71 protein-coding genes, 1 tRNA gene and 5 pseudogenes (2 of these 77 cut by a window edge) are annotated in these 115,343 nt (G+C 72.3%); 44 read left to right on the top strand and 33 right to left on the bottom strand.

Going from position 1 to position 115,343, the window contains the following annotated elements:
- From rpsN to ACZ619_RS10180, 3 genes are all read left to right on the top strand, one after another.
- Positions 1-279 carry the 3' portion of a 30S ribosomal protein S14 gene (gene rpsN, locus ACZ619_RS10190; protein WP_469596554.1) on the top strand. It extends 27 nt beyond the left edge of the window, so 279 of the gene's 306 nt are visible here — the last part of the coding sequence; the start codon falls outside the window, past its left edge; its stop codon occupies positions 277-279.
- Positions 280-432: 153 nt separating this feature from the next.
- A complete protein-coding gene (locus ACZ619_RS10185) occupies positions 433-906 on the top strand; it encodes a hypothetical protein (protein ID WP_469596551.1) in 474 nt (157 codons plus the stop codon).
- A gap of 133 nt (positions 907-1,039) precedes the next feature.
- The gene (locus ACZ619_RS10180; protein ID WP_469596548.1) at positions 1,040-1,555 is read left to right on the top strand and encodes a DUF4232 domain-containing protein; all 516 of its coding nucleotides are present in this window, start codon (positions 1,040-1,042) and stop codon (positions 1,553-1,555) included.
- A 29-nt stretch (positions 1,556-1,584) separates the two neighbouring features.
- Here the strand turns inward: ACZ619_RS10180 and ACZ619_RS10175 are convergent, their stop codons facing one another.
- Positions 1,585-2,715, bottom strand: coding sequence for a DUF2786 domain-containing protein (locus ACZ619_RS10175; RefSeq protein WP_469596546.1), 1,131 nt, complete (start codon positions 2,713-2,715; stop codon positions 1,585-1,587).
- A gap of 219 nt (positions 2,716-2,934) precedes the next feature.
- Here ACZ619_RS10175 and ACZ619_RS10170 point away from each other — a divergent pair, with 219 nt between their 5' ends.
- Entirely contained in the window at positions 2,935-3,744 is an 810-nt protein-coding gene (locus tag ACZ619_RS10170) for a Clp protease N-terminal domain-containing protein (RefSeq protein WP_469596544.1), read from the top strand.
- 71 nt (positions 3,745-3,815) lie between these two features.
- Entirely contained in the window at positions 3,816-5,504 is a 1,689-nt protein-coding gene (locus ACZ619_RS10165; protein WP_469596541.1) for a bifunctional 3'-5' exonuclease/DNA polymerase, read from the top strand.
- Here the strand turns inward: ACZ619_RS10165 and ACZ619_RS10160 are convergent, their stop codons facing one another.
- Entirely contained in the window at positions 5,505-8,762 is a 3,258-nt protein-coding gene (locus ACZ619_RS10160) for an AfsR/SARP family transcriptional regulator (RefSeq protein ID WP_469596538.1), read from the bottom strand.
- A 430-nt stretch (positions 8,763-9,192) separates the two neighbouring features.
- A complete protein-coding gene (locus ACZ619_RS10155) occupies positions 9,193-10,086 on the bottom strand; it encodes a glycosyltransferase family 2 protein (RefSeq protein ID WP_469596535.1) in 894 nt (297 codons plus the stop codon).
- A 375-nt stretch (positions 10,087-10,461) separates the two neighbouring features.
- Between ACZ619_RS10155 and ACZ619_RS10150 the strand changes: the two genes are divergently transcribed.
- The 4 genes from ACZ619_RS10150 (at position 10,462) to ACZ619_RS10135 (ending at position 19,418) form a co-directional block, all read left to right on the top strand.
- Positions 10,462-13,935 carry an AfsR/SARP family transcriptional regulator gene (locus ACZ619_RS10150; protein ID WP_469596533.1) on the top strand — a complete coding sequence of 1,158 codons (3,474 nt, stop codon included), beginning with the start codon at positions 10,462-10,464 and terminating at the stop codon, positions 13,933-13,935.
- Between the two features lie 356 nt (positions 13,936-14,291).
- On the top strand, positions 14,292-14,873 hold the full coding sequence (locus ACZ619_RS10145; protein ID WP_469596530.1) for a sigma-70 family RNA polymerase sigma factor: 582 nt from the start codon (positions 14,292-14,294) through the stop codon (positions 14,871-14,873).
- A gap of 40 nt (positions 14,874-14,913) precedes the next feature.
- Positions 14,914-18,246, top strand: a complete 3,333-nt coding sequence (locus ACZ619_RS10140; protein WP_469596527.1) for a right-handed parallel beta-helix repeat-containing protein — start codon at positions 14,914-14,916, stop codon at positions 18,244-18,246.
- On the top strand, positions 18,243-19,418 hold the full coding sequence (locus tag ACZ619_RS10135) for a S8 family serine peptidase (RefSeq protein WP_469596525.1): 1,176 nt from the start codon (positions 18,243-18,245) through the stop codon (positions 19,416-19,418). The genes ACZ619_RS10140 and ACZ619_RS10135 overlap by 4 nt, the downstream gene beginning before the upstream one ends.
- 230 nt (positions 19,419-19,648) lie before the next feature.
- Here ACZ619_RS10135 and eccCa read toward each other — a convergent pair whose 3' ends face one another.
- Entirely contained in the window at positions 19,649-23,572 is a 3,924-nt protein-coding gene (gene eccCa / locus ACZ619_RS10130; protein WP_469596768.1) for a type VII secretion protein EccCa, read from the bottom strand.
- Positions 23,573-23,742: 170 nt separating this feature from the next.
- Between eccCa and eccD the strand changes: the two genes are divergently transcribed.
- From eccD to ACZ619_RS10070, 12 genes are all read left to right on the top strand, one after another.
- The gene (gene eccD / locus ACZ619_RS10125; protein WP_469596523.1) at positions 23,743-25,161 is read left to right on the top strand and encodes a type VII secretion integral membrane protein EccD; all 1,419 of its coding nucleotides are present in this window, start codon (positions 23,743-23,745) and stop codon (positions 25,159-25,161) included.
- A 13-nt stretch (positions 25,162-25,174) separates the two neighbouring features.
- Positions 25,175-26,650 (top strand): type VII secretion protein EccB, encoded by a 1,476-nt coding sequence (eccB, locus tag ACZ619_RS10120; RefSeq protein ID WP_469596520.1) that lies wholly within the window; start codon positions 25,175-25,177, stop codon positions 26,648-26,650.
- A gap of 154 nt (positions 26,651-26,804) precedes the next feature.
- Positions 26,805-27,143: a hypothetical protein gene (locus tag ACZ619_RS10115; protein WP_469596517.1), complete on the top strand. Its 339-nt coding sequence runs from the start codon at positions 26,805-26,807 to the stop codon at positions 27,141-27,143.
- A gap of 40 nt (positions 27,144-27,183) precedes the next feature.
- Positions 27,184-27,504 (top strand): WXG100 family type VII secretion target, encoded by a 321-nt coding sequence (locus tag ACZ619_RS10110; RefSeq protein WP_469596514.1) that lies wholly within the window; start codon positions 27,184-27,186, stop codon positions 27,502-27,504.
- An 8-nt stretch (positions 27,505-27,512) separates the two neighbouring features.
- Entirely contained in the window at positions 27,513-27,992 is a 480-nt protein-coding gene (locus tag ACZ619_RS10105) for a type VII secretion system-associated protein (protein ID WP_469596512.1), read from the top strand.
- Between the two features lie 17 nt (positions 27,993-28,009).
- Positions 28,010-30,613, top strand: coding sequence for an AAWKG family protein (locus tag ACZ619_RS10100; RefSeq protein ID WP_469596510.1), 2,604 nt, complete (start codon positions 28,010-28,012; stop codon positions 30,611-30,613).
- Positions 30,610-31,098, top strand: coding sequence for a YbaB/EbfC family nucleoid-associated protein (locus tag ACZ619_RS10095; RefSeq protein WP_469596507.1), 489 nt, complete (start codon positions 30,610-30,612; stop codon positions 31,096-31,098). Before ACZ619_RS10100 ends, ACZ619_RS10095 begins: the two co-directional genes overlap by 4 nt.
- Positions 31,091-31,432 (top strand): hypothetical protein, encoded by a 342-nt coding sequence (locus ACZ619_RS10090; protein WP_469596505.1) that lies wholly within the window; start codon positions 31,091-31,093, stop codon positions 31,430-31,432. The genes ACZ619_RS10095 and ACZ619_RS10090 overlap by 8 nt, the downstream gene beginning before the upstream one ends.
- Before the next feature lie 7 nt (positions 31,433-31,439).
- Entirely contained in the window at positions 31,440-47,459 is a 16,020-nt protein-coding gene (locus ACZ619_RS10085; protein WP_469596502.1) for a hypothetical protein, read from the top strand.
- Positions 47,460-47,509: 50 nt separating this feature from the next.
- The gene (locus ACZ619_RS10080) at positions 47,510-48,349 is read left to right on the top strand and encodes a type VII secretion system-associated protein (protein ID WP_469596499.1); all 840 of its coding nucleotides are present in this window, start codon (positions 47,510-47,512) and stop codon (positions 48,347-48,349) included.
- The gene (locus ACZ619_RS10075; RefSeq protein WP_469596498.1) at positions 48,346-49,524 is read left to right on the top strand and encodes an RICIN domain-containing protein; all 1,179 of its coding nucleotides are present in this window, start codon (positions 48,346-48,348) and stop codon (positions 49,522-49,524) included. Before ACZ619_RS10080 ends, ACZ619_RS10075 begins: the two co-directional genes overlap by 4 nt.
- A gap of 41 nt (positions 49,525-49,565) precedes the next feature.
- Entirely contained in the window at positions 49,566-50,795 is a 1,230-nt protein-coding gene (locus ACZ619_RS10070) for a ricin-type beta-trefoil lectin domain protein (RefSeq protein WP_469596495.1), read from the top strand.
- Here the strand turns inward: ACZ619_RS10070 and ACZ619_RS10065 are convergent, their stop codons facing one another.
- The 12 genes from ACZ619_RS10065 to bldG all read right to left on the bottom strand — a co-directional run bounded on the left by ACZ619_RS10065 (position 50,796) and on the right by bldG (position 71,423).
- On the bottom strand, positions 50,796-54,518 hold the full coding sequence (locus ACZ619_RS10065; RefSeq protein ID WP_469596492.1) for a BTAD domain-containing putative transcriptional regulator: 3,723 nt from the start codon (positions 54,516-54,518) through the stop codon (positions 50,796-50,798).
- A 107-nt stretch (positions 54,519-54,625) separates the two neighbouring features.
- Positions 54,626-54,702, bottom strand: a tRNA-Thr gene (locus ACZ619_RS10060).
- A gap of 107 nt (positions 54,703-54,809) precedes the next feature.
- Positions 54,810-56,450 carry an alpha/beta hydrolase gene (locus ACZ619_RS10055; protein ID WP_469596490.1) on the bottom strand — a complete coding sequence of 547 codons (1,641 nt, stop codon included), beginning with the start codon at positions 56,448-56,450 and terminating at the stop codon, positions 54,810-54,812.
- Between the two features lie 198 nt (positions 56,451-56,648).
- The gene (locus tag ACZ619_RS10050) at positions 56,649-57,854 is read right to left on the bottom strand and encodes a DNA polymerase III subunit delta' (protein WP_469596488.1); all 1,206 of its coding nucleotides are present in this window, start codon (positions 57,852-57,854) and stop codon (positions 56,649-56,651) included.
- A 342-nt stretch (positions 57,855-58,196) separates the two neighbouring features.
- On the bottom strand, positions 58,197-61,442 hold the full coding sequence (tmk, locus tag ACZ619_RS10045) for a dTMP kinase (RefSeq protein ID WP_469596485.1): 3,246 nt from the start codon (positions 61,440-61,442) through the stop codon (positions 58,197-58,199).
- 151 nt (positions 61,443-61,593) lie between these two features.
- Entirely contained in the window at positions 61,594-64,428 is a 2,835-nt protein-coding gene (topA, locus tag ACZ619_RS10040; protein ID WP_469596482.1) for a type I DNA topoisomerase, read from the bottom strand.
- Positions 64,429-64,695: 267 nt separating this feature from the next.
- Positions 64,696-64,893, bottom strand: coding sequence for a hypothetical protein (locus ACZ619_RS10035; protein ID WP_469596480.1), 198 nt, complete (start codon positions 64,891-64,893; stop codon positions 64,696-64,698).
- A 242-nt stretch (positions 64,894-65,135) separates the two neighbouring features.
- A complete protein-coding gene (locus ACZ619_RS10030) occupies positions 65,136-66,665 on the bottom strand; it encodes a DUF7059 domain-containing protein (RefSeq protein WP_469596478.1) in 1,530 nt (509 codons plus the stop codon).
- 78 nt (positions 66,666-66,743) lie between these two features.
- Entirely contained in the window at positions 66,744-67,361 is a 618-nt protein-coding gene (locus ACZ619_RS10025) for a small secreted protein (protein ID WP_469596476.1), read from the bottom strand.
- A gap of 272 nt (positions 67,362-67,633) precedes the next feature.
- A complete protein-coding gene (locus ACZ619_RS10020) occupies positions 67,634-70,042 on the bottom strand; it encodes a sodium-translocating pyrophosphatase (protein WP_469596474.1) in 2,409 nt (802 codons plus the stop codon).
- A gap of 363 nt (positions 70,043-70,405) precedes the next feature.
- Positions 70,406-70,840, bottom strand: coding sequence for an ATP-binding protein (locus tag ACZ619_RS10015; RefSeq protein WP_469596473.1), 435 nt, complete (start codon positions 70,838-70,840; stop codon positions 70,406-70,408).
- Between the two features lie 241 nt (positions 70,841-71,081).
- The gene (gene bldG, locus ACZ619_RS10010) at positions 71,082-71,423 is read right to left on the bottom strand and encodes an anti-sigma factor antagonist BldG (RefSeq protein WP_010986038.1); all 342 of its coding nucleotides are present in this window, start codon (positions 71,421-71,423) and stop codon (positions 71,082-71,084) included.
- 81 nt (positions 71,424-71,504) lie between these two features.
- Here bldG and ACZ619_RS10005 point away from each other — a divergent pair, with 81 nt between their 5' ends.
- Positions 71,505-73,955, top strand: coding sequence for a DEAD/DEAH box helicase (locus ACZ619_RS10005; RefSeq protein WP_469596471.1), 2,451 nt, complete (start codon positions 71,505-71,507; stop codon positions 73,953-73,955).
- 109 nt (positions 73,956-74,064) lie between these two features.
- Here the strand turns inward: ACZ619_RS10005 and ACZ619_RS10000 are convergent, their stop codons facing one another.
- From ACZ619_RS10000 to ACZ619_RS09975, 6 genes and pseudogenes are all read right to left on the bottom strand, one after another.
- Positions 74,065-74,403: an Rv3654c family TadE-like protein gene (locus ACZ619_RS10000; RefSeq protein ID WP_469596765.1), complete on the bottom strand. Its 339-nt coding sequence runs from the start codon at positions 74,401-74,403 to the stop codon at positions 74,065-74,067.
- Between the two features lie 134 nt (positions 74,404-74,537).
- A complete protein-coding gene (locus ACZ619_RS09995; RefSeq protein ID WP_469596468.1) occupies positions 74,538-74,858 on the bottom strand; it encodes a TadE family type IV pilus minor pilin in 321 nt (106 codons plus the stop codon).
- 28 nt (positions 74,859-74,886) lie between these two features.
- Positions 74,887-75,066, bottom strand: a complete 180-nt coding sequence (locus ACZ619_RS09990; RefSeq protein ID WP_469596465.1) for a DUF4244 domain-containing protein — start codon at positions 75,064-75,066, stop codon at positions 74,887-74,889.
- A 187-nt stretch (positions 75,067-75,253) separates the two neighbouring features.
- Positions 75,254-76,033 (bottom strand): type II secretion system F family protein, encoded by a 780-nt coding sequence (locus tag ACZ619_RS09985; RefSeq protein ID WP_469596463.1) that lies wholly within the window; start codon positions 76,031-76,033, stop codon positions 75,254-75,256.
- Entirely contained in the window at positions 76,030-76,896 is an 867-nt protein-coding gene (locus ACZ619_RS09980) for a type II secretion system F family protein (protein ID WP_469596460.1), read from the bottom strand. The genes ACZ619_RS09985 and ACZ619_RS09980 overlap by 4 nt, the downstream gene beginning before the upstream one ends.
- A gap of 102 nt (positions 76,897-76,998) precedes the next feature.
- Positions 76,999-77,328, bottom strand: a pseudogene (locus ACZ619_RS09975) (ATPase, T2SS/T4P/T4SS family); the annotation flags it as partial.
- Between the two features lie 607 nt (positions 77,329-77,935).
- Here ACZ619_RS09975 and ACZ619_RS09970 point away from each other — a divergent pair.
- Positions 77,936-78,235, top strand: a complete 300-nt coding sequence (locus ACZ619_RS09970) for a hypothetical protein (protein WP_469596458.1) — start codon at positions 77,936-77,938, stop codon at positions 78,233-78,235.
- A gap of 36 nt (positions 78,236-78,271) precedes the next feature.
- Here ACZ619_RS09970 and ACZ619_RS09965 read toward each other — a convergent pair whose 3' ends face one another.
- Positions 78,272-78,700 (bottom strand): TniQ family protein, encoded by a 429-nt coding sequence (locus ACZ619_RS09965; protein WP_469596455.1) that lies wholly within the window; start codon positions 78,698-78,700, stop codon positions 78,272-78,274.
- A 129-nt stretch (positions 78,701-78,829) separates the two neighbouring features.
- On the opposite strand from ACZ619_RS09965, the gene ACZ619_RS09960 reads away from it, so the two are divergent.
- Positions 78,830-79,696, top strand: a complete 867-nt coding sequence (locus tag ACZ619_RS09960) for a TIGR02391 family protein (protein WP_469596453.1) — start codon at positions 78,830-78,832, stop codon at positions 79,694-79,696.
- Between the two features lie 123 nt (positions 79,697-79,819).
- Here ACZ619_RS09960 and ACZ619_RS09955 read toward each other — a convergent pair whose 3' ends face one another.
- The 4 genes from ACZ619_RS09955 to ACZ619_RS09940 are packed head-to-tail and all read right to left on the bottom strand — an operon-like array spanning position 79,820 to position 85,705.
- On the bottom strand, positions 79,820-81,007 hold the full coding sequence (locus ACZ619_RS09955) for a TniB family NTP-binding protein (protein WP_469596450.1): 1,188 nt from the start codon (positions 81,005-81,007) through the stop codon (positions 79,820-79,822).
- A 5-nt stretch (positions 81,008-81,012) separates the two neighbouring features.
- The gene (locus ACZ619_RS09950; RefSeq protein WP_469596449.1) at positions 81,013-83,151 is read right to left on the bottom strand and encodes a Mu transposase C-terminal domain-containing protein; all 2,139 of its coding nucleotides are present in this window, start codon (positions 83,149-83,151) and stop codon (positions 81,013-81,015) included.
- Positions 83,151-83,918, bottom strand: coding sequence for a TnsA-like heteromeric transposase endonuclease subunit (locus tag ACZ619_RS09945; RefSeq protein ID WP_469596447.1), 768 nt, complete (start codon positions 83,916-83,918; stop codon positions 83,151-83,153). The genes ACZ619_RS09950 and ACZ619_RS09945 overlap by 1 nt, the downstream gene beginning before the upstream one ends.
- On the bottom strand, positions 83,915-85,705 hold the full coding sequence (locus ACZ619_RS09940; RefSeq protein ID WP_469596444.1) for a TniQ family protein: 1,791 nt from the start codon (positions 85,703-85,705) through the stop codon (positions 83,915-83,917). Before ACZ619_RS09940 ends, ACZ619_RS09945 begins: the two co-directional genes overlap by 4 nt.
- A 70-nt stretch (positions 85,706-85,775) precedes the next feature.
- On the opposite strand from ACZ619_RS09940, the gene ACZ619_RS09935 reads away from it, so the two are divergent.
- The 7 genes from ACZ619_RS09935 (at position 85,776) to ACZ619_RS09905 (ending at position 92,281) form a co-directional block, all read left to right on the top strand.
- Positions 85,776-86,021 carry a helix-turn-helix domain-containing protein gene (locus ACZ619_RS09935; RefSeq protein ID WP_468082586.1) on the top strand — a complete coding sequence of 82 codons (246 nt, stop codon included), beginning with the start codon at positions 85,776-85,778 and terminating at the stop codon, positions 86,019-86,021.
- 7 nt (positions 86,022-86,028) lie between these two features.
- Positions 86,029-87,300 (top strand): TniQ family protein, encoded by a 1,272-nt coding sequence (locus tag ACZ619_RS09930; protein WP_469596441.1) that lies wholly within the window; start codon positions 86,029-86,031, stop codon positions 87,298-87,300.
- Positions 87,275-88,465: a TniQ family protein gene (locus ACZ619_RS09925; protein ID WP_469596439.1), complete on the top strand. Its 1,191-nt coding sequence runs from the start codon at positions 87,275-87,277 to the stop codon at positions 88,463-88,465. The genes ACZ619_RS09930 and ACZ619_RS09925 overlap by 26 nt, the downstream gene beginning before the upstream one ends.
- Positions 88,466-88,850: 385 nt before the next feature.
- Complete coding sequence (locus ACZ619_RS09920) at positions 88,851-89,486, top strand: hypothetical protein (RefSeq protein WP_103508594.1); 636 nt, start codon at positions 88,851-88,853, stop codon at positions 89,484-89,486.
- Positions 89,410-90,615, top strand: a complete 1,206-nt coding sequence (locus tag ACZ619_RS09915; protein WP_469596437.1) for a helix-turn-helix domain-containing protein — start codon at positions 89,410-89,412, stop codon at positions 90,613-90,615. The genes ACZ619_RS09920 and ACZ619_RS09915 overlap by 77 nt, the downstream gene beginning before the upstream one ends.
- 98 nt (positions 90,616-90,713) lie before the next feature.
- On the top strand, positions 90,714-91,214 hold the full coding sequence (locus tag ACZ619_RS09910; protein WP_467487895.1) for a hypothetical protein: 501 nt from the start codon (positions 90,714-90,716) through the stop codon (positions 91,212-91,214).
- Positions 91,215-91,219: 5 nt separating this feature from the next.
- Positions 91,220-92,281 (top strand): serine/threonine-protein kinase, encoded by a 1,062-nt coding sequence (locus ACZ619_RS09905; RefSeq protein WP_469596435.1) that lies wholly within the window; start codon positions 91,220-91,222, stop codon positions 92,279-92,281.
- Here ACZ619_RS09905 and ACZ619_RS09900 read toward each other — a convergent pair.
- On the bottom strand, positions 92,227-92,634 hold the full coding sequence (locus ACZ619_RS09900) for a hypothetical protein (RefSeq protein ID WP_469596433.1): 408 nt from the start codon (positions 92,632-92,634) through the stop codon (positions 92,227-92,229). The genes ACZ619_RS09905 and ACZ619_RS09900 overlap by 55 nt on opposite strands.
- A 457-nt stretch (positions 92,635-93,091) precedes the next feature.
- On the opposite strand from ACZ619_RS09900, the gene ACZ619_RS09895 reads away from it, so the two are divergent.
- Entirely contained in the window at positions 93,092-93,838 is a 747-nt protein-coding gene (locus ACZ619_RS09895; RefSeq protein ID WP_469596430.1) for a FadR/GntR family transcriptional regulator, read from the top strand.
- Positions 93,839-94,031: 193 nt separating this feature from the next.
- On the opposite strand, the gene ACZ619_RS09890 is transcribed toward ACZ619_RS09895, so the two are convergent.
- Positions 94,032-95,276: an MFS transporter gene (locus ACZ619_RS09890; protein ID WP_469596427.1), complete on the bottom strand. Its 1,245-nt coding sequence runs from the start codon at positions 95,274-95,276 to the stop codon at positions 94,032-94,034.
- Positions 95,277-95,737: 461 nt separating this feature from the next.
- Here ACZ619_RS09890 and ACZ619_RS09885 point away from each other — a divergent pair, with 461 nt between their 5' ends.
- The 5 genes and pseudogenes from ACZ619_RS09885 to ACZ619_RS09865 form a co-directional block, all read left to right on the top strand.
- On the top strand, positions 95,738-96,763 hold the full coding sequence (locus ACZ619_RS09885) for a zinc-dependent alcohol dehydrogenase (RefSeq protein WP_469596425.1): 1,026 nt from the start codon (positions 95,738-95,740) through the stop codon (positions 96,761-96,763).
- 121 nt (positions 96,764-96,884) lie between these two features.
- Positions 96,885-98,429, top strand: coding sequence for a UxaA family hydrolase (locus ACZ619_RS09880; protein ID WP_469596423.1), 1,545 nt, complete (start codon positions 96,885-96,887; stop codon positions 98,427-98,429).
- Positions 98,430-98,478: 49 nt separating this feature from the next.
- Positions 98,479-98,973 carry a 2,4'-dihydroxyacetophenone dioxygenase family protein gene (locus tag ACZ619_RS09875; RefSeq protein ID WP_469596421.1) on the top strand — a complete coding sequence of 165 codons (495 nt, stop codon included), beginning with the start codon at positions 98,479-98,481 and terminating at the stop codon, positions 98,971-98,973.
- 286 nt (positions 98,974-99,259) lie between these two features.
- A pseudogene (locus tag ACZ619_RS09870) lies at positions 99,260-99,403 on the top strand (IS701 family transposase); the annotation flags it as partial.
- Positions 99,404-99,473: 70 nt separating this feature from the next.
- Positions 99,474-100,290, top strand: a pseudogene (locus ACZ619_RS09865) (IS630 family transposase); the annotation flags it as partial.
- Between the two features lie 468 nt (positions 100,291-100,758).
- Here the strand turns inward: ACZ619_RS09865 and ACZ619_RS09860 are convergent.
- Positions 100,759-101,637: pseudogene (locus ACZ619_RS09860) on the bottom strand (TadA family conjugal transfer-associated ATPase); the annotation flags it as partial.
- Complete coding sequence (ssd, locus tag ACZ619_RS09855) at positions 101,634-102,731, bottom strand: septum site-determining protein Ssd (protein WP_469596418.1); 1,098 nt, start codon at positions 102,729-102,731, stop codon at positions 101,634-101,636. The pseudogene ACZ619_RS09860 and the gene ssd, both read right to left, overlap by 4 nt.
- Before the next feature lie 582 nt (positions 102,732-103,313).
- Between ssd and ACZ619_RS09850 the strand changes: the two genes are divergently transcribed.
- Complete coding sequence (locus ACZ619_RS09850; protein WP_469596415.1) at positions 103,314-104,138, top strand: HAD family hydrolase; 825 nt, start codon at positions 103,314-103,316, stop codon at positions 104,136-104,138.
- A 342-nt stretch (positions 104,139-104,480) separates the two neighbouring features.
- On the opposite strand, the gene ACZ619_RS09845 is transcribed toward ACZ619_RS09850, so the two are convergent.
- Positions 104,481-105,305 carry a Fic family protein gene (locus ACZ619_RS09845; protein ID WP_469596414.1) on the bottom strand — a complete coding sequence of 275 codons (825 nt, stop codon included), beginning with the start codon at positions 105,303-105,305 and terminating at the stop codon, positions 104,481-104,483.
- Positions 105,306-105,405: 100 nt separating this feature from the next.
- Here ACZ619_RS09845 and ACZ619_RS09840 point away from each other — a divergent pair, with 100 nt between their 5' ends.
- Complete coding sequence (locus ACZ619_RS09840; protein ID WP_469596412.1) at positions 105,406-106,386, top strand: ATP-binding protein; 981 nt, start codon at positions 105,406-105,408, stop codon at positions 106,384-106,386.
- Between the two features lie 45 nt (positions 106,387-106,431).
- On the opposite strand, the gene ACZ619_RS09835 is transcribed toward ACZ619_RS09840, so the two are convergent.
- The gene (locus ACZ619_RS09835; RefSeq protein WP_469596409.1) at positions 106,432-107,694 is read right to left on the bottom strand and encodes a polysaccharide deacetylase family protein; all 1,263 of its coding nucleotides are present in this window, start codon (positions 107,692-107,694) and stop codon (positions 106,432-106,434) included.
- Positions 107,695-108,032: 338 nt separating this feature from the next.
- On the opposite strand from ACZ619_RS09835, the gene ACZ619_RS09830 reads away from it, so the two are divergent.
- The 5 genes and pseudogenes from ACZ619_RS09830 to ACZ619_RS09810 all read left to right on the top strand — a co-directional run.
- Positions 108,033-110,447, top strand: a complete 2,415-nt coding sequence (locus tag ACZ619_RS09830; RefSeq protein ID WP_469596407.1) for a SulP family inorganic anion transporter — start codon at positions 108,033-108,035, stop codon at positions 110,445-110,447.
- Positions 110,448-110,679: 232 nt separating this feature from the next.
- Positions 110,680-112,638 carry an acetate--CoA ligase gene (gene acs, locus ACZ619_RS09825; protein WP_469596404.1) on the top strand — a complete coding sequence of 653 codons (1,959 nt, stop codon included), beginning with the start codon at positions 110,680-110,682 and terminating at the stop codon, positions 112,636-112,638.
- Positions 112,639-112,845: 207 nt separating this feature from the next.
- Positions 112,846-114,298: pseudogene (nhaA, locus tag ACZ619_RS09820) on the top strand (Na+/H+ antiporter NhaA).
- 51 nt (positions 114,299-114,349) lie between these two features.
- The gene (locus ACZ619_RS09815; protein WP_469596402.1) at positions 114,350-114,835 is read left to right on the top strand and encodes a phage holin family protein; all 486 of its coding nucleotides are present in this window, start codon (positions 114,350-114,352) and stop codon (positions 114,833-114,835) included.
- Positions 114,832-115,343, top strand: the 5' portion of a protein-coding gene (locus ACZ619_RS09810) for an alpha/beta fold hydrolase (RefSeq protein ID WP_469596399.1). It continues 409 nt past the right edge of the window; 512 of the gene's 921 nt are visible here — the first part of the coding sequence; it begins with the start codon at positions 114,832-114,834; its stop codon lies off the right edge, out of view. Before ACZ619_RS09815 ends, ACZ619_RS09810 begins: the two co-directional genes overlap by 4 nt.

The raw sequence follows: 115,343 nt of genomic DNA, 5'->3' as shown, positions 1-115,343 counted from the left end.
AACGAGCGGCGGCGGCGCACCGTCGCCCGCCACGCCGCCCGCCGGGCCGAGCTGAAGGAGATCCTCCGGCGGCCGTCCGCCACCGAGGCCGAACGGCTCGCCGCCCGGCGTGAGCTGGACCGGCAGCCGCGCGACGCGAGCGCCACCCGGGTGCGCAACCGCGACCAGGTGGACGGCCGGCCGCGGGGTTACTTCCGCGCCTTCGGCCTGTCCCGGCTGAATCTGCGGGACCAGGCCCACAGCGGATACCTACCCGGCGTACGCAAGTCCTCCTGGTGAGTCCTGGTAGCTTGCCGCTGTCGTCCGGGCGGCCGGACGGCCCACCGGCTACACCTTGGGAGCGTTGCGGTGACTACGGCTTCGGCATCGGCTTCAGCGTCGGCTTCGGCTTCGGCTTCGGCTTCGGCGGCCACGGGTGCGGCGCGTACGGCGGTGCGGACCGCCGGCGCGGCCGTGGGGCTGGTGGGCGTGCTCGCGCTGAGCGCGTGCGGCGGCGGCGGTGACTCCGGCGGCTCCTCGGCCACCGCGTCGGCCACGTCGTCCGCGGCCGCGAGCGCCGGGGGCGGCTCGGAGAGCGGCACGGCCTCCTCCGACGCGCTCCAGGGCAGCTGGATCACCACGAGCGGCGGCAAGATCGTCGCGCTGGTGGTCACCGGCAAGGAGGCCGGGCTCTTCGAGACCGGCGGGTCCGTGTGCAGCGGGACCGCCGGTGAGGAGGCCGGGATGCGGATGATCCACCTCAGCTGCACCGACGGCGCCAAGGACCGGGTCACCGGAATGGTCGACACGGTCAGCAGGAGCAGCATCGAGGTCACCTGGTCCGGGAAGACCGGCACGGAGACCTACACCAAGGCCGAGGGCGGGAAGCTGCCCTCCGGGCTGGCCACGGCCGGCACCGGGCAGTAGCACCGGCCCGACCGGGTCCGCGGACCGGTACGGGTCCACTCGAAAGCGGCCGGTGGCGGGGGTGCGCGAGCGGGACCCGGGCCGGGGCGTGATGATGCTGGGACACCGCCACGACCTCGATGGGGATCTGCACATGCGCGCCATTCCGCTCACCGTCACCGCTCTCGCCGCCGCTCTCGCCCTGACCGCCTGCGGCAACGACGGCGACGGTTCCAGCAGCAAGAACAGCTCGGCCTGCGAGATCGGCAAGGTCTCCGTCCAGGTCGGCTCCGCGAGCGTGGCGCCGGCCGCGGGGGACACCGGCGAGGTGCCGGTGAGCATCACCAACCAGAGCGCGCCGTGCACGCTGGACGGCTTCCCGGGCCTCACCCTGAAGGCGGACGGCACGTCCGCCGCGGTCTCCGCGCAGTCGGGCGCCAAGACCGAGAAGATCAAGCTGGCCAAGGGGGACTCGGCGGCCTTCTCGATCAGCTACGTACGGGGCGAGGACGGCGCCGCGACGAGCCTGGCGGCGACCTCGATGACGGTGTCGCTGCCGGGGAGCGACGCGACGCAGAGCTTCCCGTGGAAGTACGGGGCCGTGGCGGGCAAGGGGTCGGCGCAGAAGCCGGACGCGACGGTGGGCGCGTTCCAGGTGGCCGGGGACTGACGGCGCCGGGAGGGCCGCGGCGGGGCGCCCTAGGGGAGCCGGGAACGGGAGCGGACCTGGGCGCGGTCCGCCGCCTTCCGGCCCTCCGTCCAGCCCGCCTCGTCGGTCACACCGCGCAGGCGGGTCGTGGTGGTCTCCGGGAACATCCGCGCCGTGCGTTCGGTGACGGCCGTCTCGCGGGTGGCCAGGACCGGGAGCAGGTCCCGGGCCGCCTCGGACTCGGCCACCGCGGCCTGCGCGGCGGCCGCCAGCCGGTCGCCGACGCGGTGGGCGTAGGCCGCGAGGAAGGACTGGCGGAAGGTCTTGGTGCGTCTGCGGCCGCCCGCCCGCTGCGCGGCCTCCGCCTTCGCCATCGCGTGCGTGGCCTGCACCAGCAGCGAGGTGTGCAGGAGTTCGACCGCCTCCAGGTCCGCCTCGAAGCCGACGACCGTGGAGAAGGCCAGCGGTTCGTTCCACACCGCGCGGCAGTGGTTGGCCGTGGCGACCGCGTCCAGCAGCACCGCCTTGGCCTGCTCGTACGGCGGCTCGACCCCGATGCGCCAGGCTCCGGGCGTGTCCGGCGCGGGCGCCCCGGCGGCGAGCAGCGCCTCGTCGACGCTGTGCCGGGCCATCAGCTCCTGCGCCTTGGCGCTGAGCGCCTCGGCCTCCTCGGGGTAGCCGGTCGCCTCGGCCTTGGCGAGCAGCGCGCGGATCCGGGTGAGCATGCGGGACTCGGGCCGGTGCGCGTCCGCGCGCGGTCCGGGCTCGTCCAGGGGTTCCAGCGAGGGCAGCCGCAGCAGCAGCCGGTACAGCTCCAGGACCGCGGTGGCGTGCGAGAAGCGGTCGCCCACGCGTGCGTGGCCGTCCGGCAGGGCGTCCAGCTGGGCCTGCCAGCGCGGGCCCCGGGCCCGGTCGTCCGGCAGCTGCGCGCGGATCAGCCCGGCGGCGAGGCGGACGTGCGGGTCGTCCAGCTCGCGGCGCACCAGCCGTACGACGTCGGCGGGCTGCCAGCCGCGCCGCCAGGCCGCCGCGACGAACTCCCGGCCCCGGCGATCGAGTTCGCCGTCCGCGCCGGTGTCGGCCGCGAGGAGGGACGCGCCCGTGTCGAGGCCGGAGTCGGTGTCGTCGTACAGGGCGGCCTGGAAGGCTCGGTCGACGGTGCTGGGCTCGCTGCTGGTCACACGTCGATCGTGCCATGCGGCACGGACGGCGGGCGGCGGCCGTCCACACCCTGTGGACAACTGTCTGGGCGGCACGGGCGGGCGGTCGGGCGGGCGGATGGTCGGCCGGTCGGATGGTCGGGCGGTCGGGCGGCGGGCGGCGGGCGGCGGGCGGCGGGCGGCGGGAGCGAGTGTCAACTTCGGGTTGACAGTGATGGGGTGTCAACTTACGGTTGACGCATGGCGACCCATTCGACCACCACGGCATCCGTACGCCTCGACGACCTCATCGAGGCGATCAAGAAGGTTCACCCCGAACCCCTCGACCAGCTCCAGGACGCGGTGATCGCCGCCGACCACCTGGACGACGTGGCCGACCACCTGATCGGTCACTTCGTCGACCAGGCCCGGCGCTCCGGCGCGTCCTGGACCGAGATCGGCAAGAGCATGGGCGTGACCAGGCAGGCGGCGCAGAAGCGCTTCGTACCGAAGGAGTCCGCCGACCTCGACCCGAGCCAGGGCTTCGACCGCTACACCCCGCGCGCGCGGCACGTGGTCATGGCGGCCCACGACGAGGCGCTCGCGGCCCGCAACCCGGAGGGCCGCCCCGAGCACCTCGTCCTCGGCCTGCTGTCCGAACCGGACGGCATCGCGGCGAAGGCGATCCTCGCGCAGGGCGTCCTGCTCGACACCGTGCGCCAGGCCGCGGCCGCCGCGCTCCCGCCGGCCGCGGAGGACGTCCCCGAGCTCGTCCCCTACGGCCCCGAGGCGAAGAAGGCCCTCGAACTCACCTTCCGCGAGGCTCTGCGCCTCGGCCACAACTACGTCGGCACCGAGCACCTGCTGCTGGCCCTCCTCGAACACGAGAACGGCGAGGGCGTCCTCAACGGCCTCGGCGTCACCAAGCCGGCGACCGAGGCGTACGTCGCCAAGGTCCTGGCGCCGCTCGCGGAGCAGAAGAACGCGGCGGCCGAGGCGGCGGGCGCGGCGGAGGGCACCGGCGGCGCGGGACAGGGCACCGGCGGCGCGGAGCAGGGTCCGGCGGACTGAGAACGGGTCCGCCCAGGACACGAAACCCGCAGGCCGAAGCCATTGTCAGTGGCGCCTGCCACACTCACCGCATGACCGACCGGTGGGCTCTCGCCCCGGCCGAGGACGGTGGCGTCGACGTCGCCCCCCTCGGCCGGGACGGGCTGCCCGCGGGGCCGGTGCGGCGGGAGCCCGATCTCGCCGGGGCGGTCCGGAGCCGCCCGGAGGTCACCCGCTGGGTGTGGCGGTCGACCGCCGACGTCTACCCGCGTCTGCTCGCCACGGGGGTGCGAGTGGAGCGGTGCTACGACATCGAGGACGCCGAGACACTTCTGCTGGGCCACGAGGGGCGGTCGGGCGAGCCGCGTTCGGCCGCCGCCGCCCTGGCCCGCCTCCGCGGCGGCCCGGTACCGCCCGACCCACCGCAGCGCGCCGCCGAACCGGGCGCGCAGTCACCGCTGTTCGAGCCGCAGGGCACCGCCCGCCTGACGCTCGACGAACTCCTCGCGGTCTACGCCGAGCAGCAGCTCCGGCACGACCGGGCCGAACACCCGGACCGGATGCGGCTGCTGACCGCGGCCGAGTCGGCGGGCATGCTGACCGCCGCCGAGATGAACCGCGCGGGCCTGCCCTGGAGCGCCGAGGTCCACCGCGAGGTGCTGCGCGAACTGCTCGGCGAGCGGTACGCGGGCGGGGGCGAGCCGCGCCGGCTGGCCGAGCTGGCGGACGAGGTGTCGGCCGCGTTCGGCAGGCGGGTCCGGCCCGATCTGCCGGCCGATGTGCTCAAGGCCTTCGCGCAGGCCGGGATCAAGGTGAGGTCCACCCGCCGCTGGGAGCTCTCCGGCCTCGACCACCCCGCCGTGGAGCCGCTCCTCGCCTACAAGAAGCTGTACCGGATCTGGGTGGCGCACGGCTGGACCTGGCTCCAGGACTGGGTGCGCGACGGCCGTTTCCGGCCCGAGTTCCACGCGGGCGGGACGGTCACCGGGCGCTGGGTGACCAACGGCGGGGGCGCGTTGCAGATCCCCAAGGTGATCCGGCGGGCCGCGGTCGCCGACCCCGGCTGGCGGCTGGTCGTCGCGGACGCGGACCAGATGGAGCCGAGGGTGCTCGCGGCCATCTCCCGGGACCCCGCGCTGATGGAGGTCGCCGGGCGCGAGAGCGACCTCTACCAGTCGGTCTCCGACCGCGCCTTCTCCGGCGACCGCGCACAGGCCAAGCTCGCCGTGCTCGGCGCGGTCTACGGCCAGACCTCCGGCGACGGCCTGAAGCACCTCGCCGCGCTCAGGCGCCGTTTCCCCCGCGCGGTCGCGTACGTCGACGACGCGGCACGGGCCGGCGAGGATGGCCGGCTGGTGCGGACCTGGCTGGGCCGGACCTGCCCGCCCGCGGCCGGGGCCGGCGACGGCACGGAGGAGGCGGGCATGCCCCAGGAAGGGCCGGAGGAGCACGCGCCCGACGGGTGGGTGCCGGGCTACGCGTCCACCGATTCCCGGGCCCGGGGCCGCTTCGCGCGCAACTTCGTCGTCCAGGGCAGCGCCGCCGACTGGGCCCTGCTGATGCTCGCGGCACTGCGCCGCACCTGCGCGGACATGGCGGCCGAACTGGTCTTCTTCCAGCACGACGAGGTGATCGTGCACTGTCCCGAGGAGGAGACCGGGGCGGTGGTGGCGGCGATCAGGGACGCGGCGGACCTGGCGGGGCGGCTGACGTTCGGCCGGACACCGGTCAGGTTCCCGTTCACGACGGCGGTGGTGGAGTGCTATGCCGACGCCAAGTGATCAGCCGCCCGGGGCCAGCAGTGCGCGCAGTTCCGCGAGAAGCGCCGGCTCGTCCGTGCCGCCCAGGGCGGCCAGGGCCGCGTGCCAGGCGTCGTACGCCTCGCCGGGCCGCCCCTGTTCGCGCAGGAGCAGACCGAGCTGGTGGCGGGCGAGACCACCGGCGTAGCGGTCGGCGCGGGTGTCGGCGCGGCGCAGGAGTTCGGCGCACTCCCGGTGGGCGCGGGCGGTGTCGCCGAGGCCGCGCAGGGCCCGGACCAGGCCGAGCCGGGACTGTGACTCGCCGTGCCAGTCGCCGTGCCGGCCGAGGATGCGCAGGCTCTCCTCGAAGTGTCCGGCGGCGGCCGCCGGTTCACCGAGGGTGAGACGGGCGTAGCCGATGTCGCGGTGTGCCGAGTGCTGGAGGATGACGGCGCCGATCGCGTCCCCGATCGCCAGGGCGCGCCGGTGCTGCTCGATGGCGGCGCGGGGGTCGGTGTGCTCGTGCAGGTTGCCGAGGTGGCTGTGGGTGACGGCCTCGCCGTAGGGGTCGTCCAGCTGCCGGGAGAGCTCCAGGCTCCGCCGCAGCGCCGCACCGGACTCCGCGTACCGCCCGAGGCACTCCAGCAGCATGCCCCGGTTGTTCAGGCAGCGCCGGATCCCGGACACCCGGTCCAGCCGCCGCCAGACGGCGAGCGCCCGGTCGGTCAGCGCGAGGGCGTCGTTGTGGCGGCCGGCCAGGAAGTGCAGCCCGGCGAGGTCGCCCAGGGCGCAGGCCTCGGCGGGCTCGTCACCGAGGCTGCGGGCGGCGGCCAGGGCGGCCGTGCCGAGCACCTCCGTCTCGGCGACGCGCCCACCGCGCAGGACATAGGGGAACAGGAGCCGGACGAGCACGGAGACATGGGCGCTGATCCGCGGGTCGGCCGGATCGGCGTACCGCTCCACCAGGGCGACGATGTTCTCCAGCTCCAGATCGCCCCAGGCGAAGGCGTCCTCGGCGCGCGCGAACGGCGCCGCCTCGGCGACGTACGAGGCGTGTTCGGGGGGCTGGGCGGCGGTCGGCCGACGCCGGTCGTCCCGGTCCGGCCCCGGCTCGACGATGGCCACGAGCGCCCGCTCGGCGGCAGCGGCGAACCAGCGCAGGGCGACGAGCGCGGCCTCGGTCCGGGCCCTGTCGCCGCCAGGTCCCACGGTCAGGTCGCGGGCGAAGTCCCGGACCAGGTCGTGGGGGGTGTAGCGGCCGTATGCGGGCTCCTCCAGGAGGGCGACGTCGACCAGGCGGTCCAGGGCCGCCTCGGCGCGTCGCTCGTCGGTGCCGGCGAGCCGGGCGATCAGCGGGGCGCCGTAGCCGGACAGGTCGAGGGTGCCGATGTGGCGCAGGGCGAGGGCCGCGTCGCGGTCCTGGACGCGGCCGGAGGCGGCGAGCGCGTCGTGGGCGACGGCCAGGGAGCGGCCCACGCTCAGGTCGTCGTACTCGAGATGGTGCAGTCTGCTGGCCGCGGCGGCGAGTTGGCCGGCCAGCGCCTCGGGGGTGAGCGCCCTGCGCGCGGCCAGCCGGGCGGCGACCACGCGCAGGGCGAGCGGGAGCCGGCCGGTGAGCGCGACGAGCGGGTGCCCGGCGTCCAGCCCCTCGCGCCCGCTGACCGACCGCAGCAGCGCCGCGCTGTCCTCGTCGGACAGGGGGCCGAGCCGGATGCGGTGGGCGCCGTCGAGCGCGGTGAGCGGCGACCGGCTGGTGACGATCACCGCGCAACCGGGGCCGCCCGGCAGCAGCGGCCGTACCTGGGCGGCGCTCGCCGCGTCGTCGAGCAGCAGCAGGGTGCGGGTCGGGGCGAGCAGGGAGCGCAGCAACGCGGCGCCCGCGTCCGGGTGTTCGGGGATCTGCCGGGAGTCGGCGCCGAGGTCCCGCAGCAGCGCGGTGAGCGCCTGGGCCGGGGCGAGCGGGGGGACGCCGGGGGTGGCGCCGTGCAGGCTGAGGTGGAGCTGCCCGTCAGGGAAACGCTCCCGCAGCCGATGCGCAACGTACAGCGCAAGCGCACTCTTCCCGACCCCGGCCATCCCACTGACCACGGCGACGACCGGGACGGTCGGGATGGCCAGGGTGGTTGGGGTGGCCGGGGTGGTCGGGGTGGTCGGGACGGTCGGGATGGCCGGGGTGGTTGGGATGGCCGGGATGGCCGGGATGGCCGGGATGGCCGGGGTGGTTGGGATGGCCGGGGTGGCCGGGGTGGTTGGGGTGGTTGGGGTGGTTGGGGTGAGTGCGTGGGTCAGCTGTTCTCGGGCTGTGGCGCGGCCGATGAAGTGGGCGGGGGGTGGCGGAAGCTGGGCGGGGCGCGGGAGGCAGGAGTCGTCGCGCGTAGAACCAGGACCGACGGGCGCGTCCCCCACCGAACCCTCGCCGCTCCGCCGACGCTCCCCCGACGCGCCCCAAAGGGGCGCGGGGAACTGCGCGCCCAGCCCCGACGCACCCGTACCCGCACTCGCACTCGCACTCGCACCCGCACTCGGCCCCGCCCCACTCCCCCGCAACACCTCCGCATGCGCCTGGCGCACCAAAGGCCCCGGCTCCACGCCGAGTTCCTCGGCCAGGCGGTTGCGCAGGTCACGGTGGACGGCGAGAGCCTCCGCCCGCCGACCCGTCCGGTGCAGCGCAAGCATCAACTGGCCGTGATAGGCCTCCCGGAGCGGGTACTCGACGACGAGTGCGGCCAACTCCGGTACCAGTGCGCCCAGTCGCACCCCGCCCACGGCGATCTCCGCGTCGTGGCGCCATTCCAGCAGGAGCAGCCGCGCCTCCTCCAGCCGCTGCACGAACGCGTAGCCGCCGAAGTCGGCGGGGAGGCCGCCGAGCGGCGTGCCCCGCCAGAGCGCGAGCCCGTCGGCGCAGGCGCGCGGCACCGCCGCCCACTCCCCCCGCTCGTGCGCCGCGCGCGCCTCGGCCACCCGGGCGTCGAACACGTCGGTGTCCAGCTCCCCTTCGCCGACGCGCAGCAGGTATCCGGGCGGTACGGCCCGCAGCCGCCCGGGGTCGTCGAGGAGCCGGCGCAGCCGGGTGACGTGGTTGTGCAGCGAGGCCCGCGCGGAGGCCGGGGGCGCGGCACCCCACAACGCGTCCCGCAGCGACTCGGCCGAGACGACCCGTCCGGGCTCCAGGAGCAGCGCGGCGAGCAGGGCGCGCACCTTGGGGCTGCCGACGGGACGGACCTCGCCGTCCGGGAGGTACAGCACCAAAGGTCCCAGCAGTCCGAACCGCGGCTCGTACCGCCGCATCGCTCCGCCCATCGCCTTCCCGCCCCGCCCCCGCCCCACGCCGCCGGTCCATGGCTCCTGGCGGAATCCCGATCTGTGGGGGACGGATTCCCGCCAACTTCTCCGTGCCGGCCGGGACCCGAATCCGCTGGGTTTCCGGCCTGTTCCGGAGTCCGAACGGCGGCTTCCCGCCAACCGGTTGGCGACCTCGGGGAGAACCACTGGCCACATGTTAGCGATCCGTTGGCGCGGCTTGATGTGATCTTCGCATCGGACCGGCCCGACGGCGCGCGCGTGTCGCGTAACTCGGGGGAGTGTCGCCGCAGGCCTGGATCCGGGGACGCGAGAGGGTTCCGGTCGGCGGAGGTGAACGACCGGGACCCTCGTCCCGTTCCCCCGGCCCGACCGCCGGACGGCCTGCGCACCGACGCCGAACGGCCACCGAACGAGCGCCGCCCGCAGGTCAGATGACCGGGGGCCGCCCGAGCCGGGTGAGCCGCCAGACCGTCCGCCAGCGCATGGGCCGGCGCTCACCGGCCGGTTCCCGCAGCCCCTCCAGGAAGCCCGCGCACCAGGCCCGCAGTCCCCCGGTCGACCGGGTGCGCAGCAGGGTGATCAGCGTCCACACGCCCAGATGGACCGGGATCAGCGGCAGGGGCAGCCGACGGCGGGTGAGCCAGACCCGGTTGCGGGCGGTCACCCGGTGGTAGACGGCGTGCCGGGCGGGCGAGGTCCGGGGGTGCTGGAGGAGCAGCTCGGGCGCGTAGAGGATGTGCCAGCCCGCGTCGGCGGCCCGCCAGGCGAGGTCGGTCTCCTCGTGGGCGAAGAAGAAGTCGGCGGGCCAGTCGCCGGTCTCGTCCAGCATGGCCATGCTCAGGGCGTGGCCGCCGCCGAGGAACCCGGTGACGTAACCCCGGCGCATCGGGTCGGTGTTGCCGACCCGCGGCACGTGCCGCCGCTGCGTCTCGCCGTGCTCGTCGGCGATGCGGAAGGCGACGACACCGAGGCGGGGGTCGGCCGCGTACAGGTCCCTGACCTGCCGGAGCACCTCGACGTCGACGAGCAGCCCGTCGTCGTCCAGGTCGACGACGACGTCCACGTCGCCGTACTCGCGCAGCCGGGCGAGGGCGAGGTTGCGGCCGCCGGGACAGCCGAGGTTCTCCTCGACCTCGACGGTGGTGACCTCGCCGGGCAGGTCGAGGCGGCGGGCGAACTCGGGCAGTCGGCAGCCGTTGCCGACGATCACGATGCGGGTGGGGGCGAGGTCCTGCTTGGCGACGGACCTGAGCAGGGCGTCGACCTCGTCGGGCCGGTTCCCCATGGTCACCACGGCGACGGCCACTCTCGGCTGGGCCATGCCCCTCACCCCATCCACCCGGCGGCGGCACCCGCGCCCGGACCGCGAGACACTCGCCGTTCACCACGATGTTGCCTCAGGTGCGGCCGTAGTCCTGACTTCGATTTAGTTTGCGGCCCTTTTACGGTGATTTTCCTCGGGGAGGACGAACTCCCGACCCTCCCGGGCGTTGCGGCCGCCCGTCGGCCGGGGCGTCGCATCCCGGCCGTTTCCCGTTCGTCTCCCGGGTACGCCCCCGTTCAGCCGGGCGGCTGCCGATACTGGAGTGGCGTGACGAGCTTCTCCGCTCGCGCCAAGAAAGCTCCAAGTCCTTTCCAAGAAGGGCGTGCAGAGTCCGTCCCCGGGGGGCGGGTTCCATCGGGGAGAGATCTAGAGGTGCTGGAGCAGATACGGTTCGCCGTGCTGGGACCGGTCAGCGCGTGGCGCGGCACGGCCGAGGTGGACCTCGGTCCGCCGCAACAGCGGTCCGTACTCGGTGCGTTGCTGCTCGCGGAAGGCGCCCAGGTACGGGTGGGCGAGGTGGTCGACGCGCTGTGGGGCACGGCACCGCCCGCGTCGGCGGTGGCGTCGGTCCGGACGTATGTGCACCGGCTGCGGCGGGCTCTCGGCGACCCGCCGCTGATCCGGTCCGTGGGGGACGCCTATGTCGTCCGCGCGCTCCCGCAGGACCTCGACCTCGTCGCGTTCCGTGAACTCGTCGCCCGTTCCGAACGCGCGCGGCAGGCGGGCAACGCCCGGGAGGCCGCCGTGCACCTGCGGGCCGGGCTCGCGCTGTGGCGTGGTCCGGCGCTGTCCGGGATCCGGGGCGAGTGGGCGCGGGCCCAGCGGGAACGGCTGGAGGTGCTCAGGCTGTCCGCCCTGGAGAGCCGGCTCGCCCTCGAACTCGACCTCGGCGGACACGCGCAGGCCGCTCCCGAGCTGGCCGCGCTGGTCGCCGCGCACCCGCTCGACGAGCGGTTCCGCGAGATGCTGATGCTGGCGCTGTACCGGTCCGGACGGCAGTCCACCGCGCTGGAGACGTACACCGAGGCACGGGCGCTGCTCGCGGAGGAGCTGGGGGTGGATCCGGGGCCGGGGCTGCGGCGGCTGTACGAGCGCATCCTGCGAGCGGACCCCGAACTGCTCCCGCGCGCGGACGAGCGAACCGGTACCGGGGAGAGCCGAGCCGCCGGCTCCGCTGTCCCGGGAGCCGACCGCTTCGACGCGAGCGGGGAGGCCCCCGGCGCGACCGGAGGGGTCACCGCCGCGGAAGGCACGGCCGGCGGGACGACCACGGGGACCGGATTCACGACCACGGGGACCACGGCCACAGGTTTCACGACCACCGGAACCACAGCCACAGGTCCCACATCCACCGAAACCGCGTCCACCGGATTCACGACCACCGGAACCACGGCCACAGGTTTCACGACCACCGAGACCACGGCCGCAGGTCCGGCGTCCACCGAGACTGCGTCCACCGGATTCACGACCACCGAGACCACGGCCACAGGTCCGGCGTCCGCCGAAGCCTGGTCGACCGGTCCTGCGGCCACCGGTCCCGCGTCGGCCGGATTCACGGCCACAGGTTTCACGACCACCGAGACCACAGCCACGGGTTTCGTCACCGCCGAGGCCACGACCAGCGGATTCCCGGTCACCGGTCCCGCGGCCGCCGAAGCCGCACCGCCCGCGCCCGCCGCATCCGCCGCGCCCGCGGTGCCCCCCGGGACACCCGGTGCTCCCGCAACGCCCACAACTCCCACAACTCCCGCTGCTCCCACGCCCCTCGTGGCCCCCGCGTCCCCCGCGCCCCCCGTCCCCGCTCAACTCCCCTCCGCGTTGGCCGGTTTCGTGGGGCGGGAGGCTCAGCTGGACGAAGCCGACGGGCTGCTCCCGGAGGACGGGGCCGCTCCTTCCGTCACCGTGCTGGTCGGCGGCATGGCGGGCGTGGGCAAGACGGCCTTCGCCGTGCACTGGGCCCGCCGGATCGCCCCTCGTTTCCCCGACGGCCAGCTCTACGTCAACCTCCGGGGCTTCGACCCGGTGTCCGACCCGGTCACCCCGACCCAGGCGCTGCGCACCCTGCTGGAGGCACTCGGCGCGGCTCCCCGCGAACTCCCCGAGGACGAGGACGCGTTGGCGGCCCGTCTGCGTACCGTGCTGACCGGCAGACGGGTCCTGATCCTCCTGGACAACGCGCGCGACGCCGCACAGGTACGGCCCCTGCTGCCCGGCGCCCCCGGCTGTCTGACCATCGTGACCAGCCGCAACCGGCTCGGCGGTCTGGTCGCCGTGGACGGCGCGCTGCCGCTGCACCTGGACGTCCTCACCGCACGGGAGGGCCACGACCTGCTGGTCCGGCGGCTGGGCGCGGCCCGGGTCGCCGCGGAACCGAGGGCGGTTCGGCAGATCGTCGAGCTGTGCGCGCGGCTGCCGTTGGCGCTCGCGGTCGCGGCGGCCCGCGCGGCCGGGCGCGGCTCCTTCCCGCTCGCCGCGCTGACCGCCGAGCTCCAGGACGGGCACGGCAGCCTGGACGCGTTCACGGACGCCGACCAGGCCGCCGACGTACGGGCCGTGCTGTCGTGGTCGTACCACGCGCTGTCGCCCGCCGCCGCCCGGCTGTTCCGGCTGCTCGGCCTGCACCCGGGGCCGGACGTGTCGCTCGCGGCCGCCGCCAGTCTCAGCGGGCTCGGCCTGTCCGCGGCCCGGAGCCTGCTGACCGAACTGGTGCACACCCGGCTGGTGGACGAGCCCGAGCCGGGCCGCTACGCCTCGCACGACCTGCTGCGCGCGTACGCCACCGAACTCGCCGCCGAGACGGACGCGCCGGACGACCTCGCGGCGGCCCGGCTGCGCATGCTGGACCACTACCTGCACAGCGCCCACGCCGCCGCCGAGCTGATCGACCTGACCCGGGACCGGATCGTCATGACGGCGCCGTCCGAGGGGGTGCGGGCCGAGTCGTTCACGGCGTCGCGGCAGGCCACGACCTGGTTCGAGACCGAACGGGCGGTGCTGGTGGCGGTGTTGCGGCAGGCCTCGGCGCACCGCCTCGACGCGCACGCCTGGCGGCTCGCCTGGTGCGTCGAGCACTACTTCGGCCGGCAGGGCCTGTGGCACGAGCTGGGCGTCACCCTGCGCACCGCCCTGGAGTCGGCCGACCGGCTCGGCGACCCCAGCGCCCTCGGGCACATCCACCGGGGGCTCGCCCAGGCCGAGTCGTACGCCAAGCACATCAACGACGCCCGCTCGCACATCGAGCGGGCCATCGAGCTCTTCGGCGACGTCGGCGACCTCACCGCCGTCGCCGAGTGCCACCGCCAGCTCAGCGCGGTCCTGGAGGTGCAGGGCGACCTCGAAGGCGCCCTCGAACACCACCGGCGGGCCCTGGAGCTGCTCGGCCCGGACGGCGACCGCAGGCTGCGGTCGTGGGTCCTCAACGGGCTCGGCTGGTACCACACCCTGCTCGGACGGCACCGCGAGGCGCTGGAGTTCTGTGCCGCCGCCCTGCGGCTGGCGCGCGCCGACCAGGACGACTACACCCTGGGCCACGTCCTCAACAGCGCCGGCACCGCCCACCACCACCTCGGCGCGTACGACGAGGCCGTGGCCGCCTTCGAGGAGGCCCTGCTGCACTTCCGCCGGGTCGGCGGCGTCCCCTGGGCGGAGGCCCACACCATCGCCTCGCTCGCCGACACCTGGCTGGCCCGCGGCCGTCCGGAACGGGCGCACGCCCTGCTGCTGGAGGCGATCCGCATCCTGGACGGGATCGGGCATCCGGACGCCGGGCCGCTGCGCGTGAAGCTGGCCGCGCTGCCGGCGGAGGCGGACCGGTCCGCGCGGGGGGACAGGGCGCGGACCGGGTGATCCGGAGGGCTGCCGCATCGGGGCACCTCCTCGGGTCCGGGGCGCGGGCACGCTCACCCGCACCACGGGGCCGTGCGCCGGAGGGTTCTCCCTCCACCACGGCCGTTACCGGAACGTTATCGGAGGGCGTGCCGGGCGAGAACCCCGCACGCCTCCCCGCCGTAGTGAGAAGTGGGAGAAGTGGTCTCGTGGACGCACGGCTCCGGGCGGCCGGCCCCGGACGGTCGACTCCGGGCGGTCGGCTCCGGGTGGCGGACGACTATCGAACGCCTATCGCACGGCAATCGGTGGTCGATCACCCACTGTGACGATCGGGGGGTCCCTTGCCCTCGATCCGAAACGGGCCGGTCTCCGCCATGCGTCCCACGTCGTCCACCCAGCACGAGCCCGAGGAGCACACGGAATCGCCATACCCGGACGGAGGTCAGGCCTTCGCGCGCGTGATCTACCAGACCCATGGAACCGCCCTGCTCCAGTTCGCCCAGGGGCTGACGCTCGGCGATGTGCACGGCGCCGAGGACATCGTCCAGGAGGCGGTCCTGCGGGCGTGGCGCCATGCCGACCGGCTCAGTTCGACCCCGGGGCTGACCCGGCCGTGGCTGTTCACCGTGGTGCGGCGGCTGGCGATCGACGCGCACCGCACCCGGCGGGCCCGCCCGGTGGACCTCATACCGTCCGCGCTGGAGCACGAGGTCGTCTCCGACAGCAGCGAACGCACGCTCACCGCGCATGTGCTGATCCGGGCCATGGCCGAACTGGACCGCCCGCACCGGGAGGTGCTCGTGCACCGCTACTGCCTGGACCGCAGCATCGAGGACACGGCCGCCGAGCTGAACCTCCCGGCGGGCACGGTCAAGTCCCGCAGCAGCCATGCCCTTCGGGCCCTGCGCAACGCCCTGACCTCGCACGGCGCCGCCTCACCCGCGGGCCTGCGCTGAGCCCCACCCGCACCCACCCCACTTCTCTGGAGGATCCGGCGTGTCACGCCAGCTACTGACGGTCTGCCAGGACCCCGCCCCGGACTCGCCCGCGGACTCCTTCCGGACCATCGGCGAGGCACTGGAGCGGGCCCGCGGCGGTGCCGTGATCAGCGTCCGGCCGGGCCGCTACCAGGAGGGCCTGGTCATCGGCACCCGGGTGACGATCGTCGCCGAACAGGCCCGGGGCAGCGTCGAGATCGCGCCGCGGCGCGGCAGCGCGGTCGTCCTGAAGGCGGACGCGGTCATGCTGACCGACCTCGTACTAACCGGCCGGGACCCGGAGTTGCCGGTCGTCGACGTGGCGCGCGGCCAACTCGCCCTGGAGGGCTGCGACGTGACCGGCGGAGGCTGGACCGCGCTGCTCGCCCGGGGCACCGGCTCGCTGGCCATGCGGGACTGCCGGATCACCAATCCGCAGGGCGCGGGCCTGGTCGTCACCTCCCCGGTGGACAGCTCGGTCGAGTCCTGCACGGTGGAACACCTCGGCACCTCCGGCGCGGTGATCGGCGAGCGCGGCCGGGTCACCCTGCGCGGCTGCACGGTCCGGGACGCGCGCGGCAACGGCGTACTGGCCAACGGCGAGGCGCGCGGCTCGGTCGAGGACTGCGACATCTCCTCCACCGACAAGCCCGCCATCGCCCTGGAGGAGCACTGCACCACCCGGGTGGTGCGCACCGCCGTGCACGACACCAGCACCGGCGTCCAGCTGAGCAGCGCCGCCCGCACCACCCTGGAGGACGTGACGGTGAGCGGCACCACCGGTCCCGGGATCGTGCTGTCCGGCGGCACCGACCCCTGGCTGCGGCGGTGCCGCACCACCCGGACCGAGGGCCACGGGATGGTCGTCGTGGAGCGGTCGCGGGGCACGATCGAGGACTGCCGGCTGGAGTCGGCGCAGGCGCCGGCGCTCCGGGTGGCCGGTTCGTCCTCGCCGGTGCTGATCGGTCTGTCGGTGCGCGGCAGCGCGGCGGCCGGACTGCTCCTGGAGGAGGAGTCGGTGGCCGAGCTGGACCGCCTGGAGGTGCAGGACGCGGGCGGGGCCGGCGTCTCGGTGCGCACCGGCGCCAACCCGCTGCTGCGCCGGGCCAGGATCTCGGGCGTCGGGGGCCACGGCGTGGAGGTCTCGGCGGACGGGCGCGGGCGGCTGGAGGACTGCGCGGTCGAGCGGCCCGGCGGCGCGGGCGTCCGGGTCGAGGACGACGGCAACCTGTACCTCGGCGGCGGCACCGTCGACGCGGCGGGCGGACCGGGCCTGTCGGTCGGCGCGGACGGCAGCGTCACCGTGCGGGACTGCGAGATCCGCGGCGAGCGGGGCAGCGCGCAGCCCGGGGTACTGGTGGAGAAGGGCGGCGAACTGACCGCCAGCAGGCTGCGGGTGACCGGCGCCGGCGGCCACGGCGTGGTCGTCGAGGACGGCGGGCGCGGGGCCTTCAACAACTGCGAGGCGACGGGCAGCGAGGGCGACGGCTTCCGCGTCGACACCGACGCGCCCGTGTCGCTGGTCGGCTGCACCGCCCGGGAGAACACGGGCGGCGGCCTGGTCCAGGTCCGCCCCGGCGACCGGCTCGCGGTGGAGGGACTGACCAGCGCGGACAACGGCAGACGGGACGCCTGGGGTCTCGGCGACGCGGAGGGCACCGACCCGGCCGGGGCGCCGGCCGCCCCCGACGCGGCGCAGGACGGCGGCCCGCTCGCCGAACTCGACGCGCTCATCGGCCTAAACGACGTCAAGCACCAGGTCCGCACCCTGGTGAACCTCACCAAGCTCGCCCAGCGCCGCGCGGCCATGGGCATGCCCGTCCCGCCGATGAGCCGCCACCTGGTCTTCGCGGGCCCGCCCGGCACCGGCAAGACGACGGTGGCCCGCCTCTACGGCACGGTCCTCGCCGAGCTGGGCGTGCTGCGCTCCGGCCACCTGGTGGAGGTCTCGCGCGCCGATCTCGTGGCGCAGATCGTCGGCGGTACGGCCATCAAGACGACGGAGACCTTCAACCGGGCCCTGGGCGGCGTCCTGTTCATCGACGAGGCGTACACGCTGGTCTCCGACAGCCGGGGCAGCGGCGCCGACTTCGGCCGGGAGGCCGTCGACACCCTCCTCAAGCTGATGGAGGACCACCGCGAGGACATGGTGGTGGTCGTGGCGGGCTACACCGACGAGATGACGGGCTTCCTGGCCTCCAACCCCGGCCTGGCGTCCCGTTTCTCGCGCACGGTCGAGTTCTCGAACTACTCGGTGCCGGAACTCGTCGCCATCATGGAGTCGATGTGCGTCCGCCACCAGTACGAGCTGGAGGACGCCACCCGCAAGGCGCTCACCCTCCGCTTCGAACGCATGCCCCGTGACGCCACGTTCGGCAACGGCCGGGCCGCCCGGCAGCTGTTCGAGGAGATGGTGGACCGGCAGGCGACCCGGCTCGCCGCCCTCACCGAGATCGGCCAGCGCGACCTGGCCCTGCTGCTCCCGCAGGACGTGGGCGACGACATCGCGGCGGCCGTCGGCGAGGACGGCGCCACCACCGGCGACCCGCTCGCCCGCCTCGGCGAGATGGTCGGCCTGGCCGGCGTCAAACGGGACGTCACCGACCTGGTCAACCTGCTGGCCACGGCCCGCCGCCGGGAGGCCGCCGGGCTCCCGGCCCCCCGCATCAGCCACCACCTGGTCTTCACCGGCCCGCCCGGCACCGGCAAGACGACGGTGGCCCGCCTCTACGGCGAACTCCTCGTCTCGCTCGGCGTGCTGCCCCGCGGCCAGCTGGTCGAGGTGGCCCGGGCCGACCTGGTCGGCCGCTACGTCGGCCACACCGCCCAGCTCACCCGCGAGGTCTTCGAACGGGCCCTGGGCGGCGTGCTGTTCATCGACGAGGCCTACACCCTCACCCCGGCCGGCTCCGGGGGCTCCTCGGACTTCGGCCGGGAGGCGGTGGACACCCTGCTGAAGCTGATGGAGGACCACCGGGACGAGGTCGTCGTCATCGTCGCGGGCTACACCGAGGAGATGACCGGCTTCCTGGCCTCCAACCCCGGCCTCACCTCCCGCTTCTCGCGCCGGGTGGAGTTCACCGACTACTCCGGGGACGAGCTGGTCACCATCGTCCGCCGGCACGCCGAGACGAACGGCTACGAGTGCGGCCCGGGCACGGGCGCGGTCCTGCGCGAGTACTTCGACTCCCGGCCCCGGGACCGTTCCTTCGGCAACGCCCGCCTCGCCCGCCAGGTGCTGGAGACGATGATGACCCGCCAGGCGGGCCGGATCAGCGCGATGGCCGCGCCGGGCTTCGACGATCTGCGGCTGCTGGTGCCCGGGGACGTCCCGGGGGTGGAGGGCCGGTGATACGGGCACTCGTGGTGTCGGCGGTGGTGTCGGTGACGCCGCTGGCCGAGGGACAGGTGAGTCTGCCCGTCGTGCCGTCGGCGCTGGCCGCCGGTGCGGCCTGTACGACGGCTTCGGCGTCGGTGGCGCACGCGGTGCCGTGGGAGCAGCGGGCCCTGGGGCTCACCCGCACCTGGCGGACGGCGGGCGGGAGTTCGGGCGGGGCCGGGGTGACGGTCGCCGTGGTGGACACCGGGGTGTCGGCGGCGGCGCCGGCGCTGACGGGCCGGGTCACGGCGCTGGGCGAGGCGGGCGAGGACTGCGTCGGGCACGGCACCTTCGTGGCCGGACTGGTCGCGGCCGCGCAGGTCGGGGGCGTGCGGTTCGCCGGGGTGGCGGGCGCGGCCCGGATCCTGGCCGTGCGGGGCACGGACGCGCGGGGCGCGGCCACGGCCGGATCGGTGGCCGCCGGTATCCGGGCCGCCGCGCAGGCGAAGGCGTCGGTCGTCCTGGTCTCCCCCGCGCTGGCCAAGGGCTCCGGTGAGCTGACGGCGGCGGTGGCGTACGCGGCGGACCGGGACGCCCTGGTGATCGCGGCGGCGGCGCCGGACCCGGCCGGTTCCGCGACCGCCTCCCCGCCGCCGGCCCGCGACTACTGGCCGGCCGCCGAGCCCGGGGTGCTGTCCGTGCTGGACGTCGACGCGCAGGGGGCCCGGCCCAGCGGCGCCCCCGCCCCGCTCCGGGCCGACCTGAAGGCGCCGGGCGACGGTGTGGTCGGCATCGGCCCCTCCGGAAAGGGGCACTACATCGGCTCCGGGGCGTCCCTCGCGGCGGCGTACGTGGCCGGTACGGCGGCGCTGGTGCGGGCCGCGCATCCCGAGCTGGACGCGCGGCGGACGGCCGAGTGGCTCACGGCGACGGCGTATCCGGCGGACGTCCCCCGGCTCGACCCCTACGCGGCCGTCACCTCGGTCCGGAGCGGCACGGCGTCGGACGACGCCACCGCCGACGCCCCCACCGACGCCACCGCCGACGGCCCCGTCCACCTCGCCACCGACTCCGGCACTGCCGTCGCCAACCGCCGTGCCCTGGCGGTGGCCGCGGCCGGCACGGCGGTGGGCCTCGGGGCCGCCTGGTCCGCCGCGCTCCTGCGCCTGCGCCGCCGCCGCACGACAACACCACCGCCGGCCTAGCCCCCGAACGGAACCGCCGTCGCCCGGCCGCGGCCCCGCCGCGGCCGGCCGCGCAGTTCCCCGCGCCCCTTCGGGCGCGCTGCCGGGCCGTGGCGGATGTCGCCGGGCTCGGCTGGACCCGACGAACGGAAGCGCCGCGGTCCGCCGCCAGCCGACCGCGGCACCGCCGTGGCTCACCGCGCAGTTCCCCGCACCCCTTCGGGCGCGCTGCCGGGGCGCGGGGAGTGGGGTCAGTTTGTGGTGTTGGGGGTCAGGGCTGTCTGGATCAGGGTTGCCTTGCGGCGGACGATTCTCAGGGCTCGGCCCGCGGGGAGGTTGCGGGGCTTGATGTTGCCGAAGACGTAGCCCTCGGAGGGCGGGCAGGACAGCAGCAGACCCGGGGTGTTGACCTCGTCCAGACGCCGCAGCAGCTGGTCGTTCAGGCCGCGGCCCGCGCCCGTCGCCGAGCGCACCGCCACCACGTGCACACCGACCTCGTGGCCCAGGGCCAGGTGGTCGAAGAGCGGGGCGAAGGGGTGGTCGAAGGCGTTGCCGCCGCCGATCATGTCGTAGTCGTCGATCAGGACGAACAGCCGCGGGCCCTTCCACCAGTCGGCCAGGCGCATCCGGGCCGGGGTGATGTCCGGTCCGGGCACCCGGGTCTTCAGGGCCCGTGCCGACCCCGCCACCAGTTCCTTCAGCGAGTCCACCGACACCGCGTGCCCCAGCTGGTACTCCGGCGGCACCGCGTCCACCAGTTCCCGCCGGTAGTCCACGACCAGCACCCGCGCCTCGGCCGGCGTGTACCGCTCGGTCACCGACCGGGCGACCAGCCGCAGCAGGTTGGTCTTGCCGCTCTCCGTGTCGCCGACGGCGACCAGGTGCGGGGTGCGCGAGAAGTCGTGCCAGACGGGGGCGAGCTTCTCCTCGTCCAGACCCAGCGGAATCCGCAGGCCGTCGCCGAGCTCGGCGTCCGGCAGGGCGGACACCGGCAGCCGGTGCGGCAGCATCCGCACCGGCGGCGCGGCCGGTCCGGACCACGCCCCGGCGACCCGCCGCACCAGGTCGGCGACGCCCTCCGCCAGGTCGTCCGTACGGTCCCCGCCGTCGATGCGGGGCAGCGCGGCCAGGAAGTGCAGCTTGCCGTCCGTCGTCAGACCCCGGCCGCCGGTCCGCGGCACCGAGGCCGCCTTCCGGATGTCGACCACGGAGTCCATCGTGTCACCGAGCCGCAGTTCGAGCCGGGTCGCGGCCTGGTCGCGGATCTGCGCGGAGAGCTCCACCCAGCGGGCGGTGGTGACGACGAGGTGGACGCCGTAGTTGAGACCGCGCTGGGCGATCTGGTTGAAGGTGGCGACATGGGTGTCGTAGTCCTGGCGGACCGTGGACCAGCCGTCCACCACCAGGAAGACGTCCCCGTGCGGCTGGTCCGCGAACTCCCCCTCCGCGCGCCGCCGCCGGTACGCGGCCATGGAGTCCAGCCCGTGGTCGAGGAAGAACCGCTCCCGGTCCGCGAGCAGCGCGGTCACCTCGGCGATCGTACGGCTGGTCCGCTCGCTGTCGAGGCGGCTCGCGACCCCGGCGACATGCGGCAGCCCGGCCAGACCCGCGAGCGCGCCACCGCCGAAGTCCAGGCAGTAGAACTGGACCTCGCGCGGCGTGTGGGTGAGCGCCAGCGCGGCGATCAGGGTCCGCACCAGCGTGGACTTGCCGCTCTGCGAACCGCCCGCGACCGCCACGTGCCCGCCCGCCCCGGACAGGTCCACCACCAGCGGGTCCCGGCGCTGCTCGAACGGCTTGTCGACCAGGCCGACGGGCACCCGCAGCCGCCCCGCCCCCGGCCAGCCGCCGGCCGTCAGCCCCCGGCCGGGGTCCTCGCCGATCCCCGGCAGCAGCGCGTCCAGCGCGGGCGGCAGCCCCAGCGGCGCCAGCCACACCTCGTGGGCCGGCGGCCCGGAGTCGTGGAGCCGGTCCAGGGCCACGGAGAGCAGGGTGTCGGAGGACTCCTCCTCCGGCAGCACCGGATCGGGCGCCGCCGGCGCGACGGACCGCGGCACCACCCAGCCCGCCGTCCACGGCACGATCTGGCTCGCCACCCGGGCCTGCGCGACCCCGCCCCGGCGCTGCCGGTACGCCCCGGACACATAGGCCGCCCGGAACCGCGTCAGCGCCTCCACCCCGCTCTTGAGGAACCCGGCGCCCGGCTGCGAGGGCAGCTGGTACGCGTCCGGCACCCCGAGCACGCCCCGGCTCTCCATCGCGGAGAAGGTCCGCAGACCGATCCGGTACGACAGGTGGCTCTCCAGCGCGTGCATGCGCCCCTCGTCCAGCCGCTGCGAGGCCAGCAGCAGATGGACGCCCAACGACCGCCCGAGCCGCCCGATCATCACGAAGAGGTCCATGAACTCCCGGTGTGCGGCCAGCAGTTCGCTGAACTCGTCGACCACCACGAACAGGCTCGGTAGCGGCGCGAGCGAAGCCCCCGCGGCCCGCGCCTTCTCGTACTCCAGCGCCGAGCTGTAGTTGCCCGCGGCCCGCAACAGCTCCTGGCGCCTGATCAGTTCACCGTGCAGCGCGTCCTGCATCCGCTCCACCAGCGCGACCTCGTCGGCGAGGTTGGTGATCACCGCGGAGGTGTGCGGCAGCCCGTCGAGGCCGAGGAACGTGGCGCCGCCCTTGAAGTCGACGAGGACGAAGTTCAGCGTCTCGGAGGAGTTGGTCAGCGCCAGCCCCAGCACCAGCGTCCGCAGCAGCTCGCTCTTGCCGGAGCCGGTGGCCCCGATGAGCATGCCGTGCGGCCCCATCCCGCCCTGCGCGGACTCCTTGATGTCCAGCTCGACGGGGCGCCCGTCGGCCCCGACGGCCACCGGCACCCGCAGCCGCGCCGCCCCGGCCGACCGCCGCCACAGGGTCTTCGGATCGTGCCGGTACAGGTCGGGAATCCCGAGCAGGGTCGTCAACTGCACGTCGCTGGCGAGCGGTTCGGCCGCGTCCGCGCTCAGGCTCATCCGGTACGGCGCCAGCAGCCGGGCCAGCGCCTCGGCCCCGGCCACCCCCACCGCGTCCGGCCGTCCCAGCGGCGTCGACTGCTCCTTGCGGCTGCGGTCGGTCCGTACAAGCCGTACCGATCCGGGCCGTACGTCCAGCCGCAGCGTGGTCCGTCCGGGCCGCCAGTTCAACGCGCCGGACAGGTCGACCAGCACGGTGTTGCGCGCCCCGGGCCCGTCCAGCCGGTGTCCGGCCGGGACCGTCACCCCGTCCAGCACGATCACGGTGTACGGCTCGTCCCGCCCCGGCAGTTCCTCCGGGTCGAAGCCGGCCCGCTCGGCGAACTCGGCGCCGAGCAGGTCCTCCAGGTCGTTGAAGGCGGACGCGACCATGCGCGCGGGACCGGCGCCGTCCCGCTCCTGCGGATGCAGGTTGTGCGGCAGCCACTTGGCCCACTCCCACTCGGCGCGCCGCTCGTCGGAGACGCACAGGGCGATCCACAGGTCCTCCGGCGCGTGGAACACCGCGAGCTGGCAGAGCGCGGCCCGCACCAGCGACCGTACGGCCCGCTCGTCGCCGCGCAGCAGCACCCGGGACCAGGACCGCAGATAGAGCCCGATGGGCTGGTCGGGCACGGTGCTGTAGGCGCGCACGAACCGCCGCAGCGCGTGCGCGGACAGCGGCTCCAGGTCCTCGACCGGCTTGGTGGACAGCGGGTTCAGCCGCATCGACAGCTGCTGCTCGCCCACCGCGATGCGGACCTCGCCGAAGTCGTCGTCCTTGGGCCGCCGTTCCCACAGCCGGGTGGTGCGCACCATGGAGCGCAGCGCGACCGGCGCCGGGTGCCGCCAGGACAGCGCCTGCTGCTGCTCGATGACCGCGCGCTGCACCTTGCCCCGGGTCTGGGCCAGGTAGCGCAGGTAGTCCCGGCGTTCGCCGTGCAGCCGCTGCTTGCGCTCGCCGCTCTTGCGCATCACCTGGCCGACCATCATGGCGCCGGAGGCCAGCACCATCATGCCGAGCGCGAGGTAGCTGAAGACGCTGCTGGTGCCGCCCGGCCGGATGAACACCAGCATCATCGAGACGGACATCATCGCCATCGGGAGGTAGGTCCACACGGCGGAGGTGTCCGGCACGGTCTCCGGGAGCGTGGGCGGCTCCTGGAGGGTCAGCTCCCCCTCGGGCATGTCGGGACCGCGGCGGCGGGCGGGTCGGCGGAACAGGACGACGCTCAACGGAAAGGCTCCTCAGGCAACAGCAGGCGCACAGACGGCGGGAGACGGAGAGAGAACGCGAAAGGGGGTCCACTCCGTAATACGGATGGGAAGCCCCGCAGGATCTGTGCCAGGAGAATTCGATGACCGACCACCAGGTGGCCGAGCTGTGCCACCTCACCGTCCGCGGCCCCGCCCGGACGATCGACCTCGCCGTACCGGCGGACGTACCGGTCGCCGATCTGCTGCCCACGCTGCTGCGGTACGCGGGTGAGAGCCAGGAGGGCGGCGGCACGGTCGAGGAGAGCGGCCTCGACCACGGCGGCTGGGTCCTGCAACGCCTGGGCGAGCGCCCGCTGGACGAGGAGGGCACCCTGAAGTCCCTGGACCTGAAGGACGGCGAGGTGCTCCATCTGCGGCCGCACGACGCCGTGTTGCCCGAGGTCCGGCTGGACGACCTGGTCGACGGCATCGCCAACGTCACCCGGGACCGGCTGCACGGCTGGACCCCGCAGGCGGGCCGCCGGCTGCTGCTCGCCCTCGCGGTGGCGGTGCTGGTCCTGGGGCTCGGGGTGCTCGCCTGGCCGGGCGGGCAGGCCGACGTCCGGGCCGTGGCCGCCGGTGCCACCGGGCTGCTGCTGCTCGCGGGGGCCGCGTCGGCGGCCCGCGCGGTGGAGGACCGGGCGGCCGGGGCGGCGCTCGGCTTCATGGCGGGCCCCTTCCTGGCCCTGGCCGGCTTCCTGATGCCCGGGGGCGACCTGGGCGGCCCGCAGGGGCACGAGGTGCTCGGGGCGAGGCTCCTCGCGGCGGGTGCGGCGGGCGCCGGCGGCGCGGTGCTCGCGCTCGCCGTGGCGGCCGTGGCGGCACCGCTGTTCCTGGCGACCGCCCTGGTCTGGGTGTTCGCGGCGCTCGGCGGGACCGCGATCGGCGTGTTCGGCCTGCCCGTCGACGGTACGGCGGCCGCGGTCGCCGCCCTGGTCGTCCTGCTCGGCGGGTTCGTGCCGGCGCTCTCCTTCCGGCTCGCCGGGATGCGGATGCCCGCCCTGCCGGGCAGCGCCCAGCAGCTCCAGGAGGGCATCGAGCCGTACGCGGGCCGGGACGTGGCCACCCGCACCGAGCTGGCGAGCGGCTGGATGACCGCCCTGTACGGCGCCTCGGGCGCGGTCGGCGCCGGCTGCCTGGTGGCGCTGGCCCTGCGCCCGAACCTGCCGGAGGCGCTCGTCGCCGGGGTGCTGTCGCTGCTCCTGCTGCTGCACGGCCGGGGCTTGGTGAACGTCCCGCAGCGGCTGACGCTGGTGCTGCCGGGCGCGCTGGGCGTGGCCCTGCTGGTGGTCACGGCCGCCCACGCGGCGGGCCCGGACCGGCGGCCGCTGCTGCTGGCGGCGCTGCTCGCGCTGGCCGCCGTCCTCGCGATCGCGTCCTGGACGGTGCCGGGCCGCCGGATGCTGCCGTACTGGGGCCGGGCGGCGGAACTGCTGCACTCGGGGCTCGCCATCGCCGTGCTGCCGCTGACCCTGTGGGTGCTCGGGGTGTTCGGCGCGCTCCGCGCGATCAACGGCTGAGCGGGGGAACGTCATGCAGTCCAAGCGCGACCAGGTCCAGGCGCACGCCTTCGTCATGAACCGGCTGGCCTCCGGCATGCTCATGGCCGATCCGGACGCCCCGGAGAGCCCCCTGGGCCGGACCACCCGGGGCGCGGTGACCGGGCTCGTCGTCGCCGTGCTCGTGGCGGCGGGAGCCGTGGTCTACGGCCTCGTCTCACCCGGCGGCAACGACTCCTGGCGTGCCTCGGGCACGCTCGTCGTCAACCGGGAGACCGGCGCCCGCTACCTCTACTACGACGGCCGGCTGCGCCCGGTGCGCAACTACGCCTCGGCCCGGCTGATCGGCGGTGCCGAGCTGAAGTCCGAGGACGTCTCCACCGCCTCGCTCGGCGACACCCCGGTCGGCGCCCCGGTCGGCATCCCGGGCGCCCCGGACGCGCTGCCCGGCAGCGGGGACATCGACTCCGGTGCCTGGCAGGTGTGTTCGGCGCTGGACGAGGACGGCTCGGCGGTCACCGCGCTGATCGCGGGCGGCCCCGCGACCGCCACCGGGCTCGGCTCCGGCGAGGGGGTGGTGGTCACCGGCCCGGACGGCGACGTGTACCTGGTGTGGCAGGGCAGCAGGCTCCGGCTCGACGCGACGTCCGGCGCGGCCGTCTCCCTCGGCCTCGGCTCGATCACGCCCCGCCCGGTGTCGGCGGCCTTCCTCGACGCCCTGATCGAGGGCCCCGACCTCACCGCCCCGGCGATATCCGGCCTGGGCTCGGCCGGGCCCGTGCTCGGCACCACCGCGAGCAAGGTCGGCCAGGTCTTCCGGGTCAGCGTGCCCGGCTCCGCCGAGCGCCCGTACTACCTGCTGCGCAAGGAGGGCCTGGTGCCGCTCACCGACACCGGCGCGGCCCTGGTGCTGGGCGACCCCACGATCCGCGAGAAGGCGTACGGCGGTGCCTCCCCGACCGCCGCCGAGCTGGGCGCCGACACCCTGAAGCAGCATCTGGCGCCGGGCGCCGAGGGCCGCTCCCCCGACGCCGAGGGCCTGCCCGCCTCCCCGCCCCGGGCCGCGTCGGTCCCCGCCGGACAGGCCGCCTGCGCGCAGGTGGAGCCCGGCTCCGACGGCACCCGGGTCGCCACCACGCTGGTCCCGGTCACCGACCTGGGACCGGTCTCCGCCGCCCCCACCGACGAGGTGACGCCCGCCTGTCTGCGGGTGGACGGCGTCGTCGTACGGCCGGGCCACGGCGCGCTGGTGCGGGCGCTGGGCGCGGACGGCACCGTCGTGGGGGACACCACGTACCTGGTCGCCGACAACGGGGTGAAGTACCGGGTGCCGACGAAGACGGCCCAGGAGGCGCTCGGGCTGGCCGGGGCGAGTGTGCGGGCGCTGCCCGCGCCGCTGCTGTCGATGCTGCCGACCGGCCCGGACCTGGACCCGTCGGCCGCGACCGGCGCGACCCGGCCGCACACCACGGGCCCGTCCTGCACGGGCCGGACCGCCTCCGGAAACTGACCCGGCACCGGGAGAACCCGGAGCCCCGCCGGTTCCGTAGTACGGGGTGAGGGGCCTCCGCCCATTCCCCCTCGGGCGGAGGCTCCGACCCGTTCTCGCAGCAACTCCCGCATTTCCTCATGCAGTTCAGTCCGAACGATCAGGAGGTCCACCCATGGCAGGTGGCGGCCAGCAGTCAAACGAACAGGCGACGCGCAACGGCGTCCAGGCACTGGAGATGGCCTTCAGCGGCATCCTCAAGGCCCGCCAGGACGTCGACAACACCCGCGCCAACCTGTCCTCCGGCTACCAGGGCAGCGACGGCGGCCAGTTCGGCGCCCTGCTGGCGCAGTGGGACGAGCAGTGCAACACCATCCTGCGCAACCTGGAGGACATGGTCGACAAGCTCAACACGAGCCTCGTCGAGCACGGCAAGTCCCAGGGCTCCTCCAACGACGCCATCAACCAGGCCTTCAACGCCTCGCAGTCGGCGTTCGACCAGCTCATCGGCTGACCCACCGCCCGACCGCAGCGACCCGGAACGAGGTTCGAGCATGTCCGACATGACCGACGGCTACATCTACGTCGACTACAACCACATGAACAACGCGGCCGACGACATGGTCCAGCAGACCAAGGCGATCGCGAACACGCTGGCCTCCCTGGAGGCGGAGCTCAACGAGCTCGTCAAGTCCTGGTACGGCAACGACGCCGACATGTACCGGCAGAAGCAGGCGGCCTGGGACACGGCCGTGCACAACATGGAGCGGCTGCTGACCTCGCACGCCTCGCTGCTGACGGACATCTCGGACCAGTACCAGTACAGCGAGAACCAGTTGTCGCAGATGTGGTCCGAAGTCGGCATCGGACGCTAGGAGTTCCCATGGCGGACCTCACCCATCTCGACGGCCCGGCGCTCCAGCTCTTCCTGGACAACGACCTCGCCGACTTCATCGACGCTCTCAAGGCGATCCGCAAGGACAGCACGGCGGACGGCGGCGTGCGGGCCCTCAAGAGCATCGTGGACGGGGCCACGACCACGGACACCCTCCAGCAGAACCAGGCGCTGATCATCGGCCTGGCGGGCACCGACGACACCCTGCACGGCAAGTCGCTGACGACCGCCACGACGGGGGCCGCGAAGAGCGTGGACGCCGTCTTCGCCCAGCACCTGGACCTGTTCGGGGACATCGAGAGCGATCTCAAGGAAACCATCCGCACCCTGCTCAACACGCAGGGCAGCAACCTGCACTCCATCGACGGGGAGAAGATGCTCGACGTCTTCTCCGACGTGGACGGCGACATGACCGAGGACCCCGGCGACACCACCGGCTCCGGTTCCGGCAACTCAGACGACCAGTAGCACCTCTCGGGGATCGCATGCCTTACGACCAGGACGACTACTGGGGACAGGCGGTGACGCTGTTCACCGGCTTCCCCATGCCCAGCCGCGCGGGTCTCTTCGACAAGCTGAAGAGCAAGGAGGGCATCCCGCTCTTCCGCATGGACATCCGCACCGAGGGCATGCGGGTCTTCACCCGTGAGGACTACTCGGTCCTCAACGGCTGGCACGTCGCCAACGGCGACGACTACATCCTCAGCTGGGCGGGGACGGACGACGCCAAGGACGGCTCGGACCACTACAGCAGCGACTTCAGCATCCGCAAGGCGCACATCGTGCTGATCGGCGTCCCGCTCGACGCGGACGGCAAGGCCCGGCTGCTGGACAACGGCGAGTACTTCGGCGGTTCGCCCTTCACCGGCCGCTACGGCGACCAGTGGGACAACTCCGGTCTCGCCCAGTACGTCACCGGGTCGAAGCGGGCGCTGGAGACGCTGCTCAGCGGCGACCACAGCACCCAGGGGTTCTCGGAGAGCGGCGCGAGCGTGCCCGACAAGGACGCCGTCAAACTGAAGTCGTTCGAGACCACCGGCCAGGCCTTCGACCGGGCGAAGCAGTTCTTCGTCGACCGGGCGGCCACCCTCAAGCAGTGGGAGGACTCGCTCGGCGGCGACGACAGCGCCTGGCAGGGACAGGCGGCCGGCGTCTTCCGCGACCTGATCCACCAACTGCGCAAGAACTACGACTCGTACGTGGAGCAGATGGGCGGCCTCGTCTACACCGCCTCGACCACCACGATCGACGGCCACACCCCGGCCTCCCCGTACTCGGACGCGCTGGCCCAGGCCCAGCAGGACTTCAAGAAGCAGACGCAGGTCCTGGCCGACGCCTGGACCACCTGGGCCAACGCCGGTGAACACGACCCGCACCGCGGGCTGCTGGAGATCCTGGGCGAGCTCAGCCTCTGGATCATCGAGAACAACGTCAGTCACATGACGGAGGACACCAGCGGGGGCGACACGTCCTACGCGGCCGACGCCAACTTCAAGCAGAACCACCCGGACTACGGCAGCCTCAACGACATCAACAGCTGGAAGAAGATCGGCGAGGCGGCGGTCAAGCGCTGGAACTCCTACATCGAGCGCGATCTGATCCCCAAGGCCAAGCAGGCCCTGTCCGACCTGAACAACGCGTGGATCGAGGCCATCGACCCGCTGGAGGAGACCCTCGACACCAAGGACACCTCCTCGCTGACCGACCAGTACGAGCACGGTCAGAACGGCGACTCGAACAGCAACGACGACATCCGCGACAGCATCAACGACGCGCTGAACAACCTGGGCGACGGCCTCGGCGACAGCCTCGACAACCTGACGAACAACCTCGGGAACAACCTCACCAACCTCGGCGACGGCCTCGGGGACATCGGGAACAATCTGGGCGACGGCCTCAACAATCTGACGACCAACCTCGGTTCGGGGCTGAACGACCTCACCACGAACCTCGGCGACGGTCTCGGCGGCCTGAGCAACCTGGGCTCGAACCTCAGCAGCCTGAGCAACCTCAGCACCAACCTCGGCGGCGGTCTGGACACCAGCCTCTCCAACCCCGGCGGCGGCACCACCACCCTGAACCCGGACGGCACGCTCACCACGACCTACCCGGACGGCTCGGTCAGCGTCTTCGACCCGACCACCGGGAAAGTCACCACCACGTCCAAGGACGGCAAGACCACCACCCAGGATCTGGACAGCGGCGACAGCATCACCAACCCGGACGGCAGCGTCACCACCCTCAACCCGGACGGCACGCTCACCACCACCTACCCCGACGGCACGGTCACCACGGTCGACCCGGCCACCGGCACGGCGACCACGACCGACCCGCAGGGCAACACCACCACCACGAACCTCGGCAGCGGCCTCGGCGACCTGAACAGCAACCTCTCCGACGGCCTCGACCACGACCTCGACGACCTCAACGACAACCTCGGCAGCCTGAACAGCAACCTCACCAGCTCGCTCAGCAGCCTCCAGCACTCGGGCAGCGGCACCCCGCTGAGCTCCGGACTCGGCCTGGACGGTCTGAACGGGCTGACCGGCCTGAGCGGGCTGAGCGGGCTGAGCGGACTCGGCGGCAGCGGCACGACGACGTCGACCGGCCTCGGCCAGTCCTTCGACGGGTACGACGACTCGCCGTACACCTCGGGCGCCCTCGGGGCCCCGGCCGCCTCCGCCGCCTCCACCGGTTCCGCCGAGTCCTCCTCCGGCTCGCCCATGATGCCGATGGGCGGCATGGGCGGCGCCGGGGCGGGCGGGCAGAACGGCACCAACGAGCGGGTGCGGAACGTCCTCACCGAACCGGGTGCGGGCGGCCCCCTGGGCGGCCGTTCGCGCCGTCCGGGCAAGGGCCGCAACCGGGCCACGGGCGCCGAGGACGAGGCGGAGAGCACGACCACCGGGCGGGCCAGGATCACCACCAGTTCCGCGGCCTCCCCGTTCGGCCCGCAGTCCGCCGACGGGCGCCGGGACGGGCTGCGGACGGAGAGCGGCGAGGAGCGGGCCAGCTGGCTGGCCGAGGACGAGGACGAGGACGTGTGGGGCGCGGAGGAAGGCGGGGCACCCTCGGTGATCGGACGATGAGCGGCTCCTCGTACGAGCAGCGGCTCGCGGAGGCGATGGCCGAACTGGACGCCACCCGCACGGCGGTGGCCCGCGCGGAGGCGGAGATCGCCGAGGCGTCGGTGACCGTGCGCTCCAAGGACCGCAGCGTGGAGGTCACCGTCGGCCCGCAGGGCGAGCTGACCGGGCTGCGGTTCCTGGAGGACCGGCACCGGTCCATGGCGGCCGGGCAGCTGGCGGCGAGCGTCCTGGAGGCGGCGACCGAGGCGCGCGGGGAGATGGCCCGCCGGGTGATGGAGGTCTTCGAGCCGTTCACCCGGCCCAGCGCGGGCGTGCCCGAGCTGAGCGGGGTCGACGTCGACTGGGGCAGGATCTTCGGCTCGGCCGTCCTGGAGGACGAGCCGGGCCGGTCTCCGCGCCGCTCCTCCGGGCACCGGCTGCGCGACGAGATCAGCGAGGACCCCGAGGACTCCGACTACTCCGGGAAGGAGCACCGTCATGGCTGACGGCAACGCCTACTTCGCCGACCCCGGCCGTATCCAGGCCGGGGTGCGCCAGGTCGACGAGATCAGCTCCGTGGCCCGGGAGATGATCCGCGACTTCGTGTCCGCGGTGAACCTCACGCGCGACTGGCCGGGCAGCGACGACGAGTTCGCGCGCGAGGTCGGCCCGCAGGAGAAGACCGAGCGCGAGTCGGTCACGGACACCGGCGAGGCCATCTCGGAGGCCGTGTTCCAGGTCGCGAACGGCACCACCACCAACCTGCGGAACATCGTGGGCACCCAGAGCGGTGTGCTGGACGCCATCCACGACTCCGCGAACGGCCCCGGAAGGCACTGACACACCCATGGCCATCCATGTCTCGCCCGAGGTCAACAACCTGTTGTTCGTGCTCATCGGCGAACGCATGCTCCAGGCGGACGAGGACAAGGCCTACCAGAGCCACGAGGCGTACGACCGGCTCGGCAAGCAGCTCACCAAGCTGTCCGGGCTGATCGAGGAGTCGGTGATCGAGGTCGGCCGTTCGCTGCCGCCCTCGGTCGCGCGCAACTACGTCCGTGCGATGAACCTCTTCGTCGACGACAACGGCCGCAACCTGCTGAAGGAGTTCGCCGACGAGCTGGACGTCGTCGCCCGGGGCCGGGTCGAGACGTCGATCAACATCATCGAGGCGAAGTGGCAGATCATCGCCGAGATCGTCCGGCTGCTGATCGAACTCGCCGTGATCCTGGTGATGTCCATCTTCAGCGGCGGCACGACGGCCGGGGAGGCGGCGGTGGCCAGGGCCCAGACCCGGGTCACCATCCTCACCATCCTCGACCAGCTCATGAAGCGCACGCATCTCATGCCGAGCCTGAGCGAGGCGTTCGACGAGGCGTTCACGACCTTCGCGGTCCGGCTGGCACTCATCGCGTTCGGGCCGAACGGACGGCGGCCGAACGGCTTCGACTGGGGGCAGATCTTCCAGGACGCCGTGTTCGGCGGGATCACCGGGCTCTTCCACGGGGCGTTCGAGTCGCTCACGGACAAGTTCAAGAACTTCTTCCGGCGGAGCCATCTCGACGACACGGTCTTCAAGAAGTTCGACGACGGCATCACCTCGAAGCTGGACCGGGACATCCCGTCGTCCGCGAACAACCACCGGGACGTCGGCACCCGCGACACCCACACCGGCACGCACACCGACAGCCACGGCGGCATCGGGGACGACATCGGCGACGCCGTCCTGGAGGGCGCCGCCGAGACCGCCGGCGAGTTCGTCACCGTGGGCCTGTTCACGGGCAGTTGGGCGGTGAGCGGGGACACGTTCCTGGGGGCGGCCACCAGCGGGCTGGTGATGGGCGCCGTCTTCTCGGGCGTGGCGAAGTTCGGCTCGCAGTTCAACATCAACATCAACGCGGTCAACGACGTCCGGGCGATGGACCTGGACGGGGAGACCGGGACGGCCGGGAACACCGCGGTCCGCTCGATCCCGGCGCCGGTCACCTCGGGCACGTCGGACACGACCTCGGGCACCCGGTCGAACGCCGGCTCGGGCACCGGTTCCGGTTCCGGTACGTCGTCGGGCGCGGCGAACCCTTCGCGCACGTCCGGGACGACCCCCGCGTCGGGCACGTCCAGGACCACGCCGACGACCAGCCGGGACCACGACACCGAGGACCGGGCGCCGGAGAAGGAGGAGGAGCAGGGGCAGGGGCATGAGCAGGGGCACGAGGAGCAGGAGACCGCCGCCCCGGACCGGACCACCACGACCTCCGACGGCTCCACGGCCCGGACACGGACCCCGGAATCGGACCCGGCATCGGACCCGGCATCGACCCAGGCACCCACCCCGGTCAGGACCACGTCGGCCCCGTCCTCACCGGCCTCCTCACCGGCCTCCTCACCGACGCACCCGACCGGCCAACCGGCCACCGCCCACACCGACACCACCGGCACGGCCACCGACAGCGGCGACAAGGCCGACATCGAGGAGCCCGTGACCGCGCCCGAGATGGAGACCGCCACGTCGGGCCGGACCCCGGACCAGACCTCCACGGACTCCGACGCGCTCACACCCCCGGCCCCCGTGACGACGACCGTCTCACCCTCGTCCTCGGTCCCGCTCTCGTCCTCGCCCTCGTCCTCGTCCTCGCACCCGGGGGCGTCCCCGTCGGCCGTCGCTCCCGTGCACGGGTCCACCGCCGGCACGTCCCCGTCGGCCCCTTCGTCCGTCGCCGCCCAGGACCGCCGCCTCATGCGGACGGTCCCCTTGCGCGAGGGCGAGGAGCTGCGGGTACTGGAGGTCAGAGGCGACGGCGACTGCTTCTTCACCTCGCTCATCGCCGGGCTGCACCACCAGGGCCACGGTTCGGCGCTGACCGCGATGGACGTCCAGCAACTGCGGGACCACGCGGCGGACGCCTTCCGCGGATCGGCCGCGTACACCGAGATGAACAACCGGGACGCGCTGGACGTCCTCATCCAGGACATCGGGCTGAACGACCTGACGGAACTCATGGGCGCGGTCACACCGCCGCCCCTGTCCGCCGAGCAGCAGGCGGTGATCGAGGACCGGCTGCGCAGGAACCTCTACGCCGAGCAACTGCGGCAGCTCGCCCCGGCCCCCGCCGACCGGGCCATCCTCACGGACCTGCCCGACGCGGCCGTCCGCGCCCTGCAACCCGGCTACCGGCCGACACCCGACGGGACCCAGCAGGCACAGCGCGACACCCTCACCCGGGAAGTCCAGCTCAGCATGGTGCGGGACCGGTTCCGGAGCATCCTCGCGCAGGACACCGACGCGGCCAGGCAGATCTGGTCCCGCCTGCTGCGGGAGAGGTTTCCGCGGTGGGCGCCGCAGACCCCGGATCTCGCCGACTTCCGGACCCGTCAGTTCGGCGATCTCGTCGCCGAGTCCATCCGTGACCGGAACATGTGGACGACGCCGTTCTTCGACTCGGCCCCGCACGCGGTCGCCCAGGCGCTGGACCTGAACATCACCGTGGTGGACCCCACTCGGTACGGCCCCCCGGACACCGACCTCAACCCCGCCGCGGGCAGGCCCGTCTACGTCTATTACAACGGCACCGACCACTACTCCGCCATCGAGAACTCCCCCTCCCAAGCGCCCGCGGAGCAGGCCGGGACCTTCGTGAGGCCGGCCACCACCAGCAGCGCGTCCGGCCACGCCGACGCGCTGATCGCCTTCCTGCGCGACCAGCCCGGCCTCGACCTCGAACAGCGCCTCCTGGACCGCCTCCAGGGGCTGAGCCCCGCCGCCGTCGGTTCCCTGCTCGGCTCGACCCGCCGCCGACCGCCCACCACCGGCTCCGGCTCCGGCTCCGGCTCGAACAACCCGGGCAAGAACAGGAAGCAGGGCAAGGAGAAGGGCAAGGAGAAGGGCCAGGGCCAGGGCAAGAACCAGGGCGGGAAACCGAACACCAAGACCGAGTCGTCGTCCTCGGACACCGCCTACAAGCAGGTCATCACCCATCCCGGCTACGCCACCGGCGACCAGTTCGGCATCGCCGCCGCCCTGCTCGGCGACCCGGACCTCCATGTCCTCGTGAACAGCGCCGCACCCGGCAAGGACCCGCGCGACAAGGGCAAGCAGATCGCCGAGTTCTACCGGCAGAGCGGCATCCACTCCGACCGGATCCGCCATGTGGAGGGCCTGACGCCCAAGCAGGCGAAGGACAGGTCCGACGAGTTCGTCCGGGAGATCAACAGCGAGGCCCCCGGCTTCAGCGCCCTCAGCAAGGGCAAGGTGGGTGCCCTCAGCATCCCGGTGGGCTCCGGGACCACCTGGATCGGCGGCAACTTCAGCCAGGGCGTGCGGGACAGGGTGCGCGAGGGCTGGCGGCTGGACGCCAAGGGGTTCACCACCGAGGACGAGGCCAAGGTGGCCGCATGGCTCGCCACCAAGGGCGTCACCGTCGAGCCGGGCCGCAAGGTGATCGTCCTGTGGTCCCGCTTCAGCGGCAAACGCGGCGACATCCACGTCGAGCACGACACCAGCTACACCGGCATGGGCCAGCTCCTCACCGGCATCCACGACCGCACGAGGAACGACCCGCCCGGTCCGCTCGTCATCATCACCGGCGACGCCAGGGTCAACGCCCAACGCCCGGCGCACTACCCGCAGATGACCCAGAAGCACTGGGAGGAGGGGCTCGACGTCCACGACCTCACCGACTTCTGGGACGACAAGGAAGGCGTGGCGAAGTGGGGCGGCAGCAGCCGTGCCGGACAGATGCGGCTGTTCGAGTACCTGAACCGGCAGAGCGGCGGGGACCTGAAGCACCTCGGCTTCCGCAGCGGCAACCTTGAGGCGATGGCCCTGGCCGGTCACCAGGTCAGGTACCTGGAGGAGCCGGGCAGCCTGGGCGGCGACCGAATGGCCAAGTGGCACGCGGCCAACTCCAGGGCCGCTCTGCACACCGGCTACGAGCGCATCCTCATCCGCCGGCCGCCGACGCTCTCGGGCCAGATCGCCGTCGACGCACAGGCGGTGTGGAAGAGCAGGGAAGAGGAGTACAAGAACCCGACACCGGACCAGAAGGCCGAACTCAACACCCTGGCCGAGGCGTTCAAGCACCCGCAGTGGGTCCGCGGCAAGACGGACAAGCGGGGCATCGACAAGCCCTACAAGGACCCGCGCGACAAGGGCTTCCTCGACGAGGACGTCGCCCAGATCACCGAATACCTCGCCGGCCCCTCGCCCGCCCCGCCCACCGAGCCCACCCGCCTGGTCACCCGCCCGGTCGGGCAGGTCCGCACGCTGACCGACACGAGGGTGCCGGACACGGACGTACGCGGCTACGAACTGGGCCGGAACCGAGCCGAGAACCAGAACGAGAACCAGGAACAGAAACAGGGCCAGGACCAGGACCAGAGCCAGAGCGAGAACCAGGGCGAGAACCAGGGCGAGAGGCAGGGCGAGAGGCAGGGCGAGGGGCAGGGCGAGGGGCAGGACCCGGGACAGAACCAGGGCATCGCGTCCTTCACGCCCGCGGACTGGGCCCGCAGGGAGCGCCGCTATCCGGTGGTGACGTCCGCCACCGAGTACTCGGACCACCGCCCCAAGCGCAAGGTGCTCACCGGCGCCCCCAAGGAGGTGCCCTGGCGCGGCCAGACCGTGTCGTTCTTCGCCGGACACGGGCAGCCGACCCGCGTCGAACTCGCCCTCGAACAGCCCGGCCCGGACGACACGTTCACCAGGGTCGAGGTCAGCGGCCGCGAGCTGGGCCGCTATCTGAGCCGCTGGGGCGGGCTGGGCCCGGCCGGCCGGCCGATCGTCCTCTACTCGTGCTTCACCGGCGCCTCCCCCACCCACGGCGGACTGCCGGTCGCCCAGCACGTCGCCAACGTGACCGGCCGCCCGGTGTTCGCGCCGACCACCAAGACCGGCACGGTGCTGGACAGTTCGGGCCAGGTCAGGCCGGTTCTCGATGTCGAGTCGGACGACACCCAGGTCACCGCGGGCCAGTGGCGGGTCTTCCGTCCCGAGCCGTCCGGCGACGCCCTGGCCACGCTCGCCGGCCACGGCGGCATGCGCGAGGGCGAGGGCGACGGCCCGCTGGACCCGTTCGCGGCCAACCGCACCCTCCAGCTCGTCCGCACCCTGCGCGGCACCACCGGCCTGGAGACCGGCGCCGACCCGGAGCTGCTGCGCGGCCTCGGTGCCCTGGAGCGGCTGCGCTGGAACAGCACCGGGCACCCCTACACCGACGCCCGGATGACCCCCGAGGTACTCACCCGCATCACCCGCGACGCCCTCGGCCTGCCCGCGACCGCGACCCCCACCCCGGACCAGTACCGCGCGCTGCTCGCCGCCGCGGGCACGGCGGACCCCGGCACCGCGCCCCACCAGCTGCTCGCCGCCCAGGGCGCCCCGGCCGGTGCCGCCGGGCCCCAGCCTCCCGCCGGCGGGACCCGGACGAACCCGGCCCGGGACCCCCTGTGGGAGAGCGGGCGGGGCCAGGGCGGCAAGGCGAGCGGCTCCAGGCCGACCAAGGAGGAGAAGGCCGCCCGGTTCACCAAGCAGCCCGATTCCGGTCCGGCCCTGACGAAGGTGCTCCAGCACCCGGGATACGCGACCGGTGACCAGTTCGGCATCGCCGCCTACCTCCTCGGCGACGACAACCTGCACGTCGTCGTGGTGCGGGACCCCGGCAACCCGCGCGACCGCAGCGCCGAGATCGCCGAGTTCTACCGGGCGAGCGGTGTCCCCCGCGACCGCGTCCACGAGCGGGAGATCACGGCCGGCACGGACGGCGACGCCCACGCCCGGGAGATCTTCGACGACCTCAACGCCCAAGCGCTGGAGGGACAGGCACCGCTGTCGAAGACCAGGCTCAGGAACCTGATCCTGCCGGTGGGCGGCGGAACCGAGTGGATCGCCGACAACTTCACCCGGAGCGTGCGGGAGAAGGCGCGCAGGGGCTGGGGGCTGGACGACGAGCGTTTCCCGGCCGCGGAGGAGGCCAAGGTCGCCGAGTGGCTCGCCACCAAGGGCGTCACCGTCGAGAAGGACCGCCAGGTGATCGTCCTGTGGTCCCGCTTCAGCGGCAAACGCGGCGACATCCACGTCGAGCACGACACCAGCTACACGGGCATCGGCCAGCTCCTCACGGCCATCCGGGAACGCACGAAGGACAAGCCGCCCGGCCCGCTCGTCGTCATCGCGGGCGACGCCAAGGTCAACAGGCACCACCGCGACCGCTACCCCGACATCACCGCCGTCCACCGGGACCACGGACTGGACGTCCACGATCTCACCGACTTCTGGGACGCGAGCAAGAACGACGGCGAGGGCGTGGCGGCCTGGGGCGGCGACACCCGCATCGGCCAGATGCGGCTGTACGAGTACCTCCACCGGCAGAGCGGGGGCAACCTCAAGCACCTCGGCTTCCGCAGCGGCAACCTCGAAGCCATGGCGCTCTCCGGCCACCAGGTCAACTACCTGGAGGAGAACGGCAGCATCGGCGGCCGGCGCATGGCCAAGTGGCACGCGGACCAGGCCAGGTCCGAGCTGAAGACCGGATACGAGCGGATCCTGATCAACCGGCCGCCCACCCTCTCCGGTCAGATCGCCGTCGCCGCGCAGAAGGACTGGGAGGAGACGGGCCAGGCGTTCGGGAAGCAGCCGTCCCCCGAGCAGAAGGCCGCGCTCAACGAGCTCCAGGAGAAGTTCAAGCACCCCCAGTGGGTCGCCGGCAAGGAGAAGAAGGACGGCGTCGGCAAGCCCTGGAAGGACCCCGCGGAGAGGGGCTTCGAGGACGCGGACGTCAAGGCCGTCACCGACGGTCTCCTGGGCCCCGTCGAGACCCCCGCCACTGGTGCCCTGACCGAGGGCCGGACCTTCACCAGCGGGGACGGCCGGCACTTCGGCGAGGAGTCCGTCGTCGGCAACGGCGACTGCTTCTTCCGCTCGCTGCTGGACAGTGCCGCGTTCCAGGACCCGGGGGCCGCACCGCTCGCCGCGGGCGTCCGCGAGCTGCGCGACCGGGCGGCGGACGCCTTCACCGGCTCGGCGGCCTTCCACCGCCTCAACGAGCGCGACGCCCTCGACGAGCTGGTCCGCGACCTGCGCCTGGACCAGCTGCACACCGTCCTCGGCGGGCCCCTGCCCGACCTCTCCGCCCGGGACCTGGCGGACATCGACGCGCGGCTCGTGGCGAACATGTACCGCGCGGAGCTGTACCGCAGGACCGACCCCGCCGACCGGGGTGCCCTCACCGACCTGCCGATCGACGCGGTCCGGGCCCTGCTGCCCGGCTACCGTCCCGACCCGGCCGACGCCCCGTCCGCGCAGCGCGTCCGGATGACGGACGAGGCCCGGAAGGCGATCCTGCGCGGCCGGCTCAACGAGCTTCTGGCACAGGACGGCCCGAAGACCGAGCGCGCCTGGCGCGCACTGCTGAACACCGGTTACCAGCGGTGGGCCCAGAACAGCCCGCCGCTGTCCGCCGTCCGCGGACGCGGCCTCGGTGATCTCGTCGCCGACTCCGTCCGGGACGTCTCCCTGTGGAACACGCCCTTCTTCGACTACGCCCCCGACCACGTGGCCGAGGCCCTCGACCTCCGTCTCGTGGCCGTCCGCACCGACGGCCTCCCGGAAGCCGAGCTCAACCCGGGCGGCACACGGACCGTCCACGTCCTCTACAACGGCGTCAACCACTACTCGGCGCTGTCCCCGGCGGAGGCCGGCGCACCGGGCGGACCGACGGACCTCCCGGCACCCGGCTCCTCCGCGGGCGCGGGCGCGGGCGCAGGTGCGGGCGGGAACGGGAAGGAGACCGCGAACGCCCGGGGCGACGCAGGCACCGGCTCCCCGCAGGTCCCGAACGACGTCCGGGCCCCCGAAGGCCTGCCCGAGCTGCTGGACTTCCTGCGCGCCCAGGCCCCCGGCACCAGCGAGACGGCCCTGCACGGCCTCCGCGGCCTCCACCCCCGTACCCTCACGGCCCTGGGCGCCTCCCGCGCCGAGGAACCCCCGCAGCCGCCCCCGGCCGAGGAGAAGGGCGACCCCGAGCCCCCGGCGTCCGCGGACCCGTTCACCGACATCGAGGCGGAGCTGCGCACCCACCGCCCGCCCCGGCTGGACCGCTCCCTGCTGCCCCCGCCGCCCGCGCGGGGCCCGGTGTCCTTCACCGACGGCAGCGCGCTGCCCGAGCACCTGCACGAGTCGTACGGGCACAGCCGGGCCACCCTGCGCGGCACCGACGAGGTCGTCCGGGAGATCGGCGACCGGGCCGGGCTGCCCGACGACGTCCGGGCCGCTCTCGACCGCGCCCTGCGCGCCACCCCGCACGTCTTCCACGGCGACGGCTGGCTCTCGCCGGCGTTCACCGACGCCGGGGGCCGGACCAGGGTCATGCGGGTGACCACCCGGCCGCACGGGGCGTGGGAACGCTTCACCGACGCGCACGGCAGTCCGGTCAAGGTCGACGCCGGACACCGCAGCCAGGTCGCGTCGGGCCCGAGCCGGACCGTGGCGCAGACCAAGCGGCTGGGCGGTTCGGTGCCGATCGGACCGCCGGCCGGCCCGGTGGCGTACGGCAGGGTCGGCGGCACGCTCACCTACGGGCGGTCGTACGACTACGCGATGCAGGACCAGGCCCTCAGCCAGGTCGAGACCCGCATGGGCGACGGCTCCCATCTCCACCTGGACGACGTGCAGTACGAGGTGTCCTTCGAGGGCGCCCCGACCGGCGCGGGACCGGGCCGGCTGCCCGGCGGGTTCGCCTCCGGGGAGGGCCACTTCACCTTCGGCGTCCGCAACGGCCTCGCCCTGCGCATGTCCGACAACCAGACCGAGGCCGGTGAGCCGGGGCCGGTGCCGCGGACCATCGCCATGGGCCCCGAGAGCGACTACCGGCTGGTCCACACCGAGGGGTACGGCCCCGTCGAGGCGATCCGCAAGTGGGCGCTGGAGCGGACCGGCGCCCGGCCGGGCAGCACCGCCCACCAGGAGCTCTCCGGGTTCTTCAGCACCGAGAACTTCCACCGCATGGCCGACCGGCTGGCCCGGGGCAAGGTGCCGACCCGCCAGCTCCTGGGCGAGGACCGGGCACGCTCACCGCTCGGCGCCTTCGTCGTGGAGAAGGTCGTCCCCGGTGAGGCGGTGCTCCTTAGCGAGACCGAGGCGGCCGAGATGCGCAACACCGTGCAGCAGACGGTGAAGAACGAGCGCGGCCTGTCGAAGTCGTACGGCTTCGAGGTCTACGGCAGCCTCGGGCCCAGTGTGGACCTGACCACCGGCGGCGTGGCCAGTCCCCGGCTGCTGCTGGCGGCGGTCGGCCGGTACGCGCGCGGCACCACGGTCGGGCAGATGTTCGGCGGTTCGGGCGGGCGCAAGATCGTGGGCCGGGCCAAGAAGGTGCCGACGGAGCTGTACCGGGTGCGCAAGACCGTGTGGGTGCGGCGGACCGGCGACGCCCGGGCGACGCCGTTCGAGACGTGGAGCCTGGACCGGATGACCCGCACCGAGGCGCGCCGCCTCGCGGGCTGGGACGACGGCACGACGCTGCGCGGGAGGAACGGCAACGAGCCGCCGCCGCCCGTCTATCTCGCCGACGACGAGCCGGCCGTGCTCGGCATGGCCCGCCCCGAGGCCTTCACCCGCGACGGCGCCGACGGCACCGAGCCCACCCTGCTCCAGGAGTTCACCGACCAGGTGATCGAGGCCGCCGCGCGCCGCTACCCGGACATGATCGCCCCGCTCGCCGAGCTGGAGGCGCGCACCGGGCGGTGGCGCGACCCGGAGCGCTACCGGCTCGCCCTCGCCAACACCCTCTCCGTCATGGAGTCCCTGTCCCACCACAGCATGGCGGGCGGCCTCGAAGCCGTGCTGACCACCGGCGTCCGGATCACCCTCACCGGCCCCGGCCGCTTCACCCGCGCCCACCGCCACCTCTGGATCGACGGCCGGATGACCGGCCGCCGCTACGAGGGCACCCAGAACGACTTGATCCTGCGCGGGAGTTCCCCCGGCACCGAGCGGCTGGACGGCTCGCAGAGCGTCGGCCGGACCCTGGAGACGGGCTTCGACGCGGGCCTCGCGATCCGCGGCAGGGACCGGGACCCGGTCGGGGCACCGAAGAACCTCGGCAACCTCACGGCCGGACCCCGCTGGGCCTGGCAGCGGGGCCGCAGGACGGGATACGGGTCGACCGTCTCGTACGAAGGACTCGCGGTCAGCGCCCTCCCCTCCCATCTGCACAGCTACCAGCTGGAGCTGACGGCGAGGAGCGGCGGCTACTGGCGGCCGCGCAACCTGTGGCGCGGACTGCCCTCGCTGGGGCTGCTGGGCACCGGGATGTTCGTGCACGCGGAACCGGAGACCGACCTCGTCGGCGGTACGGCGGACCGGGCGGCGGTGCGCGGCCGGGTGCTGCTCTCCGTGCCGGACGAGCACACGCCCGCGCCGGGCCCCGGTCCCGCACGGCCGGCCCCGCGGCCCGTACCCGCGGTCGACGAGCTGACCGGTGAACGGGCCCACGCGCTCGCCACCGGACGCGAGAAGGAAGCCGACCCGTTCGGGGACCAGCCGTACCAGACGGTCGGCGTCGGCGGGCACAAGGCGCTGGCCGCGGCCACCGAGGCCGTCATGAGCACCGCGTCCGGCGGCTCCTGGCACTTCGGGCAGTCCGGCGCCCCCGCGCACGACGCCATGCTGCGGCCCTTCCAGCCCCAGTACCTGACCGCCGGGTTCGACCAGACCTCCGGGACCGGCGGCTCCCGGATCGACGGCCTGTTCGGCAAGGGCCCCTACCTCAACCGGCTCGGCGCCCTGGTGCACCGCACCCGGGTGGTCAACCCGGTCGTGGTGTCCAAGCCGGTCAAGCTGGAGACGGAACAGACCGTCGGCAGCGACACCCAGTCCTCCGGTGCCGTCACCACCAGCACGACCTTCACCGTCACCGGCGGCGCGGGCTACGGCGCCTCGCACCCCGCCGGCCCCTCGCTGGCCGGGTCCTACGGGATCTTCGGCCGCTGGGGGCGCTCCCGCGGCACCACGCACACCGTCAACCGGACCGTCACCTCGGAGATGGACCGCGACGACGAGGGCTACAAGGTCCTCGTCTCCGGCGACACCCGGCACGACGTCCTCGCCGCCACGCGCTCCGACGGCGTGCTCTCCCCGGTGTACGACCTCGCGACCCGCTTCCGCGGCGGCTGGGTCGGCAAACGGCTCACCTTCGCCGCGGACTGGCTCGGCCACCTCCCGGAGAAGGCCGCCCACCGGCTCGGCCTGATCGACGACAAGCTCGGCGAGGTGCCCCGGTACACCGAACGCGCCTGGTCCCGGCCCGGCTGGCTGCGCGCCAACCCCTTCGGCTCCTACCCGGTCAACTCCCTCGACGCCACGACCGTACTGGCCGAGTTCGACAACGCGTTGCGCACCCTCAACGCCGACGACGCGAGCCGGGCCCGGGTGCGCTCGCTGGTCACCCCGCGCGCGCTGCGCTCCCTGCGGGACCGTCTGACGTCGGGCGGTGCCGCGGCCCCGACCCGGGTCGGCCGCCTCAACCTGGGGAAGGTCCACCTCGGCGGCCGCACCGGCACGCTCCGGGTCGAACTGATCGAGGGCACGGAGGAGTTCGACGGCCTCGACCACAGCACGACCTTCCAGGACGCCCGGGTCGCCGCCGAGACCGTGGAGAGCGGTGCGGTGACCGGGCGCGGCTGGGGCGCGGGCGCCGCGGTCGGCGAGGGTGTGCGGACGGGGGCGGCGGGCGCGCCCGCCGCGGGACCGGCGGTCACCACCGCGGGGGCGGTCGACCGGCAGACCGGCAGCGGCACGTCCACGACCCGCTGGAAGTCGTACGTCTTCTACCCGAACGAACCGCACGCGGAGTTCGTGACGCCGTACCGCCTGCGGCTGACGCTGACCCTGGACGACGGACGGAACGTGCAGCGGGAGGGAGACGTGGGGCGGCTGCGGGAGCAGGTGCCGCTCAGCCTCGCGGTACCCCACCAGGACGCCCCGGCCACCGCCGCCCCGGGTACGGGTACGGGTCCGGGTACGGGCCCGGACCCGCTGGGCCCGCCCGACCTGACCCCGGGCGACCCGAAGGTGACCGTCTGGCGGGGCGGCAAGGTCACGCCCGAGGCGATCGACGCCTGGCGCTCGGCCGGTCCGGCCTTCACGCTGCCCTCCAACGGCTTCCAGGTACGCCGACTGGTCGGCCGGGACACCCTGCACACCGCCGCCGAGCTGGCCGTGGCCAGGGCGTACGGCGTGCGCCCCGGGCAGGCCCAGTCGCTCTCCGGGGACGGCCTGGCCGTCGCCCGTGCCGCCGCCCGGCGCACCCCGCTGACCCGGCCCGGCTCCGCGTCCGCGCTCGCCCTCGACGGCGGCACCGGCGACGCCTCGCTGGCCGCCTTCTTCGGCGACGCCCTCACCCCGGACGGCCATCAGGTGGCCGGACTGGTGGACCCCTCCGTCGCGGGTGCGCACGGCGAGTTCCGGCTGTACGCGCGCCCGGACCTCACCGGGGCCACGCTGCTGACGGTGGCCCCGGAGAGCACGATGGAGAGCGCCGAGCGCCACACCGACTCCTCGGAGGTGTCGGCCGGCCGCACCGAGACGCAGGACGCCGTGCTGGGCGGCCAGGCCACGGTGGCCGCCGGCGCGGCCGGCAGCGCCGTGCCCGGCGCGTCCGGGACCCTCGGCAACGCGGCGGACACCGACACCGCCAAGGCCGCCGGCGCCGCCGGCACGCAGTCCAACGTCAAGCCGAAGACGGGGCGTTCGTTCCTGTTCGCGATCCCCACGGACTGGCTGGGGGTGGCCGAGGTCGAGCACGACGTCAAGGACAGCGCGGTGGGCGACCTTGTCGGCAGGGCGCTCGGTCCGTTCGGTCGGGTCCGGCCCGGACCGCAGGCCGTCGAGACCCGGGGCCAGGTGCTGGCCTGGGTCCGCGAGGACGAGGCCCGGCGCCTCGGCCTGATCACGGACGACACCTTCCCCGAGCGGGTGGCCGACGCCTGGTCGAAGGTCGCCGCGGCCGGCACCGCCTGGGCCGACGCCGACAAGGCGTACTGGACGACCCGCCGCGCCGTCGCCGACGCCCGGGAACGGTACGGCGCCGCCCTGTCCCGGCTGTCCGACGCCCTGCACGCGCTCACGACGGCGTCGGACACCGTCGGCACGCCCCCGGTCACCGACCCGCTGCGGACCGCCGTGGCGGAGGCGAACGCGGAACGGAACGCGGCGGTCCGGGAGCTGCGGAGGCTCTGGGCCGACCTGGCGCCCCAGCGGACGGCCGCGCGGACCGCGGCGGCGACGTTCCACGCGACGCGCGCGGCGACGGACCGCCTGACCCGATGGCACCAACTGCCCGCGAACGGCACGACGGGGGGAACCGGGACGGGGGCTGGTGGAACCGGGACGGATGCCGGTGGCGGGGCTCGGGGCGGCGGTGTGGAGTTGCGGGGTGGGGTCGCGGAGCCTGCCGGGCCGCAGTTCGAGGCTCCGGCCAAGGCCGCGAAGGCGTCGCCCGAGCGGTACGCGGAGGACGAGGACGGCACGCTCACCTCGCCGTCCGGCGTCCCGTACACCCTCCTCGACGTGCCCGAGGACGGGGACGGTTTCTACCACGCGCTCGCCGAGGGCCTGAACCTCACCGAGGCCGGGCTGCCCGGCCACCTGCCCCGGACGAGCCGCCGTGAACTGGTCGACGCACTGCGCGACGACCTCGCCACCGCCCTCACCTCCGGCGACCACCCGGACCTGCTGGCCCTCGCCGTCCCTGACCGCACGGACACCTTCACCAGCCCCGAACTCGACGCCGCCGGGGTCGACTTCGCCGACGGTACTCCCGAGGCCCGCGAACTGGCGGCCGCCGAAGGCCGGTTGCCGCTGTACGGAACCGTGCCGGAGGCCGGTCGCGCCGCCCTCGCCGCAACCCAGCTGCGCCGCGGCGGCGGCACCGAGGCCGGCTGGGACCACGGGGCCGCCGACCTCCTTCCGGCCCTGGCCGCACGGCACTTCGGCGTCACCGTCACGGTCGTGCGGGAGGACGGCGGCTTCCAGGACTTCGGACCGCGGGCGGGCTCGACGGGCACGACGGGCACGACGGGCACCGGCCGTGTCGTACTGCGCCTGAAGGACCGCCACTACCGGCCGGCCGCACCCGGGTCCGCGCCGGACCGGCCCCCGCTGCCCGCCCCGGAGCCCGCACCCGAACCCGCGCCGAAGCCCGCGCCCAGGTCCTCCGCCTTGCCGGAGCCGTCGGGGGCCGCCCGTCCCGCCCACGCCGTCGCGCCCTGGACCGCCCGTCCCGGCGCGCGCGGCTGGCACCGCGACCCCGCCACCGGTCCCGGCACGCTCACCGGCCCGGACGGCACGGTCCACGACCTCGTCGAACCCACCGGCGACGGCAACAACTTCTGGACCGCGCTCACCGCCTTCGACCCCCGGGCCGCCGACGCCCCGCACCACCCGCTGCCACCGGGCGCGGTCCTCGACCGTACGGCGCCCTTCACCGCGGCCGAACTCTCGGACGCCGGGGAGAGCCTCGGCCACGACGGGCGGCCGGTGGCACGGTTCCACGCCACGGCGGGCCGCGTCCCGGACGACACCCCGCTCACCGCGCCCCAGGAGCGGGAGCTGATCCGCACCCAGGTGCGCACGGCCCGCCGCTGGAACACCGCGACCACCGGAACCGCCGCCCGCATGGCCGCCGACGCCACCGGGGCGACCGTCCGGATCGTCGCCGAGGACGGCTCGACCCGGTCCTTCCCCCCGGCCGGCGGAGAACTGCACGCCCGCACGGTGACGCTGTACCAGCGGGGCGGGGAGTTCCTGCTCGCCCGGCCCCGGCCGCCCGCGCCCCCGGCCGGAACCGGCCCGGAGGACCCGGACTTCCTCGCCCTGGAGGTCACCGGCGCCGACACCGAGGGACTGACGGTGGGTGCCGCGGCGAGCGCGGCCTGGATGCTCACCCCCGACCTGCCGTTCGCGGTGCGCGACCTGGACCTCGGCAAGGACGACCTCGGCAGCCTCTTCCGGCGGATCGGGCACCGCCTCGGCCCGGCGGTCACACCGGAGTCGGCGCGGCGGCAGTACGGCATGCCGGAGAAGAACTTCGGCAAGTTCCGCCGGCTCGCCCGCGAGCGGGGGCTCGTGATCGACGTACGGCCCACCAACCCGACCGCCGCCCACTGGCTCGACCGGGGCATGCTGCCGAAACCGAAGGACATCAAGGCCAAGACGATCAACGAGCTGGACGTCCGTCTCGGCGCCAGGCAGCAGGACATCGGCCTGGTCGGCTACTTCGAACCGGTCCTCCCGGAGCGGTCCGACCACCCCGACCTCTCCGACACGACCTGGGAACGGGTGCGGGGCAGGTACGCGCAGCGATTGGACGAGTTCCAGCAACTGGCCGATACGATGCGCAAGTTGAAGGATCAGGACCGGTTCCACGTCGAGAACGGCCTGGTCCTCGGCCGCGAGGGCGACACCCCCGACGGCACGCTCAAGCCCATCACCGGCGACCACGACGTCTTCAACCTGACGACGCCGGGCGGCGGGCGCCTGAGCACCCCGGTGTACGACGAGACCGTCGAGGCGATGACCCACAACGACATGGCCGTCATGCACGGCGCGCACCTGTACTGGAAGGCACCCCGAACGCCGTTCAGCGAGGGCGTCTTCAGCAAGATCGTGCAGTCGCACGGGCCCGGCGGCGAGCCCCTGATCCGCTTCCGCCCGGAGAACGACCTCGTGCGCCTGGTCCACTACACCCCCGCACCGGCGCCCGCGCCCGCCCCGGGCACCGGCTCCACGGTCATCACCCCATCCCTGGTCTGGGCGTCCCCACCGCCCCACCCACACCACGACGACGCAGCACACAGCGGGAGCAGTACGTGAGCAGTAGCGAGGAAGGGCGGGATCGGCACCTCCCGTCGGACGCACCACCGTTGCCGGAAGACGTCCGGGAGGCGGCCCTGCTCGCCCCGGACCACTGGCTCGGCGTCGTCGACCCCGGCTGGCGGGGCGAGGGTCCGCCGCCGCACTGGGCCGTCGTCGGCGAGTGGCGGTCCGGGGCCTCGGGCGAGATCGAGGAGTGGCAGCCCAACGAGGAGTACCGGCCCTCGCCGTCGTCCCTCGGCTGGCCCGAACCGACGGACCCGGTGGACGCGGCCGTCCAGTCGGCGGTCACCGGATACGCACCGGTCGGGGAGGCGCTGCGGGCCCTGGCGAAGGCGGAGGTCACGTTCCTCGCGACCCCGGCCGGCGGTCCCCAGCCCCTGACGGCACCCGACGGCACCCCGACGATCCCGGTCTTCACCTCCCCGCCCCACCAGCCCTTCACCACCGCCCTCGCCCACGCGGCCCTGCCCGCCACCGCCCTGGCCGCCCACGGCCTCCCCCTCACCGTCAACCCGGCGGGCCCGGCCTGCCTGGTGGTGACCCCGGAGGAACTCCTGTCCGCGGCGGATTCCACGGGAACGGGTGCCGCGGGAGAGCCGAGCGGTCCCACCACGCCGGCCGGGACGGCGGAGACGGAGAGCCCGGCGTCCGCACCGGACGGCTCCCGGACGTCCGCCGCCCCGTCCACGACCGACGCCGACGCCGACGCCGACGCCGACGCCGACGCCGACTACGACGATGTGCCCAAGGCCCCCATCACGCCCATGGTCTCCACCACGTCCGACGGCTTCGCCGGTGCTGGTGCCGGTGGTGCCGATGCCGGTGGTGCTGGTGCTGGTGCTGGTGCTGGTGCCGGTGGTGCCGTGGCCGCGGGAGGTGCCGCATGAGCACCTCGTCGTCCTCGTCGTCCTCGTCCTCGTCCTCGTCGTCTCCCTCTCCCTCTCCCTCTCCCTCTCCCGAGGAGTCGGCGGCCGAAGGTGTGGCGTTCGGCACGGGGTCGGCCCAGCCGTTGCCCCGGCGGCAGAAGGGGCCGTCGGCGATCGCCGAGGCCGCCGGGAGCACCGGGCGTCAGGGCGGGGAGGCGTCCACCGGGTCGTCCTCGTCCGCGGGGTCGCCCGGGGCCGACACCGAGGCGGCACCCCCGATGTCCGCCGCCGCGGCCGAGTTCGCGGCGGCCACCGCCGCCGAGCCGCCCCGGGCCCCGGCGATCGGCCTCGGCCTGCGCGGGAACGCCCGGTCCACCCGGTCCGGCGCCGCCGCCCTCTCCGCCCACGCGGCCGGCGCCCCCACCGGCACCGCCGCGTCCCCCGCCGCTCCCCGCCGCCCGCGCAAGGCCCTCCTCGCCGGTGCCGCCCTCCTCGGCGCGCTCCTGGTCTCCGTACCGTTCCTCCTGACCGGTCAGGACGACGATCAACGGTCCGCGCGGGCCGACAGCACCGGGAACACCGTGCTCGGCGGCCTCGCGAACGACAGTGCCGAGACCGGCGCGTACGGCACCGCCTCGCCCACGGCCGACGGCGCCCCCTCCACCCTGGCGTCCCCGAACGAGGCCGCCACCGGGGCCGTCGACCAGCCGTCCCCGGACAGCACCTCGGCGAAGCCGCACAAGTCCGCCACGCACACCGCGACCGAGGCGGCCTCCTCCACGAAGGCCACCCGCGCTGCCACCGCCGCCACCGCCGGGGTCCGGGTCCGGGGCCACGGGTCCGGCCGCTGCCTGGACGTCACCGGAGGTTCCACCGCCGAACGCACCCCCCTCCAGATCTGGGACTGCTCGGGTGCCGCCAGGCAACGGTGGAAGTTCGCCGCCGACGGAACCGTCCGCGCGCTGGGCATGTGCATGGACGTCGACGGAGGTTCCCGCGACGACGGCGCCCCGATCCAGCTGGTCTCCTGCAACGGCACCGGCGCCCAGCAGTTCCGCCTCAACACGGCCCACGACCTGGTCAACGTCCAGGCCGACAAGTGCGTGGACGTCAAGGACGTGGGCACCGGCAACGGCGCCCGGCTCCAGCTGTGGACCTGCACCGGCGCCGACAACCAGAAGTGGAGCACGGCATGACGCCCGCCCACCCGAGAGAAGCCGGAAGACAGAAGGACACCATGACGGCCGCTTCCCCTGAGCAGACGGCGACCGCCACCGCTGCCGCCGAGCCCACGACCGCGCCTGTCCCGGAGACCGGGACGGGAAGCGGGAGCGGCACCCGGTCCGAGCCGGCCCGTGAGCCGGCCACAGCCACACCCACGACCTCGGCCACAACCGCAACCGCAACCTCGGCACCGGCACCGGCACCGGCCGAGGAGGAGGAGCAGCCCTCCCCCGGCACGGCCACGGACACGACCGCGCACTCCGACACCGCCACCGCCACCGGCGCCGATGCCGACACGGACACCGGCACCGGCACCGGCACCGGCACCGCCCATGAAGAGGAGGAGGACTCCGCAGAACCCGCCACCGCCACCGCCGCCCACCCCGGGCGCCCCCGCAAGAGCCTCCTCGCCGGCGCCGCCATCGCCGGGACCCTGCTGATCGCCGTCCCGTTCCTCATCGGCACGAACAGCGGCGACCGGCAAGGACACCGCCGTACGACGGACGCCCTCGCCGGCACCGTCCTCGGGGGCGCCAACGACCAGGAGATACCCGGGGTCTTCGGCTCCGCCACACCTTCCCCCGGCAGCGGGACCCCGGCCGACCCGAAGAGCGCGGGCGGTTCGGGCCACGCGGCGAACTCCGGTGTCTCCGCCGACGGTTCGGCGTCCCCGGACGCGTCAGGGGACGGGACGTCCACCGGGACCGGCAAGAAGTCGTCCTCGACGAAGAAGGACACCGAGTCGGGCACCACCTCCTCCGGTTCGAGCACGAAGTCGGACTCGGGATCGTCGGACACGGCCAAGGACACCGACTCCGGTTCCGGTTCGGGCACCACCACCACGACGACCACCACGGTCGCGAGCGTCGCGATCCGCGGCTACGCCTCCAACCGCTGCATCGACGTCACCGACGGCTCCAGCAAGGACGGCACGCACCTGCAGATCTGGGACTGCTCCGGGGACGCCTGGCAGCAGTGGAAGTTCATGTCGGACGGCACGGTCCGCTCGATGGGCAAGTGCATGGACGTGGCCTGGGGTTCGACCGCGAACGGCGCGGTGATCCAGCTCGCGAACTGCTCCGGCAACCAGGCCCAGCAGTTCCGCCTGAACTCCTCGCACGACCTGGTCAGCGTCAAGGCCGACAAGTGCGTGGACGTCAAGGACCAGCTGACGGCCAACGGCACACCGCTCCAGCTGTGGACGTGCTCCGGGAACGGCAACCAGAAGTGGGGGAAGGCCTGATCAGGCCACCTCGTCCCGCTCGCTCCGCGCGGCGGCCGCCCAGTGCGCCGATCCCCACCGCCGCGCGACCCCTTCCGCCCGGGTGAAGTACCGCACGGCGGTCTCCTCCTCGCCGAGCAGCCGGTACAGCAGGCCCAGGTAGTGGGCCACCGGCTGCATGGCGAACACGGTGTACGCGCCGCCGGACAACTGGTCGCGCACCGGCAGGAGTCGGCGGATCAGCTCGGGCGCCTCGGCCCGCCGTCCGAGCAGCGCGGCCAGCTCGGCCCCGATACAGGTGTTGCGGATGTGGTGGTGGTCGTGGCGCAGCGGGCTCCGCCCGACCGCGCGGGCCTCCTCCAGCCGGCCCAGCCGGGCGAGGGCGAGCGCGTAGGCGGCGCCCTCGATCGGCCCGTACCGCTCGTACCGCTGCCGGGCCAGCCGCGCCAGCTCCACCGTGCTCCCGCCCCGTCCCAACCCGACGGTGATCAGCGCCAGTTCGTGGAAGTCGCGGGCGTGCATCATGCCGTGCCGGTGCATGAGGGCGCCGACCTCGTCGTAGCCGCGCAGGGCGCCCTCGAAGTCGCCGCGCACCTGCGCCAGCATCGCGAGGCTGGCCCGGTGCACGGCCTCCGGTTCGACCAGCCGGTACCGGCGTGCCAGTTCCAGCCCGGCCTCGGCGTGCCGGCGCAGCGCCGCCGGGTCACCCAGGGCCCCGGCGACGCTGCCGTCGATGAACTCGCACACCCAGCGGTACACCGGCAGGTCCAACCGCTCGGCGAGGGAGCGCAGTTCGGCGGCGCAGCGGGCGCGGAAGCCGACGGCCCGTTCGTAGGAGCGGCACTTGGCGGCCGACGCCAGCGCGAGGGCGAGCAGCGCCGGGTCCCCGCTCCGGCGGGCCACGGCGACGAGTTCCCTCGCCGCCCGCACGACCCGTACGGCGTCGTCCTCACCGGTCAGTTCGGCGACCAGGGTGTCGAGCAGCAGACAGCGGGTCGCCGGGTCCGGGCCGACGACGTCGGCGACGGCGACGGCGACGGGGGCGACGGGGGCGACGGCGACGGGGGCGACGGGGGCGACGGCGACGGGGGCGAGGAGCCGTTCCAGGGCGGCCACGAGGTGGCGGTCCACGGCTCCGTAGGGGCGCGTCTGCCACGGGGTGGGCACCTGCCACTCCGTCAGTGCGGCGGTGAGCAGGTCGTCCCGCCCGGCCCGTTCCGCGAGGTCCATCGCCCACCGCCGGGTCCGCCGGGCCGCGGGCGTGGTGCCGGCCCGCACCTGGGCCCGCAGCAGCTTCCCGAGCAGTTCGACCCGCCGCGCGTCCTGGTCCTCACCGGCCCCGGACACCCGCTCGTACGACTCGATCACCCCTTCGAGCAGTCCTACGGCGGCGTCGTGGGCATACCTGCGTTCGGCCAGCTCGGCGGCGCGCAGGCCGTGTTCGACGGCGAGCGGGGCCAGTGCGGCCGTACCGGAGCGGGCGCAGTGGTGGGCGAGGGCGGTGGAGTCGTCGGGGCGCAGCTCGTGCAGGGCCTCGGCGATCCGCGCGTGCGCGCGTCCGCGGCGGAGCCCGGTGAGGTCGGTGTAGAGGGTGTCGCGGACGAGCGCGTGGGCGAACCGGACCCGCCCGGGCCGGGGTTCGAGGAGCAGCCCCGCGACGACACCCGCCTCCAGCCCCTCCACCACCTCGTCCTCGGTCATCTCGGCCGCGTGCACCAGCACGTCCACGTCGGCGTCCCGGCCGGCGACCGCGGCGAGCCGCAGCACGTCGAAGGCGCGTACGGGCAGTCGTCCGAGCCGTCGGCGCAGCACGTCCCGTACTCCCTGCGGCACCTCGGACAGCGCGACCAGCGAACCCTCGCCGGCCAGCAGCCGGGCGCTCTCCCGTACGTAGAACGGGTTGCCGCCGGTGCGTTCGGTGAGCGCGGCGAGGGTGTGCGGGTCGACGGGCCTGCCGTACTCCGCGGTCACCAGGGTCTGCACGTCCTCGGCCGCGAGACCGCCCAGCACCACTCGGTCCGCCGACCGGGGCGCGAGGTGGGCGAGCGTGGCCGCCAGCCGGTCGCCGGCCTCGGTGGGCCGGTGCGCGGTGAGCACCAGCACCGGCGGGGCGTCGAAGCCGGTCAGGTGCTCCAGCAGCGCGAGGGTCTCGATGTCGCCGCGGTGCAGGTCGTCGATGACCACGGCGAGCGGGGCCTCGGCGGCGGCCCGTGCCATCCACGCCCCGACGGCGCGGTGCAGCAGGAACCGCCCCGCGACGGGCTCCCCCGGCTCCCCGGGCACCCACTCCCGCAGCAACGGGGCCACCGCCTCCGGCTCCCCGGGCGGCACCCGCCGGGCCAGCTCCCGCAGCGCCTCCACCCACGCCCAGGCGGGCGGCGCCCCGTCGAACTCCGGGCACCGCCCGACCACGACGGTCCACCCCTCCCCGTCCAGCAGCTGGACGGCCCGCCCGAGCAGTCGCGTCTTCCCGGCCCCCGCCTCCCCGGTGACCTGCACGACACCCCCCGAGTACCGCGCCCCGGCGGCAACCCGCGCGACCACCCCGAGCTCAGCCTCCCGCCCGACAAAGAGATCCCCGTCATCGAGGCACACCCCACCGCCCCCCACGCCCGCCCCCGCCACAGCCCCCGCCACAGCCCCCGCCGACGCAACGGCCACCACCGGGGCGACAGCCGAGGCGGGATCGACAGCCGAGGCGGAGTCGTCAACCACCGCGAGGCCGCCGACCACGGCGAGGTCGCCGGCCACGGCGGCGTCGAAAGCCACAGCGGGGTCCTCACCCACGGCGAGGTCCTCAGCCACGGCGGGGTCCTCAGCCGGAACGGAGTCGGCGACAGCAACGGCCCGGGCGACAGCCCACCCGGAGACGGCCCGCCCCTGAACCACCGGCCCCTGAACGACAGGCCCGGGACCGACTCGCCCAGGAACCTCACACCCGGGACCCTCCTGCCCGGCGCCGGCCCTCCCCGCCCCTCCCTCGTCCCTGCCCCCGCCCCCGCCACCCCGTCCCAGAATCGCGAGTTCGAGTTCGGCCAGCGCGGGACCCGGCTCCAGGCCGAGCTCCTCGGCGAAGATCCGGCGGCTGCGGCGCAGCGCGCCGAGGGCGTCGGCGCGGCGGCCCACGCCCCACAGCGCCGTGGCCAGCAGCCGCCACCCCTCCTCACGCAGCGGATGCTCCAGCGTGAGCACCTCCGCCGACGGCACCGCCTCGGCCCACCGTCCGCCCCGGACGAGCGCGTCGATGAACAACTCCTGTCCGGTCAGCCGCAGTTCCGTCAGCCGGGCCACCTCGGCGACGGCCCAGTCCTCGTCGACCACCTCCGCGTAGGCGGGCCCCCGCCACCAGCCCAGCGCGTCCTCCAGCAGTTCCCGGGCCTCGTCCGCGCCGGCGTCGCGGGCCCGCCGGAGCACCGCCTCGAACCGCCACGCGTCCACCGCGTCCTCGGGCAGCCGCACCGCGTACCCCGGCGCGGCGCTGACCAGCACCTCGGCCCGGCCCCGGGGCGCCCGGCCCGGTTCGAGGACCCGGCGCAGATGGGAGACGTACGCCTGGAGCGAGGTGAGGGCGCGCGCCGGCGGTCTGCCGCTCCAGACCTGCTCGACCATCCGGTCGACGGACAGCACCCCGCCCCGGGCGCAGAGCAGCAGTGCGAGGACGGCCCTCTGCCGCGGCCCGCCGAGTGCGACCCGTACGCCGTTCACCTCGGCCTCGATGGACCCCAGAACTCGCAACCGCACCATGGTGGGAAAATCGTAAGCGTTACGCCCACCCGACCCCGTGCACACATCAACCGCACCTCGGGACACCAAAAAAGGCCAGGTCACATCGGATGTGACCTGGCCTCAAGTGGAGCCGCCTTCGGGATTCGAACCCGAGACCTACGCATTACGAGTGCGTTGCTCTGGCCATCTGAGCTAAGGCGGCGCGTCGCCCGCACTATGGTGCGATCAGCGACGTCGGTAAGTCTACACAGTTTCGGGAGGTGCTCCGCACACGCCCCGGAGCGGGCGGCTCCGGGGCGGACGGCAGGGCTATGAGCAGCGCTTTCCGTTCGCCGGCGGGGTGCCGTGGAGGAGGTAGGTGTCGATCGCCGAGTCGATGCAGGCGCTGCCCCTGCCGTACGCCGTGTGGCCGTCGCCGACGTAGGTGAGCAGGTGGCCCGAGGAGAGCTGGCGGGCCAGGGACCGGGCCCAGGGGTAGGGGGTCGCCGGGTCGCGGGTGGTGCCGACCACGACGATCGGGGCGGCGCCCTTCGCCTCGATGCGGTGCGGCTCCCCGGTGGCCTTGACCGGCCAGTACGCGCAGTTCAGCGAGGCCCAGGCCAGGTTCGTGCCGAACACCGGGGACGCCTTCTCGAACTCGGGCAGCGCCTTCTCGACCTGCCCGGGGCCGTTGAACGCGGGCGGCAGGTCGAGGCAGTTCACCGCGGCGTTGGCGGACATCAGGTTCGAGTAGCGGCCGTCGGCGCCGCGCTCGTAGTAGCTGTCGGAGAGGGCGAGCAGGCCCGCGCCGTCGTTCTCCGTCATCGCCGCGTGCAGCGCCTCGCGCAGCTGCTCCCATTCCGCCTGGTCGTACATCGCCGCGATCACACCGGTCGTGGCAAGGGACTCGGTCAGCTTGCGGCCGTCCCGGTCACCGGTCGGGACGGGGTGCGCGTCGGTCTTCTGGAGGAACGTCCTCATGTTGTCGGCGATCTGCTCGGGCGTGCTGCCCTTGGCGCCGAGCGGGCAGTCGGTGCGCTTGGCGCAGTCCTTGGCGAAGGACTGGAACGCCGTCTCGAAACCGGCCGTCTGCTGGAGGTTGAGCTGGCGCGCGGAGAGCGAGGGGTCCAGCGCGCCGTCCAGGACCACCCGGCCGACCCGTTCCGGGAAGAGCCCCGCGTAGGTCGCGCCGAGGAACGTGCCGTACGACGCCCCCACGTAGTTCAGCTTCGGGTCGCCGAGCAGCGCGCGCAGGATGTCCATGTCCCGTGCCGAGTCGACGGTGGAGACATGGCGCAGCAGCTGCGCCGAGTGCGCCCCGCAGGCCTCCGCGAACTTCTTGTACGCCCCGACCAGCGCGTCCGTCTCCTTCTGGTCGTCGGGCGTCATGTCGGTCTCGGTGAACGCGTCCATCTGCCGGCCGTTCAGGCATTCGACGGGCTCGCTGCGGGCGACCCCGCGCGGGTCCACGGCGACCATGTCGTAGCGGGCCCGCACCTCGGCGGGGTAGCCGATGCCGGCGTACTGCTGGAGGTAGTCGACCGCGGAGCCGCCCGGGCCGCCCGGGTTGACCAGCAGCGAACCGAGCGGCTTCGTCCTGCCGGTGGCCTTCTTCCGGGCGACCGCCAGCCGGACGTCGCCCGCGCCGGGGTTCGCGTAGTCGAGCGGGGCCTTCATGGTCGCGCACTGGAAGCCGGGCACACCGCACTCGCGCCAGCTGAGCTTCTGGTCGTAGTACGGCGCCAGCGCGGACGGCGTCGAGCGGGGCAGCGCGGCCAGCTGGGCGGCGTCGGCGGCCGTCGTCGCGGACGCCGACGGGCTCCCGGAGGAGGAGCACGCGGAGACGAGCAGCGCGGCGGCCGAGAGCAGGGCGGCCGCCGCGGTCCGGGTACGGGACCGGGGACGGGCGTGGATCCGCGTCCCGGGCCGGTGCCGGGGCGGGGTCTGGCGGGGGATTCGCCTGATGTGCATCGATCGAGCGTAACGCTGAGAGATGATCTACGTGCTGTGCGTGTTGGCTGTGGCTCGTACGGGTGACCCCGGTCAACGGCGGCGAGGACAACCGGTCAAGGCGCGGGGCCGGGGCGGGTGTGGAGGCCGGGACGGGTGTGGGGGCAGGGGGGTGTGGGGGCAGGGGGGTGTGGGGGCGGAGCTCGGGCGGGGCCTGGTTCAGCCCGCTCTGAGTGCCATCGTCATCGCCTCCACCGCCAGCAGTGGTGCCACGTTGCGGTCGAGGGCGTCCCGGCAGGCGGCGATCGCCTCGATCCTGCGCAGCGTGGACTCGGGGGAACCGGCCCGGGCCAGCCGCTCCAGGGCGTCCTCGGCGTCCGCGTTGGCGAGGGCGATGCGGGTGCCGAGCTGGAGGGCGAGGACGTCGCGGTAGAAGCCGGTGAGGTCGGTGAGGGCGACGTCGAGGCTGTCGCGCTGGGTCCTGGTGCGGCGGCGCTTCTGCATGTCCTCCAGGTCCTTCATGACACCCGCCGTGCCGCGCGGCATGCGGCCGCCCTGGACCGCGCCGAGCGCCGCCTTCAGCTCCTCGGTCTCCTTGCCGTCCATCTCCTCGGCGAGCTGCTTGGCGTCCTCGGCGGCCGCGTCCACCAGCTCCTGGGCGGCCTTCAGGCAGGCACCGATCTCGTCCAGCCGCAGCGGCAGCTTCAGTACGGCGGCGCGGCGCTCGCGGGCGGCGGGGTCGGTGGCCAGCCGGCGGGCCCGGTCGACGTGGCCCTGGGTGGCGCGGGCGGCGTGCGCGGCGGCCGTGGGCTCGATGCCCTCGCGCCGGACGAGCATGTCGGCGACCGCCTCGACCGAGGGCGTGCGCAGGTTCAGGTGGCGGCAGCGGGAGCGGATCGTGGGCAGCACGTCCTCCAGCGAGGGTGCGCAGAGCAGCCAGACCGTGCGGGGGGCGGGCTCCTCGACGGCCTTCAGGACGGCGTTGGCCGACTTCTCGTTCAGCCGCTCGGCGTCCTCGACGAGGATGATCTGCCAGCGGCCGTTCGCCGGGGACGTGTACGACTTGCGGACCGTGTCGCGCATGTCCTTGACGAGGATCTCGGCGCCGACGGCGGCGACCGTGGTGACGTCCGCGTGGGTGCCGACCAGCGCGGTGTGGCAGCCGTCGCAGAAGCCGCAGCCGGGGGCACCGCCGAGGGCGCGGTCGGGGCTGACGCACTGGAGGGCGGCGGCGAAGGCCCGCGCCGTCTGGTTGCGGCCTGCGCCGGGGGGGCCGGTGAACAGCCAGGCGTGGGTCATCTTCGACGACTCAGGCGGCGGCGCGGCGTTCGCGGCGGCGGTGACGAGGGCGTCGGCGTCCCGGGCGGCGGCGGTGAGCACCTCGCTCACCTGCTCCTGCCCGACGAGGTCGTCCCACACGGTCATGGGTCACGCCGCCCTTTCGTCCAACATCACGGTCCGCTCTCCATTGTGCGGCCCACCACTGACAACCGTGCGGGCCACCACGGACAACCACACGACCCACCACCGGCAACCATCCGGCCCGCCACCGACAACCGTGCGCGCCGCCACCGACAGCCACGCGACCCACCACCGGCAATCATCCAGCCCACCACCGACAACCGTGCGCGCCACCACGGACAACCCTCCGGCCCGCCACCGGCAACGCGGTCCGCGCCGTGGGGTCGGCCGCCGTGGTGGCCGCAGTGCCGACGGGGGCGGTACCGGCCGGCAACCCGGCCCGTACCGCCCCCGCGCGTGATTCCGTCAGCCGCGGCGTCCGCGGCCCCGCCGGCCGCGCCCGTCGTCGTCCGGCTCCTCGTACGACCCCAGCAGCTCGTCCGCCAGCGTGGGCAGGTCGTCCAGCGGGGTCTCCTCGGCCCAGTCGGGCCGGGGGCGCCGGCGCGGGGCCGTGTCCTCGGAGTCGACCTGCGGCAGCTCGCGCGTGCGGCCCTCGGTGCCGTCGGGGTTCCCGCCGTCCCGCTCGTCCCGGAAGAACCCGGTCGGCATCCGGTCCGCCGGACCCTCGTCGTCCCGCACCGGAGGCAGGACCGCGGTCTCGTCGGCGGCACGCACCGGAGGCAGCACGGCCGTCTCGTCGGCCGCACCGGCGGCCCGCGGCGCCTCGATCTCGTCGGTCTCGTCGGTCTCGTCCGTCTCGGCGGCGACCGTCGGCGGCACCGGCGGCTTCGGCAGCTTCGCCGTCACCTCGGACTCGGACTCCCGGGCGGGCGGCTCCTCGTCGGCGCGCACCGCGCGCAGCACCGTGGTCTCGTCCGTCGCGCGCCGGGCCGCCGGGGGCTCGGCGTCCGGCTTCACCACCGGGGTCGGCATGGTCGTCGCCTCCGGCGTGACCCCGGGGGCCGTCGGCCGCGGGGCGGCCGACTGCCGGGCGGCCACGTCGGCCGCGGCCGCCGCCTCCGCCGCGGCGCGCCGGGCCTGCTCGGCCTTGACGAGCGCCTCCTCGGCCTTGCGCTGCTTCTCCAGGCGCCGTTCCTCGGCCTCGGCACGCAGCCGGGCCTCCTCCTCGGCCTGCTTGCGGAGCCGCTCCTGCTCCGCCTTGCGGCGGGCCTCGGCCTCCGCGCGGGCCTTCTCCTCGGCGAGCAGCCGGGCCTGCTCCTCCTCGGCCCGCCTGCGCGCCTCCTCGGCCCGCTGCCGGGCCTCCTCCGCCTGCCGTTCGGCCTCGCGGCGCTGCGCCTCCTCCAGCTCGCGGCGCTTGCGCTCCTCCTCCTCGGCGCGGAGCTTGGCGAGCTGCTCCTGGCGCTCACGCTCCAGGCGCTCCTCCTCGGCCTTGCGCGCGGCCTCTTCCTCGGCCTTGCGGCGGGCCTCCTCCTCGGCCTTCCTGCGCGCTTCCTCGGCGGCCTTGATCTCGGCCTCGGAGAGCGGCAGCACGGTGTCGAGCCGGGCCCGGATGACCGTGGTGACGGCCTCCGGCTGCTGGCCGGCGTCGACGACCAGGTAGCGGCCGGGGTCGGAGGCGGCCAGCGTCAGGAAACCGGCCCGTACGCGCGCGTGGAACTCGGCGGGCTCGGACTCCAGCCGGTCGGGCGCCTCGGTGAAGCGCTCGCGGGCGGTCTCCGGCGCCACGTCGAGCAGGACGGTCAGGTGCGGGACCAGTCCGGCGGTGGCCCAGCGGTTGATGCGGGCGACCTCGGTCGGGGACAGGTCGCGGCCGGCGCCCTGGTAGGCGACGGAGGAGTCGATGTAGCGGTCGGAGATGACGACCGCGCCGCGCTCCAGGGCGGGCCGCACCACGGTGTCGACGTGCTCCGCGCGGTCGGCGGCGTACAGCAGCGCCTCCGCGCGGTGCGACAGACCGGCGGACGACACGTCCAGCAGGATCGAGCGCAGTCGCTTGCCGACCGGGGTGGCGCCCGGCTCGCGGGTGAGGACCACCTCGTGGCCCTTGGCCCGGATCCACTCGGCGAGGGCCTCGGCCTGGGTGGACTTGCCGGCGCCGTCGCCGCCCTCCAGGGCGATGAAGAAACCGTTGTCCGTGGGGGCCTGCGCCGGGTCGTCGCCGCCGAGCAGGGCGTCCCGCAGGTCGTGGCGGAGCGGTACGCCCGCGCGGTCGTCGACCTTGGCCAGCACCAGCGCGGCCACCGGCAGCAGCAGCGCGCCGACCAGCATCAGGGTGAACGCGGCTCCGCCGTGCGCGAACACGAACTTGCCGTTCTCCAGCCGGTGCGGCCCGATCAGCGCGGCCACCAGGGGCGCGATCAGGGCGCCGAGGGCTATGGCGACCCGGACCACCGCGTGCAGGTGCTCGGTGGTGCGGGCCCGGCGGTGGTCCTCGGTCTCCTGGTCGAGCAGGGTGTGCCCGGTGTTGGCGGCCACACCCGCGCCGATGCCGGCCAGCGCGACGATCAGCAGCACGGTGGTGGTGTCCGGGACCAGTCCCGCGGCCAGCAGGGCGATGCCGGTGAAGGCGATCGCCAGCGACAGCAGCCGGCGGCGCGAGAGCGTCGGCAGCAGGGCGGGCGCGGTGCGGATGCCGACGGCGACCCCGCCGGTCAGGCCGAGCACCAGCAGGCCGTACAGGACCGGGCCGCCGTGCAGGTCCCTGGCGTGCAGCACGGAGACGGAGACGGCGGCGGCGATCGCCCCGGCGACGGCGGCGCAGGCCAGCACGAGCAGCGGGACGGCGCCGGTGCGGCCGTTGTCGGCGCCGGTGCCGGTCCTGGGACGGCGCAGGCCCTCCAGCGGGGACCGCGGGCGCGGGGTGCGGGTGCCGGGCACCTCCAGGTAGACCAGCACGGAGAGGGAGGCGGCGAACAGGCCGGCCGCCACGTACGACGCGAGGGCCGCCTGGTGCTGGGCGAACCAGGCGATGCCGGTGCCCAGGAGGTTGTTGACGAGCGAGGCCACGACCAGCGCGGCGGCCGCGAGCGGGATCGCCACGAACGTCGTCCGCAGCGAGAGCCGGCGCAGGGCGTCCAGGTGGTCGGGGAGCGGCCGTACCGTCGCGCCCTCCGGGGGCGGGGCGGGCAGCAGGGCGGGCGCCACGCTCTCCCGGCAGACGGTCCACAGGCGCTCGGTGACTCCGATGACGAAGACCGTCACCAGGAGGAGGGTCGTCGCGTTCCGCGGGGTCCAGTCGATCCACAGGGGCGCGATGAGCAGCAGGACGGCGCGCAGGCCGTCGGCGCCGACCATGGTCCAGCGGCGGTCGAGCGGGCCGTCCTGCGCGGTCAGCGTCGAGATCGGACCCAGCAGGACCGCGCCGAAGAGCAGGGTGGCCAGAATCCGTACCCCGAAGACGATCGCCACGGCGAACGCCACGCCTCGGTAGCCGCCGCCGAACGAGCCCTGCACGAGGGCCGCTTGTAGCGTGAGCACGACAAGCACAAGAAGTGCCAGGCTGTCGCCCACACCGCTCACCAGCTGGGCGCCGCACAAGCGCCTCAGCTCGGGTCGGCGCAAAAGTGAGCGGACGGCGCGCTCGCGGGAATCCGCCACCAGTGCGTCGTCGGGGTCTGTCCGGGGGGCCGTTGGCTGCTCGGCACGCGTCATGCTTTCAGCCTATCGGCAGCCGAGGACAGCCCGGTGCGACCGTCCACAGGTACGCACACCCCGACACCAAGTTGATGCCGGGGTGTTCGCATTGCGAAGCCGGTGTGACCGGTGTGAACCGGTGTGACCGGTATGCGCATCTGAGGCCGGCTCAGTCCTCCGAGGCCGCCTTGGCGGCCGTCGCCTTCTTGGCCACCGTCTTCTTCGCGGCCGTGGTCGTCTTCTTGGCGACGGTCTTCTTGGCCGCCGTCTTCTTCGCCGGAGCGGCCTTCTTGGCGGCGGCCGTCTTCTTCGCGGGCGCCTTCTTCGCCGTCTTCTTGGCGGGCGCCTTGGCACGCTTCTCGGCGAGGAGCTCGAAGCCGCGCTCCGGGGTGATCGTCTCGACGCTGTCGCCGGAGCGCAGGGTCGCGTTGGTCTCCCCGTCGGTGACGTACGGCCCGAAGCGGCCGTCCTTCACCACGACCGGCTTCTCGCTGACCGGATCGGTGCCCAGCTCCTTCAGCGGCGGCTTGGCGGCGGCCCGGCCGCGCTGCTTGGGCTGGGAGTAGATCTGGAGCGCCTCTTCGAGGGTGATCGTGAAGAGCTGGTCCTCGGAGGTGAGCGAACGCGAGTCCGTGCCCTTCTTCAGGTACGGCCCGTAGCGCCCGTTCTGCGCGGTGATCTCCTGGCCCTCGGCGTCGGCGCCGACGACCCGCGGCAGCGACATCAGCCGGAGCGCGTCCTCCAGGGTGACCGTGTCCAGGGACATGGTCTTGAAGAGCGAGGCCGTGCGCGGCTTGACGGCGTTCTTGCCGGTCTTCGGGGTGCCCTCGGGGAGCACCTCGGTGACGTACGGGCCGTAGCGGCCGTCCCGGGCGATGATCTGGTGGCCGGTCCGCGGGTCGGCGCCCAGCTCGAAGTCGCCGCTCGGCTTGGCGAGCAGTTCCTCGGCGAGCTCGACGGACAGCTCGTCGGGGGCCAGGTCCTCCGGCACGTCCGCGCGCTGGTGGCCCTCGGAGTCCTTCTCGCCGCGCTCGATGTACGGGCCGTAGCGGCCGACGCGGAGCACGATGCCGTTGCCCACCGGGAACGACGACACCTCGCGCGCGTCGATCGCGCCCAGGTCGGTCACCAGCTCCTTGAGGCCGCCGAGGTGGTCCCCGTCGCCGTTGCCGGCGTCGGCGGCGCCACCGGTGGTGGTGCCCTCGCCGCCCTCGCCGAAGTAGAAGCGCTTCAGCCACGGCACGGCCTTGGCCTGGCCCGCGGCGATGCGGTCGAGGTCGTCCTCCATCCGGGCGGTGAAGTCGTAGTCGACCAGCCGGCCGAAGTGCTTCTCCAGGAGGTTGACCACGGCGAAGCTCAGGAAGGAGGGCACCAGGGCCGTCCCCTTCTTGAACACGTAGCCGCGGTCGAGGATCGTGCCGATGATCGACGCGTACGTCGACGGGCGGCCGATCTCGCGCTCTTCCAGCTCCTTGACCAGCGAGGCCTCGGTGTAGCGGGCCGGGGGCTTGGTGGAGTGCCCGTCGACCGTGATCTCCTCGGCGGACAGCGCGTCGCCCTCGGCCACCTGGGGCAGCCGGCGCTCGCGGTCGTCCAGCTCGGCGTTCGGGTCGTCGGCGCCCTCGACGTAGGCCTTGAGGAAGCCGTGGAAGGTGATCGTCTTGCCGGAGGCGCTGAACTCGGCGTCCCGGCCGTCGGCGGCGGTGCCGGCGATCTTCACGGTGACGCTGTTGCCGGTCGCGTCCTTCATCTGGGAGGCGACGGTCCGCTTCCAGATCAGCTCGTAGAGCTTGAACTGGTCGCCGGTCAGGCCGGTCTCGGCGGGCGTGCGGAAACGATCACCCGAGGGGCGGATCGCCTCGTGCGCCTCCTGCGCGTTCTTGACCTTCGCGGCGTACGTACGCGGGGCCGAGGGCAGGTACTCGGCACCGTACAGCTGCGTGACCTGGGCGCGGGCGGCCGTGACGGCGGTGTCGCTCAGCGTCGTCGAGTCGGTACGCATGTAGGTGATGTAGCCGTTCTCGTACAGCTTCTGGGCCACCTGCATGGTGGCCTTCGCGCCGAAGCCGAGCTTGCGGCTCGCCTCCTGCTGCAGCGTCGTCGTACGGAACGGGGCGTAGGGCGAGCGGCGGTACGGCTTGGACTCGACCGACCGGACCGCGAACCGGGTGTTCTCCAGGGCCGCGGCCAGGGCGCGGGCGTTCGCCTCGTCGAGGTGCAGGGTGTTCGCGCCCTTGAGCTGCCCGAGCGAGTCGAAGTCACGGCCCTGCGCGACGCGCCGTCCGTCGACGGCCTGGAGCCGCGCGACCAGGGACGACGGGTCGCTGGAGTCACCGGCCCGGCCGGTGGCGAAGGTGCCCGTCAGGTCCCAGTAGTCGGCGGAGCGGAACGCGATGCGCTCGCGCTCCCGCTCGACCACGAGCCGGGTCGCGACGGACTGGACACGGCCGGCCGACAGGCGCGGCATGACCTTCTTCCACAGGACCGGCGAGACCTCGTAGCCGTAGAGGCGGTCGAGGATGCGGCGGGTCTCCTGGGCGTCGACGAGCTTCTGGTTGAGGTCGCGCGGGTTGGCGACGGCCTCGCGGATCGCGTCCTTGGTGATCTCGTGGAAGACCATCCGCTTGACGGGGATCTTCGGCTTGAGGACCTCCTGGAGGTGCCAGGCGATGGCCTCGCCCTCGCGGTCCTCATCGGTGGCGAGGAAGAGCTCGTCGGACTCCTTCAGCAGGTCCTTGAGCTTCTTGACCTGCGCCCTCTTGTCGGCGTTGATCACGTAGATGGGCTGGAAGTCGTGCTCGACGTCCACGCCGAGGCGCCGGACCTCGCCGGTGTACTGCTCGGGCACCTCCGCGGCGCCGTTGGGAAGGTCACGGATGTGCCCGACGCTCGCTTCGACGACGTATCCGGGGCCCAGATAGCCCTTGATCGTCTTCGCCTTGGCAGGCGACTCGACGATGACGAGTCGGCGGCCGCCCTGTGCGGTCTCGCTGGTCGGGGACAACTTCGCTCTTCTCTCCGGTCGACGCTGGGGCCTCCCCAGGCCTTGCTCCCGGGGTCGTGGCACGGGCACGGATACCCGCTCACTTGGTGACGCTGCGGAGTGTGACGGTACATCCCGCCCCCGTGTCAAACGGGAAAAGCTCACAACGGCCACTCGAACGGTAACCCGACTACCGCCATTCCTGCCGCCCGGAGTACCCGGCCGCCTTCTCGGCCCTGTCCGGAGCGTGACGCTCCCATTACCCGGACGGAACCACGGGTGCCGATGTCAGAGGCGGGTCAGGCAGTACGCCCCGAGCCCCAGGGAGGCCACCGCGGCGAGGCCGGCGAGGGTCGCCGATGCGACCTGGCTCACACCCTGGGCGACGGCTTCACCGCGCCGGACCCGGATGCCGGTCCACACCAGCAGCGCACCCCCGAACAGGGCGAACACCGCCCCCGCGAAGATCGCCGGTCCGCTCTCCATGGCCCGCGCGCCCCTTCCCTGCCGTCCGCGAGTGCCCAGCGTCCGGAGACTGGCACGCGGGGACGGCGGGCGGGAGGCCGCCGGGCGAAATCGAGGTGAACGAGGGACCGGCACCCCCTCGAACATGCGGCCGACGGAGGACGAGGCGGACCTTACGGCCACATTTTTCCAGCCTTTTTTCATCTCCCGGCGTGTCCTGACGCGATCTCCCGGCGAGCCCCGGCGCGCTCCCGGACGGTCCGTCAGCCCGCCGGCTCCAGGAACCCCTGCTCCACCAGCAGCCGGATCTGCGCGGGCGTGCGGTCCCGCAGCAACACCGGGTCCTCTCCCATCAGTTGCGCGATGGCGTCGAGAATCCGCCCCGCGCTCAGCGAGCCGTCGCACACCCCTGCGAACCCGGCGCCCACCGTGTCCACCTTGGTCGCGCGGCGCATCCCGCGGTGCTGGCGCAGCACCACGTGCTCCGGGTCCTCGGCACCGGGCAGCCCGACCTGTTCCTGGACCACCTCGACGGCGAGCTTGAAGTGGCCTTCGAGGAGATCCGCGTCGTCGTGGTCACGGAGGTAGTCGAGGCGGTCGAAGTGCGCGCGGATCGTGTCGCCGAGCGGCTGTTCGATCGAATGCGGCCACTCCTCCACGGTGACCGAGGGCACCGCGGCGCCCGTCCTGCGCAGTGTGATCCAGCCGAACCCCACCCCCTTCACCTTGCGCGCCTCGAACTCGTCGAGCCACGCGTCGTACCGCGCCTGGTACTCCACCGGGTCCCCGCGGTGGTCGCCGGAGTCCCTGAGCCACAACTCGGCGTACTGGTTGACGTCCTGCACCTCGCGCTGCACGATCCACGCGTCGCAGCCGCGCGGCACCCACGACCTGACCCTGTCCTGCCAGTCCTCCCCCGCCACGTGCTGCCAGTTGGCGAGGAACTGCGCGAACCCGCCCTCGTTCAGCCGCTCCCCGGCCTGTTGAACGAGCGAGCGGCACAGATCGTCCCCGCTCATCCCGCCGTCCCGGTAGGTGAGCCGGGCTCCGGGCGAGATCACGAACGGCGGGTTGGAGACGATGAGGTCGTACGTCTCGTCGTCCCGGACCGGCTCGAACAGCGAGCCCTCGCGCAGGTCGGCCGCGGGGGCGCCGGACAGCGCCAGGGTGAGCGCCGTGACGTGCAGCGCGCGGGGGTTGAGGTCGGTCGCGGTCACCCGGGTGGTGTGCTGGGCCGCGTGCAGCGCCTGGATGCCTGAGCCGGTACCGAGGTCGAGGGCGGTGGCGACCGGCATGCGGACGGTGATGCCGGCGAGCGTGGTGGACGCGCCGCCGACGCCCAGGACGACGCCCTCGTGGCGCTGCCCGATGCCGCCGGCGCCGCCGACGGCGCAGCCGAGGTCGGAGACGATGAACCAGTCCTCGCCGTCCGGCCCGCCGTACGGCCGTACGTCCACGGTGGCCGCGACCTCGTCGCCGCCCGCGCGGGTCAGCCAGCCGCTCTCCAGGAGCTCGCCGACGGGCAGGAAGCCCGCCACGCGCGCGTGCGGCACGGGCTGCTGGAGCAGGAACAGCCGTACGAGCGTCTCCAGCGGGGTGTCCCCGCGGGTCGCCCGGAGCGCGGGGACCGTCTCGCTGCGGGCCAGCGCCGCGTACGCGGGGGCACCGAGCAGTTCGAGCAGCCCGTCGGCGGTGAAGGAGACGTCCAGCAGGGCGGTGCGCAGCCGTGCGGCGACGTCGGGTCGGTCGGAGGCGGGCAGAACGGCGGGTCCGGTGTCAGTCACGCCCTCCATTGTGTCCCGCGTACCGCCGCGCCCGCTGGCGCGGCCCGCGGCGGCGCACGCCCCGCGCCGGACCTCCCGCCGCGGCCGTCAGCTCGCGGTCGACGAGGCCGACGCGGCGGGCGTCGAGGAGGACGTGGTCGCGGAGATCTTCTTGCAGCTGGCCTGCTCGGCGATCGCGTCCTTGACCTCGCCCTGCTCCAGGGCCTGGAGCGCCTCCGTGCCGCTCTTGTTGCGCGTCTCGATGTCCGACATCTGGGAGGCGACGTCGTTGAGACCGGAGGCGAACTTGGCCTGGTCCTTGGTGTCCAGCGCGTCGACCTTCTTCTTCAGGTCGGCGTAGGACGCGGAGAGGCTGTTGAGGGTCTTCACGACGTTCTGAAGACGCTTGGCGCCGTCCTCGATCCCGGGGGGCGCGCCGGCGGCGCCGATGTCGCCGGCGAGCGCCTTGTAGCCGTCGGACATGTCCTGGAAGGCCTGGGAGTCGGTCTTCTGGATGGTCGCGGGCGAGCTGGTGGTGTCCGAGGCCGTCTGCGCGATGGCCTCGTTGGCAGCCTTGATCTTCGCGGTCTGCGACGGCACCGCGTCGCACACCGTCTTGGCCCAGGCGATCAGCTTGGGGTCGGTGCCCTCGTTGCCGCCGCACCCGGACAGCGCCAGTACCAGTACCGCACCGCCGGACAGTGCGGCCGCGAGCTTCTTGTTCACCGGATCGGTCCCTTCAACGGCTCTCGGCCCCCGGAATCTACACGGCGGACGGACAGCACCTTCATGACCCGCACCCGATAAGTACGTTTTTATTCAGCTTTGCACCAGGGAGAGAAGGCTCACGACGAAACGGCGCACACATGATCCTTGCGCCACGAAACGGACACCGGCGCGTGGACGCGAAACGGGCGGACGGCGTGTCAACGCACGCCGTCCGCCCGCTCGTTGGCCGCGCCCTCTCGGCACGGACCCGGTGGCATTCGTAAGACCGCTTACGAAACCACCGCTGGATCGGCCGACTTGGCCACTCGTTCCGCGCTGTCCTCGTCGTCCCCGACGGCGATGCCGCGCCGCTTGGAGACGTAGACCGCGCCGACGATCACCACCAGCGCGAACACCGCGATCGTGATCCGGACGCCGATGCTCCTGTCGCTGCCGTAGGAGAACTTGATCACCGCGGGCGCGATGAGCAGCGACACCAGGTTCATGACCTTGAGCAGCGGGTTGATCGCGGGTCCCGCGGTGTCCTTGAACGGGTCGCCGACCGTGTCGCCGATGACCGTGGCGGCGTGGGCCTCGCTGCCCTTGCCGCCGTGGTGGCCGTCCTCGACGAGCTTCTTGGCGTTGTCCCAGGCACCGCCGGAGTTGGCCAGGAACACCGCCATGAGCGTGCCCGCGCCGATCGCGCCCGCGAGGTAGGAGCCGAGGGCGCCGACGCCGAGCGTGAACCCGATGAAGATGGGCGCCATCACGGCGAGCAGTCCCGGCGTGGCCAGCTCCCGCAGGGCGTCCTTGGTGCAGATGTCGACGACCTTGCCGTACTCGGGCGTCTCCGTGTAGTCCATGATCCCGGGGTGCTCGCGGAACTGCCGCCGCACCTCGAAGACCACCGAACCCGCCGAACGCGACACGGCGTTGATGGCGAGCCCGGAGAAGAGGAAGACGACCGCCGCGCCGGCGATGAGACCGACGAGGTTGTTCGGCTGCGAGATGTCCATGGACAGGGTCAGCGGGGAGCCCGCGCCGCTCAGCTTCGCGCCCACGTCCTGCACGTTCGTGGTGATCGCGTCCCGGTACGACCCGAAGAGCGCCGACGCCGCGAGGACGGCGGTGGCGATGGCGATGCCCTTGGTGATGGCCTTGGTGGTGTTGCCGACCGCGTCCAGGTTGGTGAGCACCTGGGCGCCCGCGCCCTCGACGTCGCCGGACATCTCGGCGATGCCCTGGGCGTTGTCGGAGACCGGCCCGAAGGTGTCCATGGCGACGATGACGCCGACCGTGGTGAGCAGGCCGGTGCCGGCCAGCGCGACCGCGAACAGCGCGAGCATGATCGACGTACCGCCGAGCAGGAACGCGCCGTAGACGCTCAGGCCGATCAGCAGGGCGGTGTAGACGGCCGACTCCAGGCCCACCGAGATGCCGGCGAGGACCACGGTGGCCGGGCCGGTCAGCGAGGTCTTGCCGATGTCCATGACCGGACGCCGGTTTGTCTCGGTGAAGTAGCCGGTCAGCTGCTGGATGACGGCCGCGAGCAGGATGCCGATGGCGACCGCGACGAGCGCGAGGATCCGCGGGTCGCCGTCCTTGGCCCTGATGGCCGCATCCGTGATGCCGTCCAGGTCCGCGTACGTCGCCGGCAGGTAGACGAAGACCGCGATCGCGACGAGCACCAGCGAGATCACCGCGGAGATGAAGAAGCCGCGGTTGATGGCGCTCATACCGCTGCGGTCGCTGCGGCGCGGGGCGACCGCGAAGATGCCGATCATCGCCGTGAGCACGCCGATGGCCGGCACCAGGAGCGGGAAGGCGAGTCCGGAGTCGCCGAAGGCCGCCTTGCCGAGGATCAGCGCGGCGACCAGGGTCACGGCGTACGACTCGAAGAGGTCGGCCGCCATGCCCGCGCAGTCGCCGACGTTGTCGCCCACGTTGTCGGCGATGGTCGCGGCATTGCGCGGGTCGTCCTCCGGAATGCCCTGTTCGACCTTGCCGACCAGGTCGGCGCCGACGTCGGCTGCCTTGGTGAAGATGCCGCCGCCGACACGCATGAACATGGCGATCAGGGCGGCCCCGAGGCCGAAGCCTTCGAGCACCTTCGGCGCGTCGGCCGCGTACACCAGCACCACGCAGGAGGCGCCGAACAGGCCGAGCCCCACCGTGAACATGCCGACGACGCCGCCCGTGCGGAAAGCGATCTTCATGGCTTTGTGCGAGACGGCGGTGAGATCCTTTTCCGGTTCTCCTTCCGCCGGAGTGGCTTCGCGCGCCGCCGCGGCGACGCGGACATTGCTGCGCACGGCGAGCCACATGCCGATATAACCGGTGGTCGCCGAGAAGACCGCACCGATCAGGAAGAAGATCGACCGTCCGGCGCGCTGATTCCAGTCGTCCGCGGGCAGCAGCAGGAGCAGGAAGAACACCACGACGGCGAATACGCCGAGCGTGCGCAACTGCCGGCCCAGATAGGCGTTCGCGCCTTCCTGGACCGCCGCCGCGATCTTCTTCATGCTGTCCGTGCCCTCGCCCGCCGCGAGCACCTGGCGCACCAGGATCCACGCGACCGCGAGCGCGGCCAGCGCCACGACGGCGATCACCGCCACCAGGGCACGGTTGTCGTCGGTCAGGACCGCGGCCGCGACGGTCGTGGGGTGGCCCAACTGATGAGGGGTAGAAAGCCCCGCCATTCGTCCTCCTTGACGCTTGGGCTGAGCTCAAGATGTGGACGGATTCTAGGTACCCCGGAGTGATCTAAACAGGGGACGGTAAACGGAATTAGCCTTCTCGTGCCACTTCAGCAAATGATCGAGGTCACGCCACCCAACCCGAAAGCGGTAATGCCCTAAAAGCATTGACGACCGCGACGACCGCATTGACTCTTGATCGAATTATCGGGGGATTGATCATTGAATGATCGTGAATTCTTTCACGAATTCGGCGACCGGATGACAACCGGAGGAAAATAACAAGAAGGGCCCTGCTCAGCAGGGCCCTTCCGTCGTGATCACATGGCTCCGGGGGGGGAGCCCTCAGGACTCCCGGGGAGCCCCTCAGGCGAGCGCCGCCCCCGGCAGGGTGGTCGGCCAGGTCATGCGGATGAGTCCGCCGTTCTCCCCGGCGGTGACCTCCACGTCGTCGACGAGGCCGCTGATGACCGCGAGGCCCATCTCGTCCTCCTCGGCCTCCACGTCCGCGTCCGGCGCGGCGCCGGTGGCGTGGTCGACGGGAACGGAACGGGGTGCCTCGTCGCCGACCTCGATGGAGAACTGCTTCTCCTCCTCGACCAGCGCCACCCGCACCGGCGAGGTGATGCCCGCGCTCTGGTGCAGCCCGACAGCACGGGAACAGGCCTCACCGACGGCCAGCCGGACCTCGTCCAGGACGGCCTCGTCCACTCCGGCCCTGCGCGCCACCGCCGCCGCCACCAGTCGGGCGGTGCGGACATGCTCGGGCAGCGCGCTGAAGCGGAGTTCAACGGTGGCCATGCGTCCCCCTCGGAACTACGGGCGTGCGGTAGGGGGGCCGGGCCGCCGAAGAACCCGGACCCCCCGATGAATTGCGTCCGCCGCGGGCACTGCGTCCCGCGAACGGCTGCCGGCACGGGCACGCGGGCCCGAAACGGGCAGGGGCGGCACGGGCGTCCATACGGGTGTACGGGCCCGTGCCGAGGGCCGGCCGGACGGCGCGGACCGATCGGCGGTCCGGTGGCCGTCGGCCGGCCCGGGGTCAGTCGGTGGCCGCCACCGCTTCCTCGACCGAGGTGTGGATCGGGAACACCTTGGTGAGGCCGGTGATGCGGAAGATCTTCAGAATGCGCTCCTGGTTGCAGACCAGGCGCAGCGAACCCTCATGGGCACGCACCCGCTTCAGGCCGCCGACCAGCACGCCGAGCCCGGTGGAGTCGAGGAAGTCCACGCCCTCCATGTCGACGACGAGGTGGAAATTGCCGTCGTTCACCAGCTCGACCAGCTGCTCGCGCAGCTTGGGCGCGGTATATACGTCGATTTCGCCACCGACCTCGACGACCGTACGATCGCCGACGGTACGGGTCGACAGGGACAGGTCCACGGATCCTCCAGCACCTTGCTATCGAGCAGTCGCCCCTCGGGACATCTCGGCTTGCGGCCCCTGGGGCGTCCGCCAGCCGCGATGGCATTCAATCACTTACCGGCAGGCGTGCACGACGCCTTGGCCCCATTGTCCGTCACGCCGGTGACACACTCGGTCCCGATGGCCATAAATCACCGATCCGATCGACCCCCGGTTCCGGCCGCTTCCGGGTTCGCTCCGGGCACGGTTCTGGACCGGCTCGCCGCCGGGCCGAGCCGGGCTTCGCGCATCACTCATACGGAGCACTTGCCCCCGCGCACGGGCCGCCATGCCGTCTGGCCTGACCGGATTCGATCGGAGGTCGTCGCCGCCGTGCGGGAGCGCGGCATCGAGCATCCGTGGGAACATCAGGCCCTGGCCGCCGAGCACGCCCTGGACGGCGACTCGGTGGTGGTCTCCACCGGCACCGCCTCCGGCAAGTCCCTGGCGTACCTCGTGCCCGTCCTGTCCACCCTGCTGGACGGCTCCGAGGCCCCCAACGGCCGCGGCGCCACCGCCCTCTACCTGGCACCCACCAAGGCACTCGCGGCAGACCAGTGCAGATCCGTGAAGGAACTTTCACAACCGCTGGCCAACGCCGTGCGCCCCGCGGTCTACGACGGCGACACCCCGTACGAGGAACGCGAGTGGGTCCGCCAGTACGCCAACTACGTGCTCACCAACCCGGACATGCTGCACCGCGGGATACTCCCCGGGCACCCGCGCTGGTCCTCCTTCCTGAAGTCGCTGAAGTACGTCGTCGTCGACGAGTGCCACACCTACCGGGGCGTCTTCGGCTCGCACGTCGCCCAGGTGCTGCGCCGCCTGCGCCGCCTGTGCGCCCGCTACGGCACCTCCCCCGTCTTCCTGCTGGCCTCGGCCACCGCCGCCGAGCCCGCCGTCGCCGCCCGGCGCCTGACCGGTCTGCCGGTCGTGGAGATCGCCGACGACGCCTCCCCGCGCGGCGAGCTGGTCTTCGCCCTGTGGGAGCCGCCGCTGACCGAGCTGCACGGCGAGAAGGGCGCCCCGGTCCGCCGTACCGCCACCGCCGAGACCGCCGACCTGCTCACCGACCTCACCGTGCAGGGCGTGCGGTCGGTCGCCTTCGTGCGCTCCAGACGCGGCGCGGAGCTGATCTCCGTCATCGCCCAGGAGCGGCTGGCCGAGGTCGACCGGTCCCTCGCCCGGCGTGTCGCGGCCTACCGCGGCGGCTACCTCCCCGAGGAGCGGCGCGCCCTGGAACGCGCGCTGCACTCCGGGGAGCTGCTCGGACTTGCCGCCACAACGGCCCTGGAGCTGGGTGTGGACGTCTCCGGGCTCGACGCCGTACTGATCGCCGGGTACCCGGGTACGAGGGCCTCTGTGTGGCAGCAGGCGGGTCGCGCGGGCCGCTCCGGCCAGGGCGCCCTCGCGGTGCTGGTCGCCCGCGACGACCCGCTGGACACCTTCCTCGTCCATCATCCCGAGGCCCTGTTCGACCAACCGGTGGAATCGACGGTCCTCGACCCCGACAACCCGTACGTCCTCGCACCCCACCTGTGCGCCGCCGCGGCCGAGATCCCGCTCACCGACGACGACCTCGACCTCTTCGGTCCCGCCTGCGCGGAGCTGCTGCCGCAGCTGGAGGCCGCGAAGCTACTGCGCCGCCGGACCAGGGCCTGGCACTGGACCCGCCGGGAGCGGGCCGCCGACCTCACCGACATCCGCGGCGAGGGCGGCCGCCCGGTGCAGGTCGTCGAGGAGGGCACCGGCCGGCTGCTCGGCACGGTGGACGCGGGCGCCGCGCACTCCACCGTCCACGAGGGCGCCGTCCACCTCCACCAGGGCCGCACCTACCTGGTGCGCCGGCTCGACCTGGAGGACTCGGTGGCCCTGGTGGAACAGGCCGAGCCGCCGTACTCCACGGTCGCCCGCGACACCACCGCCATCTCCGTCCTGGAGACCGACACGGAGATCCCCTGGGGCGACGGCCGCCTCTGCTACGGCTCCGTCGAGGTCACCAATCAGGTGGTCTCCTTCCTCCGCCGCCGGCTCATCACCGGCGAGGTCCTCGGCGAGACGAAGCTCGACCTCCCGCCCCGCACCCTGCGCACCCGAGCGGTGTGGTGGACCGTCACCGAGGACCAGCTCGACGAGGCCCGGATCAACCCGGAGATCCTCGGCGGCGCCCTGCACGCCGCCGAGCACGCCTCCATCGGCCTGCTCCCGCTCTTCGCGACCTGCGACCGCTGGGACATCGGCGGCGTGTCGATCCCGCTGCACCCCGACACGCTCCTGCCGACCGTCTTCGTCTACGACGGCCACCCCGGCGGCGCGGGCTTCGCCGAGCGCGCCTTCCACACGGCCCGCGAGTGGCTCACCGCCACCCGTGAGGCCATCGCCGCGTGCGAGTGCGACGCCGGGTGCCCGTCCTGCGTCCAGTCCCCCAAGTGCGGCAACGGGAACGAGCCGCTGCACAAGCGCGGCGCCGTCCGACTGCTCACGGTGCTGCTGAAGGGGGCACCGGGGTAGGCGACCGGGTGCGGGCGAGGCAAGGTGGAGCGGGGTGGATCAGGGCGGGGCTGAGCGGATCATGCCGGGGTTCGGCGGAACAGGGCGAGGCGGAACAGGGCGGGGCTGATCAGGGTGGGGCGGCGGGGGCCGGGGGCACGGTTCCCCGCGCACCTTCGGGGCTCGTCGCGGCGGGGCCGGCTCTGGCCCGGACCTCCACCGTGAACGGTCCGTCACCCGATGCCGCCGTCACGTCCGAGACGTCGCCCACGAGCACGCAACGCGTCAGCGACGTGCCCTGCGCCCGCGCCACCGCGTCGGCCAGGGCGCAGGCCTCGGCTGCCCCCTGGGCCCAGTGGTCCGCCGCGGCCAGCGCCGCCAGGTCGGCACCGCCCGCGGCGCGGTGCCGGACGACCACGGCGTGTCCCAGGCCCAGGACAACCCCGAACACCACACACAGCACGGCGATCGCACCGACGCTCCAGACGGTGGCCGAGCCCTGGTCCCGCGCCCCGCCACCACGTGCCCCGAAGAGCCGCGGGGAACCGCGCGCCCCGCCCTCACCGGCCCGCGGGCGTCCGGCCACCTCTCCGAACCGGCGCCTCACGGCTCCTCCCCCTCCGCCAGAGCAACCGCCGACTCCCGTACCTCGAACGGCAGTACACGCAGTACCGGCGAACTCGCCACCACGGTCACCCGGACCCTGTCGCCCTCCCGGCCCACCGTCACCGTCGCCCCGTCCGGCGCCGCCTCCTTCGCCACCGTGATCACCGCGTCCTCGGTGTCCTGCCGCGCGGCGGCCCGCGCCCCGATGCGGGCGGCGTCCACGCACCGGATCTGGGCGGCCACCACGAGCAGCCCCCACACCAGCGCCATCGTGAACGCCACCAGCACCGGCAGCACCACGGCCGCCTCCGCCGTCACGAACCCCCGGTCGGCCCCGCGCCCCCGCTCACGTTCCCGCACTGAGGGCCCGCTTCACGATGTCCTGGAGCTCCGCACTGACCTGCCCGCTGGTCACGACCGCGTAGAGAACCGCCGCGAACCCGACGGCGGCGATGATCCCCATCGCGTACTCGGAGGTGACCATGCCCGCGTCCCGGCGCAGCAGCTTCCGCATCTTCTGGAACATCCCGACTCCCTTGTCTCTTCAGCTCGTTCGGTACTTCTGGTCGTTCGGTACTTCTGGCTCTTGGGTGCTTGAGTTCTTCCGGCTCTTCGGTGCTCGGGTGCCTCGGTCCCTGGGCCCCTCGGCCCCTCGGTCCTCCTGAAGTCCGCACCGGCCCGTGCCTGTCGCCGGCCTGGCCGTGGCCCTCCCGTCATCCACCACCCCCTCGCAGCACCCCGCCGGCGAGCCCGATCACCACGGGCAGCACGCCCACCGCGACGAACGCGGGCAGGAAGCACAGCCCCACCGGAGCGGAGATCAGAACGGCGGCCCGGCGGGCCCGTGCCGTCGCGCTCCGCGCCCACTCCGCGCGGGCGTCCGAGGCCAGCCGGGCGACGGGAGCCGCCGCGGGCAGCCCCGACTCGTCCGCGCGCTCCAGCAGCCGGGCCAGCGCGGCCGCTCCCGGCAGCGCCGCCAACCGGCGCCAGGCGTCCGCCGGTTCGCCGCCCAGCCGCATCTCGGCCGCGCCCCGTGCCAGCCCTTCCCCGACCGGTCCGCCGAGTGCCTCCCCGACGGCCTGGGCCGCGACCACCGGACCGGCTCCGGCGGCGATGCAGGCGGCCAGGAGGTCGGAGGCGAGCGGGAGTTGGCGGGCCGCCTCGGCCGCCGACGCCTCCGCCGTCCGGGCCGCCTCGCCCTCCCGGCGCCGCCACCGCCACAGCCCCGCCGCGACGCCCAGTCCCAGCAGCACCCCGGTGACACCGCCGACCAGCACCCAGCCCCCGCACACCACGCCCACGGCCGGCAGCCACCCGAGGACGGCCGCTCTGACGTCGGAGTGCCGCTCCGCCTTCTCCCGGGCCAGCAGTTCGGCCACCCGGCGCCGGGCCCGGCGCCTGTCCCGGGCCGCCTCCAGTCGCCACGCCGACCAGCCCAGGGCCAGCAGCGCCGCGGCCGTCACCCCCAGCCTGTGGACAACCTCCGCGCTCACGCCGCCTCAGCTCCCCGCACGATCCGGGCCGCCCACCACGTCCCGGCGGCCTCGAACACCGCTCCGACGAGCAGACAGCCCAGTCCCGTCCCCGTGTGCAGCAGCACGCGCAGCGGGTCGGCGCCCATCGCCGAGCCGAGCAGGAGTCCGAGGGCGGGCAGCGCGGCGAGCATCACCGCGGTGGCCCGGGCGCCCGACAACTGGGCCCGCAGGTCCGCCCGCTGGTCCCGTTCGGCGCGCAGGGCCGCGTCCAGGCGGTCCAGACCGGCCGCGAGCCCCGCGCCCTGGTCGACGGCCACCCGCCAGCAGGCCGCGAGCCCCAGCAGGCCGTCGGCGCCCGGCTGCCGGGCCGCCACCGCGAGCGCGCCCGGCACGTCCCCGCCGAACCGCGCCGCCGCGACCACCGCGGCCCGGGCCTCACCGAGCCCGCCGGAGTCCCGCGCGGCCCGCAGCAGTGCCTCACCCGGCTGCCGGCCCGAGCGCACCTCACCGGCGAGCGCCCCGCACAGCGCGATCACCGCGTCGGCACGCGCCTCCCGGGCCCGCCGCAGTTCCCGGGCCAGCCGCAGCCGGCGCAGCACCGGCACCCCGGCCGCCCCCGCGAGGACCGGAATGACCGAGGCGGCCAGCAGCGCGAGCGCACTCCCCGCGGCCAGGGCCCACCACTCACCACGCCAACGGCCCCACAGCCGCCGGAGTTCCCCGGCGGTCCGCTCCCAGGAGGGCGGCCCGGTGGCCACCACCCCGCCGCCGGCGAGCAGCAGCCGCGCCCGCCGTACCTCGCGCTGCCGTTCGGCCATCAGCCAGGCCATGACCCCACCGCACACCACGGCCGCGCCGACCGTCGTCTCGACCTCACCCATCACATACGTCCCTTCGAACTCGCGGATCACTCACACCGCTTCCGTTCACTCCCGCCCACCTCCGTCACTTCTGTTCACTCCAATCCACTCCCGTCACTCCCGTCACTCCCGTTCGCTCCCGTCCGCTCCGTCCTGCCGGAGCAGTCCGCGCAGCCGCTCCCACCCCCGCTCCCGGACGAACGCCTCCGCGCCCCAGCGCAGGGCCGGTACCGTCCGCACCAGCCCGGAGGGGTCCCGCTCCAGCACGTGCACCTCGGCGATCCGCCGTCGGCCCGCGCGGTCGCGGACGAGGTGCAGCACCACGGACAGCGCGGCCGCCAACTGGCTGTGCAGGGCGGCCCGGTCGAGCCCGGCGGCCGTACCGAGGGCCTCCAGGCGGGCCGGCACGTCCGCGGCCGCGTTGGCGTGCACGGTGCCGCAGCCTGTCGGATGGCAGGAAAGATTTCAGTTGGCACAGCGCTGACCAGGGCACTGAAATCTTTTGTGCGGTGACCTACATCACACTTGCCGCACGAAAGATTTCAGTGCCCGATCTACGCGTAGGTCACGCCTGGAAGGATCGTCACTCACCGCGAAAGCAGCAGGTCACCGGAGGGTCGCGGGCCTGAAGCGTCAATGTCGCGTGGTGCGTTCGATGGGGTGGGACATCAGCCTGATCGTCAGCGCAACAAGTCGGCGCCTACCGTCGAACCCGGCCGCCGTACCCCTTCACGGAGGGGGCAGCGACCCGGACCGACTCGACGATTCGAGCGAGGAGTCGCGTCGCGTCCTGTGGCGGCCTTTTACGCCATGCCACATTCAGTGACCGCGCTCGAACTGGGAGTGGGCGAGCTGCAAAGTCGACGATCTCCCGGGCGGCCGACCACGGGTCGCCGCTGAACAGAATCTGGGCCGCGATTCGCAGTGCCGCTGTTTGAGCCATCGGTTTTGGCCCTGCAATCCTGGTCGGGTTGACTCCCAGGTTGGGCGGCGTGCAGAAATCGGTGAAGCCGTCGGCGACAACCGGGTCGGCACCTTCCATATTTTCCGGTCTAGCTACGTGGAAGGCAAAGTCTGCCATTGCGGCCAGATCTGCAAAGACACCTCGCAGCTGAACGGCCTCCGGTCGCGCCCGCGCGAGGCGTTCTTCGAGGAATTTTTGCAGGTCAGCGAGGACTTCGTCGTGCAGTTCAGGAGCTTTCCACTTTTTGTATTCGGTGTCGCATTGCCAGAGCAGGACATCTGTCAGTCGGTGCTTTTCGGAGCCTTGGCAGCTTCCTTGGCCGAGGTTGACGTGGGCCCCGGGGAGCGGGGTGTGGCATTCGGGGCATGCCGCCAGCAAGTAGCATCGATGCTTTAGGCATGCGAACATCCATGGCGTGCACCATTCGAGGGGTCAGCGTCCATCATTTTCTTCGATACAAGAGGGGCAGAATTTCAATTCGCGCGGGTCGATCCAGCTCGCTTTCATGATCCGGAACAGGTTCCGTGGGGTGGATTTGACCAGATCGAATTTCACGGCGGTCCCCAGGAAGCGCATCCAGGTCATCGCCTGCAATTCGTCGCCTGACAGTCCGGTTGCCTGTTCGACGCGAAGAACGTCCTCGTCGCCCAGGCCGTACACGAGCGACGTCGGCCCCGAGTCGGCGATGCGTGCCACGTTGTCGCCCGGCCGCAGGAGCCCGCACACCGTGGCCATCGATGTGCGGGAGACCTCGTAGACCGCGCTCAGGTGTCCCAGCCAGCTGAGGAGCGACTCCCTCGGAAGCGGCACAGGCACAACCGGCAGACGTCGGATGCAGTGGGCAGCGGAAGGGTCGGGCACACGTCACGATACGACGGCCCGTCTCTGCCCATCGTCGGAACCGCCACCGCCCATGGGGAAGGAGGCCGTTGCATGGTGCTCTCCTAGGCTCTCGGTGCAAGGCGGACACGATCAGAGGAGGGGGAGCGCATGGCGACGTACGGCGCTGAATACCTGAAGCGGCTGCTCGCTGCGGTGGAGAGGTTCGAGCGGGCCTTCGAACGCTGGATGGAGACTCAGGTCGAGTCGGATCTTCGTACCTCTCGTGGCTTGTACCCGACGGTCCATGTGAAGGACGGGCAGGATCAGGGGAGCATGCGGGAGCGTGAGCTCGACGTGGCGGAGACCGCAGGAGCTGCTGCGCGGGCTGTCGCCGTCACCGGGGCTCGTATCGGTGTCGCCGGACTCGGCGCGCTCGATCCGATCGCGAACTGGTCGCTCATGTCGGCTCCGAAGGCACTCTTCTCGCCGCAGGATGTCCGCAACACCGCGGCGACGGTCCGGGGCCGGCTGGGCATGATGATCGACGAGGCCGAGACGGCCACGGAGACGGCTGTGCCAGGATTCGCCCCGTCTGAGCTGCATCAAGTCATCTGGACCGCGGCGGCGGCACATTGGACGACCCATCAGTACCGGGTCGCGGTTCGTGAGGCGTCGGAGGCACTGACCGTGCATTGGAAGTCGCGTCTGGGCCGCCATGACGTGGACGACACCCCGTTTTGGCAGCAGACCCTCTCGCCGGGTGAGCCTGAGACGGGCAGGCCCAAGCTCGCGTGGCCCGGTGATCCCGCGGACAAGACGACCAGGAGCATGCGTGGCGGGCTGGAGCCACTGGGCAAGGCGTTGAACAGCCTGGCGACCGGACTGAATCTCACCGTCAGGAACGTCACGACGCACACCCGTGACGAGCTGACCGAGCAGGAGGGCATGGAACGCCTCGCCGCCTACAGCTACTTCGCCCGTCTCCTCGACAAGTGCGAAGTCCGCCGCGTCGACGAAGCCCCGCAGACCACCTGAGCTGCTTCACGCCGCTGGTCAGATCCCCCGACGGATGACGTCAACTGGTGAGCGGGGCTGGGGTCGTTCGGTTCGGCTGCGTCTGCGTTCTGGCCCTCGCCACGGTGTGGCGAGGGGGTGTGTCTAGCCGGCGGCGGCCTCGCCGTCTTCGTCTTCGGGGTTGTGGCGTTGCTCCGGTGAGGGGGGCAGGGGCTCTTCGTGCCACATCGCGTCGTACGTGCTCTGCGCGTGCTCGTTGATCACGATGGTGTCGATGAGGGCGCGGTCGATCCGCTCCGTGCCGGTGAGCACCGCGTCGGCGGCCGCTTCGCGGATGAGTTCCGCCAGGGAGCTGATGTTGCCTCCGGTGCGGCGGTATAGGTACTTCCACTCGCCGACGAGGGTGCCGGGCCGGTGTCTGTACAGGACGAGGGCTTCTTCCATCGCGGTGATGACGGAGACCCAGTCCTCTTTCTCTGCCCTGGTCCGGATGCCGTAGGGGGTCATGTGGAGCAGGAGGTTGCGGCCGGCGGTCTGGGTGGCGCGGCGGCCGCCGGTGCCTTCGAGGAAGAGGCCGGAGTGCTTGAGGTCGACGCCGGTGTAGATGAAGGTGGCCGCGGTGTGGTTCGCGATGTGCTTGAGGTGGTCGTTGACGACCTTGCCCTCCTTGAGGGAGAGGTCCATGAAGTGGGCGTCGTCGATGATCACGAGTTCGACGCCGACGCGGCGCATGTTCTCCAGAACGAGTCGGGTGATGTCGCTCTTGGTGGCACCGGAGCGGTAGTGCTGGCCGAGGTACTCGGCGAGCGCGATGGACAGGTCCTTGGGTGTGGCCTGGGAGGGGATGTTGACGTAGACGACGGGCGTGTAGTCGATGATCCGCCCGTCGACGATGTACTTCTTGTCGTAGCGGTCGGGATGGTTCAGCCGCAGTTCGTGCTCGAAGTCGTAGGCGAACGTCTTGACCAGGGTGGACTTGCCGAGCGTGGCGGGGCCGTCGAGGACGATGCCGCGTCGGGCGCCGGCCGGCTGGAAGCTGTTGGTCATCATCCGGCGGCGGATCTGGTGGTGGATGGACTTCATCTGGCTGGTGCGGACGATGACCAGGGCGCTGTGGTGGGCCACCCGGGCTGCGTTGTGGCGGCGTTGTTCCTCGGTGCTGAGCTGTTCGTAGACCTCCAGCGGCAGCAGGACCGGCTTCGCCGGGAGAACGTAGTCGAGATATTCGCGCCATTCCTCCTTGGTCCGGGGTTCGGACAGACCCGGGTGCTTGAAGTCGCCTGGTCCGTAGGCTTCTTCGGGCTGCTCGTCGGACGGGTCGGGGGAGGTCACGGGGGTCAGCCCTCCTGGCTGGTGCGGGGAGTCCAGACCTCGGCGGGCTGGACGGCGTGCGGGTTGAAGTCGTCGTCCTCGCCGGACAGGTCGGGAACGGCGTGCAGGGCGGGAACGGTCGGCTTCGCGGCCGGCTGGACGGGACGCGGTGGTGGCGCGGGGGCGGCCGGGGCGGAGCGTGCCTCGTCCTGGGCCTGGGCGTCGGCGCGGTGCCGGTCACGGGTGTGGCGCTTGCGGTCGGTCCTGGTCCACGTCTCGGGAGCGTCAATACGGTTTTGCAGGTCCCGCAGGGCTTCGGCGATCTGCTCCTGGTACTCCTTGTCCTTCGGGTCGCCCCCGCGCAGTTCGACCAGGCGTTTGGCCTCCCGCAGGGTGATGTCGGTGAAGGGCTGCAGGTCGCTGAGGGCCTTGGTCCATCCCAGCGTGTGCCAGGTGTTGTCACGGGGGTTGTGGAAGTAGGCGTGCAGCAGGTTGCGCGGGTCGTAGCGGATGGGCCAGAGCCCGTTGTCGTAGGGCGACTTGGCCCGGCGGAACTGGTACAGCACCGGGGCGTCGTAGACCAGGTAGTTGAGTTCGACGCCGTAGGGGTTGATGACGCGGCCGTTGTCGGCGATGGGCAGCAACTCGTAGTACAGGTTGGGGTCTCGGGGGCAGTCGACGTAGCCAGCCGAGCCGAGCGCCATGGCGTACGCCTCGTTGGGTGAGACGTGCAGGTCGGGGAAACCGTGCAGGTGCAGCCCTCGGTGGTGCTGGTTCTGGTAGACCGCGATGACGTATTCGGCGAAGAACTCGGCGATCTCGTCCAGAGTCCAGCGGGCCTGCTCCTCGACGTTCTTGCCGCGGTGGGCGACGTTGAAGCCCTTGTACCCGGCGACGTGCATGGAGAACTTTTCCCGGATCGTCAGGAACAGGCGTTCCACCTGGGGTTTGTCGTTGGCTTTGAGTTTGCGGGCGTCCTGCGGGTCGATCTTCCATGTGCGGCACGCGCGCTTGACGACATCGGACTTGTAGGGCTTGCCGTGGTCGAAGAGGAGGGTCTCGGGGTAGACGACCGGCCGGGCTGCGGCCTCGGCGAGGCGTTCGTCGACGCTGAGGTGGCGCTCGTAGGGGATGCGCAGCATCTGGTAGCGCAGGGCATCGGCCCACTTCGGGCGCATGGGCTCGGGCGTCATGACGTCGGCGAGCAGCAGGCCGATGTCGATGGCCTTGGTGCCCAGCGGGGTGAGCCGCCAGGCGAGGATGGAGCGGGTGGCGACGTCGATGGCGACGGTGAGTTCGATGCTGTAGGTGTCGTTCGTCGCCGGGTCGTAGGCCAGGACGTCGAGCGGGGTGGTGTCGAGCATGACGACCTGGCCGGGCCGGTGGGCGATGACGTGACCGAAGGTCCGGTCGGGCTGGCCTGCGTCCGAGATCCGCTGGTAGGCGGGGTCGGAGGGGCTGCGGTGGAGCAGGAGTTTGACCACGCGGCGGAACGTGTCCGGTTTGGGCAGCGGGACGGCGCCGGTGCCGTGGTCTGCGTCGAGCCGGTTCTGGCAGCGGCGCTGGAAGCGGGTGGAGACGCTGGAGGAGCTGTCGAGGCGCTCGACGTTGGCCTGTTCGCGGATCGCGGTGATCACCCGTTCGTCGATGTTGCGCAGCGGGTTCTTCAGCCGGGCTTTGCGGCCGTCGACCAGCCCCCACAGGCCCTTCTCCTCCCACGCCTCGATCAGCTGCCAGACGCGGCGCTCGGTCAAGCCGAGCTCGCCGGCCTTGGTTGCGACGCGCTCGCTCAGAGGAAGTCCGGGGTGGTATTGCGGGCGTGGCTCACCGGGTGCGGCGTCGAACTCTGAGCCCGAGCGGTAGCCGGTGGTGGCCTCGTGCAGCTGGGCTTCGAGTTCCAGGGCGTTGTCGCGGGCCTTCTTGTCCTGCAGGGTCGCCAGGACACCGCCGGGGTCCAGGCCTGCGGCAGTGTTGTCGACGGTCTCGGGCGGGGCGGCCAGGGCGCAGAAGGAGGGGTCGGTCAGCAGGACGCTGAGCATGATCGTCTGATGGTGTCCGGAGATCGAGCGCAGCCGCACGAGTGCACCGGTGAGACCGGTGACCTGGTGCTGTTCTTCCTCGAACTCGATCCAGTCTTCGGCTGCGATGCGGTAGCGCTGGTCCATCAGGTGTGCTCCGGTTCGGGTGCGGCCCACACGATGGTGTGGTCGCGCAGCGGGCGGGTGACGTCGAACAGCAGACGGTGGTGCCACATGAGGTGGTAGGTGACGGCCCGTTCGATGTCCGGCTCGGGCCACAGGGACAGCAGTTCGGCGATGCTGAGGGGCTGCTGGGCGCGGAAGAGCAGGACAGGAACGACGGGGGCTGCGGCGTTCAGGGGTCTGCGGTAGCCGGCGAGCCATTCGACGGTGGCCCACAGCTGCTCATCCGGCTCGCCCACCATCTGGTAGTCCCAGCCGAGCTGCCGGCAGGCGGCCTGGGTCCGGGCGGCTTGGAGGCGCTCTCTGGGCTTGTCGATCTGTTCGGGGTTCTTGACGTCCAGGAGCAGGACGGAGTCGTCGGTGCGGCGGACGAACAGGTCGGGGTAGTGGGTCCAGGTCGTGTCGCCGTCGACGCCTTCGAAGATGAACGGCTGGGCCGAGAAGCAGGCCACCTTCGCGTCGAAGTCGAGGAGTTTCATCCAGCGGGATTCCAGGTAGCTCTCGTAGTCCAGCATGGTGTCGCTGCTGGCCGCCCAGTAGGAGCCAGGAGTGTGCTGCTGGCCTTCGTAGGTGGGGAAGTCGCGGGCGGGCAGGCAGGTCTCGAAGCGCACCTGGCGGGCCTGGTCGGCGGGCAGCAGCCGCTCAGAGCCGCCCTCGTCGTAGAAGTGCAGGTAGAGCTGACGGGAGGCATGCCGCAGCGGCCGCAGGGGCTGTGGTCTTCTCGGGGTCATGCCCCTCCTGTCGCATCGGGCACGTCGTACTGAAGGAGGCTGAGTCCGAAGGAAGCCAGGCAGGCGGTGACGGGGGCGGGCATCCCGGTGGCGAAGCGCCGCCAGCCCTCCCGCACCGACTCGGTGCTCGTCCGCGGCCACAGCTCGGCGGCGTAAGCGGGTGCTTCGCGGACGTCGCCGCCGGTGAAGTGCTGCCACACCCAGGCCGCGGCGTGACGCCGCCGCTGAAGGGTGACGTCGTGCTCCAGCGGCCGGCACACCGGATACAGGACGGCGTGCGGCACCGAGGTCAGCGCAGCCAGCCTCTCCCGCCGGGCGGCGTAGTCGACCCGGCCCCGCTCCTCCAGGCGGGCGCCGAGCCGTTCGATGTCCGCCCAGAAGGCCCGCGGGTCGCTGATGCGCTGGACGAGGGTGTTGGTCACCCGGGCCGCCCGCTGAGCACTCATGTCCAAGTCGGCTGCGGCCCGCTGCCAGCTCACCGCGCCGCCGAGCCGTACCAGGGCCACAGCGGCCAGGCACCGGCCGCTGGCCGGCGCGGTGCCTGGCAGGTGAGGGGCGATCAGGTCGGTGTAGTCACCGGCGTCGACCAGATGCGGCACATGCCGGGCGGTGATCCGCACACGGGATGCGGGACGCACCGCCAGCACGCCGGCGACCCGCGAGGAGGGCGACCGGGCCGCCCTAACCAGCGCGTCCAGGCACGCCGGAGGGGACAGAGGCCGCAGCGGGTCGCTCTTGCCGGGGTCGCGGCGCTGGCTCGCCGCCCGCCGCGTCCAGTCGGCCAGCACCTGACCGGCGGCCTCACGGTCACGGGCGAACAGCACCGTGGCGCTCAGCGCGAGCACACTCGCGGCGTGAGCCGCGCTCGCCGGGCTGACTCCCAGCTGGGTCCCCGCGCCTCCCCGCCTTGCCTTCTCACGCACCCACCGGTCGGCCAGGAAGGATTCCGCCAGGCCCCCGGCTTCGGATAAGGCGGCGCAAGAAGAGAGGTCGTCGGCGGAGGCGACCAGACGGATCACCGCCGTCGTGAACCGCAGCGCGGCGAAGAACTCGGCCGGTCCCACCGTTTCACCCGCGACCCGATCCCTGCCGCCGTCGGCGACGGCCAGCACACGCTCCTGCAGGTCCGCGAGCACGACGGGCATCGGCGCAGCGGGCAGGAACTGGAGCCGCTCCTCGCACAACCCGGCCTTACGCCGCCCTCCCGCCGAGCGCCGGTTGCAGCACCGCGCCGGGTCGGACACCGTCTGGCGGGTGATCAGGCCCCGGGGATGGCCGTTGTGCCCGCGGCCCACCCGCGCCCCGCAGCGACGGCACTTGTCCACCAGCAGCACCCGGTGCACCGGGCAGACCGCGGCGATGCCCAGACGCCACCACAACGGCCACACCGGCCGCTCGGCCAGACACTTCGGGCACACCCGGCTGGAGGAGAACAGCGCCCACTCACGGCGCACCACCGGTGCCAGCGAGGAGTCCACCGCCGGATTCCACCCGGCGAAGTCCAGCACCGTCCCGCGGTAGCGGGTCAGCTGCATCGCCTGCAGGGTGCGCGCGTCCAGCCCCGTGGCCGCCTCGGCCCCGGCAAGGCTGCGGCGCGTCAGCGCAATACCGAACAACGCCGGCCATATCCCCGACCCCGGCCGGCACTCCAGCCCGATGGCCTGCGCCGCGCGCCCCGGGGAGAGTTCCCAGTCCACCGATGCTCTCGCCAGCCATGACGCGAACGACTCACCGGCCTGCGGTACCAGCACCGCGGGCAGCCGCCGCGGCCGTCCGCCCTCCCACACGCACCCCTCCACACACCCACCGCTTGTAGGAGATCTCCTACAAACGTGGGACCGTACTACGGTTTCCTCTGTGGCGAACAGCGATTCCGGCCGTATCCCGGCCCAGCGGCTGGCCTTCGCGACCCGGCTGCGGGCCCTGCGCCGGCGCGCGGGGCTGACCCAGACCGCGGCGGCCCAGGCCGCAGGCATGGACCGCTCCTTCTACGCGGAGGTCGAGGCCGCCGTCCACAGCGTGTCCGTCGACCGGATCCCGGCCCTCGCCCAGGCCCTGGGCGTCCAGCCGTACGAGCTGTTCCAGGATCACGACGAGGAGTAGAACTCACGTGTCCACGCAGGTCAGTTACCGGAGCATTCCCGTCGGGCTGCCCAGGCGGCTGCCGGTGGTCCCGCTGCCCTTGGCCGGGGAGTCCTTCTTCAGCTGGGTCGACCACCTCGCCCACACCTACGAGGTCCACCGGGGCCCGATGTTGCACGCGCTGGGCCTGGTGCAGACCGTGCCGCAATGGGCCGCGCGGGATCTGGTCCGCTACACGATGCAGCTGCCTGCGCAAGCATCCCGGGTCGTGGAAACGGCGACGGGCCTGACCTCCCGGGAACTCGCCGTGATGACACTCGACGACATCGGGCCCCCCTACACCGGCATCTCAGCGTCCCGTATGCCGAAGGAAACCTGGGCGTTCTGCCCGAAGTGCCTGACCCCCGAGGGCCGCTGGCCGCTGTGGTGGTACGAGCCGTGGGCCGTGGCCTGCCCGGTGCACCTGTGCTACCTGGTCTCCTTCTGCCCCCGCTGCGACACCCCGTTCACGCCGGAAAGGACCAGCTCACGGTGGGGCTCCGCACTGCGGTGCAGAGGCTTTCGCGACCCCTACCCCCACCTCCTCCCGCCCGGCACGCGCCGCGAGCACTGCGGCATCACCCTGTCGGAGATCGACACCACGCCGGTCAGCGACCCCGTCGTACTCGATGCCGTGAACCACCTGCGGCACGGGCTCACCTCCCGCGCCCGGCCCCGCGCGTGGCTGCGCACCTACCACGTACTGAACGCGCTCTTCGACCGCCCCGTCTTCGACGTCCGCTCCTTCCCCAGCCCCGATCCCGTCCTGCAGCGCCGCTACTCACCCCAGCGCGCCACGGCCCCGGGCTACGTGGTCGACTCCAGCGGATTCCTGGAACCCGGCCGCACCCTCTCCGACGGCACCCACCTGACCTACCGCGACCCGATCACCAGGGCCTGCAGGCTCAGCGTGCTCGGAAGAATCCTGGGCTCCCGCGACATGAGCGCCACCGCCCGAGAGCTGCTGGAGATACGACGCCGCGTCAGGATGCGCCACTACCTGACGGCGTACCGGTCCCCCGATCCGAGAGCAGCCAGTGTCCGGCTGCACCGCTTCCTCGACGATGTCTTCGGCCCCGGCGAGTTCGCCACGCTCCAGCGGTCCCGCCGGACACTGACACCCGAACACCATCCCGGCCCCTCCAGCAGCAACTTCATATCGCCAAGACCCTTCCCCTACCGGCGGCAACTGCGCCAGCCGCCGTCCCAGATCGACCAGGCCGAACAGGATCCCCATGCCGCAGCCGCACCCGACCGCTGAGGACAGCCCGCAGCCGACACGCACGGCGCCCCGCAGACTGCCCGTCGTCCCGCTACCGCAGCCCGGCGAATCGCTGTTCAGCTGGGTCGATCACCTGGCCACCGCATACGAGACGGACCGCACCCAGACCATGAACCGGCTCGGGCTGGAGCCCTCGACCGCGCACGCGGCCCGGCTCGCTCGCCACACCGCCGAACTCCCCCTCGCCCTGGCCCTCCCGCTGCTCGCCGCAACCGGCCTCGCCCCCCAGCAGCTGCGTGCCATGACTCTCTTCGGCATCGTCAAACGCAGCGAAGGCAGGGTGCCTCGCCATCCCGACCTCCGCCGGGCCCCGGAAGAGACCTGGGCATTCTGCCCCCAGTGCCTGAAACCTCCCGCGCGATGGCCCTTGTGGTGGTACCACTCCTGGGCAGTGATGTGCCCCACACACGACTGCTACACCGCGTCCTACTGCCCGGACTGCGGCTCACCGTTCTCCCCCTCCCTCCTGCGCGGTGACGCCCCGGGACGATGCCCAGGATTCCTGCGGCGCGACGACAACGCTCTCCCGCCGCCCGGTCGGCGCCGCACCAAACGCAAACGCTGTGGACGGCCCCTGTGGGAGATCGAGACACCGCCTGTCACCGACCCCGCCGTGCGCTCCATCCATCAACGCCTGGTCCGGCTCGACACCGAGGACACCGCCGCTCACCCCAACCTTGAACAGTGGTACGACGACCTGCGGACCCTGAGGATCCTCCTCGAAGAACCCCACGCGCTGCGTGTCCAGGACTTCACCAGCACCGACCCGGCCCTCCGCCAGCGCTTCGACGGCGACGAAGTCTCCATGCGCTGGGACCATTTTGACGACACCGACCCCATCGTCAGCTGGCAGCGCTCCGGCTCCGGCTTCCTCTACCCCTGGCGCCGCACATCACCGAGCAGCTCCAGACAGCAACGCGACCCGGTCACCGCAGCCGCCAAGCTCACCGTCATCAGCGAGGTCCTCGACAGCCCGGACCCCACCGATGCCGCCCGCCGCGTCTTCCACGCCCCTCACCCAGCGACACTCCGCGATTTCGACCCCGGCCTACCCCCGTACATGCACCGGGCCAGCCCCCACCTGCACGAACTCCTCAGCCAGGCCCTCGACGAGCATGCCTTCGCCGAACTCTCTCGTGCCTGACCGCTCCCGCAGGGCGGACCAGCGATCAGGCATGCCCTCGTGGGGCGACAAAAGCCGCCTGCCCCGGAGCGGAGTACATGCTGATCAGCGCTTTTCGCCGGCGCTCCCTCCAGTCTGAGGCTCTGGCGGCGCAGCAGCCCGCCATTCAGTGCGCGATCACGCAGGCCGAGCGCCGGGCGGAGGAGACCCGAGAAGGCCGCCCAGGCAAGATGGTCACGAGTGCACAGTCACACACACCCCGTTGACACCCGGTCCCAGAGGGACGTCCGCAGCGGGACCCGACGAGATGACATATTCGAACTGACATGCGATGATGATCGTGGTTTCAAAAACGCCACCTCGAATGAGGTATGGTTTTTGAAACCCACGGTTGTCTGGAGGGGCTGTGCAGAACCTGGATCCCGAGTGGTGCGTGCAGCGGCTCGCGCAGCTCGACTTCTCGAATGACCTCTTCCACGGGGCGCTCGACCTGGCGGCGGCCGATGTCCGCAATTGCACCGACTTCGATGCGCCGGCCATGGCCGGGTTCACGTTCTGGAGCCGCACCAACCGGTACCTCGCCGAGACGCTCGACCCGGACGGGTGGGGCCACACCTCGCGGGACAGCATCCTCCGGATGATCCACCCCAGCATGAGTCACGCGGTCACGGCGATCAGCGCCCAGGGAGGCGTCGGCGATCTGAATGCACGGGTGAAGTCGAAGAACCCGAAGGGTCCCGCCATGGCGCGCCTGGTGGAGAGGAACGGCCAGTTCGCGTTCCTCAGCCACGACGAGGTGCTGTACGGCCGTGAGCTCGACCAGATCCCGACGTGGTGCCTGCTCTACAAGTGGGACAAGGGAGTGATCTCCGCCGAGCTGTCTCTGCCGATCAAGATGAACGGGAAGTTCGTCGATGAGTGGCAGGAACGCATCCCTCTGGTGCTGCCCGACCTGGGCGACCCCGGTGCGGACATCGCGCTGCTGGACGATCCGGGCGACGACAGCGGCCCGGACGTTGTCGTGGAGCTGCTGGGGGGCTGACCGGAATGTAGGAGTGCGGACGTGGGAGCTGAGGAAAGTGTTCACCCCTGAACGGCTGGTCCTTGCCCGTAAGAGGCGACGGATGACGTTGGCCGAGCTGGCCCGTCGGTCGGGGTTCTCGGCGCAGAGCATCACTGCGTTCGAGAACCACCGCAGACCGCCGTCGCCGGAGACGCTTTCCTCCCTCGCGGCCGCGCTTCACTACCCGGTCGCGTTCTTCGAGGCTCCTCCGCCGGCCCAACTGCAGCTGGACGCGGTCAGTTTCAGGGCACCGTCCAAAATGACAGCCTCGGAGCGTGACAGCGCGCTGAGCTCAGGAGCCGTGGCCGTGGCGCTCAACACCTGGCTGGCGGGGTTGTTCAAACTGCCGAGGCCGAACGTGCCGACCTATCCCCATCTCAAGCCGGAGGCAGCGGCCGAGCAGGTGCGCGCCGCATGGGGGCTCGGGGAGGCGCCCGTCCCCAACACGGTGCACCTGCTGGAGGCCAACGGTGTGCGTGTGTTCTCCCTGCCGTCGGACTGCCTGGACATCGACGCCTTCTCGACCATCAACGCGGGCACCCCTTACGTCTTCCTGAACACCCGCAAGACCGGGGAACGGGGCCGCTTCGACGCCGCTCACGAACTCGGTCATCTCGTACTGCACTGCGAGCACCGTATCCCCCACGGGCGAGACTCCGAGGGCGAGGCCAACGACTTCGCCTCCGCCTTCCTCATGCCGCGAGCCGGGATCCTCGCCCAGAGGCTCAACAACGCCTCCCTCGACCGGATACTGAGCGCCAAGCGCAAGTGGGGCGTGTCGGCCATGGCCCTGACCTACCGGCTGCGCAAACTCGAGTTGCTCTCCGAATGGCGCTACACCCAGACCGTCAAGGAACTCGCGCGCAGGGGATACCGCCGAGACGAGCCGGGCTCTTCCCTCGTCCGAGAGAGCAGCCAGTTGCTCGCAAAAGTGTTCGAGGCACTGCGTCAGCCCTTGAGCATGTCGCCGGCAGATGTCGCGGCCGAGTTGAACATCTATCCTGAGGAACTCAATGAGTACGTCTTCGGCCTGGTCCCCATCGGCGTCGACGGAGGCGGCAGGCAGTCGGCGCCCGTGCGGCCCGACCTGCGGTTGATCAAGGGGTAGCTGGCGCGGCTGACCGCCGCAGGCATGACAACGATCCGCTCTCAACCGGCCTGCCCCTCAAGGGCCGCAGGCCGGGACTTCCCGGAAAGATGTGACGCATGAAGGTCCTGGGTGTGGCTGTCTCAGCAGGCGCGATCCACTACGGAGCACTCACTGCCGACCAGGGCACGCAGGACATCTCTCACCCGCCAGGGGCCCCGGAACGCCTGGTGCCCGCACTCGGCCTGACGGGAGCTCAGCGACTAGGGGACACCCAGCAGAGGATCGCCCAGGAGATCCGTGTGCTGCAGCCCGACGCCGTGATCATCGTGGCGACCCGCAGGAAAAACCAGTGGGTGTACCGCGAAGCATTCGACCGCATCTCGCTGATCTCAGCACTCATGCTGTCCTGCGTGGAGCAGGGGGTCACATGCGAAGAGTGGAGCACGGAGCGGATCGGTAAGCTCGTCGGCGTCCCCGCGCCCAAGCTGGCCTCGTTCGACTGCAAAGAGGCCGGGTTCGCTCAGCTCCCCCTGTACTGGACGGCCGGGCGCGTGCAGGCGTTTGCCGCGGCCAAGGCCTACGTCGTCGAGATGTCCAGCGAGAGCAGCGAAGGATAAGGGCAGTGAACGAGCGCGAGAGACCGCTCATCCTGGACTACGAGTGCCTCCACAGCATGCCGGGCGGCCTGCGTGAGGTGCGCGTGTGGCTGGATCCAGTCCTGGAGACGTGGCTGGTCGGCAAACGCATTGACCTGTCCGAAGTCCAGGGCGCGGACCTGGTGGAGCCCCGGGTCATGGAGATGATCAACCACCCGAACGTGGTGAAGGTGCGTTCGGTCGCGAGCATCCCCAGTTACAAAGCGCCCATGCAGGTAGTCGAAGTGTTCATGCCCTACTACGAGAAAGGCAGCATCACCGACGCGATGCTCGAGGGCGAGCACTTCACACCAGCCCAGTCGCTGCGCATCATCCGCGCGGCCCTGCAGGGCCTGGCCGAGATGCACGAGCGGTACAAGATCCTTCACCGCGACGTGAAGAGCCCGAACCTGTTCCTCACCGGCGACGCCGACACGGTGAAGATCGGCGACCTGGGCCTGGCCGGCGCCATGGACGACACAGGCAGAGCCCCCTGCGTGAACGCGCCTCACCTGTACGCTCCGCCTGAGCTGTTGACCGGGGAGGCACTGACCCGCTCCTCCGACCTGTACTCCCTCGGCGTGGTCCTTCTCGAACTGCTCCGGGGAAGATTCGACTATGCCTCGTACACGACCACCGACGTGGTCGACGCGCTCCTGGCCGGCCAGCCACCTTTGCGCAAGGAGGACGCAGTCCTGCCCGCATGGGTGTGCAAGTCGCTGCGGAAGCTGGTTCAGAAGGCCACCGACCCCGACCCGGCCCGCCGCTTCCAGACGGCCCGGGAGATGAGCGACCAGATCGCCAAGATCCGCATCGCGGACTGGCAGGAGACCGAGGAACAGACCTGGGAGGCACCATTCCTCCTCAGCCCGAAGACCCGTGTGCGCATCACCGCGAAACCCTGTAAAGAGGGAGGGATCATCCTGGCCACACACCGTAAGAAGACGCTCTCATGGCGCCGGGTGGGAAAGGATGCAACGGTCCCCAGCCTGGATCACAGCGCCGCGCGGGCCGTCTTCGAGAGCGCCAACAGTCTGGCCGTCAGCTGACGCACAGCGAACTCCACGACCTGCCCCTCCTGCGGTGACAGGTCCCTGCCGGCCATAGCCTCGGCGAAGTCGGCCGCCTCGTACCTCGCCGCGTTTCCCGCGCCGACAGGCACCAGCGCGCCCGAGCGCGCGAGTTCCCAGATCTCGGCCCGCACGCGCCGCGCATCAACGCCGCCTCGCCCGATCATCGGAGCAAGTGCCTCGCACAACGCTTCGGCATGCTCGCCAGGCGATGCTGCCCAGAGCTGCTCCACAAGGACTTCGGCCGCCCACGCATGCCGCGGCAGGGAACGCTCCGGCAGTCGGGCAATGCACGACACGAGCAGAGCGCCTTGAGGCGAGAGCGCTTCCACAGCTGGCTCCTCCTCAATAGCAGCGGCGTTACTCAGTCAACAGTCTGCAGAGGACTTGTCCTTTCAGCGTGCCGGACAGGCTACAGACGCGCAAGACTCACCGTCATGACTTATTGTACACTTGTTCGATTTTGATCGCGTTGAGTCCGTCTCGGCAAGGCGGGACGCACTAGTACTCCAGCGGGATTTCGCTGTCTGACCTGTTCTTTTCGCCGGGTGGCGGGAGTGTAGCGGGACATCGATAGTTCTACGTCTCGACCTCCGCCAGGACGTGCGCCGCCTGCCAGGCTGTGATGCGTTCTCGCAAGGCCCTGCCCGACTCGGCACGGGTTCCTGCCTCGACCATCCAGAGCGTCACGCTCGCAATCTGCCTCCGGACCTCTGACGGCGTGGGCGGGGAGGGGCGGCCGTCCCCCGCAGCCCGCTTTGCGTCCGGGCCCGTGGGTACTATGCAGAGGTGTCCACTGGTCAGTCGTTCGACCCGCATCCCTCCCGCTCCCAGGCATCGGCCGTCATCGACGGCATCAAAAAGATGATCCTTGACGGCGAACTGAGGCCCGGCTCCCGGCTCCCCATCGAGCAGGACCTCGCCGACCGGCTCGGTGTGTCCCGGGGCTCTCTGCGTGAGGGCGTCCGCGTACTAGCCATGAACGGGGTGCTGGACACCAGGCAGGGAGCCGGGACCTATGTCACCGACCTTCAACCGGGCGCGCTGCTGGGACAGATGGGGTTCCTTATCGATCTCTACCAGAGTGAGGACTTCGCGGATCTCCATTCCATCCGCCGTCTTCTGGAAGTGGAAGCGGCGGGGCGCGCCGCAGTCAGGATCACCGACGGGGAGCTGGCCAGGGCGGCATCGGTGCTCGAATCCATCGGGGCCGTCGTCGGTACGCCCGAGGCCACCCACGAGGCGGTCATGCAGGCCGACATAGAGTTCCACCGGGTGGTGGCCGGGGCCTGCGGCAGCGCGACGCTGGCAGCCTTGATCGAGGCGCTGTCGAGCAGGACGGTCCGCGGCCGGCTGTGGCGTGCGATCGACGAACAGGGCGCCGAGGCGCGCACCCACCGCGAGCATGAGCAGATCCTGGACTCCCTGCGACGACGGGACCCCGAGGCCGCACGGCTGCGTATGGGCATCCACCTGCTGGAGACCGAGCAGTATCTCGCCGACCACGCCGGAGCCGACACGGCCGAGCCCGCCTGAGCGGTTGTCCTGGGCCGGCACCGCCGGGAGCGCCGCGGTCGGGGTGCCAGGCTGCCCTCTTGTCCGGGTGACCTGCAAAGCGGGGGCCGGTGGTGCGGCCTTCGGACGTGCGCGGTGCCCCCCCCGCGAGCCCGTGGACCGCGCGGCGCGTCCGCACTCGTCGCCCGGTCGTTGCAGGTCCGGATGGTGGCCGTTACACCGGTAGCGCCAACGGCTCGATCCGCTTGATCACGAGGGCGTAGGTCAGCGCGCCCGCGATGGCGATGCCCCCGACGACGGTCAGCGGTAGCACGAACGAGCCGGTCAGGTCGTAGAGCAGGCCGACGAGCAGGGGGCTGCCGACACCGGCGAGGTTGGACGCGAAGTTCTGGATGCCGCCGAGTGAGGCGACCTGGCCGCTGGTGGGGGCCACGTCGGCGGGGAGCGACCACACGCTCGCGCCTGTGAAGGTCAGTCCGGCGTACGCGATCGACAACAGGACCAGTGCCTGGGAGGCGGTGGGCACGATCACTGCGAGGGCGATCACCGAGGAGAAAAGCAGACCGGAGACGAGACAGATCTTGCGGGCCTTGTTCAGATCGCCCGTCCGCTCATACAGCCGGTCGGAGAACCAGCCCCCGAACCAACCGCCGACGATAGCGACAAGGCCCGGAATCATGCCGAAGAAGCCGGCCTTCAGGAGCGTGAACCCGCGGGCATTGGTGAGATAGCTGGGGAACCAGGTAATGAAGAAGTAGTTGACGAAGTTGAAGCAGAAGAAGCCCAGCATCATGCCCCACACGGTGCGGTAGCGGAACAACTCCCGCCAGCGCAGGACGGAACCGCTCTCAGCCTGCTCGGTTCGTGCGCCGCCGTCGTCGATATAGGCGAGTTCCGCGGTGGAAGGGCGGGGGTTCTCGTGCACGTCCCGGTACCACAGGTACCAGCCGACGGCCCACGCGAGCCCGATGGTGCCGGTGACGACGAAGGCGCCCCGCCAGCCCAGCGCGGTCACCACGAACGCGACCAGCGGAAGGGCCATGGCGCTGCCGAACCGGGAACCGCTGTCGTAGATGCTGCTGGCCAGCGCGCGCTCACGTTTGGGGAACCACTGGCTCACGACTTTCGCGTTGGCCGGATAGGCGGCACTCTCGCCGATGCCCAGTCCGATCCGGTAGCCGAACAGTGAGGTGACTCCGCCGGCCACCGCGGTGAGCGCGGTGAAGACGGACCACCACACCGCCGCCACCGTGTACATGACCCGTGCGCCGATCCGGTCGACGAAGTGCCCCGCCGGCAACTGGAAGATCGCATATGTCCAGAAGAAGGATCCCAGGAGCAGCCCTTCCACGGTGTGCGAGAGGCTGAACTCCTTGACGATCTCGGGCATCGCGACCGAGATGGTGGCCCGGTCCAGATAGTTGACCGCTGTGCCCAGGAAGCACATGCCGACGACCATCCAACGCACGTTGGTGCGTCGGCCGGCCGGTCCGCCCGGATGGGGACGTGACGCCGTTGCGGCTATGCCTGGAGATTGTTCCGCCATGAGAGCTCCTCCTTGAGCTTCCAATGTGGACAGAGTGTGAAGTATTCGCTGAGATGCGGCAAAGGGGACTGGCGTGTATGCGGGCATCCCTCCCCTCCGCGGCACGCACCGGCGCCTCGCTCGCGGTCCGCCGACATGCCCCGGTGGCCAGGTGAGGCCGATGCCGCGTCGGTGTTGCCGGGACCGGGTTCGGGCCACTCCGTCGACTGTGGCTGGTTCTTGTCAGTCGAGGCGGGACGACGATACATCTGATGTATTGAGGGGCCAAGGGGGTACGCAAGGCGATTTCTCGACACTGAGGGGTTGATTCATTAGATGATTCGGTGCATGGTGGCGTCCCCGGCACACAGCCGAGGGAGCGAAGGGCGACCGACGTGAAGACAGCGCAGTACGTGGGCGGCGGCGAGATATCGGTGGTTCGGCAGACGGTCGAGCCGCCGGGGCCGGGCGAAGTGCAGATCGAGGTGGCCTATACCGGACTGTGCGGTACCGACCTGCACATCCTGCACGGACACATGGACACACGGGTTCAGGCGCCGATGGCGATCGGCCATGAGATGAGCGGCGTCGTGGCCGCGCTGGGCGAGGGAGCCACGGGTTTCCACACCGGCCAACCCGTCACCGTCATGCCGCTGGACTGGGACGGCACATGTCCCGCCTGCCTGGCAGGACACCGACATGTGTGCCAGAGCCTCATCTTCATCGGCATCGACTCGCCCGGTGCCCTCCAGACCCGCTGGAACGTGCGCGCGGATCGCGTGATCCCGCTCCCCGAAACGCTGAGCCTGCGGCATGCCGCCCTGGTGGAACCGGTTGCCGTCGCCGTCCACGACGTACGCCGCGCCGAACTGTCCGCCGGTGACCGGGCCGTCGTCATCGGCGGCGGCCCCATCGGGCTGCTGATCGCCGTCGTCGCCCGGCACATCGGCGCACAGGCCGTGCTCGTCGAGCTCGACCCCGCCCGCCGGGCGGTCGCCGCCGAGCTGGGATTCACTGTCTACGATCCGCGCGAGGACGACGTGCCCGCGCGGGTCGGGGAGTGGACCGGCGGAGCCGGAGCCGATGTCGTCTTCGAGGTGTCGGGCGCCGCCCCGGCCGTCCTCAGCAGCACAGACCTGACGAAGGTGCGCGGGACGATCGTCGTCGTCGCCATCCACCCCGAGCCCCGGCCGGTGGATCTCAAGCAGGTGTTCTGGAGAGAACAACGGCTGATCGGTGCCCGTGTCTACGAGCGCCCGGACTTCACCGAAGCGATCGGGCTGCTCACTGACGGGGTGGTGCCGGCGGAACGCCTCATCACCCGTGTCGTACCGCTTGAGGAGACCGCGAAGGCGTTCGCGGCCCTGGAGCGGGGCGAGGAGATGAAGGTCCTGGTCGACGTCGCGGGGGCGGCTGGCTGATCGTGCCGGGACCGTCGGTCCGGCCTCGTGACCCGGCGCGTCCTGCGACCGATGCCGCCGTCCCCGCCGACCCGTGGCCCCTTGCCGGCACACACCCGCCCGAACAACAAAAAGGAAAGCCATGAGTACCGTTCATGTCCAAGCCCGTGCCGCCAGGCTGCACCGTGACGACGACGTCGCCATCGCCGGATCGGACCTGCTGGCAGGCGACCGTGTCCGCATCGACGACCAGGACGTCGTCGCCCGCGCAGCCGTCCCGCGCGGTCACAAGATCGCCCTTCGCGACCTGCCGGCCGGCGACGCCGTGCACCGCTACGGGCAGATCATCGGCTTCGCCGCAAGCGACATCGCTCGCGGCGACCACATCCACCTGCACAACATGGAGTACCGCGAGTTCGAACGCGCCTACGACTTCGGGGTCGACGCCCGTATCGACGCCCCGCTCCCGCAAGAGCAGCGGGCAACGTTCCAGGGGTACGTCCGTTCCGACGGCAAGGTCGGCACCCGCAACATGCTCGGCATCCTCACCACGGTCAACTGCTCGGCCACCGCCGCCAAAACCATCGCCCAGCAGGTCCGGCAGTCGGGTCTGTTGCAGGACTACCCCCACGTCGACGGGGTGGTCGCGCTCACCCACGGCACGGGATGCGGGATGGCCGCCGACGGCGAGGGCATCGAGATCCTCCGTCGGGTCATGCGGGGCTACCTCACCCACCCGAACTTCGCAGGATTCCTCGTGCTCGGCCTGGGCTGCGAGACGAACCAGATCCTCGATCTCACCGCCGACGTCGACCTCCGCCCCGGACTGCCGGTGTTCACCAGCACCATCCAGGAACTCGGCGGCACCCGGAAAACTGTCCGGGAAGGCATCGCACGGCTCAGCGACATGCTGGCAGAAGCCGACTCCGCACGGCGCACCACGGTGACGGCCGACAAACTCATCCTCGGCACCAACTGCGGCGGCTCCGACTCCTTCTCCGGCATCACGGCCAACCCTGCCCTGGGTGCTGCGGTGGACCGTCTGGTGAGGAACGGCGGTACCGGAGTGGTGGGGGAGACCCCGGAGATCTACGGCACCGAACACATGCTGGTGCGCCGCGCCACCGACCGTCACGTCGGGGAGAAACTGCTCAGCCGCATCGAGTGGTGGAAGGAGTACACCGCGCAGAACGGCGGCTCCATGAACAACAACCCGTCACCCGGGAACAAGGCGGGCGGCATCACGACCATCCTGGAAAAGGCGCTCGGCGCCGTCGCGAAGGGTGGCACGACCCCGCTGCGACAGGTTCTCGACTACGCCGCCCCCATCACCAGCCCGGGCTTCGTCTTCATGGACACGCCCGGCTACGACCCGGTGTCGGTCACCGGCATCATCGCGGGCGGCGCCAACGCGTTCTGCTTCACCACCGGACGCGGCTCCGCCTTCGGAGCAACCCCAGTTCCCAGCCTCAAACTCGCCACCAACACCGCCCTGTACGACCACATGTCCGAGGACATGGACATCAACTGCGGCAGCATCGCCGACGGCGAAAAGACCGTCGACGAACTGGGCGAAGAGATCTTCCAGGCCATCCTCCGCACAGCCTCCGGTGAGCACACCAAGAGCGAGGACCTCGAATACGGCGAGGAGGAGTTCGTGCCCTGGCATCTCGGCACGGTCATGTGACCCACGGGCAACCAGCCAACACCATCCCCACAGCAACGAAGGAGTTCTCATGAGCACGCACAGCATCCAGGTGTCGACCGGCATCCCGGAGGAGATCGCGGTCGCCGCACTGCCCGACGACGACCGCGCCTGGGTCCCACAGGCGCCCGGTGTCTTCTTCCGGCCGCTGTTCATCAACACGGTCACCGGCCAGTGGTGCAACCTGCTGAAGGTGACCCGGTCCGGGATCGTCTCCCGCCACCGGCACCCCGGAATCGTCGTCGGATACGTCCTCAAGGGGAAGTGGAAGTACGACGAGCACGAGTGGACGGCCGAGGAAGGCGGCTTCGTCTACGAGCCGCCGGGCGAGATCCACACACTCCGAGTCCCCGAGGACTGCCAGGAGATGATCACCTTCTTCAACATCACCGGCGCCATGGTCTACCTCGACGACAAGGGCCACCAGGTCGGCTATGAAGACGCCTTCACCAAGCTGGAGATGTGCCGGGCGCACTACGAGAGCAACGGCCTCGGAGCGGAGTACGCCGACCAGTTCCGTCGCTGAAAGGCACGCCGCCACCGGCACTCTGCGCCGACAGGCGGACACCCCCAGGCGACCGGCCCGCCCCCTCGTTACCGGCTCGAACGCCTGGGGGGGCGGGCCCTTCGTGCTGGCCTCAGCGGGTGTGCCAATTTAGTACTCCAGCAGGATTTCGCTGTCTGACCTGGTCTTTCGCCGGGTGGCGGGAGTGTAGCGGGACATCGACCGTGCGGGGGCCATCTCACGGAGACCGCCCCTCGATCGTGCGACAACGCCGCAGGTAGTGACAGCGGCGGGGCAGCCTCCCAAGGTGATCACCGAGTATGCCGCCGCGCAGTGGGACCTCGAACTGGACGATCTCTTCCTGACCATCGGCCACCGCTTCAGCCGAGTGGAGCTCCGCCGCCGCATGCGTGACTACATACGCGGGCTGCTCGCCCCGGTGGCCCGCAAGCTAGAGATCTTTAACGGTGCGGGTTACGTCGGGCCGTGACGACTGTCGTGAACCGCGCTATGCCGGAGGGATGAGGTATCCCGATGGCGGAGGGCTGACGGCTGAGGAGCGGGATCGGCGTGAGCGGGTGCGGCTGGCGGCCGCCGATCTGATCGAGGCGGGAGTCAGTGACCGGGAGGTGGCCCGGCGGTTCAGGGTGACCCGGATGTCGGCGAATCGCTGGCGGCGGGCGTTGGCTTCGGGCGGTCGGCAGGCCCTGGTCTCCAAGGGTCCCGGCGGCGCCCGCTGCAAGCTCGACGCAGGACAACTCCGCCTTCTTCAGGCGGTGTTGGATGCCGGGCCCGCAGCCTACGGCTGGAGTGACCAGTGCTGGACGCTGGCGAGGATCGCCGAGATCGTGCGCCGCCGGTTCGGCGTCGCGTACACCCTGGCCGGGCTGGACCTGCTGCTGCACCGCATCGGCTGGAGCGTGCAGGTCCCCTCCCGGAAGGCCACCGAGCGGGACGAGGCGAAGATCGCCGCCTGGAAGGAAGAGCAGTGGCCCGTCATAAAAAGAGGGCGGCGGACTTGGGCGCCTGGCTCTGCTTTGAGGACGAAGCCGGCCAGGGCCTGAGGCCGCCCAAGGGCCGCAACTGGGGCCGCCGGGGCCACACGCCGGTGGTGCGGGTCACCGCCGCGGGCACCAAACGGGCCTCGATGGCCGCGCTGATCTGCATCCAGTCCGGCCACCGGCCCCAGCTGGTCTACCGATCCACCTCGACCGTGGAACCGCCATGAGCCGCCGCAAGGGCTTCACCGAGACCGACTACGCCCGCCTGCCGGATGCCGCACACCAGCAGCTCGACGTCCCCATCGTTCTGGTCTGGGACAACTTAAACACGCACGTCAGAAGCCGTTGTCTTTCCGGACGTGATCGCTGAGTTTCCGCTGATCAGGCATGGTGTCGGTGTCGCCGAGGGAGGGTTCGGACGTTCAGTTCCAGGGAGCCAAGAGGCCCACCTCGACACCGGCCGGCACTCACATAGGAGAGGTGCACCGCGCCTACGCACTCCTGGCCGTCGGCGCCCTCCACGAGCGCCAACGCGCCCACCCCGCCGACCCCGACGGCGAGTTGGCCATGGTGCCCGTCAGCCCGCGCGAACTCCTCGCACTGTTCCGGGCCTTCGCCCTGCCAAGGCCCCGCCAGGACACCGATCCGGCACACGCCCTGCACTGGTCGAACTGGCGTCGCCGACACCAGCATCACGCAAGAGCGAAGTGTAATCACGCTCGGTGATCGCACTGAAATCTTTTGTGCGTTACTGAAATCTTCACTGAACTGATTCGTGCGCTACTGAAATCTTCAGAGCCACCCGACAGCCGCCCTCGTGGCCGGTGTTGAGCGCGGCCAGGAGATCGACCACCTCACGGCCGCGCACCTCGCCGACGACCAGCCGGTCGGGGCGCATCCGCAGCGCCTGCCGGACCAGGTCCTCCAGGGTGACCAGGCCCGCGCCCTCCTGGTTGGCGGGTCTGCTCTCCAGCCGTACGACATGCGGGTGTTCGGGCCTGAGCTCCGCCGAGTCCTCGGCGAGCACGATCCGCTCGCCCGGTCCGACCAGCCCGAGCAGGGCGCTCAGCAAGGTCGTCTTCCCGGTGCCGGTGCCCCCGCTCACCAGGAAGGACAGCCGGGCCGCCAGGAGGGCGCGCAGGATCCGGTCGCCGCCGGGCGGCACGGTGCCGGCCGCCACCAGTTCGTCGAGGGTGAACGCCCGGGGCCGTACGACCCGCAGGGACAGGCAGGTGCAGCCGACCGCCACCGGGGGCAGGACCGCGTGCAGACGGGTGCCGTCGGGCAGCCGGGCGTCGGCCCAGGGGCGGGCGTCGTCCAGGCGCCGGCCCGCCACGGCGGCCAGCCGCTGCGCGAGGCGCCGTACCGCCGCCGGGTCGGGGAAGGCGACCGGTGTCAGTTCCAGGCCGCCGCCGCGGTCCACCCAGACCCGGTCCGGGGCGGTGACCAGCACGTCGGTGACCGTGGGGTCGGCCAGCAGGGGTTCCAGGGGGCCGCTGCCGACCAGTTCGGAGCGCAGTCGTTCGGCCGCGCCGAGGACTTCGGCGTCGCCGAGCACCCGGCCCTGTTCGCGCAGTGCCTGCGCCACGCGCGCCGGTGTCGGTTCGGCGCCGCTCTCGACCAGCCAGCGCCGTACCCCGTCCAGCAGCGCCGGGCCGTCCGGGGCGGTGGTGGAGGGCCTCATACGCCACCCGCCTCGACCAGGGTCCGCTCCCAGAAGCCCTTGCAGAAGCGGGCCAGCGCTCCGCGCGCGGCGGCGCCCGGCGGTTTGCGGTGCGGCCGGGACAGGCCCGGTTCGCCCGGGATCTCGCCGACGAGCGGCAGGCCGAGCAGCCGGGCCACCTCGCGGTCGTCGAGTCCGGGCGCGTACGGCCCCCGTACCGCCACCCGCAGATCGCGGACGACCATGCCGACGGTGGCCGCCACCCGTCCGGCGGCGGCGACCGCGCGGAGTTCGGCGGGGACGACCAGGACGGCGAGGTCGAGCTGGGTGAGGACCTCGGCGACCTCGGCGTCCAGGCGGCGCGGCAGGTCGACGACGACCGTGCCGCCGCGGCGGCGGGCGGCGGCGAGCACCGCGCGGACGGCGGGCGGCGGGACGGCCACGCTGTCGCCGCGGTCCCAGCTGAGGACGCGCAGCGAGTGGAGTTCGGGCAGCGACTCCTCCAGGGCGCCGCTGCCGAGCCGGCCGCGCGAGGCGGCGAAGGCGGGCCAGCGCAGGCCCTCGGCGGTCTCGCAGCCGAGGAGGACGTCGAGTCCGCCGCCCAGCGGATCGGCGTCCACCAGGAGGGTGCGCAGGCCCTCCCGCGCGGAGGTGACGGCGAGCGCGCAGGCCAGCGTGGAGGCGCCGGCCCCGCCGCGGCCGCCGATGACGCCGACGGTGAGGGCCGGGCGGCCGACGCCCTCGACGACGTCGGCGATGCGGTCCACGAGCCACTGCTCGCCGTCGGGCAGCATCAGGACGTGGTCCGCGCCGATCTCCACGGCCCGCTTCCACACGTCGGGGTCGTCCTGGTCGAGGCCGACCAGCACCACCCCGCGTCGGCGCGCGGCCCCGCGGACCCGCCGCGCGGCGTCGTCGCCGACCAGGACGAGCGGGGCGGACTCCCAGCCTCCGCCGCGTTCCGGCAGTCCGTGGTGGACCTCGGGCTTGGCACCGGCGGCGGCGCACAGGCGCAGCAGGTCGTCGAGGAGTTCGGTGTCCTCGGTGACGATCATCGGGCGTCCGGGCCGTCCCGGGGCGGCGGACGGCGGATCCTGGGTGACAGTTCCGGCCACGTGAGCTTCCCCCTTGGCTGTGTTCTCGCGCGGTGCCCCTGCGGCCCCGCGATTCCCAAACCTGCGAAGAGCCGGCGAGCGGCCCCATATGCACGGCCGGTGGAAACCGGCCATAGGCGCCCGGCAATCGGAACCGGCCATGAACTCGCCGCCGCCGGAGCGCGCTGGAATCACGGTGCGACGAACCCGGAAATCGTGTGGATCTTGGTCCAGAACTGTGGACAACTCGATGGTTGTGAATATCGCTGTCACCCATACCGGTGAGGCCCGTTCTGGGCTCTGTGCGACTTCCACAGAGCAGCCTCGCGACTACTCAGCGTGATGAATCATGGACATGCGAGAAGAGCGGCCGAAGCCGCCCGACCAAGGCCTCGCGGCCCGCGAAGAAGGAGGAAAACCCACCCGGACATGCGACGACCCCCACCGGGGGGGAGAGTGGGGGTCGTCTCCACGGCCGACTCGGGGGGGGAGGAGCCGGACCGGGTTAGCACGGTCGCGAACGATCCGTGACTTCCATGGTGTACCCGAGAGCCCTCTCAGGCAAACCCACGCGCCCCACCTTACGCCGAATGGTGGGCGCCTATGCTCGGGGGCGTGGAAAACCACTCCTTGCCCCGCACAGCGGCCTTCTTTGACCTGGACAAGACGGTCATTGCGAAGTCGAGCACGCTCACCTTCAGCAAGTCGTTCTACCAAGGCGGTCTGATCAACCGCAGGGCGGCACTGCGGACCGCGTACTCGCAGTTCGTCTTCATGGTCGGCGGTATGGACCACGACCAGATGGAGCGCACCCGCGCGTACCTGTCCGACCTCGTCCGTGGCTGGAATGTCCAGCAGGTCAAGGAGATCGTCGCCGAGACCCTGCACGACCTGATCGACCCGATCATCTACGACGAGGCGGCCTCCCTCATCGAGGAGCACCACCGGGCCGGCCGGGACGTCGTCATCGTGTCCACCTCGGGCGCCGAGGTGGTCGAGCCGATCGGCGAACTTCTGGGCGCCGACCGGGTGGTGGCCACCCGCATGGTCGTCGGCGACGACGGCTGCTACACCGGCGAGGTGGAGTACTACGCCTACGGCCCGACCAAGGCCGAGGCCGTCCGCGAGCTGGCCGCCTCCGAGGGGTACGACCTCGACCGCTGTTACGCCTACAGCGATTCGGCGACCGACGTGCCGATGCTGGAGGCCGTGGGACATCCGCACGCGGTGAACCCGGACCGGGCGCTGCGCCGCGAGGCGGTCGCGCGCGGCTGGCCGATCCTGGACTTCCACCGTCCGGTACGGCTCAAGCAGCGGATCTCCGCGCCGCCCCGCCCGGCCCTGGTCGCCGCGGCGGCGATAGGAGCGGCGGCGGCCACCGCGGGCCTGGTCTGGTACGCGAGCCGGCGCCGGAACTCGGTGGCCTGAGCGGCCCGCCCCTTTCATGCACCTTTGAACCTGAAAGTAAAGAACTGTAGGCAGGGGTTCCGATTGCTCCGGGCTTGCAGTACAAAGGGGTTAGCGGCCCGCGAGACCAAAGGACATCCGAGAGGATCCCCTTCAAAACGCATTTGGCCCCACGGACCCAGCATGGACACCGGGCACCCACGCGACGTCGACCCGTCGATTACGGGCCAGCCGCACCAGGTCACGGGCAGAAGTTCCCGGCCTGATGGGCGACATATCGAGGACGCTTGGTAACCGGGTGAACATGCCAGCGGCGGTACGAGAACTCGTACCGCCGCAACCCTTTTGGGCCACCCCGGGCTTTTACGCCGCGCCGCGCTGGAGCGCCTCGCACACCGCCGTCGACTCGCGCACGCCCAGCTCGACCGCCCGGCCGCAGTGCGCGATCCAGGCCGCCATGCCCTCCGGAGTCCCCGAGACATAGCCGTCCAGCGCCGCCGCATAGGCGGCGCGGCCCAGTTCGGCGTGGCCCACCTCGGCGGGGCAGATCGCCTTGGGGTCCAGACCGCTGTTGATCAGCACGATCCGCTCGGCCGCGCGCGCAACCAGCCCGTTGCACGAGGTGAAGGGCCGCAGCGCGAGCAGTTCGCCGTGCACGACGGCGGCCGTCACCAGGGCGGGCGCCGAGCTCCCCGCGATGACCAGCCGGGAGAGCCCTTCGAGGCGTCCCGACACCTCGTCGGCGTCCGGCAGCGCCAGCTCGATCAACGGCTCGTCGACGGCCTCGCCGGCCTGGCGCGGCCGGCCGACCTCGGCGCCGGCCGTCGCGGCCGCCACCAGGTGCAGCCTGGCCAGCACGCGCAGCGGCGACTGCCTCCAGATGGACAGCAGTTGGCCCGCCTCGGCGGTCAGCCGCAGGGCCGCGCCCACCACGCGCGCCTCGCCGTCCACACCGAAGTCGGAGCGCCGCCGCACCTCCTCCAGCGCCCAGTCCGCCCCGGACAGGGCGGCACTGGCCCGGGCGGCGCGCAGCGCGGCCTCGGAGGTGACGGCGTTGCTGCGGCGCCGCATGACCCGGTGCCCGTAGACCCGGTCCACCGACTTGCGCACGGACTCCACCGACCCGGCCACACCGGGCAGCGACCCCAGGGCCGCGAGCGGATCGGCGGTCGCACCTGTCGTACTCATGAGTACGACACTACGCACCTCGCCGCCGCGCTCCACGAAGGAGTGGTCTTCTTCACTTCACCTGACACGTAAAGCTATCACGCGACTACTCTTCGTGAACATGAAAATTGCTTTCGTCGGGAAGGGCGGCAGCGGCAAGACCACGCTCTCCTCCCTGTTCATCCGCCATCTCGCGGCCGCCGGCGCGCCGGTCGTGGCCGTCGACGCCGACATCAACCAACACCTGGGCCCCGCGCTCGGCCTCGACGAGAGGGAGTCGGCGGCGCTGCCCGCGATGGGCGACCGGCTCTCCCTGATCAAGGACTACCTGCGCGGCCACAACCCGCGCATCGCCTCCGCCGCGACGATGATCAAGACCACCCCGCCCGGCGGGGGCTCACGGCTGGTCGGGGTGCGGGAGCCCAACGCGGTGTACGACGCCTGTGCGCGGCCGGTGGAACTCGACGGCGGCGCCGTCCGTTTGATGGTCACCGGGTCCTTCACGGAAGCCGACCTGGGTGTCTCCTGCTACCACTCCAAGACCGGAGCGGTGGAGCTGTTCCTGAACCACCTCGTGGACGGCCCCGACGAGTACGTCGTGGTGGACATGACGGCGGGCTCGGACTCCTTCGCCTCCGGCATGTTCACCCGTTTCGACATCACGTTCCTCGTCGCCGAGCCGACCCGGAAGGGAGTCTCCGTCTATCGCCAGTACAAGGAGTACGCCCGGGACTTCGGCGTGGCGCTGAAGGTCGTCGGCAACAAGGTGCAGGGACAGGACGACGTCGACTTCCTCCGCGCGGAGGTCGGGGACGACCTGCTGGTGACGGTCGGGCACTCGGACTGGGTGCGCGCCATGGAGAAGGGCCGTCCGCCGCGGTTCGAGCTCCTGGAGGACGCCAACTCCCGCGCCCTGCACTCCCTCAAGGCCGCCGCCGACGCGACGTACGAGCTGCGGGACTGGGAGCGCTACACCCGGCAGATGGTCCACTTCCACCTGAAGAACGCCGAGTCGTGGGGCAACGAACGCACCGGGGCCGACCTGGCCGCGCAGGTCGACCCCGGCTTCGTACTGGGTGAGGAAGTGGCGGCTCCGGCCTGACGGAGGTGGGCGCTCCGCGGCCGGGTCGCCAGCCCCGCCCGCCGCCTACTGCTTGACCGCCGGCGCCCCGGGCACCCCCTTCGGCGCCGGGGCGGGGTGACCGGAGAGGAAGGACGCCCAGCCCTGCCGCGGGGCCTCGCCCACGTTCAGGGTGCGCAGCTTCGACAGGACCTGCGGGTCCTGGGCGTCCAGCCAGTCGGCCAGCTGGTGGAAGGAGACGCAGCGCACGTCGGGCTTGTTGCACACGTCCTGGACGACCTCGTCGACGGCGCGCATGTAGGTGCCGCCGTTCCAGGACTCGAAGTGGTTGCCGATGACGAGCGGCGCCCGGTTGCCGTTGTAGGCGCGGTTGAAGCCCTGGAGCAGGCCGTCACGCATCTGGTCGCCCCAGTAGGCGAACTTGTCGGGGTCGCCCTGGGTCTGGGTGCCGGACTGGTTGACCATGAAGTTGTAGTCCATGGTCAGCTGCTCGTAGGTGTGGCCGGGGAAGGGCACGAGCTGCATCGACAGGTCCCACAGCCCCTCCTTCTTCTTGGGCCAGACCTGGTCGTTGACCCCGCTGGTGTCGTAGCGGAAGCCCAGCTGGCGGGCCGCCTTCATGAAGTTCTTCTGCCCCTCCAGGCAGGGGGTGCGGGCGCCGATCAGCTCCTTGTCGTAGTCGAAGGGCAGCGGTGCGGCGCTCTTCAGGCCGGTGTTGGTCTTCCAGGTCTTCACGAACTGCTTGGCCTGGGCGATCTCGCTCTTCCACTCCGCCACGGACCACTGGCCGACCCCGCCGTCGGGGCCGCAGAAGTGCCCGTTGAAGTGGGTGCCGATCTCGTTGCCCTCCAGCCAGGCCAGGCGGAGCTGCTTCACCGTGTCGGTGATGCCCTGCTGGTCGTTGAAGCCGATCTCGGAGCGGCCGGGCGAGTGCTGCGGGGGCCGGTAGAGGTCCTTCTTCTCCTCGGGCAGCATGTACACGCCGCTGAGGAAGTACGTCATGGTCGCGTTGTTCTCCTTGGAGACCTTGCGGAAGTGCGAGAACAGCTTCTGGCTGTCCTCGCCCGCGCCGTCCCAGGAGAACACCACGAACTGCGGGGGCTTCTCGCCGGCCTTGAGCTTCTCCGGCTGCGGCTGGTGCGGCTGCGCCCCGGTGTACGCCGTGGAGCCGTCACCGATCAGACGGACCACGCTCTGGGGCGCCGGCGCTCCCTTCTGCGGCCCGGACGTTCCTTCCTTGGAGTTGGTGCCGGTCGCGCAACCGGCCAGCGACGCGGCACAGGCCGCGGCGGCCACGGCGCCGGCGGCGATCCTCTGGGTGGCGGCCAATTCCGCCCACCTTCTTCCTTCTCTCGGCGAACGCCGTTGACGGCGTTTTATGGCGATGTGCCGGGTATGTGCCGACAGCGCCGCCAAGGTCGCACAGGACCGAGAGAGGGATTAATACGACAAGCCGATGAACTGCTCACTTCACCCGGCAGGCTGAAGAGGTGCCCCATTTGCGCCGAAAATCCATGCCTGACCTTTACTCTGCATTACGATTCGTTTACCGAACGTTGATTTATCCCGCCACTGCACGCCGTGACCCACGGCCGCGACCGAGCCCCCGCCCCCCGGCGAGGGGACCCCCTGTTCCGCGACCGCGCTGCCCCGGAGGAGACGGGAACATGTCCTCAGCCTGCGTACCCACGCACCCCGAGAGCCTCGCCCTGGCCCGAGCCGGAGCGGCGGGCCCAGAGAGCCCCGCCGGCACCGGCCGGCCACCCCACCCACCCGCACCCCCGCGCCGCCGTTTCTCCGTCGAGGGTGCCGACCTGTCCGCGTCCGTCGCGGTGTTCCTGATCGCCCTGCCGCTGTCCCTCGGCATCGCCCTCGCCACCGGCGCCCCGCTCCAGGCGGGCCTGGTCGCGGCCGCCGTCGGCGGGCTGGTCGCCGGACGGCTCGGCGGCTGCCCGCTCCAGGTCAGCGGCCCGGCCGCCGGGCTCACCGTGGTCACCGCCGATCTGATCCACCGCTACGGCTGGCGGGCCACCTGCGGCATCACCGTCCTCGCCGGGCTCGCTCAACTGGGCCTGGGCTGCCTGCGCGTGGCCCGCACCGCGCTCGCCGTCAGCCCGGCCGTGGTGCACGGCATGCTCGCCGGCATCGGTGTCACCATCGCCGTCGCCCAGCTGCACATCGTCCTCGGCGGCACCCCGCAGAGCTCGGTCCTCGCCAACGTGCGCGCGCTGCCCGCCCAGTTGGCCCACCTGCACCCCGCCGCGGCGGCGATGAGCGCGCTGACCCTGGTGCTGCTGCTGGGCTGGCCGCGCGTCCCCGGCCGCGTCGGCCGTCGGCTGCGCGCGGTCCCGGCCGCCCTGGTCGCCGTCGCCGGCGCGACCGCGACCGCCTCGCTCGCCGGGCTCTCCCTGCCCCGGGTCGACCTGCCCTCCTGGAGCAGCCACGCCCTGGCGGGGCTGCCCGAGGGGCCGGTGCTCGGCCTCGTCGCCGCCGTGCTCACCACCACGCTGGTGTGCAGTGTGCAGTCGCTGCTCGGCGCGGTCGCCGTGGACAAGCTGGTGGCCGGGAGCACCGGACCGCAGTCCCGGGTCGGCCGCTCCGAACTGGACCGGGAGCTGCTCGGCCAGGGCGCGGCCAACATCGTCTCCGGCGCGCTCGGCGGGCTGCCGGTCGCCGGGGTCGCGGTGCGGAGTTCGGCGAATGTGCGATCCGGTGCCGTGAGCCGGAACTCCACGATGCTGCACGGCGTTCTCGTAGTAGTCGCCGCGCTGCTGATGGTCCCGGTCCTGGATCTCATCCCGCTCGCCTCGCTCGCCGCCCTGGTGATGGCCGTCGGCATCCAGATGGTGTCCCTGCACCACATCCGCACGGTGACCCGCCACCGCGAAGTGCTGGTGTACGCCGTCACCACACTCGGCGTGGTTCTCCTCGGGGTCCTGGAGGGCGTGGTCCTCGGGGTCGCCGTGGCCGTCGCCCTCGCCCTGCACCGCCTCGCCCGTACCCGCGTCACCCACGAAGAGAAGGGAGGAGTCCACCACGTACACGTCACCGGGCAGTTGACGTTCCTCGCGGTTCCCCGGCTCAGCAGAGTCCTGCATCTCGTACCCCAGGGCGCCCACGCCGTGGTGGAGTTGGACGGTTCGTTCATGGACCACGCGGCGTACGAGTCACTGCGGGACTGGCGCAGGGCCCACACCGCGCAGGGCGGCACCGCCGAACTGACCGGCTGCCGCGCGGGCGTCCGTTCACCGGAGTACGGCCACCGGCAAGGACACGACCACCGACAGTGGCTCGGCCACAGACACGGACCCGGCCACGGCCACGGCCACGCGCACGGGCAGAGCCAGCGGCATGGTTTCGGCCTCGGGAGCAGAGGCGCGCACCGAGCAGCCGGCGCCGGTCATGAACTGGCGCACGGGATCGGCGTGTTCCAGCGCGACACCGCGCCGCTGGTGCGGGACGAGCTGGCCCGGCTGGCGCGGGAGGGGCAGCGGCCCTCTCAGCTCTTCCTCACCTGTGCCGACTCGCGGCTCGTCACCTCGATGATCACTTCCAGTGGCCCGGGTGACCTGTTCGTGGTGCGCAACGTCGGCAACCTGGTCCCTCTTCCGGGTGAGGAGAACGGCGACGACTCGGTGGCGGCCGCGATCGAGTACGCGGTGGACGTGCTGAAGGTGCGGTCCATCACGGTGTGCGGGCACTCCGGGTGCGGGGCGATGCAGGCACTGCTGGACTCCGGGTCCGGGGGCGGGACGACCCCGCTGAAGCGGTGGCTGCGGCACGGGCTGCCGAGCCTGGAGCGGCTGGCCGACGGCGGCCGGCCCCGGGTCCGGCTGGCCGGGCGGGCCCCGGCGGACACGGTGGAGCGGCTCTGCCTGACCAACGTGGTCCAGCAGCTGGAGCACCTGCGGGCCCACGACTCGGTGGCGCGGGCGCTGGCGGCGGGCACGCTGGAGCTGCAGGGGATGTACTTCCACGTGGGCGAGGCGCAGGCGTACCTGCTGGGCCGGACCGGGGCACGGGAGGAGGCGGAGGTGTTCGAGGGGGTACCGGGCGCGGAGGAGGTGCGCAGTCCGGCCTGAGGACGAAGCGGCGGGAGACCGTCGGTGCCGTCCGGGCCGGTACCGACAGGAGCGGGCGTGATCGGCGCCGTCGAACCGGGGTATGACCTGAGCCGACGGACCCGGCACGCCTGCCGCGTCCGCCGCACCCAACAGGTCTAAACCAATTTTTCGACGGCCCTTGTCACCGGACCCCCGGGTCTGATGAGCTGTGGCCTGGGACACAACGGACACCCTTCGAAAGGGAGATGTCGTGAGCAACGAAAGCCTGGCCAACCTCTTGAGGGAGGAGCGACGCTTCGCGCCGCCCGCTGACCTGGCCGAGAACGCCAATGTCACGGCCGAGGCGTACGAACAGGCCAAGGCTGACAGGCTCGGCTTCTGGGCCGAGCAGGCCCGCCGGCTGACCTGGGCCAAGGAGCCGACCGAGACGCTGGACTGGTCGAACCCGCCGTTCGCGAAGTGGTTCAAGGACGGCGAGCTCAACGTCGCATACAACTGCGTGGACCGGCACGTGGAGGCCGGGAACGGCGACCGGGTCGCCATCCACTTCGAGGGCGAGCCCGGCGACAGCCGGGCGATCACCTACGCCGAACTCAAGGACGAGGTCTCCAGAGCCGCGAACGCCCTGCTGGAGCTGGGGGTCCGGGCCGGGGACCGGGTCGCGGTCTACATGCCGATGATCCCGGAGACGGCGGTCGCGATGCTCGCCTGCGCCCGGATCGGCGCCGCCCACTCCGTGGTCTTCGGCGGCTTCTCGGCGGACGCGCTCGCCACCCGCATCCAGGACGCGGACGCCAGGGTCGTCATCACCTCCGACGGCGGCTACCGGCGCGGCAAGCCGTCCGCGCTCAAGCCGGCCGTGGACGAGGCGGTCGGCAAGGTGGACAACGTCGAGCACGTGCTGGTCGTCCGGCGCACCGGGCAGGAAGTGGCCTGGGACGACACACGGGACGTGTGGTGGCACGAGATCGTCGACCGGCAGCCGGCCGAGCACACGCCGGAGGCCTTCGACGCCGAGCACCCGCTCTTCATCCTCTACACGTCAGGGACGACGGGTAAGCCGAAGGGCATCCTGCACACCTCGGGCGGCTACCTCACCCAGACGTCGTACACCCACTGGGCGGTGTTCGACCTCAAGCCGGAGACGGACGTGTACTGGTGCACGGCCGACGTCGGCTGGGTGACCGGCCACTCCTACATCGTGTACGGGCCTCTGGCCAACGGCGCGACGCAGGTGATGTACGAGGGCACCCCGGACACCCCGCACCAGGGCAGGTTCTGGGAGATCGTGCAGAAGTACGGGGTGACGATCCTGTACACGGCGCCGACGGCGATCCGGACGTTCATGAAGTGGGGCGACGACATCCCCGCGAAGTTCGACCTGAGCAGCCTGCGGGTGCTCGGTTCGGTGGGCGAGCCCATCAACCCCGAGGCCTGGATCTGGTACCGCAAGCACATCGGCGCCGACCGGACGCCGATCGTGGACACCTGGTGGCAGACCGAGACCGGCGCGATGATGATCTCGCCGCTGCCGGGCGTCACCTCGACCAAGCCCGGTTCGGCGCAGACCCCGCTGCCCGGCATCTCGGCGACGGTGGTCGACGACGAGGCGCAGGAGGTGCCCGACGGCGGTGGCGGCTACCTGGTGCTGACCGAGCCGTGGCCGTCGATGCTGCGCACCATCTGGGGCGACGACCAGCGGTTCCTGGACACGTACTGGTCGCGGTTCGAGGGCAGGTACTTCGCCGGTGACGGCGCGAAGAAGGACGACGACGGCGACATCTGGCTGCTCGGCCGGGTGGACGACGTCATGCTCGTCTCCGGGCACAACATCTCGACGACCGAGGTGGAGTCGGCGCTGGTCTCCCACCCGTCGGTCGCCGAGGCGGCCGTGGTGGGCGCGGCGGACGAGACGACCGGGCAGGCGATCGTCGCCTTCGTGATCCTGCGCGGCACGGCGAACGCCGAGGACGAGGGGCTGGTCAACGCCCTGCGCAACCACGTCGGCGCCACGCTCGGCCCGATCGCCAAGCCGAAGCGGGTGCTGCCGGTGGCGGAGCTGCCGAAGACCCGCTCCGGCAAGATCATGCGCCGACTGCTGCGCGACGTCGCCGAGAACCGCCAGCTCGGTGACGTGACGACGCTGACCGACTCCACGGTCATGGACCTCATCCAGGCGAAGCTCCCGGCGGCGCCCAGCGAGGACTGACCCGGACGGCACGGCCCGAGGGGCGCCCGGCGTGGAACGCGCCGGGCGCCCCTTTTGCACCTACCGTGAGACACACCTGGCAACCCCCGACTCACCTTGGGTAACCTGGGCGAGAAACGCGTGACCCTCACGTCGTCGTGAGCCTCGAGGTGTGCCGGGAAGTCTGGTCGGCAGTTGCCCTGCCCTGCCCACCGACCGGAGGCCACCGTGTCCGCCCCCCGCACCAGCACCGCCCGCAAGGTTCTCGGCCGCCTCTCGCTGCCCGAGCGGAACTTCGTCGCGGACGCGCTGCGGACCGAGACCGTCGGCGGCGTACTGCTCCTGATCGCCGCGATCGCCGCACTCGTCTGGGCGAACACACCCGCGCTGCACCACAGCTACGAGGCCGTCAGCGACTTCCACTTCGGCCCCGAGGCCCTCGGCCTGGATCTCTCCGTCACCCACTGGGCCGCGGACGGCCTGCTCGCGGTCTTCTTCTTCGTCGCCGGCATCGAACTCAAGCGCGAGCTGGTGGCCGGCGATCTGCGGGACCCCAGGGCGGCCGTCCTGCCGGTCGTCGCCGCGCTCTGCGGGATGGCCGTACCGGCGCTCGTCTACACCCTCACCAACCTCTCCGGCGGCGGCTCGCTGCACGGCTGGGCGGTGCCCACCGCCACCGACATCGCCTTCGCGCTGGCCGTACTGGCCGTCATCGGCACCTCGCTGCCGAGCGCGCTGCGGGCCTTCCTGCTGACGCTCGCGGTCGTCGACGACCTGTTCGCGATCCTGATCATCGCGGTCTTCTTCACCGAGCGGATCGACTTCGCCGCGCTCGGCGGCGCCGTCCTCGGCCTCGCGGCCTTCTGGCTGCTGCTGCGCAAGGGGGTACGCGGCTGGTACGTGTACGTCCCGCTCGCGGTCGTCGTCTGGGCGCTGATGTACAACAGCGGCGTGCACGCGACCATCGCCGGTGTCGCCATGGGCCTGATGCTGCGCTGCACCACCCGCGAGGGTGAGGAGCACTCCCCCGGCGAGCGCGTCGAGCATCTGGTGCGGCCGTTGTCGGCGGGCCTGGCCGTCCCCCTGTTCGCGCTCTTCAGCGCGGGCGTGACGGTGTCCGCGGGGGCGCTCACGGACGTCTTCACCAAGCCGGAGACGCTCGGCGTCCTCCTCGGCCTGGTCGTCGGCAAGACCGTCGGCATCTTCGGCGGGACCTGGCTGACCGTACGCTTCACCCGGGCCTCGCTCAGCGAGGACCTCGAATGGGCCGACGTCTTCGCGGTCGCCTCGCTGGCCGGCATCGGCTTCACCGTGTCGCTGCTCATCGGCGAACTGGCCTTCGCGGACGACGCCCTGCTGACCGACGAGGTCAAGGCCGCCGTGCTCACCGGATCGCTGATCGCGGCCCTGTGTGCCACGGTGCTGCTGAAGATACGGAACACGCGCTACCGCAGGCTGGTGGAGGCGGAGGAGCGCGACGAGGACCACGACGGCATCCCGGACGTCTACGAGCAGGAGGACCCCGCGTACCACCTGCGGATGGCCGAGATCCACGACCGCAAGGCCGCCGAACACCGCCGGATCGCCGCCGAGAAGACCGCCCGTCAGGCGGGTCCGTAGGCATGACGCGCTTGCCGAAGTACCGGGCGGGGCAGGCGAGCGGGGCGACCGTCCGGCATGATCTGACGAGACGGTACAAAAGACGATGACAAGTACGCAGAGGGAGACCGCGATGAGCGCACCCGACGGCAGCCCGGTCGGTGCCGAACGCAGCATCGGCCAGCTGTTCGCCTCGGCGACGGCCGAGATGTCGGCGCTGGTGCACGACGAGATCGCGCTGGCCAAGGCCCAGCTGAAGCAGGACGTCAAGCGGGGCGCGACCAGCGGTGGCGCCTTCACGGTGGCGGCGGTGCTCCTGCTGTTCTCCCTGCCGATGCTCAACTTCGCGCTGGCGTACGGCATCCGGACCTGGAGCAACTGGAACCTGGCGATCTGCTTCCTGCTCTCCTTCGCGGCGAACGTCCTGGTGGCCGTCGTCCTCGGACTGATCGGCGTGGTGTTCGCGAAGAAGGCCAAGCGGGGCCAGGGCCCGCAGAAGGTGGCCGCGTCGATGAAGGAGACGGCGGGCGTGCTGCAGAACGCCAAGCCGCATCCGCGTCCGGAACTCCCCCAGGATCACGTGCCTGCCATCGAGGCTGTGGCACGCTCGACCTCATGACGGACCCCGCACCCTCGGCCGTACGGCTGGAGGGCCCCTGGACGCACCGGGACGTCGCCGCGAACGGCGCCCGCTTCCACATCGCCGAGCTGGGCGACGGCCCGCTGGTACTCCTGCTGCACGGTTTCCCGCAGTTCTGGTGGACCTGGCGGCACCAGCTGGTCGCGCTCGCCGACGCGGGCTTCCGGGCCGTGGCGATGGACCTGCGCGGCGTCGGCGGCAGCGACCGCACCCCGCGCGGCTACGACCCCGCCAACCTCGCCCTGGACGTCACCGGGGTGATCCGCTCCCTCGGCGAGCCGGACGCCGCGGTGGTCGGCCACGACCTGGGCGGCTATCTGGCGTGGACGGCGGCCGCGATGCGCCCCAAGCTGGTGCGGCGGCTCGCCGTGGTCTCCATGCCGCACCCGCGGCGCTGGCGCTCGGCGATGCTCCGGGACCACCGGCAGACCGCCGCCAGCTCCTACATCTGGGGCTTCCAGCGGCCCTGGCTCCCCGAGCGACAGCT

This window comes from Streptomyces sp. NPDC104367 (assembly GCF_055583825.1).
The sequence above is the reverse complement of the archived record's forward strand: the minus strand, read 5'-3'. Positions and strand labels throughout refer to the sequence as shown.

Bases quoted from the DNA above. Each gene is read 5' to 3' on its own strand.
- ACZ619_RS09910 (WP_467487895.1), top strand. From the start codon at position 90,714: ATGAAGGTCCTGGGTGTGGCTGTCTCAGCAGGCGCGATCCACTACGGA.
- ACZ619_RS09815 (WP_469596402.1), top strand. From the start codon at position 114,350: ATGAGCGCACCCGACGGCAGCCCGGTCGGTGCCGAACGCAGCATCGGC.
- ACZ619_RS10100 (WP_469596510.1), top strand. From the start codon at position 28,010: ATGCCTTACGACCAGGACGACTACTGGGGACAGGCGGTGACGCTGTTC.
- ACZ619_RS10055 (WP_469596490.1), bottom strand. From the start codon at position 56,450: ATGCACATCAGGCGAATCCCCCGCCAGACCCCGCCCCGGCACCGGCCC.
- eccB (WP_469596520.1), top strand. From the start codon at position 25,175: ATGCAGTCCAAGCGCGACCAGGTCCAGGCGCACGCCTTCGTCATGAAC.
- ACZ619_RS10070 (WP_469596495.1), top strand. From the start codon at position 49,566: ATGACGGCCGCTTCCCCTGAGCAGACGGCGACCGCCACCGCTGCCGCC.
- ACZ619_RS10090 (WP_469596505.1), top strand. From the start codon at position 31,091: ATGGCTGACGGCAACGCCTACTTCGCCGACCCCGGCCGTATCCAGGCC.
- ACZ619_RS10005 (WP_469596471.1), top strand. From the start codon at position 71,505: ATGGCATTCAATCACTTACCGGCAGGCGTGCACGACGCCTTGGCCCCA.
- ACZ619_RS09960 (WP_469596453.1), top strand. From the start codon at position 78,830: ATGGCGACGTACGGCGCTGAATACCTGAAGCGGCTGCTCGCTGCGGTG.
- ACZ619_RS09850 (WP_469596415.1), top strand. From the start codon at position 103,314: ATGCTCGGGGGCGTGGAAAACCACTCCTTGCCCCGCACAGCGGCCTTC.
- ACZ619_RS09875 (WP_469596421.1), top strand. From the start codon at position 98,479: ATGAGCACGCACAGCATCCAGGTGTCGACCGGCATCCCGGAGGAGATC.
- ACZ619_RS09990 (WP_469596465.1), bottom strand. From the start codon at position 75,066: ATGTTCCAGAAGATGCGGAAGCTGCTGCGCCGGGACGCGGGCATGGTC.
- ACZ619_RS10160 (WP_469596538.1), bottom strand. From the start codon at position 8,762: ATGGGCGGAGCGATGCGGCGGTACGAGCCGCGGTTCGGACTGCTGGGA.
- ACZ619_RS10115 (WP_469596517.1), top strand. From the start codon at position 26,805: ATGGCAGGTGGCGGCCAGCAGTCAAACGAACAGGCGACGCGCAACGGC.
- ACZ619_RS10035 (WP_469596480.1), bottom strand. From the start codon at position 64,893: ATGGAGAGCGGACCGGCGATCTTCGCGGGGGCGGTGTTCGCCCTGTTC.
- ACZ619_RS10110 (WP_469596514.1), top strand. From the start codon at position 27,184: ATGTCCGACATGACCGACGGCTACATCTACGTCGACTACAACCACATG.
- ACZ619_RS09950 (WP_469596449.1), bottom strand. From the start codon at position 83,151: ATGGACCAGCGCTACCGCATCGCAGCCGAAGACTGGATCGAGTTCGAG.
- ACZ619_RS10020 (WP_469596474.1), bottom strand. From the start codon at position 70,042: ATGGCGGGGCTTTCTACCCCTCATCAGTTGGGCCACCCCACGACCGTC.
- eccCa (WP_469596768.1), bottom strand. From the start codon at position 23,572: ATGCCCGAGGGGGAGCTGACCCTCCAGGAGCCGCCCACGCTCCCGGAG.
- tmk (WP_469596485.1), bottom strand. From the start codon at position 61,442: ATGACGCGTGCCGAGCAGCCAACGGCCCCCCGGACAGACCCCGACGAC.
- ACZ619_RS10015 (WP_469596473.1), bottom strand. From the start codon at position 70,840: ATGGCCACCGTTGAACTCCGCTTCAGCGCGCTGCCCGAGCATGTCCGC.
- ACZ619_RS10165 (WP_469596541.1), top strand. From the start codon at position 3,816: ATGACCGACCGGTGGGCTCTCGCCCCGGCCGAGGACGGTGGCGTCGAC.
- ACZ619_RS09890 (WP_469596427.1), bottom strand. From the start codon at position 95,276: ATGGTCGTCGGCATGTGCTTCCTGGGCACAGCGGTCAACTATCTGGAC.
- ACZ619_RS10170 (WP_469596544.1), top strand. From the start codon at position 2,935: ATGGCGACCCATTCGACCACCACGGCATCCGTACGCCTCGACGACCTC.
- ACZ619_RS10155 (WP_469596535.1), bottom strand. From the start codon at position 10,086: ATGGCCCAGCCGAGAGTGGCCGTCGCCGTGGTGACCATGGGGAACCGG.
- ACZ619_RS10075 (WP_469596498.1), top strand. From the start codon at position 48,346: ATGAGCACCTCGTCGTCCTCGTCGTCCTCGTCCTCGTCCTCGTCGTCT.
- ACZ619_RS10180 (WP_469596548.1), top strand. From the start codon at position 1,040: ATGCGCGCCATTCCGCTCACCGTCACCGCTCTCGCCGCCGCTCTCGCC.
- ACZ619_RS09830 (WP_469596407.1), top strand. From the start codon at position 108,033: ATGTCCTCAGCCTGCGTACCCACGCACCCCGAGAGCCTCGCCCTGGCC.
- ACZ619_RS10145 (WP_469596530.1), top strand. From the start codon at position 14,292: ATGCGTCCCACGTCGTCCACCCAGCACGAGCCCGAGGAGCACACGGAA.
- ACZ619_RS10050 (WP_469596488.1), bottom strand. From the start codon at position 57,854: ATGACCGTGTGGGACGACCTCGTCGGGCAGGAGCAGGTGAGCGAGGTG.
- ACZ619_RS09980 (WP_469596460.1), bottom strand. From the start codon at position 76,896: ATGGGTGAGGTCGAGACGACGGTCGGCGCGGCCGTGGTGTGCGGTGGG.
- ACZ619_RS10105 (WP_469596512.1), top strand. From the start codon at position 27,513: ATGGCGGACCTCACCCATCTCGACGGCCCGGCGCTCCAGCTCTTCCTG.
- ACZ619_RS10095 (WP_469596507.1), top strand. From the start codon at position 30,610: ATGAGCGGCTCCTCGTACGAGCAGCGGCTCGCGGAGGCGATGGCCGAA.
- ACZ619_RS10065 (WP_469596492.1), bottom strand. From the start codon at position 54,518: ATGGTGCGGTTGCGAGTTCTGGGGTCCATCGAGGCCGAGGTGAACGGC.
- ACZ619_RS09845 (WP_469596414.1), bottom strand. From the start codon at position 105,305: ATGAGTACGACAGGTGCGACCGCCGATCCGCTCGCGGCCCTGGGGTCG.
- ACZ619_RS09925 (WP_469596439.1), top strand. From the start codon at position 87,275: ATGCCGCAGCCGCACCCGACCGCTGAGGACAGCCCGCAGCCGACACGC.
- ACZ619_RS10085 (WP_469596502.1), top strand. From the start codon at position 31,440: ATGGCCATCCATGTCTCGCCCGAGGTCAACAACCTGTTGTTCGTGCTC.
- ACZ619_RS10030 (WP_469596478.1), bottom strand. From the start codon at position 66,665: ATGGAGGGCGTGACTGACACCGGACCCGCCGTTCTGCCCGCCTCCGAC.
- eccD (WP_469596523.1), top strand. From the start codon at position 23,743: ATGACCGACCACCAGGTGGCCGAGCTGTGCCACCTCACCGTCCGCGGC.
- ACZ619_RS09880 (WP_469596423.1), top strand. From the start codon at position 96,885: ATGAGTACCGTTCATGTCCAAGCCCGTGCCGCCAGGCTGCACCGTGAC.
- ACZ619_RS09840 (WP_469596412.1), top strand. From the start codon at position 105,406: ATGAAAATTGCTTTCGTCGGGAAGGGCGGCAGCGGCAAGACCACGCTC.
- ACZ619_RS09945 (WP_469596447.1), bottom strand. From the start codon at position 83,918: ATGACCCCGAGAAGACCACAGCCCCTGCGGCCGCTGCGGCATGCCTCC.